General features: G+C 59.2%; 87 protein-coding genes and 4 pseudogenes (1 of these 91 cut by a window edge). 33 read left to right on the top strand and 58 right to left on the bottom strand.

What is annotated here, in order from left to right; translation table 11 throughout:
• Nucleotides 1–135 precede the first annotated feature (135 nt).
• The 8 genes from AAEZ05_RS14525 to AAEZ05_RS14490 all read right to left on the bottom strand — a co-directional run bounded on the left by AAEZ05_RS14525 (nt 136) and on the right by AAEZ05_RS14490 (nt 10,879).
• Complete coding sequence (locus AAEZ05_RS14525) at nt 136–1,032, bottom strand: peptidoglycan DD-metalloendopeptidase family protein (RefSeq protein ID WP_045057809.1); 897 nt, start codon at nt 1,030–1,032, stop codon at nt 136–138.
• A 165-nt stretch (nt 1,033–1,197) separates the two neighbouring features.
• On the bottom strand, nt 1,198–2,097 hold the full coding sequence (locus tag AAEZ05_RS14520; RefSeq protein ID WP_045057808.1) for a response regulator: 900 nt from the start codon (nt 2,095–2,097) through the stop codon (nt 1,198–1,200).
• A 166-nt stretch (nt 2,098–2,263) separates the two neighbouring features.
• Nucleotides 2,264–3,025, bottom strand: coding sequence for a phosphate signaling complex protein PhoU (phoU, locus tag AAEZ05_RS14515; RefSeq protein WP_045057807.1), 762 nt, complete (start codon nt 3,023–3,025; stop codon nt 2,264–2,266).
• A 70-nt stretch (nt 3,026–3,095) separates the two neighbouring features.
• Nucleotides 3,096–3,929, bottom strand: coding sequence for a phosphate ABC transporter ATP-binding protein PstB (gene pstB / locus AAEZ05_RS14510; protein ID WP_045057806.1), 834 nt, complete (start codon nt 3,927–3,929; stop codon nt 3,096–3,098).
• Between the two features lie 185 nt (nt 3,930–4,114).
• Complete coding sequence (gene pstA / locus AAEZ05_RS14505; protein WP_045057805.1) at nt 4,115–5,785, bottom strand: phosphate ABC transporter permease PstA; 1,671 nt, start codon at nt 5,783–5,785, stop codon at nt 4,115–4,117.
• A 15-nt stretch (nt 5,786–5,800) separates the two neighbouring features.
• Nucleotides 5,801–8,083: an ABC transporter permease subunit gene (locus tag AAEZ05_RS14500; RefSeq protein WP_205891745.1), complete on the bottom strand. Its 2,283-nt coding sequence runs from the start codon at nt 8,081–8,083 to the stop codon at nt 5,801–5,803.
• A 257-nt stretch (nt 8,084–8,340) separates the two neighbouring features.
• Nucleotides 8,341–9,339 carry a phosphate ABC transporter substrate-binding protein PstS gene (locus AAEZ05_RS14495; protein ID WP_205891746.1) on the bottom strand — a complete coding sequence of 333 codons (999 nt, stop codon included), beginning with the start codon at nt 9,337–9,339 and terminating at the stop codon, nt 8,341–8,343.
• Nucleotides 9,340–9,580: 241 nt separating this feature from the next.
• Nucleotides 9,581–10,879, bottom strand: a complete 1,299-nt coding sequence (locus tag AAEZ05_RS14490; protein WP_350647844.1) for an MFS transporter — start codon at nt 10,877–10,879, stop codon at nt 9,581–9,583.
• Between the two features lie 365 nt (nt 10,880–11,244).
• Here AAEZ05_RS14490 and AAEZ05_RS14485 point away from each other — a divergent pair, with 365 nt between their 5' ends.
• Nucleotides 11,245–11,649, top strand: coding sequence for an acyl-CoA thioesterase (locus AAEZ05_RS14485; protein ID WP_003176975.1), 405 nt, complete (start codon nt 11,245–11,247; stop codon nt 11,647–11,649).
• Nucleotides 11,650–11,719: 70 nt separating this feature from the next.
• Entirely contained in the window at nt 11,720–12,619 is a 900-nt protein-coding gene (locus AAEZ05_RS14480) for a D-hexose-6-phosphate mutarotase (RefSeq protein ID WP_350647842.1), read from the top strand.
• Nucleotides 12,620–12,641: 22 nt separating this feature from the next.
• On the opposite strand, the gene AAEZ05_RS14475 is transcribed toward AAEZ05_RS14480, so the two are convergent.
• The 5 genes from AAEZ05_RS14475 to AAEZ05_RS14455 all read right to left on the bottom strand — a co-directional run bounded on the left by AAEZ05_RS14475 (nt 12,642) and on the right by AAEZ05_RS14455 (nt 16,419).
• Nucleotides 12,642–13,178: a DUF3299 domain-containing protein gene (locus AAEZ05_RS14475; RefSeq protein ID WP_045057800.1), complete on the bottom strand. Its 537-nt coding sequence runs from the start codon at nt 13,176–13,178 to the stop codon at nt 12,642–12,644.
• 87 nt (nt 13,179–13,265) lie between these two features.
• Nucleotides 13,266–13,511: a GlsB/YeaQ/YmgE family stress response membrane protein gene (locus tag AAEZ05_RS14470; RefSeq protein WP_045057799.1), complete on the bottom strand. Its 246-nt coding sequence runs from the start codon at nt 13,509–13,511 to the stop codon at nt 13,266–13,268.
• 106 nt (nt 13,512–13,617) lie between these two features.
• Complete coding sequence (locus AAEZ05_RS14465; protein ID WP_045057798.1) at nt 13,618–14,700, bottom strand: 5-(carboxyamino)imidazole ribonucleotide synthase; 1,083 nt, start codon at nt 14,698–14,700, stop codon at nt 13,618–13,620.
• 11 nt (nt 14,701–14,711) lie between these two features.
• Nucleotides 14,712–15,203 (bottom strand): 5-(carboxyamino)imidazole ribonucleotide mutase, encoded by a 492-nt coding sequence (gene purE, locus AAEZ05_RS14460; RefSeq protein ID WP_017341565.1) that lies wholly within the window; start codon nt 15,201–15,203, stop codon nt 14,712–14,714.
• Between the two features lie 307 nt (nt 15,204–15,510).
• Nucleotides 15,511–16,419: a LysR substrate-binding domain-containing protein gene (locus AAEZ05_RS14455; RefSeq protein ID WP_045057796.1), complete on the bottom strand. Its 909-nt coding sequence runs from the start codon at nt 16,417–16,419 to the stop codon at nt 15,511–15,513.
• Nucleotides 16,420–16,599: 180 nt separating this feature from the next.
• Between AAEZ05_RS14455 and aspA the strand changes: the two genes are divergently transcribed.
• The 6 genes from aspA (at nt 16,600) to AAEZ05_RS14425 (ending at nt 24,485) form a co-directional block, all read left to right on the top strand.
• A complete protein-coding gene (aspA, locus tag AAEZ05_RS14450) occupies nt 16,600–18,024 on the top strand; it encodes an aspartate ammonia-lyase (protein ID WP_045057795.1) in 1,425 nt (474 codons plus the stop codon).
• A gap of 412 nt (nt 18,025–18,436) precedes the next feature.
• The gene (locus AAEZ05_RS14445; RefSeq protein WP_350647839.1) at nt 18,437–19,888 is read left to right on the top strand and encodes an alanine/glycine:cation symporter family protein; all 1,452 of its coding nucleotides are present in this window, start codon (nt 18,437–18,439) and stop codon (nt 19,886–19,888) included.
• A gap of 165 nt (nt 19,889–20,053) precedes the next feature.
• Nucleotides 20,054–21,058: an asparaginase gene (locus AAEZ05_RS14440; RefSeq protein ID WP_350647837.1), complete on the top strand. Its 1,005-nt coding sequence runs from the start codon at nt 20,054–20,056 to the stop codon at nt 21,056–21,058.
• A gap of 154 nt (nt 21,059–21,212) precedes the next feature.
• Entirely contained in the window at nt 21,213–22,205 is a 993-nt protein-coding gene (locus AAEZ05_RS14435; RefSeq protein WP_045057792.1) for an AraC family transcriptional regulator, read from the top strand.
• Between the two features lie 134 nt (nt 22,206–22,339).
• The gene (locus AAEZ05_RS14430) at nt 22,340–23,371 is read left to right on the top strand and encodes a histone deacetylase family protein (protein WP_045057791.1); all 1,032 of its coding nucleotides are present in this window, start codon (nt 22,340–22,342) and stop codon (nt 23,369–23,371) included.
• 13 nt (nt 23,372–23,384) lie between these two features.
• Nucleotides 23,385–24,485, top strand: coding sequence for a polyamine ABC transporter substrate-binding protein (locus AAEZ05_RS14425; protein ID WP_350647835.1), 1,101 nt, complete (start codon nt 23,385–23,387; stop codon nt 24,483–24,485).
• Between the two features lie 110 nt (nt 24,486–24,595).
• Here the strand turns inward: AAEZ05_RS14425 and pdxR are convergent, their stop codons facing one another.
• Nucleotides 24,596–26,146, bottom strand: coding sequence for a MocR-like pyridoxine biosynthesis transcription factor PdxR (gene pdxR, locus AAEZ05_RS14420; protein WP_350647833.1), 1,551 nt, complete (start codon nt 26,144–26,146; stop codon nt 24,596–24,598).
• 90 nt (nt 26,147–26,236) lie between these two features.
• On the opposite strand from pdxR, the gene AAEZ05_RS14415 reads away from it, so the two are divergent.
• The 3 genes from AAEZ05_RS14415 to AAEZ05_RS14405 are packed head-to-tail and all read left to right on the top strand — an operon-like array spanning nt 26,237 to nt 28,005.
• Nucleotides 26,237–26,860 (top strand): FMN-binding negative transcriptional regulator, encoded by a 624-nt coding sequence (locus tag AAEZ05_RS14415; protein ID WP_350647831.1) that lies wholly within the window; start codon nt 26,237–26,239, stop codon nt 26,858–26,860.
• A gap of 9 nt (nt 26,861–26,869) precedes the next feature.
• Nucleotides 26,870–27,316, top strand: a complete 447-nt coding sequence (locus AAEZ05_RS14410; RefSeq protein WP_350647829.1) for a GNAT family N-acetyltransferase — start codon at nt 26,870–26,872, stop codon at nt 27,314–27,316.
• A 17-nt stretch (nt 27,317–27,333) separates the two neighbouring features.
• Entirely contained in the window at nt 27,334–28,005 is a 672-nt protein-coding gene (locus AAEZ05_RS14405; RefSeq protein WP_350647827.1) for a GNAT family N-acetyltransferase, read from the top strand.
• A gap of 85 nt (nt 28,006–28,090) precedes the next feature.
• Here AAEZ05_RS14405 and AAEZ05_RS14400 read toward each other — a convergent pair whose 3' ends face one another.
• From AAEZ05_RS14400 to AAEZ05_RS14385, 4 genes and pseudogenes are all read right to left on the bottom strand, one after another.
• On the bottom strand, nt 28,091–28,372 hold the full coding sequence (locus AAEZ05_RS14400; RefSeq protein ID WP_045060833.1) for a helix-turn-helix domain-containing protein: 282 nt from the start codon (nt 28,370–28,372) through the stop codon (nt 28,091–28,093).
• Nucleotides 28,369–29,116, bottom strand: a pseudogene (locus AAEZ05_RS14395) (HipA domain-containing protein). The gene AAEZ05_RS14400 and the pseudogene AAEZ05_RS14395 overlap by 4 nt, the downstream one beginning before the upstream one ends.
• A 248-nt stretch (nt 29,117–29,364) precedes the next feature.
• Complete coding sequence (gene oadA / locus AAEZ05_RS14390; RefSeq protein ID WP_045060834.1) at nt 29,365–31,173, bottom strand: sodium-extruding oxaloacetate decarboxylase subunit alpha; 1,809 nt, start codon at nt 31,171–31,173, stop codon at nt 29,365–29,367.
• An 11-nt stretch (nt 31,174–31,184) separates the two neighbouring features.
• Nucleotides 31,185–32,600 carry an acetyl-CoA carboxylase biotin carboxylase subunit gene (locus AAEZ05_RS14385; protein ID WP_045060835.1) on the bottom strand — a complete coding sequence of 472 codons (1,416 nt, stop codon included), beginning with the start codon at nt 32,598–32,600 and terminating at the stop codon, nt 31,185–31,187.
• Nucleotides 32,601–32,788: 188 nt separating this feature from the next.
• Between AAEZ05_RS14385 and AAEZ05_RS14380 the strand changes: the two genes are divergently transcribed.
• A complete protein-coding gene (locus AAEZ05_RS14380; RefSeq protein ID WP_350647825.1) occupies nt 32,789–33,751 on the top strand; it encodes a LysR family transcriptional regulator in 963 nt (320 codons plus the stop codon).
• Here the strand turns inward: AAEZ05_RS14380 and AAEZ05_RS14375 are convergent.
• The 3 genes from AAEZ05_RS14375 to AAEZ05_RS14365 form a co-directional block, all read right to left on the bottom strand.
• Nucleotides 33,693–33,905, bottom strand: a complete 213-nt coding sequence (locus tag AAEZ05_RS14375) for a PA3496 family putative envelope integrity protein (RefSeq protein ID WP_045060836.1) — start codon at nt 33,903–33,905, stop codon at nt 33,693–33,695. The genes AAEZ05_RS14380 and AAEZ05_RS14375 overlap by 59 nt on opposite strands.
• A 173-nt stretch (nt 33,906–34,078) precedes the next feature.
• Nucleotides 34,079–34,945 carry a transcriptional regulator HexR gene (gene hexR, locus AAEZ05_RS14370; RefSeq protein WP_045060837.1) on the bottom strand — a complete coding sequence of 289 codons (867 nt, stop codon included), beginning with the start codon at nt 34,943–34,945 and terminating at the stop codon, nt 34,079–34,081.
• Nucleotides 34,946–35,098: 153 nt separating this feature from the next.
• Nucleotides 35,099–37,966 (bottom strand): EAL domain-containing protein, encoded by a 2,868-nt coding sequence (locus AAEZ05_RS14365; RefSeq protein WP_350599597.1) that lies wholly within the window; start codon nt 37,964–37,966, stop codon nt 35,099–35,101.
• Nucleotides 37,967–38,224: 258 nt separating this feature from the next.
• Here AAEZ05_RS14365 and uvrD point away from each other — a divergent pair, with 258 nt between their 5' ends.
• The 3 genes from uvrD to AAEZ05_RS14350 all read left to right on the top strand — a co-directional run bounded on the left by uvrD (nt 38,225) and on the right by AAEZ05_RS14350 (nt 42,124).
• Entirely contained in the window at nt 38,225–40,408 is a 2,184-nt protein-coding gene (gene uvrD, locus AAEZ05_RS14360; protein WP_122840952.1) for a DNA helicase II, read from the top strand.
• 299 nt (nt 40,409–40,707) lie between these two features.
• Nucleotides 40,708–41,580: a Tim44 domain-containing protein gene (locus AAEZ05_RS14355; protein WP_045060840.1), complete on the top strand. Its 873-nt coding sequence runs from the start codon at nt 40,708–40,710 to the stop codon at nt 41,578–41,580.
• A gap of 136 nt (nt 41,581–41,716) precedes the next feature.
• A complete protein-coding gene (locus AAEZ05_RS14350) occupies nt 41,717–42,124 on the top strand; it encodes an SMI1/KNR4 family protein (RefSeq protein ID WP_034149364.1) in 408 nt (135 codons plus the stop codon).
• 58 nt (nt 42,125–42,182) lie between these two features.
• Here the strand turns inward: AAEZ05_RS14350 and AAEZ05_RS14345 are convergent, their stop codons facing one another.
• Entirely contained in the window at nt 42,183–43,946 is a 1,764-nt protein-coding gene (locus tag AAEZ05_RS14345) for a cation:proton antiporter (protein ID WP_350647822.1), read from the bottom strand.
• Nucleotides 43,947–44,148: 202 nt separating this feature from the next.
• Between AAEZ05_RS14345 and AAEZ05_RS14340 the strand changes: the two genes are divergently transcribed.
• Nucleotides 44,149–44,631, top strand: a complete 483-nt coding sequence (locus AAEZ05_RS14340) for an acyl-CoA thioesterase (RefSeq protein WP_045060843.1) — start codon at nt 44,149–44,151, stop codon at nt 44,629–44,631.
• Nucleotides 44,632–44,764: 133 nt separating this feature from the next.
• Here AAEZ05_RS14340 and pdxY read toward each other — a convergent pair whose 3' ends face one another.
• A complete protein-coding gene (gene pdxY, locus AAEZ05_RS14335) occupies nt 44,765–45,637 on the bottom strand; it encodes a pyridoxal kinase PdxY (protein ID WP_045060844.1) in 873 nt (290 codons plus the stop codon).
• A 115-nt stretch (nt 45,638–45,752) separates the two neighbouring features.
• On the opposite strand from pdxY, the gene AAEZ05_RS14330 reads away from it, so the two are divergent.
• Nucleotides 45,753–46,166, top strand: coding sequence for a DUF3301 domain-containing protein (locus AAEZ05_RS14330; RefSeq protein ID WP_045060845.1), 414 nt, complete (start codon nt 45,753–45,755; stop codon nt 46,164–46,166).
• On the opposite strand, the gene AAEZ05_RS14325 is transcribed toward AAEZ05_RS14330, so the two are convergent.
• Nucleotides 46,163–47,125: a CobW family GTP-binding protein gene (locus tag AAEZ05_RS14325; RefSeq protein ID WP_205891759.1), complete on the bottom strand. Its 963-nt coding sequence runs from the start codon at nt 47,123–47,125 to the stop codon at nt 46,163–46,165. The genes AAEZ05_RS14330 and AAEZ05_RS14325 overlap by 4 nt on opposite strands.
• A gap of 27 nt (nt 47,126–47,152) precedes the next feature.
• On the opposite strand from AAEZ05_RS14325, the gene AAEZ05_RS14320 reads away from it, so the two are divergent.
• Nucleotides 47,153–47,509, top strand: a complete 357-nt coding sequence (locus tag AAEZ05_RS14320) for a hypothetical protein (RefSeq protein WP_045060847.1) — start codon at nt 47,153–47,155, stop codon at nt 47,507–47,509.
• Nucleotides 47,510–47,512: 3 nt separating this feature from the next.
• Here the strand turns inward: AAEZ05_RS14320 and zigA are convergent.
• A pseudogene (gene zigA, locus AAEZ05_RS14315) lies at nt 47,513–48,716 on the bottom strand (zinc metallochaperone GTPase ZigA).
• Between the two features lie 105 nt (nt 48,717–48,821).
• Between zigA and folE2 the strand changes: the two are divergent.
• The gene (folE2, locus tag AAEZ05_RS14310; protein ID WP_350647820.1) at nt 48,822–49,742 is read left to right on the top strand and encodes a GTP cyclohydrolase FolE2; all 921 of its coding nucleotides are present in this window, start codon (nt 48,822–48,824) and stop codon (nt 49,740–49,742) included.
• Here folE2 and AAEZ05_RS14305 read toward each other — a convergent pair.
• Nucleotides 49,709–50,230 (bottom strand): DUF3617 domain-containing protein, encoded by a 522-nt coding sequence (locus AAEZ05_RS14305; RefSeq protein ID WP_045060850.1) that lies wholly within the window; start codon nt 50,228–50,230, stop codon nt 49,709–49,711. The two genes, folE2 and AAEZ05_RS14305, sit on opposite strands and share 34 nt — an antisense overlap.
• 131 nt (nt 50,231–50,361) lie before the next feature.
• Between AAEZ05_RS14305 and cls the strand changes: the two genes are divergently transcribed.
• Nucleotides 50,362–51,801, top strand: coding sequence for a cardiolipin synthase (gene cls / locus AAEZ05_RS14300; protein ID WP_350647818.1), 1,440 nt, complete (start codon nt 50,362–50,364; stop codon nt 51,799–51,801).
• On the opposite strand, the gene cfaB is transcribed toward cls, so the two are convergent.
• The gene (cfaB, locus tag AAEZ05_RS14295; RefSeq protein ID WP_045060852.1) at nt 51,798–52,985 is read right to left on the bottom strand and encodes a C17 cyclopropane fatty acid synthase CfaB; all 1,188 of its coding nucleotides are present in this window, start codon (nt 52,983–52,985) and stop codon (nt 51,798–51,800) included. The two genes, cls and cfaB, sit on opposite strands and share 4 nt — an antisense overlap.
• Before the next feature lie 264 nt (nt 52,986–53,249).
• On the opposite strand from cfaB, the gene lpdA reads away from it, so the two are divergent.
• Nucleotides 53,250–54,650, top strand: a complete 1,401-nt coding sequence (gene lpdA / locus AAEZ05_RS14290) for a dihydrolipoyl dehydrogenase (RefSeq protein ID WP_045060853.1) — start codon at nt 53,250–53,252, stop codon at nt 54,648–54,650.
• Nucleotides 54,651–54,656: 6 nt separating this feature from the next.
• Here the strand turns inward: lpdA and AAEZ05_RS14285 are convergent, their stop codons facing one another.
• Nucleotides 54,657–55,130: an Lrp/AsnC family transcriptional regulator gene (locus AAEZ05_RS14285; protein WP_045060854.1), complete on the bottom strand. Its 474-nt coding sequence runs from the start codon at nt 55,128–55,130 to the stop codon at nt 54,657–54,659.
• Between the two features lie 63 nt (nt 55,131–55,193).
• On the opposite strand from AAEZ05_RS14285, the pseudogene AAEZ05_RS14280 reads away from it, so the two are divergent.
• A pseudogene (locus tag AAEZ05_RS14280) lies at nt 55,194–55,325 on the top strand (LysE family translocator); the annotation flags it as partial.
• Here AAEZ05_RS14280 and AAEZ05_RS14275 read toward each other — a convergent pair.
• From AAEZ05_RS14275 to AAEZ05_RS14245, 7 genes are read right to left on the bottom strand one after another with little or no spacing between them, the layout of a single operon-like run.
• Nucleotides 55,326–57,500 (bottom strand): hypothetical protein, encoded by a 2,175-nt coding sequence (locus tag AAEZ05_RS14275; RefSeq protein WP_350647815.1) that lies wholly within the window; start codon nt 57,498–57,500, stop codon nt 55,326–55,328. It lies immediately after the preceding pseudogene.
• Nucleotides 57,487–58,683 (bottom strand): DUF3142 domain-containing protein, encoded by a 1,197-nt coding sequence (locus AAEZ05_RS14270; protein ID WP_045060869.1) that lies wholly within the window; start codon nt 58,681–58,683, stop codon nt 57,487–57,489. The genes AAEZ05_RS14275 and AAEZ05_RS14270 overlap by 14 nt, the downstream gene beginning before the upstream one ends.
• 53 nt (nt 58,684–58,736) lie before the next feature.
• A complete protein-coding gene (locus AAEZ05_RS14265; protein ID WP_045060856.1) occupies nt 58,737–59,573 on the bottom strand; it encodes a class I SAM-dependent methyltransferase in 837 nt (278 codons plus the stop codon).
• Nucleotides 59,567–60,724 (bottom strand): acyltransferase family protein, encoded by a 1,158-nt coding sequence (locus tag AAEZ05_RS14260; RefSeq protein ID WP_350647813.1) that lies wholly within the window; start codon nt 60,722–60,724, stop codon nt 59,567–59,569. The genes AAEZ05_RS14265 and AAEZ05_RS14260 overlap by 7 nt, the downstream gene beginning before the upstream one ends.
• The gene (locus tag AAEZ05_RS14255; RefSeq protein WP_205891768.1) at nt 60,717–61,604 is read right to left on the bottom strand and encodes a class I SAM-dependent methyltransferase; all 888 of its coding nucleotides are present in this window, start codon (nt 61,602–61,604) and stop codon (nt 60,717–60,719) included. The genes AAEZ05_RS14260 and AAEZ05_RS14255 overlap by 8 nt, the downstream gene beginning before the upstream one ends.
• The gene (locus AAEZ05_RS14250; protein ID WP_350647811.1) at nt 61,601–62,905 is read right to left on the bottom strand and encodes a glycosyltransferase; all 1,305 of its coding nucleotides are present in this window, start codon (nt 62,903–62,905) and stop codon (nt 61,601–61,603) included. Before AAEZ05_RS14250 ends, AAEZ05_RS14255 begins: the two co-directional genes overlap by 4 nt.
• On the bottom strand, nt 62,899–64,494 hold the full coding sequence (locus tag AAEZ05_RS14245) for a glycosyltransferase (protein ID WP_350647847.1): 1,596 nt from the start codon (nt 64,492–64,494) through the stop codon (nt 62,899–62,901). The genes AAEZ05_RS14250 and AAEZ05_RS14245 overlap by 7 nt, the downstream gene beginning before the upstream one ends.
• A gap of 430 nt (nt 64,495–64,924) precedes the next feature.
• On the opposite strand from AAEZ05_RS14245, the gene AAEZ05_RS14240 reads away from it, so the two are divergent.
• From AAEZ05_RS14240 to AAEZ05_RS14205, 8 genes are read left to right on the top strand one after another with little or no spacing between them, the layout of a single operon-like run.
• A complete protein-coding gene (locus AAEZ05_RS14240) occupies nt 64,925–65,839 on the top strand; it encodes a GDP-mannose 4,6-dehydratase (RefSeq protein WP_045060860.1) in 915 nt (304 codons plus the stop codon).
• Nucleotides 65,836–66,807, top strand: a complete 972-nt coding sequence (gene gmd / locus AAEZ05_RS14235) for a GDP-mannose 4,6-dehydratase (RefSeq protein ID WP_045060861.1) — start codon at nt 65,836–65,838, stop codon at nt 66,805–66,807. The genes AAEZ05_RS14240 and gmd overlap by 4 nt, the downstream gene beginning before the upstream one ends.
• Nucleotides 66,808–66,811: 4 nt before the next feature.
• On the top strand, nt 66,812–68,254 hold the full coding sequence (locus AAEZ05_RS14230; protein ID WP_045060862.1) for a mannose-1-phosphate guanylyltransferase/mannose-6-phosphate isomerase: 1,443 nt from the start codon (nt 66,812–66,814) through the stop codon (nt 68,252–68,254).
• On the top strand, nt 68,255–69,052 hold the full coding sequence (locus AAEZ05_RS14225) for an ABC transporter permease (RefSeq protein WP_045060863.1): 798 nt from the start codon (nt 68,255–68,257) through the stop codon (nt 69,050–69,052). It begins immediately after the preceding gene.
• Nucleotides 69,052–70,317, top strand: coding sequence for an ABC transporter ATP-binding protein (locus AAEZ05_RS14220; RefSeq protein ID WP_045060864.1), 1,266 nt, complete (start codon nt 69,052–69,054; stop codon nt 70,315–70,317). The genes AAEZ05_RS14225 and AAEZ05_RS14220 overlap by 1 nt, the downstream gene beginning before the upstream one ends.
• Nucleotides 70,314–71,690 (top strand): glycosyltransferase family 4 protein, encoded by a 1,377-nt coding sequence (locus AAEZ05_RS14215; protein WP_045060865.1) that lies wholly within the window; start codon nt 70,314–70,316, stop codon nt 71,688–71,690. The genes AAEZ05_RS14220 and AAEZ05_RS14215 overlap by 4 nt, the downstream gene beginning before the upstream one ends.
• Nucleotides 71,674–72,804: a glycosyltransferase family 4 protein gene (locus AAEZ05_RS14210; protein ID WP_045060866.1), complete on the top strand. Its 1,131-nt coding sequence runs from the start codon at nt 71,674–71,676 to the stop codon at nt 72,802–72,804. The genes AAEZ05_RS14215 and AAEZ05_RS14210 overlap by 17 nt, the downstream gene beginning before the upstream one ends.
• Nucleotide 72,805: 1 nt before the next feature.
• A complete protein-coding gene (locus tag AAEZ05_RS14205) occupies nt 72,806–73,936 on the top strand; it encodes a glycosyltransferase family 4 protein (protein ID WP_045060867.1) in 1,131 nt (376 codons plus the stop codon).
• Nucleotides 73,937–74,125: 189 nt separating this feature from the next.
• Here the strand turns inward: AAEZ05_RS14205 and AAEZ05_RS14200 are convergent, their stop codons facing one another.
• From AAEZ05_RS14200 to mnmG, 19 genes are all read right to left on the bottom strand, one after another.
• Nucleotides 74,126–76,156, bottom strand: coding sequence for a 2Fe-2S iron-sulfur cluster-binding protein (locus AAEZ05_RS14200; RefSeq protein WP_350647808.1), 2,031 nt, complete (start codon nt 76,154–76,156; stop codon nt 74,126–74,128).
• 18 nt (nt 76,157–76,174) lie between these two features.
• A complete protein-coding gene (locus tag AAEZ05_RS14195; protein WP_045058209.1) occupies nt 76,175–76,801 on the bottom strand; it encodes a glutathione S-transferase family protein in 627 nt (208 codons plus the stop codon).
• 123 nt (nt 76,802–76,924) lie between these two features.
• Nucleotides 76,925–77,827, bottom strand: coding sequence for a LysR family transcriptional regulator (locus AAEZ05_RS14190; protein WP_045058207.1), 903 nt, complete (start codon nt 77,825–77,827; stop codon nt 76,925–76,927).
• Between the two features lie 101 nt (nt 77,828–77,928).
• Nucleotides 77,929–79,761, bottom strand: a complete 1,833-nt coding sequence (gene glmS / locus AAEZ05_RS14185; RefSeq protein ID WP_350647805.1) for a glutamine--fructose-6-phosphate transaminase (isomerizing) — start codon at nt 79,759–79,761, stop codon at nt 77,929–77,931.
• A gap of 1 nt (nt 79,762) precedes the next feature.
• The gene (locus AAEZ05_RS14180) at nt 79,763–80,539 is read right to left on the bottom strand and encodes a DeoR/GlpR family DNA-binding transcription regulator (RefSeq protein ID WP_122840923.1); all 777 of its coding nucleotides are present in this window, start codon (nt 80,537–80,539) and stop codon (nt 79,763–79,765) included.
• A 194-nt stretch (nt 80,540–80,733) separates the two neighbouring features.
• Entirely contained in the window at nt 80,734–82,101 is a 1,368-nt protein-coding gene (gene glmU / locus AAEZ05_RS14175) for a bifunctional UDP-N-acetylglucosamine diphosphorylase/glucosamine-1-phosphate N-acetyltransferase GlmU (protein WP_350647803.1), read from the bottom strand.
• A 117-nt stretch (nt 82,102–82,218) separates the two neighbouring features.
• A complete protein-coding gene (locus AAEZ05_RS14170) occupies nt 82,219–82,644 on the bottom strand; it encodes a F0F1 ATP synthase subunit epsilon (RefSeq protein WP_007969909.1) in 426 nt (141 codons plus the stop codon).
• A 45-nt stretch (nt 82,645–82,689) separates the two neighbouring features.
• The gene (gene atpD / locus AAEZ05_RS14165) at nt 82,690–84,069 is read right to left on the bottom strand and encodes a F0F1 ATP synthase subunit beta (RefSeq protein ID WP_045061246.1); all 1,380 of its coding nucleotides are present in this window, start codon (nt 84,067–84,069) and stop codon (nt 82,690–82,692) included.
• Between the two features lie 27 nt (nt 84,070–84,096).
• The gene (gene atpG / locus AAEZ05_RS14160) at nt 84,097–84,957 is read right to left on the bottom strand and encodes a F0F1 ATP synthase subunit gamma (RefSeq protein ID WP_045061245.1); all 861 of its coding nucleotides are present in this window, start codon (nt 84,955–84,957) and stop codon (nt 84,097–84,099) included.
• Between the two features lie 50 nt (nt 84,958–85,007).
• On the bottom strand, nt 85,008–86,552 hold the full coding sequence (gene atpA / locus AAEZ05_RS14155; RefSeq protein WP_028620322.1) for a F0F1 ATP synthase subunit alpha: 1,545 nt from the start codon (nt 86,550–86,552) through the stop codon (nt 85,008–85,010).
• A 21-nt stretch (nt 86,553–86,573) separates the two neighbouring features.
• Nucleotides 86,574–87,110: a F0F1 ATP synthase subunit delta gene (locus AAEZ05_RS14150; protein WP_008027533.1), complete on the bottom strand. Its 537-nt coding sequence runs from the start codon at nt 87,108–87,110 to the stop codon at nt 86,574–86,576.
• A 12-nt stretch (nt 87,111–87,122) separates the two neighbouring features.
• Nucleotides 87,123–87,593, bottom strand: a complete 471-nt coding sequence (locus AAEZ05_RS14145; RefSeq protein ID WP_008027535.1) for a F0F1 ATP synthase subunit B — start codon at nt 87,591–87,593, stop codon at nt 87,123–87,125.
• A gap of 54 nt (nt 87,594–87,647) precedes the next feature.
• Complete coding sequence (atpE, locus tag AAEZ05_RS14140; protein WP_002555987.1) at nt 87,648–87,905, bottom strand: F0F1 ATP synthase subunit C; 258 nt, start codon at nt 87,903–87,905, stop codon at nt 87,648–87,650.
• A 133-nt stretch (nt 87,906–88,038) separates the two neighbouring features.
• Nucleotides 88,039–88,908, bottom strand: coding sequence for a F0F1 ATP synthase subunit A (gene atpB / locus AAEZ05_RS14135; RefSeq protein ID WP_045061244.1), 870 nt, complete (start codon nt 88,906–88,908; stop codon nt 88,039–88,041).
• 16 nt (nt 88,909–88,924) lie between these two features.
• Entirely contained in the window at nt 88,925–89,332 is a 408-nt protein-coding gene (locus AAEZ05_RS14130; RefSeq protein ID WP_010465473.1) for a F0F1 ATP synthase subunit I, read from the bottom strand.
• Nucleotides 89,333–89,480: 148 nt separating this feature from the next.
• The gene (locus AAEZ05_RS14125; RefSeq protein WP_045061243.1) at nt 89,481–90,353 is read right to left on the bottom strand and encodes a ParB/RepB/Spo0J family partition protein; all 873 of its coding nucleotides are present in this window, start codon (nt 90,351–90,353) and stop codon (nt 89,481–89,483) included.
• 9 nt (nt 90,354–90,362) lie between these two features.
• A complete protein-coding gene (locus AAEZ05_RS14120; RefSeq protein WP_007934331.1) occupies nt 90,363–91,160 on the bottom strand; it encodes a ParA family protein in 798 nt (265 codons plus the stop codon).
• A gap of 18 nt (nt 91,161–91,178) precedes the next feature.
• Nucleotides 91,179–91,823 (bottom strand): 16S rRNA (guanine(527)-N(7))-methyltransferase RsmG, encoded by a 645-nt coding sequence (rsmG, locus tag AAEZ05_RS14115; protein ID WP_205891785.1) that lies wholly within the window; start codon nt 91,821–91,823, stop codon nt 91,179–91,181.
• The gene (gene mnmG / locus AAEZ05_RS14110) at nt 91,820–93,718 is read right to left on the bottom strand and encodes a tRNA uridine-5-carboxymethylaminomethyl(34) synthesis enzyme MnmG (RefSeq protein WP_045061241.1); all 1,899 of its coding nucleotides are present in this window, start codon (nt 93,716–93,718) and stop codon (nt 91,820–91,822) included. The genes rsmG and mnmG overlap by 4 nt, the downstream gene beginning before the upstream one ends.
• A gap of 593 nt (nt 93,719–94,311) precedes the next feature.
• On the opposite strand from mnmG, the gene AAEZ05_RS14105 reads away from it, so the two are divergent.
• The 3 genes and pseudogenes from AAEZ05_RS14105 to AAEZ05_RS14095 all read left to right on the top strand — a co-directional run bounded on the left by AAEZ05_RS14105 (nt 94,312) and on the right by AAEZ05_RS14095 (nt 98,306).
• Nucleotides 94,312–94,818 carry a sigma-70 family RNA polymerase sigma factor gene (locus AAEZ05_RS14105; protein WP_045061256.1) on the top strand — a complete coding sequence of 169 codons (507 nt, stop codon included), beginning with the start codon at nt 94,312–94,314 and terminating at the stop codon, nt 94,816–94,818.
• Nucleotides 94,818–95,765, top strand: a complete 948-nt coding sequence (locus AAEZ05_RS14100) for a FecR domain-containing protein (RefSeq protein ID WP_045061240.1) — start codon at nt 94,818–94,820, stop codon at nt 95,763–95,765. The genes AAEZ05_RS14105 and AAEZ05_RS14100 overlap by 1 nt, the downstream gene beginning before the upstream one ends.
• A gap of 109 nt (nt 95,766–95,874) precedes the next feature.
• Nucleotides 95,875–98,306, top strand: a pseudogene (locus AAEZ05_RS14095) (TonB-dependent siderophore receptor).
• Between the two features lie 48 nt (nt 98,307–98,354).
• On the opposite strand, the gene mnmE reads toward AAEZ05_RS14095, so the two are convergent.
• The 4 genes from mnmE to rnpA all read right to left on the bottom strand — a co-directional run.
• The gene (gene mnmE, locus AAEZ05_RS14090) at nt 98,355–99,725 is read right to left on the bottom strand and encodes a tRNA uridine-5-carboxymethylaminomethyl(34) synthesis GTPase MnmE (protein WP_045061238.1); all 1,371 of its coding nucleotides are present in this window, start codon (nt 99,723–99,725) and stop codon (nt 98,355–98,357) included.
• Between the two features lie 79 nt (nt 99,726–99,804).
• Nucleotides 99,805–101,490 (bottom strand): membrane protein insertase YidC, encoded by a 1,686-nt coding sequence (gene yidC / locus AAEZ05_RS14085; RefSeq protein WP_045061237.1) that lies wholly within the window; start codon nt 101,488–101,490, stop codon nt 99,805–99,807.
• Nucleotides 101,491–101,492: 2 nt separating this feature from the next.
• Nucleotides 101,493–101,738 carry a membrane protein insertion efficiency factor YidD gene (gene yidD / locus AAEZ05_RS14080; RefSeq protein ID WP_052966011.1) on the bottom strand — a complete coding sequence of 82 codons (246 nt, stop codon included), beginning with the start codon at nt 101,736–101,738 and terminating at the stop codon, nt 101,493–101,495.
• Nucleotides 101,731–102,021 carry the 3' portion of a ribonuclease P protein component gene (gene rnpA / locus AAEZ05_RS14075; RefSeq protein WP_045061255.1) on the bottom strand. The gene runs 111 nt beyond the window's last position, so 291 of the gene's 402 nt are visible here — the last part of the coding sequence; its start codon lies beyond the right edge, outside the window — the gene reads right to left on this strand; it ends in the stop codon at nt 101,731–101,733. Before rnpA ends, yidD begins: the two co-directional genes overlap by 8 nt.

Raw genomic sequence — 102,021 nt, 5'->3', positions numbered from 1 at the left:
AGGAGAAGATTTCGACACGGCCAAGCTTTTCAGCGAAAAACACCTGCTGAAAGCTTGACCGGTAACAGAGTATCTACAGGGAATCGCAATCCCATGTAGGAGCTGCCGCAGGCTGCGATCTTTTGCTTTCAGAACCTATTGCTTGCCCAACGCAAAGTTGGGTAATGCACCTACCGGCTGATTGAACTGGTACGGTATCGACACCAGTCCCATCCCGGTATTGCGCTGTACCACAAAGTGCAAATGCGGCCCGCTGCTGTTGCCGGTATTGCCCGACAGCGCCAACGCAGTGCCCACCCCAACCCGCTGACCTTCCCGGACGCTGACCGAACCTTGCATCAGGTGCAGGTACACGCCCATGGTCCCGTCGTCGTGCAGCACCCGTACGAAGTTGCCTGATGGGTCGGTCCCCTGGCCGGCCTGGTTATTCTCGGTCTTCACCACCATCCCGCCTCGCGCCGCAATGATCGGCGTGCCTTCAGGCATGGCAATGTCCATGGCGTAGCGATTTTTCGCGCCGAAGTGACTGTATTGGCCGTTGGCACCCTGGCTCAGCCGAAACGGCCCACCCCGCCAGGGCAATGGGTAGCGATAAGCCAGGGCAGCCCCTGCAGGGTCGCCCAGGGAATATTTGAACGCCGGGGTATACACCAGCGGCTTTCCCGCCCGGGTGGCCGTGAGCAGCGCCAGGCGCAGGTTGCTGCGTGCCGGCAGCACCCGACGGATCGGGCGGCTCGGCGCACCGCTGACGTTCTTCAGACCGGCAAAACTCAATTCGATTTCGACCGGCGCGTACAGGTCATTGCGCACAAATACGCTATCAGCGCCCTGCTGTTTCTTGATGTCGAGGTACACCTGGCCTTCAAGGCGCTCGACCATGCGATCGCGGAAAACGAACACCTTGGCGCCTTTCGAGGGGCGGTCGCTGTAGGAGACCACGCCGTTGGCGTCCTTGGACTTGTAGATAGTCATGGCCACAACCGAGGTGGAGGCCAGGAAAAGACCACAGAAAAACAGCAAGCGCGCGAGCATGGGCAGAGGTTCTGTCGAGGAGAGTCCTGGGAGGGAGCCTAGCAGCTGCAATGGACCTGGGTAGGCGGCAGATGTTTCAAAATCGGCAGATCAATGGATGTGTGGTGAATCGGATGACGCCATCGCGAGCAGGCTCGCGATGGCGGCTTTCAGGCAACCAAGGATTTAAGCACCCGGCACAAAATGCTTCTGTACCGTACCACGTGCTATCAATCGCGATATGTAATCGAGCTTCTGAGCATCCTGGTCCACGAACCGGAAGGTCAGCTGCAACCACTCGCTGTCAGGCCTCGGTTCATAGGCGACGATGGCATGCAGGTAGCCGTTGAGACGCGCGATCTCGGCATTGTCGCCCTGCTCCAGGTCGAGCACGGCACTGTCGAGCACCTGCGGCAACGTGTCAGTACGCTTCACCACCAACAAGGCTTCCTTGAGGCTCAAGGCCTTGATCACGCACTGCTGGTTACCACTGGACAGGCGCAACTGCCCATGGCCGCGGCCTGCAGACGCAGACGGTGCAGCAGCGGCCTTGGGTGGCGAGTTGCTGATCAGGCCACGTGACGGCGTCGGAATCGCAGGCGCAGCAACCACGGTCGCCTGGCCACCGGTCAAGGCGTTGAGGGAGTCGTTGCCGAAGGCGGAGCTCATCTTCACCGGCGCGCTGCTCATCAACGCGTCGAGCTTGCCGACCTTGTTCAGGGCCTGCTTGACCTTGGTCAGTAACTGCTCGTTGTTGAAGGGCTTGCTGACGTAGCCGGAAACGCCTGCCTGGATCGCCTGGACAACGTTCTCCTTGTCGCCACGGCTGGTCACCATCACGAACGGCATGGTCTTGAGACGGTCCTGCTCGCGGCACCAGGTCAACAGTTCCAGGCCGGACATTTCCGGCATCTCCCAGTCACACAGGACCAGGTCGAATGTTTCCCTGGCCAGCAAGACCTGGGCCTTCCTGCCGTTGACGGCGTCCTCGATCCGAATGCCCGGAAAGTAATTGCGCAGGCATTTTTTCACCAGGTCACGAATGAATGACGCATCGTCCACGACCAAAACACTGACCTTACTCATCCATCACCCCTTCCAAAACCCCGGCAAGCTTAGCGCCTTGCTGATGGCACACTGCCATAAACTCTCAGTCACGCCGGGACTTTTCGTTCGCGGGGTGCTGCTTCGAATTCGTAAGCCACAAACAAAAACGCCCGACCAAAAGGCCGGGCGTTTCTCTTGGGCAAACTTACTTATCGTCAGCTACACCCGGAACATTAGCGGTTTCGCCACTTGTGCCTTCAACTTCTTCCTTCATGCGCTTCAAGCCCAGGTGACGCACATCGGTGCCGCGCACCAGATAGATCACCAGCTCGGAAATGTTGCGCGCGTGATCGCCGATTCGCTCCAGGGAACGCAGCACCCAGATGATGCTCAAGACCCGCGAGATAGAGCGCGGGTCTTCCATCATGTAGGTCGCCAGTTCACGCAGGGCGGTCTTGTATTCGCGATCGATGATCTTGTCGTACTGGGCTACCGACAATGCCAGGTCGGCATCGAAGCGGGCAAAAGCGTCCAGTGCGTCACGGACCATATTGCGCACCTGGTCGCCGATGTGACGCACTTCGACATAACCGCGCGGCGCTTCACCTTCTTCGCACAACTGAATGGCCCGGCGGGCGATCTTGGTCGCTTCGTCACCGATGCGCTCCAGGTCGATCACCGACTTGGAAATGCTGATGATCAAACGCAGGTCGGACGCCGCAGGTTGACGACGGGCCAGGATGCGCAGGCATTCTTCGTCGATGTTGCGTTCCATCTGGTTGATCTGGTCATCGATTTCGCGAACCTGCTGGGCCAGACCGGAATCGGCTTCGATCAGCGCGGTAACCGCGTCATTGACCTGCTTCTCGACCAGTCCGCCCATGGCCAGGAGGTGGCTGCGCACCTCCTCTAGCTCGGCGTTGAACTGCGCGGAGATGTGATGGGTAAGGCCTTCTTTACTAATCATGTTGGCGTCCTTGGAGCGTCCGGTAAGGTGCGGTGGACCGCAGCGTCAGTTCAGTGAACAACCACTATTGCTAGCCATAACGACCGGTAATGTAATCTTCGGTCTGCTTCTTCGCCGGATTGGTGAACAGGGTATCGGTGTCGCCGAATTCCACCAATTTGCCCATGTACATGAACGCTGTGTAGTCGGAGACCCGCGCGGCCTGTTGCATGTTGTGGGTCACGATGACGATGGTGAACTTCGATTTCAGCTCGTAGATCAGCTCTTCAACCTTCAGCGTGGAGATCGGGTCCAGAGCCGAACAGGGTTCGTCGAGCAGCAGCACTTCCGGCTCCACGGCGATGGTACGGGCAATCACCAGACGCTGCTGCTGACCACCGGAAAGGCCCAGTGCGGATTCGTGCAGGCGATCTTTTACCTCGTCCCACAAAGCCGCGCCCTTGAGCGCCCACTCCACGGCTTCATCAAGCACACGCTTCTTGTTGATGCCCTGGATGCGCAAGCCGTAGACCACGTTTTCGTAGATGGTCTTGGGGAACGGGTTCGGCTTCTGGAACACCATGCCCACGCGTCGACGCAGCTCTGCAACGTCTTCGCCTTTACGGTAGATGTTGTTGCCGTACAGGTTGATGGCGCCTTCCACACGGCAACCGTCGACCAGGTCGTTCATGCGATTGAAAGTACGCAGCAGCGTGGATTTGCCGCAGCCAGACGGGCCGATAAAGGCTGTGACGCGCTGTTTCGGGATGTTCATGCTGACGTCGAACAACGCCTGCTTGTCACCGTAGAACAGGCTCAGGCCAGGCACTTCGATAGCCACGGTTTCCTGCTCGAGGTTCAGGCTCTGTTTGTCGCGACCCAGGGCCGACATGTTGATGCCGTGGGTATGTGTTTCGTGTTGCATGGGAGGCTCCCTGTGCTAACAAATTCGGTTCGTTGAGCCACTGGCCTTGCCAATGGGTTACTGAAAATCTGTGGCTTGTGCCGGTCCCTGGGGGAGCTGGCTTGCCAGCGATGCAGGCGGTGCGGTGTTTCAAGTTACACCGCAGTAATGCCATCGCTGGCAAGCCAGCTCCCACAGGGTTTGTCTTAGCTATCTAAAGCTTTGTATTTTTCGCGCAGGTGGTTACGGATATAGACCGCCGACAGGTTCAAGGTCGCAATCACCAGCACCAGCAGCAACGCCGTGGCGTAGACCAGTGGGCGTGCGGCTTCGACGTTAGGGCTCTGGAAGCCGACGTCGTAGATATGGAAGCCCAGGTGCATGATTTTCTGATCGAGGTGAAGGTACGGGTAGTTACCGTCCAGCGGCAGCGACGGCGCCAGTTTCACCACACCCACCAGCATCAGCGGCGCCACTTCACCCGCGGCACGGGCAACGGCGAGGATCATGCCGGTCATCATCGCCGGGCTGGCCATCGGCAGTACGATCTTCCACAGGGTTTCCGCCTTGGTCGCGCCGAGGGCCAGCGAGCCTTCGCGCACGGTGCGAGGAATCCGCGCCAGGCCTTCTTCAGTGGCCACAATCACCACCGGCACCGCCAGCAGCGCCAGGGTCAGGGATGCCCAGAGCAACCCCGGAGTACCGAAAGTCGGCGCCGGCAGGGCTTCAGGGAAAAACAACCGGTCAACCGAGCCACCCAGGACATAAACGAAGAAGCCCAGGCCGAATACGCCGTACACGATGGCCGGTACACCGGCCAGGTTGTTCACCGCGATGCGGATCAGCCGGGTCATGGTGTTCTGCTTGGCGTATTCACGCAGGTACACCGCAGCCAGTACGCCAAACGGCGTCACGATCATCGCCATGATCAACGTCATCATCACGGTGCCGAAAATCGCCGGGAAAATCCCGCCTTCGGTGTTCGCTTCACGCGGATCGTCGCTCAGGAATTCCCAGACCTTGCTGAAGTAGAAGCCGATCTTGGTCATGGTGCCCATGGCGTTCGGCTGGTAGGCGTGAACCACTTTGCCGATGCCGATTTCGATCTCCTTGCCGTTGGCATCGCGGGCCGTCAGGCTGTCGCGATTGAACTGGGCATGCAGGTCGGCCAGGCGCGCTTCGATGTCCTGATAACGGGCATTGAGCTCGGCGCGCTCGGACTCCATGTCCGCTTGCGCGGTAGCGTCCAGCTTGCCGTCCAGTTCCAGTTTGCGGCCATGCAGGCGAATGCGTTCCAGTCCGGCGTTGATCGCGCCAATGTCGGACTTCTCCAGGGTCTTGAGCTCGCTCGCCAGCCTGTTCACGCGCTCGACACGGGCCTGCAACTCAGGCCACGCCGCCTCGCCTTCGGCGATGACTTTGCCATCCTGCTTAACGTTGACCAGGTAGCCGTAGAAGTTGCCCCACTCGCGGCGTTCGATCGCCATCAGCTCCGGCGGCGTCTTCTGGTTAGTCAGCCACTCGCCGACGACCCAGGTGAAGTCATTGCCGTTCAAGTCACGGTTGCCGACCTTGATCAGCTCACGAGTCATGAACTCCGGACCCTGCTCGGGCACCGGCAGGCCAGCGCTTTTGAGGCGCTCACGGGGCACTTCTTCTTTCTGCACCACTTCGCCGATGACCAGGTGATTGGCCTGGCCAGGCACGTCGTAGCTGGCGTGGATCAAGTCCGCCGGCCAGAAGTGGCCCAGGCCGCGCACGGCGATCACGGCCAGCAAGCCGATCGTCATGATGACCGCGATGGACACCGCGCCACCGCTGATCCAGACGCCCGGGGCGCCGCTCTTGAACCATCCGTTCAGGGAGTTCTGTTTCACAGACTTCTACCTTTCTTAAAGCGACGAGTATTTCTTGCGCAGACGCTGACGAATCAGTTCCGCGAGGGTGTTCATGACGAAGGTGAACAGCAGCAGCACCAAGGCCGAGAGGAACAGCACGCGGTAGTGGCTGCCGCCAACTTCCGATTCGGGCATTTCCACCGCAACGTTGGCGGCCAGTGTGCGCAGGCCTTCGAACAGGTTCATTTCCATGACCGGGGTGTTACCGGTGGCCATCAGCACGATCATCGTTTCACCGACCGCACGCCCCATGCCGATCATCAGCGCCGAGAAAATCCCCGGGCTGGCGGTGAGGATCACCACACGAGTCATGGTTTGCCAAGGCGTGGCGCCGAGGGCCAGGGAACCGAGGGTCAGGCCGCGAGGCACGCTGAACACGGCGTCTTCGGCGATGGAATAGATGTTCGGGATGACCGCGAAACCCATGGCCAGGCCAACCACCAGGGCGTTGCGCTGGTCGTAGGTGATGCCCAGGTCGTGGGAGATCCACATGCGCATGTCGCCGCCGAAGAACCAGTTTTCCATGTACGGGCTCATGTACAAAGACAGCCAGCCCACGAACAGGATCACCGGGATCAGAATCGCGCTTTCCCAACCGTCCGGCACTTTCAGGCGCACGGATTCAGGCAGGCGACTGAAGACGAAACCCGCCACCAGAATGCCGATCGGCAGGAGCATCAACAGGCTGAAAATGCCCGGCAAGTGTCCTTCCACGTAGGGCGCCAGGAACAGGCCGGCGAAGAAGCCGAGGATCACCGTCGGCATTGCTTCCATCAGCTCGATCACCGGCTTGACCTTGCGGCGCAGGCTCGGCGCCATGAAGTAGGCGGTGTAGATCGCGGCCGCTACGGCGAGTGGCGCGGCCAGCAGCATGGCGTAGAAGGCGGCTTTGAGGGTACCGAACGTTAGCGGGGACAGGCTCAGCTTGGGTTCAAAATCGGTGTTGGCGGCGGTCGATTGCCAGACGTATTTAGGCTCGTCGTAGTTCTCGTACCAGACCTTGCTCCACAGTGCGCTCCAGGAAACTTCCGGGTGCGGGTTATCGAGCAGCAGCGGTTGAATCTTGCCGCCGGCCTCGACGATCACGCGGTTAGCCCGTGGTGACAGGCCAAAAATGCCCTGGCCGTCGACGACCTGATCCACCAGCAGGGTGCGGTGTGCGGTGCTGTGGAACACGCCGAGCTTGCCGGATGCATCCAGGGCGATGAAGCCTTTGCGACGCTCTTCGGCAGTGATCTCAACGATGGGCGTGGTGCCCATCTGGAAGGTGCGAATCTGTTTCAGGCGCTGTTCGCCATCCGGGTCGCGAGCCATGAACCACTGGGCCAGGCCACCCTTGGAATCGCCGAGGATCAGCGAGATACCGCCCACCAGCTGAGTGCTGGCGGTGATCTGCGCCTCGCCATCTTCAAGCAGCTTGTAACGACCGTTGAGGCTCTTGTCGCGCAGGCTGAACACGTCGGCCTGGGCACGCCCATTGATTACGTACAACCACTGCTGGCGCGGGTCGACGAAGATGTTTTTCACCGTCTCGGTCATCTGCGGCAGATCGATACGCTTCTGCTCGCTGGTGACTTCGCCGGTCATCATGTTTTCTTCGCGGGTCAGCGACAACACGTTGAGCTGCGCGCCCGTGGAGCCCACCAGCAACAGGGTCGAATCTGTGGCGTTGAGGCTGATATGCTCCAGCGCCCCGCCCGCTTCGTTCAACGCGATCGGGGTCTCGCCATACGGGTATTCAATGGCTGGCGAGATGGTCTTATTGCCGTCGGGATAGGTCACTTTGTAAGTGTGGCGGAACACCAAAGCCTGGCCGTTGGAAAAGCCGACCGCAACCAATGGGGAACCCGGCTGGTCTTCACCGATGGAAGTGACCTGGCTACCGGCCGGGACCGGCAGGTCGACACGACGCAGCTCTGCGCCGCTGTCGATGTCGAAAAACAACGCCTGGCCCTTGTCCGAAACCCGCATGGCCACCTTGTTCTGTTCTTCCAGGGAGATCATCAGCGGCTTGCCGGCGTCCTGCATCCAGGCGGGCGTGATCGAGTCCTTGGCCGTCAGGTCGGCGCCCTGGAACAGCGGCGCGACAACGTAGCCCAGGAAGAAGAAAATCAGCGTGATCGCCCCAAGCACGGCAAGGCCGCCAATGAGGACGTACCAACGCGTCAGGCGGTCTTTGAGCGCGCGCATACGGCGCTTGCGTTGCAACTCAGGCGTATTGAAATCAATTCGCTTGGGGGGATTTGTAGTCATTGTGGAATTGGCCAGATCATTCATTCGCACACCCTAGCGATCCTGTATGACAGAAAGATGACAGTGCAGTGACGCGACAAATCCGCCGCCTGTGGAAACTGGCAGCGGAGCGGGAATTGGAGGCGTGTGGGAAACCCTGTAGGAGCTGTCGAGTGCAACGAGGCTGCGATCTTTTGATCTTGCTGATAAAAGCCAGATCCAAAGATCGCAGCCTCGTTGCACTCGACAGCTCCTACACAGCTCCTGCACACGGAGCCCGGGGCTACCCCGGACTCAGGGTTTTACTTTTTTGCGACTTCAGCGCCTTCCTGCAGACCCAGGTCAGCCAGTGCTTTTGCAGCAACTTTGGCTGGCAGTGGGATGTAGCCGTCTTTCACTACAACTTCCTGGCCTTGCTTGGACAGAACCAGCTTCACGAACTCGGCTTCCAGCGGGGCCAGAGGCTTGTTCGGCGCCTTGTTGACGTACACGTAGAGGAAGCGCGACAGCGGGTATTTGCCGTTCAAGGCGTTTTCTTCGGTGTCTTCGATGAAGTCGGTGCTGCCTTTCTTGGCCAGTGCCACGGTCTTCACGCTGGCAGTCTTGTAGCCGATGCCCGAGTAACCGATGCCGTTCAGCGAGGAGCTGATGGACTGCACGACCGAAGCCGAACCAGGTTGTTCGTTGACATTCGGCTTGTAGTCGCCTTTACACAGGGCTTCTTCCTTGAAGTAGCCGTAGGTGCCCGATACCGAGTTACGACCGAACAACTGAACCGGCTTGTTCGCCAGGTCGCCGGTCACACCCAGGTCGCCCCAGGTTTTAACGTCGGCTTTACCACCGCACAGACGAGTCGACGAGAACACCGCGTCGACTTGTTCCATGGTCATGTGCTGGATCGGGTTGTCCTTGTGCACGAACACAGCCAAGGCGTCCACGGCAACCGGGATGGCGGTTGGCTTGTAGCCGTACTTGGTTTCAAAGGCCTGCAGCTCGTTGTCCTTCATCTTGCGGCTCATCGGGCCCAGGTTGGCGGTGCCTTCAGTCAGCGCAGGTGGCGCGGTGGAGGAACCAGCGGCCTGAATCTGGATGTTTACGTTCGGGTATTCTTTTTTGTAGTTCTCGGCCCACAAGGTCATGAGGTTGGCCAGAGTATCGGAGCCGACGCTGGACAGGTTGCCCGACACACCAGTGGTCTTGGTGTAGCTCGGGATAGCAGGGTCAACAGCGGCAACCGCGTTGGCAGTCGCAACGCCAGCAGCGACAAAAGTCATTGCCGCCATCAAACGCTTCAGTTTCATGCCTTACTCCTAGCAGATAGGGTGTGTTAAGTCGGGACCAAGTATTAGCAGGCCGTGTGAACACTCTATGGCTGAAATATGACAATTGGATGAAAGGCCACCATTCGATGCCGGAAGGGAGACCCGCGTTGCCCGCATCGCGAGCAGGCTCACTCCCACAGCGGTTCTGAAGTGATTACAGAGTCAGTGTGGGAGCGAGCCTGCTCGCGACGGGGTCGGCAAGATTGAAGAAGATTGCGCGCTAGCGCCCCTTCTTCCAGAGGTACCCACCCACCACTATCCCGACGCCACAAATGATCGCGACATAGTAGGCCGGGCCCATCGGGCTTTCCTTGAGCAGCAGGGTCACCACCATCGGCGTCAGGCCGCCGAAGATGGCGTAGGCCAGGTTGTAGGAAAACGACAGCCCGCTGAAGCGCACCACCGCCGGGAAGGCCTTGACCATCACGTAGGGCACCGCACCGATGGTGCCTACCAGCAAGCCGGTCAGGGCATACATCGGGAACAGCCAGTCGGGGTGGTTGAACAGGCTGTGATAGAAGGTCCACGAGCTGATCAGCAACGCGGCGCTGCCGAACACGAATACCCGACCTGCGCCAAAGCGGTCTGCCAGTGCGCCGGACGCAACACACCCCAGGCTCAGGAAGACGATGGCGAGGCTGTTGGCCTGCAAGGCGACGGTTGGCGCGAAATGGTAGACGGTCTGCAGCACGGTCGGGGTCATGAGAATGACGACGATGATGCCGGCAGACAGCAACCAGGTCAGCAGCATGGAAATCAGGATAGCGCCACGATGGTCACGCAACACGGCCTTGAGCGGCACTTCTTCGGCCAGCGCTTTGCGCAGTTGCAGCTCGGCAAATACCGGGGTCTCGTGCAGCCAGCGACGCAGGTAAACCGAGAACAGGCCAAACACGCCCCCCAGCAGGAACGGGATACGCCAGGCGTAATCAGCGACTTCGGTGGGGGTGTAAAGGCTGTTGATCGCGGTGGCGACCAATGAGCCCAGGAGGATGCCGGCGGTCAGGCCGCTGGTCAGGGTGCCGCAGGCGTAGCCGATGTGACGCTGGGGCACATGCTCGGAAACGAAAACCCACGCGCCGGGCACTTCGCCGCCGATAGCCGCGCCCTGGATGACCCGCATGAGCAGCAACAAAATCGGTGCCCACATGCCGATCTGCGCGTAGGTTGGCAGCAGACCCATGATCAGGGTCGGCACCGCCATCATGAAAATGCTCAAGGTGAACATTTTCTTGCGGCCCAGCAGGTCGCCGAAGTGCGCCATGACAATGCCGCCTAACGGGCGCGCCAGGTAACCGGCAGCGAAGATGCCGAAGGTCTGCATCAGCCGCAGCCACTCGGGCATGTCGGCCGGGAAGAACAGTTTGCCCACCACCGTGGCGAAGAATACGAAGATGATGAAGTCGTAGAATTCCAGCGCACCACCGAGGGCGGACAGCGACAGGGTCTTGTAGTCATTCCGAGTCAGCGGACGTGCGGGTTGTGTTGGCTGCGCGACGCTCGAGGGCGCTGTGGTCATGGCAAGGCTTCTCTTATAGTCGAATCTGCAACCTCAACAGCTCTGGCCGAGGCTTGGGCAGGTCCGGCACGATAGCAAATTGTTCGAAAAAGCACATGGATGTGCATATTTGACGGTCAAAATGAGAACCCGACGGTCGTCTCGGAGTCTACCGACCGATATACTCGCAATCCTGCAAGGATTTGACTGGGTTGCTGTGCGAAAACGCCTGCCGGGGTACATAGGCGATTTCGCAGAGTTTCCCTTTTAGGCGCCTTTCGAAAAACGTGACGAACGTAGTATGTTCGGGGCTGAATCGTTTTTTCTTAGGACGGCTATTCACCTGAAGTACCAATGAAGACTCACGGGTCAGAGGCACCCCCGGCATGATAGAGCTCGAACAAGAAGATCCAATCCCGCAAGGCGACCTGGCCCTGCAAATCACTGCATTGCCGCGCGAAACCAACGGCTTCGGCGATATTTTCGGCGGTTGGCTGGTGGCGCAGATGGATTTGGCTGGCACTGCGATGGCCAGCAAGGTCGCGGGCGGTCGCGTAGCTACCGTGGCGATCGATCGCATGGCGTTCCTGGTACCTGTAGCGGTAGGCGCCCAGCTCTCCTTCTATACCCAGGCCCTGGAAATCGGCCGTAGCTCGATCCAGATGATGGTTGAGGTGTGGAGCGACGATCCGCTGTCCAGCGAATGGCGCAAGGTCACCGAAGCGGTGTTCGTGTTCGTTGCCATCGACGGCAGTGGGCGTACCCGTTCGGTTCCGTCCAGAGCTCGATAGCCCTAAAGCGTCAAACGCCGGGAGCGTTTTGCGGTCCATTGCAGCCCTGTTCCAGATTGAGAGTCGCCCCATGAGCACGCCCAACGTAGAAGCCATGAAACTGGATGACCTGAACTGCTGGCGCATCCGCCACGGTCAGGCCGAATTGCTGGTCGCCCAGCAAGGCGCGCAAATCCTCAGCTATCAGTTGGCCGGCCAACCGCCGCTGATCTGGCTCAACGATGAGGCAGTGTTCAACACCGGCAAGAGCATTCGTGCCGGTGTGCCCGTCTGCTGGCCATGGTTCGGCAATCTGGCGCGCAACCCGCAAAGCGTTCAGGCCATGCGTTCCAGCCAGGAGCCGGCGACGGCCCACGGGTTTGTCCGGGCGATGGACTGGGAGCTGGCCGGCATCGAGACCGAGGGTGAAACCCTGAAGGTCGAGTTCGCGCTGCCCTACCCCGATGGCGGCTTTCCAGGCTGGCGGCATGAAGTGGATCTGAAGCTGAGCATTCGCCTGGATGAGCAGCTGCACATCGGCCTGACCAGTCATAACCGCGGCAACTCAAGCGTCACGATCAGCCAGGCATTGCATAGCTATTTCGCGGTCAGCGATGTGCGCACTGTGCATATCGAGGGCCTGGATGGCTTGAACTACATCGAGACGCTGGATGACTGGAAAACCGTGAAGCAGATCGGTGACCTGCAGTTCACCGGCGAGACTGATCGCATCTATCTCGATACGCCCCAAACGCTGAGCATTGTTGACCCGGCGTGGGAACGGCGGATCGAGCTGCGCAGCAGCGGTTCGTGCTCGGCGGTGATCTGGAATCCGTGGGTTGAGCGCGCGGCAGCGTTCAGCGACATGGCTGACGATGGCTGGCAGCGCATGCTGTGCATCGAGACGGCGAATGTGATGGACGATGTGGTGGTGCTGGCGCCGGGGTCGAGTCACACGCTTGGTGTGAGCATCGCCAGCAAGCCGCTTTAAAAGCATCGCTTTTACCGGACACCTACAAATCCGACTCCTGCACCACCCGCACCGTGGCCGCATCCAGGGCATACGCCGCATCAGCGAGGTCGTTAGTGACCTGCTCGACTTTCAGCGTGCCGGTTACCCACAGCGGCGTGTAGATATCATCCAGTTTCAAGCCTTTTGGGTAACGCACCAGCACCAGCTGATTGGGCGGCGGTGGTGGCACGTGGATGCAGGCGCCTGGATAGGGCACCAGGAAGAACAGCGTGCTGCGACCCTTGGCGTCGCTCTCCAGCGGCACCGGATAACCACCGATACGAATCTTTTTGTCGTTCATCGACGCTACGGTTTTGGTCGAATACATCACTGCGGGCAAGCCCTTGCTCTGCTTCATGCCACCTTTTTCGGTAAAGGTGCCATCGCCTTCGGGAGAGTCGTGATCGATTTCCGGCATGGCCTCGAGGGCCTTCTGGTCGGACTTGGGCATCAATTGCAGCCAGTCGGTTTCCGGCAGCTCACTGCCATGGACGAGGCCGGCGCCCAATAAAAGTACGGTCAACAGAATGCGGCGCATGGAGGTGCTCGGGTTTGGGGGAATGTTGGAACGCCGAGCATTCTAGCCCTCTCTGCACGCCGCGCAGAGAGGGCTTTGTCGCTTGAATCAGTTCTTTTTGATCAAGCCGTAGATCACCAGCAAAATCACGGCACCGACCAGCGCGCCCAGGAACCCTGCGCCTTCGCCGGCCTGGTAGAAGCCCAACGCCTGGCCGCCATAAGTGGCCGCCAGCGAACCGCCGATACCGAGCAAGATGGTCATGATCCAGCCCATGCTGTCATCGCCCGGTTTCAGGAAACGCGCCAGCAGGCCGACGATCAAGCCGATAAAGATGGTTCCAATAATTCCCATGACATTTCCCTCTGATTGAATGGCTATGCAGAAGACTAGTCAGACTTTCGCATACTGCCATCAGAGAACGGCGGGCCTTGAATGGTTCCGCCGCTGTCAGGTGAAACTATTCGGCGATGAGCGCTTCGACCTTGATGATCTGCTGCTCCAGCGTAGCCTTGTCGGCGCAGCGCAGGTTGGCATGACCGACCTTGCGACCAGCCTTGAACGCCTTGCCATAGTGATGCAGGTGGCAATCGGCGATGGCGATCACTCTCTCTACCGGCGGCACGACGCCGATGAAGTTGAGCATGGCGCTCTCACCGACCTTGGCCGTCGAGCCCAGCGGCAAGCCGGCAACGGCGCGCAGATGGTTCTCGAACTGGCTGCACTCGGCGCCTTCCGTCGTCCAGTGTCCGGAGTTGTGAACGCGAGGGGCGATTTCGTTGGCCTTGAGACCACCGTCAACCTCGAAGAACTCGAACGCCATCACGCCCACATAATCCAGGTGTTTGAGCACGCGGCTTGAGTAATCTTCGGCCAGGCCCTGCAGGGGGTGATCGGTACTGGCCACGGACAGCTTCAAGATGCCGCTGTCATGAGTGTTGTGCACCAGCGGGTAGAACCTGGTTTCGCCATCGCGAGCGCGCACGGCAATCAGCGAAACTTCCCCGGTAAAAGGTACAAAGCCTTCCAGCAGGCAGGCCACGCTGCCCAGTTCGGCAAACGTACCTGTTACATCTTCGGGTTTGCGCAGGACTTTCTGACCCTTGCCGTCGTAACCCAGGGTACGGGTTTTCAACACGGCAGGCAGGCCGATAGACGCCACTGCGGCGTCCAGGTCGGCTTGCGACTGGATGTCGGCGAACGCTGGCGTCGGTATCTCCAGGTCCTTGAACATGCTCTTCTCGAACCAGCGATCACGCGCGATTCGCAGGGCTTCGGCGCTCGGGTACACCGGAACGAACTGTGAGAGAAATGCGACGGTTTCCGCCGGTACGCTCTCGAATTCGAAAGTCACCAGATCGACTTCATCTGCCAGCTGGCGCAGGTGATCCTGATCGCCATAATCGGCCTGCAGATGCTCGCCCAACGCGGCTGCGCAAGCATCCGGCGCAGGGTCCAGGAAAGCGAAGTTCATACCCAGCGGGGTGCCCGCCAACGCCAACATGCGACCCAACTGGCCGCCACCGATTACACCGATCTTCATCGTCAACAACCTCAGGCGATGCGTGGGTCTGGATTTTCCAGGACGCTGTCTGTCTGCTCAGCGCGGAATGTTTTCAGCACCGCGTGGAACTGCGGGTGCTTGGCGCCCAGGATGCTTGCCGAGAGCAAGGCTGCGTTGATTGCACCGGCCTTGCCGATGGCCAGCGTGGCGACCGGAATGCCCGCAGGCATCTGTACGATGGACAGCAGCGAGTCGACGCCCGAAAGCATGGACGACTGCACCGGCACGCCCAGCACTGGCAGGTGGGTCTTGGCCGCACACATGCCTGGCAGGTGCGCCGCGCCGCCGGCACCGGCGATAATCACCTCGATGCCACGCGCCTCGGCCTCTTCGGCATACTGGAACAGCAGGTCCGGGGTACGGTGGGCAGAGACCACTTTCACCTCGTAAGGAATGCCGAGCTTTTCCAGCATATCGGCGGTGTGGCTAAGGGTGGACCAATCGGACTTGGAGCCCATGATCACGCCAACCAGTGCACTCATCGTCGTGCCTCTTCTCTCTGGGCGCCCGCAGGCGCGTCAAAAAACAACAAGCCACGCGGGAAATCCGGCGTGGCTTGTTGTACGAATTCAGGCCGGTCGAACCGGCCAAAGGCCGCGCAGTATACCGTAATGAAGCAGATAAACAGCCCCCGAAACGACCATCTGTCCTACGGCGCAAAGTGCCGGTTTTATTGACCTGAAGGTCAGCCAACAAGATCAAAAGATCGCAGCCTTCGGCAGCTCCTGCGCCGATCTCTTCAGGAGCTGCTGAAGGCTGCGATCTTGGCGTCCGTAAACACAGCGCAGTTTATGAACCCTGCGCCGCACCGCCTTCCAGCTTGCGCCACAACAACCGCACGTTCGCCTTGCGAACCAGCGCACAGCGATACAGACGAATTTCCAGCGGCACATGCCATTGCGGGCCGCCGCATACCACCAGCTCCCCGCGCGCCAGCTCGGCGCGCACACTCAGTTGCGGCACCCACGCTATCCCCAGGCCTTCGAGCGCCATGCTCTTGAGGCTGTCGGCCATCGCCGTCTCATAGATGGTGGTGAAGCGCAGTGCCCGCTGGCGCAGCAGCATATTGACCGAACGCCCCAGGAATGCACCGGCGCTGTAGGCCAGCAGCGGCACACTGCCTTCGCCTTCGAGATCGAACAGTGGCTTGCCATCGGCATCGGCGGCGCACACCGGGAGCATTTCGGTCTGGCCCAAGTGTAGAGACGGGAAAATCTCGGGGTCCATCTGCATCGCAGCGTCAGGGTCATAGAACGCGAGCATCAGATCGCAGCCGCCTTCGCGCAACGCATGCACCGCGTCACCCACGTTAGTGGCGACCAGTCGAGTGGCGATGTTCAGGCCTTCGTTGCGCAACTGCGCAATCCAGCGCGGAAAAAAGCCCAGGGCCAACGAGTGCGCCGCAGCGACTTGCATGACCTCACCCTGCCCGCCTTCCAGGTGATGCAGGTGGCGCAGCACTTCACCGAGTTGCTCGACCACCGTTCGCGCGGTGACCAGAAACAACTGTCCCGCCGCCGTCAGTTCAATCGGCGTGCGCGAGCGGTTGACCAGCTGCAGACCCAGCGCCGTTTCCAGGCTGCGGATGCGCCGGCTGAACGCAGGCTGCGTCACGAAACGGCGTTCGGCGGCCTGGGAGAAACTTCGGGTAGCGGCCAGGGCACTGAAGTCCTCTAGCCATTTACTTTCCAGATTCATCAAGTCCTCCCGGACACGCACCAAATTAGGTCACACGCTCTTTACCAACACGGCGTCACATTCCCATTATGCCGAATTTGCATAGGTCAGTGTTTAACAGCATTGGCCGAAAACTCTCTACAAGCCTAGCATTTGCAGTGTTCCGGCACAGCCCGGGTCCATATTGAGATGATTTCTATCATGTCCTCCGCTGCATCTTTCCGCACAGAAAAAGACCTGCTTGGCGTACTTGAAGTACCTGCTCAAGCGTATTACGGCATCCAGACCCTGCGAGCGGTGAATAATTTCCGTCTCTCCGGCGTTCCGATTTCGCATTACCCGAAGCTGGTTGTCGGCTTGGCAATGGTCAAACAGGCCGCCGCTGACGCCAACCGCGAGCTGGGTCACCTGAGCGAAGCCAAGCACGCTGCCATCAGCGAAGCCTGTGCACGATTGATCCGCGGTGATTTCCACGAAGAGTTCGTGGTGGACATGATTCAAGGCGGCGCTGGCACTTCGACCAACATGAATGCCAACGAAGTCATCGCCAACATCGCACTGGAGGCCATGGGTCACCAGAAAGGCGAATACCAATACCTGCACCCGAACAACGACGTGAACATGGCGCAGTCGACCAACGACGCCTACCCGACTGCGATCCGCCTGGGTCTGCTGCTGGGTCACGACGCACTGCTGGCCAGCCTCGACAGCCTGATCCAGGCGTTCGCCGCCAAGGGTGAAGAATTCAGCCACGTGTTGAAGATGGGGCGTACCCAGCTGCAAGACGCGGTGCCGATGACCCTCGGCCAGGAATTCCGCGCCTTCGCCACCACCCTGAGTGAAGACCTGGCACGCCTGAAGACACTGGCTCCCGAGTTGCTGACTGAAGTGAACCTGGGCGGCACAGCCATCGGTACCGGCATCAACGCCGACCCGCGCTACCAGCACCTGGCCGTTCAGCGCCTGGCGTTGATCAGCGGACAACCGCTGGTACCGGCTGCCGACCTGATCGAAGCCACCTCGGACATGGGCGCCTTCGTGCTGTTCTCCGGCATGCTCAAGCGTACAGCAGTCAAACTGTCGAAGATCTGCAACGACCTGCGACTGCTGTCCAGCGGCCCGCGCACCGGCATCAACGAAATCAACCTGCCGGCACGTCAGCCAGGCAGCTCGATCATGCCCGGCAAGGTCAACCCGGTAATCCCGGAAGCAGTGAACCAGGTGGCGTTCCAGATCATCGGCAACGACCTGGCCCTGACCATTGCGGCCGAAGGCGGCCAGCTGCAGCTGAACGTGATGGAGCCGCTGATCGCGTTCAAGATCTTCGACTCGATCCGCCTGCTGCAACGCGCCATGGACATGCTGCGCGAGCACTGCATCGTCGGCATCACCGCCAACGAAGAACGCTGCCGTGAACTGGTCGAGCACTCGATCGGCCTGGTCACCGCACTGAACCCGTACATCGGCTATGAAAACGCCACCCGCATCGCCCGTATTGCCCTGGAAAGCGGCCGTGGCGTGCTGGAGCTGGTGCGTGAAGAAGGCTTGCTCGACGACGAAATGCTCGCCGACATCCTGCGCCCGGAAAACATGATTGCTCCGCGTCTGGTCCCGCTTAAAGCCTGAGCCGACACGTTGTTTGCAGTACCGCTCACCAGGTCGAGGGACTAGACACCTCTCACCTTTTGAGGGCTTGGGGACTTGCTCCCCAGGCCCTTTTTTTTACCGAAAAACCCGTGGGAGCGAGCCTGCTCGCGATGGCGGTGGCAAACCTGGATTAGATGGGACTGATAAACCGCTTTCGCGAGCAGGCTCGCTCCCACACAAAAGCATGGGTATAGTGCCGCCCCTCTTCGCGTGAGCGGTCGTCGGTAACGAGGCCCAAACCCATGCGAAACCCGAACTAATAACAAACCCGCGATTTGGAACCGGGACGAAAACTTCGCCTCGCCTGTTTTGCCGTGCGCAAATCGGTGTAACGCGATGTTTCTGCCCCGCCCAGCATTTGCCTACACAAAAAAACAGCGAGGAATAATCCATGCTCGAAGTCATTAACGACTTCCTCTCAGGAAAAGTACTGATCGTGCTCATTGTCGGGCTCGGTAGCTACTTCACGATCCGCTCGCGTTTCGTACAACTGCGCCACTTCTTCCACATGTTCGCAGTGTTCCGTGACAGCCTCAAAAGCAGCGCCGGGCAATTGAGTTCGTTCCAGGCCCTGATGCTCAGCCTCGCCGGCCGCGTCGGTGCAGGCAACATCGCCGGGGTCGGCATCGCCGTGACCCTGGGTGGCCCGGGCGCTGTGTTCTGGATGTGGGTAACTGCACTGGTCGGCATGTCCAGCAGCTTCTTCGAATGTTCCCTCGGCCAGCTCTACAAGCGCTGCGATTCCGAAGGCCAGTACCGTGGCGGCCCGTCCTACTACATCCAGCACGGCCTGCAGAAACGCTGGCTGGGCATGACCATGGCATTCCTGCTGCTGATCACCTTCGGCTTCGCCTTCAACGGCTTGCAGTCCCACGCCGTGACCCACTCGCTGAACAACGCCTTCGGGCTCGACACCACTTACACCGGTATCGGTCTGGCAGTGCTGCTGGGCCTGGTGTTCATTGGTGGTATCAAGCGTATCGCCAAGGTCGCCGACCTGCTGGTTCCCGTAAAAACCCTGGTGTACATCGGCGTGACCATCTACGTGATCGTGCTGCAGTTCGATCAAGTGCCAGGCATGTTGATGACCATCGTCAAAAGCGCTTTCGGTCTCGACCAGGCGTTCGGCGGCCTGATCGGCAGCGCGATCATCATGGGCGTGAAGCGCGGCGTGTTCGCCAACGAAGCAGGCCTGGGCAGTGCGCCTAACGTGGCGGCGGTGGCTTCGGTCGAGCACCCGGTGGCACAAGGCGTGGTGCAGGCGTTCAGTGTGTTCCTGGATACTTTCGTGATCTGCACCTGTACCGCTCTGCTGATCCTGCTCTCGGGTTTCTATACCCCTGGTTTCGAAGGCGATGGCATTGCCCTGACCCAGAACTCGCTGGCAGCCGTAGTGGGCGAGTGGGGCCGGATGTTCATTTCCGTGGCGCTGGCCCTGTTTGTGTTCACTTCGATTCTCTACAACTACTACCTGGGCGAGAGCAACCTGCGCTTCCTGATCGGTGAAAATCGCAAGGCGCTGATGGGTTACCGCGCGTTGGTATTGGTGCTGATCTTCTGGGGCGCGATCGAAAACCTGGGCACGGTGTTCGCATTCGCCGACATCACCATGACCATGCTGGCCTTCGTCAACCTGATCGCGCTGTTCCTGCTGTTTAACGTCGGCATGCGCATCCTGCGTGACTACGACGACCAGCGCGCTGCCGGCATCAAGACGCCGGTGTTCGATTCGAGCAAGTTCCCGGACCTGGACCTCGACCTGAACGCCTGGCCAGCCAAGCCACCAGCCGCAGCCACCCAGGCTGAAGCTGAAGCGCAAGGCGTACCCGCAGCGCAACGCTGATCGGTGAATGACGGGCGCATCCCCTGCGCTCGTCAGTTAAAATGTAAAACCTGTGAGAGCAAGCCTGCTCGCGATAGCGCTACGACAGACACTGCAATGTCGGCTGCCAGTGCGCTATCGCGAGCAGGCTCACTCCCACACGTCATGTCTTGTGGAGATTTGCCCATGGTTCCCAGTTCCTACCCTGCCGCCCAGCACGTCATGGTGCTCTACACCGGCGGCACCATCGGCATGCAGGCCAGTGCCAACGGCCTGGCCCCGGCGTCCGGTTTCGAAGCACGAATGCGCGAATACCTGCACAGCCAGCCTGAGCTGGTGGTGCCCCAGTGGCGTTTTCGCGAGATGTCGCCGCTGATCGACAGCGCCAACATGAGCCCGACGTATTGGCAGCAACTGCGTGAAGCGGTGGTTGACGCCGTCGATGTCCAGGGCTGCGACAGCGTGTTGATCCTGCATGGCACCGACACGCTCGCCTACAGCGCGGCGGCCATGAGCTTTCAGTTGCTCGGCCTGCAGGCCCGGGTATGTTTCACCGGTTCGATGCTGCCGGCCGGCGTCGCTGACAGCGATGCCTGGGAAAATCTCGGCGGAGCATTGGTGGCGCTTGGGCATGGTGTGGCCCCAGGTGTGCATTTGTATTTCCATGGCGAACTGCTGGACCCGACTCGTTGCGCGAAAGTACGCAGTTTCGGTCGGCACCCGTTCAAGCGTCTGGAGCGTCAGGGTGGTGGTGCGAAAGCGTCTGCTGTGCCGATGCAGCTTGGCTACCAGCAACACAGGCAGCTGGCGAAAGTGGCAGTGATGCCGCTATTCCCAGGGATTGGCGCCGAGCAACTGGACGGCGTGCTCAACAGCGGCATTCAAGGCCTGGTGCTGGAGTGCTACGGCAGCGGCACCGGGCCGAGCGACAACCCCGAGTTTCTCGCCGCGCTGTCGCGGGCCCGGGATAAAGGTGTGGTGGTGGTCGCGGTAACCCAGTGCCATGAAGGTGGCGTAGAGCTGGACGTGTACGAAGCTGGCAGCCGATTGCGCGGCGCTGGCGTGCTTTCCGGCGGCGGCATGACCCGTGAAGCGGCGTTCGGCAAGTTGCATGCGTTACTGGGTGCCGGTCTGGACTCCGCTGAGGTACAGCGGCTGGTCGAGCTGGACCTGTGCGGCGAGCTCAGCTGACATACAAAACCTGTGGGAGCTTGCTCGCGATAGCGGACGTCAGTCACATCAATGTTGAATGTGCCGCCGCATCGCGGGCAAGCCCGCTCCCACAGGTTCATCATTGGGCACATAACTTGCTGCGTTCCAGCCATCCCCAGGCTGGAAGCCGCCCATGCTCCACTCCCACCTCACCACCCTCAACGCCGTTTCCCTCGTGCTTGACGCCTTCAAGGCCAAAGGCCTGTCCAGCGACGCCCTGCTCGCCGGCAGCGGTATCAGTGCGGCGGATCTGAACCGGGCGGACACGCGCATCACGACCAACCAGGAGATGCAGGTCTGCGCCAACGCGGTCGCGCTCAAGCGTGATATCGGCCTGGAACTGGGCCGGAGAATGCACGTTTCATCCTACGGCATGCTCGGTTATGCCCTGCTCACCAGTGCCACCTTCGGTGACGCTTTGCGCCTGGCGATGCGCTATCCGGCGCTGTTGGGAACACTTTTCGAGTTGAGCCTGGAAGAGGACGATGAGCGCATCTGGTTCGTCGCCGCCGATTACCGGGAGAACCCGGCACTGGCGGTGTTCAACGCCGAGTTCTGCCTGGTGTCTTTGAAAGTCATCTGCGACGACCTCCTCGGGCACCCCCTGCCGTTGCTGGCGGCGCGCCTGGAACACCCGGCGCCTGACTATCAGGCGATCTACGCCGAGCACTTCGACTGCGCCCTGCACTTCGACGCGCGGGACAACGCGTTCGCCTTCGACAAGCGCTGGCTGGACCACCCCCTGCCACTGGCCGACACCATCACCCATCAAGCCATGGCCGAGCGCTGCCGCAAGCAGAATCTCGAATTCACTGGACGGCAGGCATGGCTGGGGCGGATCCGGCAGTTGCTGCGCGCACAGCTCAATGCCGCACCGGGCCTCGAAGGCCTGGCGCAGCAGATGAATTGCTCCGCGCGCACGTTACGTCGCCATCTCAAGGAGTTGGGGTGCAGCTATCAGGAACTGCTCGACGAGTTGCGCTTCGAACAGGCCAAACACATGTTGTGCGAAGACCAGATGCCGATCTACCGGATTGCTGAAGCGCTGGGCTTCAGCGAGACCGCCAGTTTTCGACATGCATTCGTGCGCTGGAGTGGCGTAGCGCCAAGCCAGTTCCGCCCCTGAAAAATCGTTTAGGGGCGAATTTCGGTCACATTTTTTGGCCATATTGATCCCCTTTTGGCCTTTCCTGCCGTTCTCCGAATTGCCCTGCGCGAGCAAGACTGTGTTCAACCGAATCAGCCTGCGGAGAACAAGAAATGCTGACCATCTACTCTGACGACCATCACCTGCACCACGGCCGCTGCGAATTGATAGACGGGCAACTCAAGCCCTGCTTTGAAATGCCCTCGCGTGCAGACCACGTGCTGCAACGCGTGCAGAACCAGAACCTCGGCCCCGTGCATGCACCGAAAGATTTCGGCCTCGACCCCATCGCCCGTATCCACAGCCGCGACTACCTGGACTTCTTCAAGGGCGCCTGGACACGCTGGACTGAATTTAATACTGACGGCGACTTGCTGCCGTACACCTGGCCGGCGCGGACCTTGCGTGCAATCAAACCCACCAGTCTGCACGGCCAACTCGGCTACTACAGCTTCGACGGCGGCGCCCCGATTACCGCCGGCACCTGGCAGGCGGCCTACAGCGCAGCGCAAGTTGCACTCACCGCACAGGCCCAGATCCAGGCCGGCGCCCACAGTGCCTTTGCCCTTTGCCGCCCACCGGGACACCACGCGGCCAGCGACTTGATGGGTGGGTACTGCTACCTCAACAACGCCGCCATTGCCGCTCAAGCCTTCCTCGACCAAGGCCATGGGAAAGTCGCAATCCTCGACGTCGACTACCACCACGGCAACGGCACCCAATCGATTTTCTACGAGCGCAACGACGTACTGTTCACCTCGATCCACGGCCATCCGGAAGCCGAGTTTCCGTTCTTTCTCGGCTACGATGATGAGCTGGGTGAAGGCGCAGGCGAAGGCTTCAACTTCAACTACCCATTGCCCGCTGGCAGCGGCTGGGATGCCTGGAGCGCGGCGCTGGAACAAGCCTGCAAAGAAATCGAAACATACGGTGCCGACATCGTTGTGGTGTCCTTGGGTGTCGATACATTCAAGGACGACCCGATCTCTCAATTCAAGCTCGACAGCCCGGATTACCTGGCGATGGGCGAGCGCATCGCCAAGCTGGGGGTGCCGACCCTGTTCGTGATGGAAGGCGGCTATGCCGTGGAGGAAATCGGCATCAATGCGGTGAACGTTCTTGAAGGTTTCGAACGCGCTCAATGAGGAAACAATAACAATGAACAGACTCAAGCGTCTTATCGCGCCAGTGTTGTGCGCCACGGTGCTCGGCGGCGCAGCTCAGGCTGAAGAGCGAACCTTGCGCGTCTACAACTGGTTCGACTACATCACCCCCAAGGCCCTGGAAGACTTCAAGGCACAAAACACCCAGACCAAACTGGTCTACGACATCTTCGACACCAATGAAGCGCTCGAAGCCAAGTTGCTGACCGGTAACTCCGGCTACGATGTGGTGGTGCCGTCCAACGTGTTCCTCGCCAAACAGATCGAGGCAGGCGTGTTCCAGCCGCTGGACCGCAGCAAACTGCCGAATTGGAGTCACCTTGATCCCAAGTTGATGAAGCTGATCGAAGCCAACGACCCGGGCAACAAATTTGCGGTGCCCTACATGTACGGCACCATCCTGATCGGTTTCAACCCGGACAAGGTCAAGGCCGCCCTGGGCGACAAGGCGCCTGTCGACAGTTGGGACCTGATCTTCAAGGAAGAAAACATCAGCAAGCTCAAGCAGTGCGGAGTCGCCCTGCTGGATTCGCCATCGGAGATCCTGCCACTGGCCCTGCAACACCTCGGCCTGGACCCAAACAGCAAGCAGCCTGCGGACTACGCCAAGGCTGAAGCTCTGCTGATGAAAATCCGGCCCTATGTCACCTACTTCCACTCCTCCAAGTACATGGCCGACATCGCCAACGGTGACATCTGCGTTGCCGTCGGTTACTCGGGCAGCTTCTCCCAGGCCGCCAACCGCGCCAAGGAAGCCAACAATGGTGTGAGCGTCGACATGCGCCTGCCCAGGGAAGGCGCACCGATCTGGTTCGATATGCTGGCTATTCCAAAGGGTGCGAAGAACACCGAAGACGCTTACACCTTCATCAATTATCTGCTGCAACCGCAGGTGATTGCGCCGGTCAGCGACTTCGTCGGTTACCCCAACCCGAACAAGGACGCTACCGAACTGGTTGACCCGGCGATTCGCAATAACCCCAACCTGTACCCGACCGACTCGGCGATGAGCACGCTCTATACCCTGCAACCTCTGCCGCGCGATGCCGAACGGGCACGCACCCGTGCCTGGACCAAAATCAAGTCAGGCACTTGAGTAATCATTGAGCTGAGCCTGTCGATGGACTGTTACGCACACTCAATGAGCCGGCACTGCGCACGCCCTATCTGGACCTGAAACCGCTGGCAAATATCGCCTCGTAGCGGCTACCGGCGCCAAACCTTTTCCAGGCGGCCCAGTGCAGCGCGGATGGCTTGCTCTGGAACCGCCGCGAAACCCAGGACCAGTCCGGCCCGCTGGCCCAGGGGGGTTGAAGAGTCCGGCAACCAATAGCTGCTCAGCGGATTGATCTCCACATCGACGCTGGCGGCCTGCTCGACCAGCTCCTGCTCTCGGCGCGGCGAGTCGACCGCCACCGTCAGATGCAGCCCGGCGGCCACGCAGGGCAGGCTGCCGATGCCGGCAATCGCCTGCGGCCAACCAGCCAGGAGGGTATTACGTCGGCTAAGAGCGGCGCGGCGCATGCGGCGGATGTGCCGCTGGAAATGCCCGGCGGCCATGAACTCGGCCATGACCGCCTGGGTGCTGACCTCGGAATGTCGCACGTCCACCGCCCGACGCTGGGAAAACGCCTGCACCAGTGCCGGCGGCAACACCAGGTATCCCAGGCGCAGCGCCGGAAAGGCGACTTTGCCAAAAGTGCCGACGTACAGGACCCGGCCGTGGCGATCGAGTGCCGCCAGCGGTGCCAGGGGGGCGCCGCTGTAACGGTATTCTCCGTCATAGTCATCCTCGACGATCCAGCCTCCGTTGCGTTCAGCCCAGGCCAGCAACTCCAGTCGCCGCGCCAGGCTCATCACCACCCCTGTGGGGTATTGATGAGAAGGCGTTACGTAGGCGAGGCGGCAATCGTCAAGGCTGGCCAGCTGGTTGCAATCAATACCCTCATTGTCCACCGCCACCCCATGCAACCGCGCACCGGCCACCGCGAACGCATGCCCCGCCGCCCGGTACCCCGGATTTTCCAGCGCCACCCCGTCCCCCGGCTCCACCAGCAGCTGTGCACAAAGGCTAATTCCCTGTTGCGCACCACTGGTGATCACTATTTGCTCAGCGGTGCACTGCATTCCCCGGGAACTACGCAAATACGCGGCAATCAACCCTCGCAATCGCGCATCGCCGGCCGGATCGCCGTAGCACAACTGCTGCAAGTCCGGTTTACGCCAGAAAGCCGCGTTCAGCTTGGCCCATATCTCAAAAGGGAACAGGTCGAACGCCGGCACACCCACCCGAAATGCCCGAGGCGGCCCGCTGGGTGGTGTCGCTAAATGGTTCTTTTCGACCCGTTCCAGAGCACCATTGTGGATAACTTTACTGGATGAAATTACAGGTAATTCCAGCCAATTTGTGGATAAGGCTGTGGACAAGCCTGTTGAAAACCCTGTGGATACTTTTGTGGATAGTTTTTTGTCGAGCGAGTCCGCCTGGGGCAATTGCGCGACATAAGTCCCGTCTCCCACTCGCCCCTCGATAAACCCTTCGGCATACAGTTGATCGTACGCCCGCACCACGCTATTGCGGGAAATTGCCAGCGCTGACGCCAGATCGCGTGTTGCAGGCAATCGGGTGCCACTGGCCAGCCGTCCATCCAGCACGCGCAGTCGTAAAGCCTGGTAAAGCTGTCGACTCAGACCCTGGCGTCGATCGAGTTCGATACCAGCCGGATTGAACGACAGGGAAAGCAGCGACTGGCTCATGGTAATGGACCTATGAAATTGGTCGTTAATGGCTCTTACAACAGACCAATAGCCTGCCTAGGATGCAGGCATTCGCCAAGGAATTTTTCCATGTACAACCCAAGCAGCTTTGCCATCCACGATTTGGACGAACTGCAGCAGCAGATACTCGCCACCCGTCTCGCCCTGGTCGTCACCCATGGCGAACAAGGCTTGCAAGCCAGGCACCTGCCCCTGTTGCTGCGCGGCGACGAAGGTCCCAATGGCACGCTCTACGGTCATTTCGCCAGGGCCAATCCACAGTGGAAGGAACTGCACAATGGTGCTGAAGCGATGGTGATATTTGCCGGTGCCGATGCCTATGTCAGCCCCGGGTTTTACCCCAGCAAAGCCGAGCACGGCAAAGTCGTGCCCACCTGGAACTACATCGCCGTGCACGCGTACGGCACTGCCGAGGTGTTCAGCGATGCCGGGCGTCTGCTGGAGCTGGTCAGCGGCTTGACCGATCGTCATGAAGCGACCCGCGCGCAGCCGTGGAAAGTGAGCGACGCTCCGGCCGACTACATTGACGGGATGCTCAAGGCCATCGTCGGCTTTGCCCTGCCAATCCAGCGCCTGGAAGGTAAACGCAAACTCGGCCAGAACCGCAGCCCCGCCGATTATGCCGGCGTGCGCGAAGGACTCGGCGCCAGCCCCGATGCGCATGACCAGGCCCTCGCTCACCTGATGCGTTAAGGAACCAACATGAGTCAGCTCGACATCCGCCAGGTCACCGCCGGCGATCACGCCGCCTGGCTACCTTTGTGGCAAGCTTATCTGGACTTTTACAACACCCAGCTGCCTGAAGCGGTCACCCGAAGCACCTGGGAGCGCATACTCGATCCAGGCGAGCCGACCCATGCCGCGCTGGCCTGGGCGGGTGGTCGAGCGGTGGGCATGGTGCATTTCATCTACCATCGATCAAACTGGAGCATCGAGAATTCCTGCTACCTGCAGGACCTGTTGGTGGCACCACACAGCCGCGGCACGGGCGTCGGCCGCCAGTTAATCGAATTCGTCTACGCCACCGCCAAAAACGATGGCTGCTGCAAGGTCCACTGGTTGACTCACGACACCAACGCCACGGCGATCCAGCTCTACGAGCGTATCGCCGAGCGGCCCGGTTTCATCCAGTTCCGTAAAGCCCTTTAAGGTTCAAGGAGAACAGCATGTCGACTTCACTCGCGGACTGGAAAGGCGTCCCGGCCCCCTCGGTTAAAACCATCGAAGGTCGGTTTATCCGCCTTGAGAAACTCGATCCGGCCCGTCACGCCGATGGCTTGTTCAAAGCCCTGCAAGGTCCAGGTGCCGATCCCAAGCTGTGGGATTACCTGCCTTATGGTCCGTTTCCAGAGCGCGGGGTGTTCGACGATTGGTTGAACAATCATTCGGCCCACAGCGACCCCTATTTTTTCAGCGTGATCGACCGCGCCAGCGGTGAGGTGCAGGGCATCCTCAGCCTGATGTCGATCGTTGCGGCCCAGGGCCGCATCGAGATCGGCCACGTAACCTTCGGCGCACCCATGCAACGCTCACCGAAAAGCACCGAGGCCGTGTATCTGCTGGCCAGGGAATCGTTTGCCTTGGGTTACCGCCGCCTGGAGTGGAAGTGCAACAACGGCAACGCTCGCTCCAAGTACGCGGCCGAGCGGCTGGGATTCAGCTTTGAAGGGGTGTTCCGCCAGCACATGGTGGTCAAGGGCCAGAACCGCGACACCGCCTGGTATTCGATCCTGGACTCGGAGTGGCCGGCCATCGGCGCGGGCTTCGAACAGTGGTTGTCGGATGAAAACCAGACGACGTCGGGTCAGTTGAAGACGCTGGCGGAGTGCCGGGCTTAGGGAATGATCGGCTTACCGGCGGTGGCGCGTGAGCCATCGCAATCGCCGGCAAGCCGGCTCCTACGGATTGGCGGCGCGGCGTAGTTCAACGCTCACTATCGCGCCGCAGCCGCACCACCCCCATTTTCATTCCAAAAGGTCTGAACACTGCATTCAGGGATTTCAACGTCTGATTCCCCTCCCCATGCTCGATATGTACCAGCGTGCGCACCGAAATCTTGCACATTTTCGCAAACTGCGTCTGGTGCAGGCCCGTGACCTCCACACGTAAACGGCGAACCGCCTCGCCGATTTCAAGAGTGCCTTGGGCAAGTGCCTCCCGGATGCTCTCAATGAGCTTTGTGCGCTCTGCAACCGTCATGCTCATTTCAAGTCCCACTCTATCAAACGGTGCTCCAGGCTTTTCAAGGCAATTCGCGGGTGATTCATCGTCGCGTCAGGCAAACCACTGGCACTTAGAATGTCGGGAAGTGCAGCCAGGCGTCGGGCATCCGCACGCAGGCGCTCGTAGATTTGCGATGCATCGCCGAGTGTGGCCAATGGGTCATTCGGATCGGCCAGTTCAGCCACGGCGCTACACACGCCACGCCAATCCACGTCACCTGCCCGTTCCAGTTCTTTTGGCCACTTGGTAGTACGTGTAACACCTTCATCGTCCATCACCATCGGTGCCAGATCGTAAATCGGTGCCAGTCGAAACGAATCAGTGCCACGGATAATCGCGGTGTTGCGACCATGGTTGTCTGAGTTACCGAGAATCTTATTGATCAAGTCGCGTCTCAGATAATCAGCGAGCAAATCAGGGATTTCAATTTGCAGGCTTGTCTCGGCCGATGCGAGCCATTAGAAATCTTTTCGCCGCTCCTGCAGGTGCAATGTCATACACGAACGCCGGGGCATTGGAGCGCCATCCATCCCAATCCAGTGGAAGCCTGGCACTCACAGCTTTCGCGAAAGGTGTTCCGATGGATTCATAGTTGTCGGCCAGATAACTCTGTTCGTAACCGAAACTGCAGCGGCTCTCAAAGCCTTTTTCAGGGCTGTCAAAGCTCAAGACCATGGCGTCGCGCCAGGTAGCGTCGATGTAGACCTGTAAGGTGAGGTTATACATGCCATCTTCACCTGCATTTAAATGCACATTTTGACGTCAATTGCGAAGTCAATACGCAATATAGTGCATTCAGACCTGGGAAGCACCCTTGCGAACTGCAGTAGAATGCAGATCAAGTTAAAACTTTTAATAAAAAACGCAAAATAATGCAGATGCCAGACGCTTGTCGGCAACCGCCCAAACGACAGCCAAAAAAAAGGGGAGCACATGCCCCCCCGAGGTTTAAAGCGGTGTACCGAGGCTGTTAATCAGCCTTCGATCTCGATCAGGATTTCGCCCGGGTTCACCCGGTCGCCCTTGGCCACGTGAATGGCGGTAACTTTGCCGGCGATGGCGGCCTGGACTTCGGTTTCCATTTTCATCGCTTCGGTGATCAGCACGGCCTGCCCGGCTTTCACCACGTCGCCTTCCTTGACCAGCACGTCGACAATGTTGCCCGGCATGGTGGTGCTGACATGGCCAGGCGCCGTGGCTTGCTTGCGCTTGCTGCTGCCGCCGCTGACGAATTCATTGAGCGGTTCGAACACCACTTCTTCCGGCATGCCGTCGATGGACAGGTAGAAGTGACGCTTGCCTTCAGCCTTGACGCCGACACCGGTGATGTCGACTCGGTAGGTTTCACCGTGAACGTCGATCACGAACTCGGTCGGCACGCCTTCGCCACCGGCCGAGGTCACGCCACCGGCTTCTGGAATCGGCAGCAACACTTCAGGCGTCAGGGTGCCTGCGGCACGCTCTTCGAGGAATTTGCGCCCGATGTCCGGGAACATGGCGTAGGTCAGCACGTCTTCTTCGGACTTGGCCACCGAGCCGATTTCAGCACGCAGCTTGGTCATTTCCGGCTTGAGCAGATCAGCCGGGCGCACGTCGATCACTTCCTCGCTACCGATCGCCTGGCGACGCAGTTTTTCATTAACGGTGCCCGGCGCCTTGCCATAGCCACCTTGCAGGTAGAGCTTCACTTCATTGGTGATGGTCTTGTAGCGCTCGCCGGCCAGCACGTTGAAGAACGCCTGGGTGCCGACGATCTGCGAAGTCGGGGTCACCAGCGGCGGGAAACCGAGGTCCTCGCGAACACGCGGGATCTCGGCCAGCACTTCGGCCATGCGGTTGAGGGCGCCCTGCTCTTTCAACTGGTTGGCCAGGTTGGAAATCATCCCGCCCGGCACCTGGTTGACTTGCACGCGGGTGTCGACGGCGGTGAACTCGCTTTCGAACTGGTGGTACTTCTTGCGCACGGCGTAGAAGTACAGACCGATTTCCTGCAGCAGTTCCAGATTCAGGCCGGTGTCGTACTCGCTGCCTTTAAGGGCGGCGACCATCGACTCGGTGCCCGGGTGGCTGGTGCCGGAGGCGAAGCTGGAGATCGCGGTGTCGATGTGGTCGGCACCGTTCTCGATCGCCTTGAGCTGGCACATGGTGGCCAGGCCCGCGGTGTCGTGGGAGTGGATGAACACCGGCAGGGACTGCTCTGCTTTCAACGCACGGACCAGTTCGCCAGTGGCATAAGGGGTCAGCAGACCGGCCATGTCCTTGATCGCCACCGAGTCGCAACCCATGGCCTCCATCTGCTTGGCCTGGGCCACAAACGCATCGATGGTGTGCACAGGGCTAGTGGTGTAGGCGATGGTGCCCTGGGCATGCTTGCCGGCAGCCTTCACGGCTTCGATGGCCGTGCGCAGGTTACGTACGTCGTTCATCGCGTCGAAGATGCGGAAGACGTCGATGCCATTGACCGCAGCCTTGGCGACGAAGGCTTTGACCACATCGTCGCTGTAGTGGCGGTAGCCCAACAGGTTCTGGCCACGCAGGAGCATTTGCAGGCGAGTGTTAGGCAGCGCGGCGCGCAGTTGGCGCAGGCGCTCCCACGGGTCTTCTTTCAGGAAGCGTACGCAGGCGTCGAATGTCGCACCGCCCCAGCATTCCAGCGACCAGTAGCCGACCTTGTCGAGCTTGTCGCAGATCGGCAGCATGTCTTCGGTGCGCATGCGGGTCGCGAGCAGCGATTGGTGGGCGTCGCGCAGGATCGTGTCGGTGACGTGGATTTTCTTGCTCATTGTTATATTCCTCACAGGCCTGCGTGGGCGGCGATGGCGGCGGCGATGGCCAGGGCCAGCTCTTCGGGTTTGCGCTTGATCGAGTAGTTGGTCAGTTCAGGGTGGCTTTCAACGAAGCTGGTATTGAACTGGCCACTACGGAATTCCGGGTTACGCAGGATTTCCTGGTAGTACGCGGCGGTGGTCTTGACCCCTTGCAGACGCATGTCGTCGAGGGCACGCAAGCCACGGTCCATCGCTTCTTCCCAGGTCAACGCCCAGACCACCAGTTTGAGGCACATGGAGTCGTAGAACGGTGGAATGGTGTAGCCGGTATAGATTGCCGTGTCGGTACGCACGCCGGGACCGCCGGGTGCGTAGTAACGGGTGATCTTGCCAAAGCTCGGCAGAAAATTGTTTTTCGGGTCTTCGGCGTTGATCCGGAACTGCAGGGCAAAACCGCGGTGCTGGATGTCTTCCTGTTTCACCGAAAGCGGCAAGCCGGACGCAATGCGGATCTGCTCACGCACGATGTCGATGCCGGTGATTTCTTCGGTGATGGTGTGCTCCACCTGCACCCGGGTGTTCATTTCCATGAAGTACACCTCGCCCTCGGCGAGCAGGAACTCCACGGTACCGGCGTTTTCGTAACCCACGGCTTTGGCCGCACGTACGGACAGGTCACCGATGTAGGCGCGCTGTTCCGGGGTCAGTTGCGGGCTCGGGGCAATCTCGATGAGCTTCTGGTTGCGTCGCTGGATCGAGCAGTCGCGCTCGAACAGGTGCACGACATTGCCGAAACTGTCGCCGAGGATCTGCGCTTCGATGTGCTTCGGGTTGACGATGCATTTTTCCAGGAACACTTCTGCCGAACCAAAGGCCTTGGTGGCCTCGGAAATCACTCGCGGGAATGCCTGTTCAAGTTCGTCCCGACTGTCGCAGCGTCGGATACCACGGCCACCGCCACCGGAGGTCGCCTTGAGCATCACCGGATAACCGATGCGGTCGCCTTCGATAAGCGCTTCCGCGATATCCGCGACGTTGCCTTCCGTGCCGGGTGTGACCGGTACTCCGGCCTTGATCATGCTGCGGCGCGCTTCGGTCTTGTCGCCCATGCGCCGAATCACTTCAGCCGAGGGACCGATGAACTTGATCCCGCGCTCGGCGCAGATGTCTGCCAGTTCGGCGTTTTCCGAAAGGAAACCGTAGCCGGGGTGCAGTGCATCGCAGCCGGTTTCTACCGCCAGGTTCACCAGCTTGCGCGCATTCAGGTAGCCGGCCAGAGGTTCGGCACCAATGCTGTGGGCTTCGTCTGCACGCTTCACGTGCAACGCGTGCCGATCGGCGTCGGAGTAGATTGCGACCGAGCGAATGCCCATCTCGGCGCAGGCACGTACGATTCGTACGGCAATCTCACCACGGTTGGCGATCAGGATCTTTTTTATCACTTGGAATTTCCCTTGAGCCGGTGGTACCCACAACCTGCTAGACCAGGTCGACGTGACCAAATGTTTCCATCTGGTCGCGAACCCACACTAGCGCTCACGAGGGATTAACAAAAATGAATAATTATTGGGTCAGGCATAAGTAAAGACTTATAGTTGCGTTACCGGCCATGGTTCAGAGCGAAGAAAAAATGCGTAAGTCCTTGATGCGAATGACATTACGCCAACTTCAGATCTTCAATGAGGTGTGTGATCTACGGTCCTACAGCCGTGCAGCCGAGGAAATGTCGCTGACACAGCCAGCTGTCAGCCTGCAGATTCGGCAGATCGAAGAACTGATCGGGCAGCCATTGTTTGATTATGTTGGCAAAAAACTCTACATGACCGAGGCCGCCGAAGCACTCCAGCGAGCCAGCCGGGACATCTTCGGCCGCCTGGAAAACCTCGACATGCAGCTGTCGGACATGCAGGGATCGCTGCAGGGACAGCTCAAGCTGGCAGTGGAATCCAGCGCCAAGTATTTCGTGCCGCACTTGTTTGCCGCCTTCAAGCGCCAACACCCCGAGGTCAATCTGCAGCTGACGGTGGTCAATTGCGGGCAGGTGATTCGGCGCCTGTCGGATAACCGCGATGACCTGGTGATCATGTCCATGGTGCCACAGGACATGGGGCTCGAATTCCTGCCTTTCCTGAACAACCCGATAGTCGCGGTGGCGCCGCCGGACCATCCGCTGTGCCATTTGGGACCGCTGCGCTTGCAGGATCTGGAACCTTATACCTTGCTGCTGCGCGAACCCGGCTCCGGCACTCGCCTGGCCTGCGAGGAGTACTTCAAGGAAAAGCGCGTGCACTTCAACCAGACCCAGGAAGTCTCGTCGGCCGAAGCCCAGCGCGAGTGTGTACTGGCAGGTTTGGGCGTGGCGCTGTTGACGCGTCACGCCCTGAACCTGGAACTGGCGACCGGCGGATTGATCGAGCTGCCGGTGGAAGAGTTACCGCTGTACCGCAGCTGGTGCCTGGTGCAGGCCAAGGCGAAGCGCCTGTCACCGGTGGCTCACGCATTCCTTGCGTTTATCCGCAGCGAGCGGGTGCAGATCAGCGCCCTGGTTGAGCGTTTCGACGGGAAGCTGCGGGCGCTGCCTGCCAGTAGTTGAGTTCGAGCTCGTCAGGAAAGCCGCCGATTTCAGCCAGCAGCTGGCGGCGCTCGCAGCGGTCTTCGATGGCGCGGCGAAACTCCATGCGGCGCTGGTCTTCCTGCTGACGACGGGTTCTGACGGCGCTGTTGCGTTCTTCGTAGGGCTGGGCCATTTCGAGTCTCCCAAGGCGATTACGGGAGTTTCAAGATAGGCGCGGGGGATGACGGTTTGGCGGCATGTGCGTTACAGGGGTGTGAACATTTACAGATCAAAAGATCGCAGCCTTCGGCAGCTCAGGGTACGTGAATTCCCGTAGCCGCTGCCGAAGGCTGCGATCCTTTGATCTTAATCGTCCAGCGCCTTCACCGACTTGGGCGACAACCGCAAGCTGCGCAAGCTGCGCTTCACGCTCTTGAGGTGGTTCACCAGGCTCGGGCCGCGCGCCATGGCCACGCCCATCGCCAACACATCGATCACCACCAGGTGGGCAATACGTGAAGTCAGCGGCGTGTAGATCTCGGTGTCTTCATGCACATCGATCGCCAGGTTGACGGTCGACAACTCGGCCAGCGGGGTCTGGCTCGGGCACAGGGTGATCAGCGAAGCACCGCTTTCACGCACCAGGTTGGCCGTGATCAGCAAATCCTTCGAGCGCCCGGATTGCGAAATGCAGATGGCTACATCGGTGGGTTTTAGGGTCACCGCCGACATGGCCTGCATGTGCGGGTCGGAATATGCCGCCGCCGTCAGCAACAAACGAAAGAATTTGTGCTGGGCATCTGCTGCCACTGCGCCCGACGCACCAAAGCCGTAGAACTCTACCCGCTGGGCCTGGGACATCAGTGTCACTGCGCGCTGCAACTCGATCGGGTCGAGCCGCTCGCGCACTTCCATCAGGGTATGCAGGGTGGTATCGAAGATTTTCAGACTGTAGTCGGCGACCGAATCGTCTTCGTGAATCGCGAACTGTCCAAAACTCGCGCCCGCCGCCAGGCTCTGCGCCAGCTTGAGTTTCAGGTCCTGGAATCCGGAACAGCCGATGGCCCGGCAAAACCGCACGATGGTCGGTTCGCTGATGCCCACGCTGTGGGCCAGGTCTGCCATGGAACTGTGCATCACCGCCGCCGGGTCAAGCAGCACGTGGTCGGCGACCTTGAGCTCCGACTTGCGTAAGAGGTGGCGTGACTGGGCGATGTGTTGCAACAGATTCAAAGGTCTGGACTCTTTGTTATTGGCAGGCGCCGTGATGTAGCGAGCTTGTAGTTATACTACATGAATTGGCTTTTTGCCTGCTCAATCCGTAACCGAATCCCTCGTTTTCAGCAGAGCATGGCTCCATGTAGCGCCAATCACGCCTTCACGGATTTACTTCGAGCCCTGCAACTGCAGAAGGCTCGCTAGCTGTTGCGCCTCAACGGGCTTGCTGATCAGGTAGCCCTGCACCTCATCACAATGTTCGCCTCGCAGGAACTCAAGTTGCTCGGGCCGCTCCACTCCCTCAGCCACCACTTTCAACGACAAGCCATGGGCCATGGCGATGATCGCGCGGGTGATCGCGGCATCCATCTGCCCCTCGCCCAGGCCGCGAATAAACGTCTGATCGATTTTCACGTAGTCCACCGGAATGCGCTTGAGGTAACTCAAAGACGAATAGCCGGTGCCAAAGTCGTCGATCGCCAGTTTTACCCCCAGGTCCCGTAGCTGCTGGAACGTCGAAATGATGTGCTCGACGCTGTCCAGCAACTGACTTTCGGTCAGTTCAAGCTCAAGGTATTGCGGCGCCAGCCCGGTTTCTTCCAGCACCTGTCGAACCAGGCTGACCAACTTGCCCTGACGCAGCTGATGCACAGACAGATTGACCGACACACGAATCGGCTCGAGCCCCTGGCGCTGCCACTCGCACGCTTGCCAGCAGGCCTGACGCAGCACGAACTCGCCGATCGGACCGATCAACCCGGTTTCCTCGGCCAGGCCAATGAACTCTGCAGGCGACACCCTGCCCCTGTCGGGATGATCCCAGCGCACCAAGGCTTCGGCGGCATTCAGGCGTCCCGTGGCGAGGCAGAGCTTGGGTTGGTAGAACACTTTAAGCTGCTTCTCATCGATCGCTTTGCGCAGCTGGTTTTCCAGCTGCAATCGCTCCAGGGTGCTGGCTTGCAGGCTCTCGGTGTAGAACTGGAAATTATTGCCACCCAAGTGTTTGGCATGCTGCATGGCCATGTTCGACTGGCTGACCAGCGCTGAGATTTCCCGGGCGTTGTCCGGGAGCATACTGATGCCCATCGACGCACTGACTACCAGCTCATGTCCGTCGATGTTCAATGGCAAACGCAACTTGGCGGACACCCGTGTCGCCACCCGGGCCAGACTGGAGAGGTTGGCGTAGCTGTCAAACAGCACGGCAAATTCGTCGCCGGACAAGCGTGCAATAGTTTCGGCCTCGGGCAGCGCACTTACCAACCTGCGGGCGATTTTCTGCAATAGCTCGTCGGCAATGTCATGGCCCAGGCTCTCGTTGAGCAACTTGAACCGGTCCAGATTGATATGCAGCAACGCCAGGCTGCGCCCGCCCTGACGCATCCGTTGATGAGCCTCGCGCAGGCGCTCGCGGAACAGCGAGCGGTTGGCCAGGCCCGTCAACTCGTCGTAATGGGTGAGAAACCGCATCCGTTCTTCGGATTCGCGCCTGGCCGAAAGATCAGCGAAGAAGCCGACAAGATGACTTACATTTCCCCGATTATCACGCACCGCACTTAGCTGCAACCACTGCGGATACAACTCACCATTTTTCCGCGTCTCCACCAGTTCGCCCTGCCAGCTGCCATGCTGCTCCAGTGCCTGGCGAATGGCGCTGTAGTGCCGGCGAGCGTCACGACTGCACGGCAGATCGACCACACTCAGTCCGAGCAGGTCTTCGATCTCATAGCCGGTCACTCGGCAGAAGGCCTGATTAGCGGCGATCAGGGCGTAATTGGGATCGAAAATCACAATGCCTTCACTGGCCGCTTCAAAGACCGTCGCAGCCAGTTGCTGTTGCGTTTCGTGGTGCTTGCTGACGCTGATGTTGCGTCGAGTCCCGACCATGCGCACCACCCGGCCATTTTCGCCGCGCTCCACCGCCCGTCCACGGTCCTCGATCCATACCCAGTGACCGTCACCGTGACGCACGCGGTATTCGATCTGATAGTCCTCGCTGCGACCCTTCAGGTGCTCAACCAATGCGCGCTTGAGCGCCGGCAGGTCCTCGGGGTGCAGGCGTGGCTTGAGATGGCGCAGCATGGCCGTCACTAACTCTGGCTCCAGGCCGAACAATTCCTGAAGCTGCGTGTGGTGGACTTCGTCCGTCTGCAGGTTCCAGTCCCACAACCCGAGCTCACTGGCTTTCAGCGCCAATGCCAGACGCGCCTCGCTTTTACTGAGGGCCTGGTTGGCCAGGTCGAGTTCGAGGCTGCGCTGGGCAACACGGCCTTCCAGCCCGGCCTGAATGGCCCGTAGTTCAGCTTCCGCGCAATTACGCTGCTCAACCTCCCTGGCCAGCTTCTTATTCAGTTGATCGCTGCTGGTTTGAGCCTGCTGCAGGTGCTCGATCAGTGCCTGATTCTGGAAGCGACGCAACAAGCCGCGATCGATCAGCCGGTTGACCTGCCAGGCGACCACGCTCAACGCCCCCAGCAAAATCAGGCCGAACCAGCCCCAGCCCTGGCCTTGCTCATCGCCGCCCCAAAACAGATAGGCGATCGCCGGCAACAGACAGGGCAACGTAAACGAAAGAAACGCCGGGAGGCTGACGGCGTACGCCACGCTCGCTGACAGCGCAGCGGCCCCGATCAGGCCAAATACCCAGGCTTGCTGGATGAAGGTGTCCGCCGGGACCAGTGCGATACCGGCACCCGCCAAGGTCAAGCCGGTCAGACCCGAGCCGAGCATGAACATGCGGCGCCAGACCGGATGCGCCTGACGGTTGGGGATCGCTGAGTCGAAAGCCGCAACCTGGATAACCCGCAACGCCACCAGTGAGAGCAACCACACCAGCCAGATGCTGACCAGAAAGTAGCGTTGCGGGCTCCAGAGCAGGCCGGCGCAGACCAGGCCATTGATCAGCATGAACAAAGTAGGCAGCAGCGATCCCTGGTAAAGCAGACGCGTGCGCTCCACCGCCATTTCCATGGCGTATTGTCTGCGGATAACCCGGGGCTCCACGGAGGGGCCCGACAGGTCGATGCTGAGGGTCATAGGCAATATTCTTGTTCTTATAATGGTGAGCTTGTGCCCGAATCGTCGACGGAGCATACACAAGCACGTGGCTGGACCAAACCGCCGCCCACTATAAAAAACATGAAATCTGCGGTTGCACTTGCCCCCTGAAAAGCCGCAGAGCAAGCCCCGCCAGCGCTTGCAGGCAGTGACTGACCGGTCGTCATCCGTGCGTCTTTCATCGGCTAATGCAAAGCTCGGTTTGCCCGGTGTGACGGCGCACCCTAGAATGCCCCGATGCGCGATGATCTCTCCCTTCTGCTGAACTCCCTCAACGATGCCCAACGCCAGGCCGTAGCTGCCTCCGTGGGTCGTCAGTTGGTCCTGGCCGGTGCTGGTTCCGGTAAAACCCGAGTGCTGGTGCACCGTATCGCCTGGTTGATCCAGGTCGAGAACGCCTCACCCCACTCGATCCTGTCGGTGACCTTTACCAACAAGGCCGCTGCCGAGATGCGTCATCGCATCGAGCAGCTGATGGGTATCAACCCGGCCGGCATGTGGGTAGGCACCTTCCACGGCCTGGCGCACCGCTTGTTGCGGGCGCATTGGCAGGAAGCCGGCCTGAGCCAGACCTTCCAGATTCTCGACAGCGACGACCAGCAGCGGCTGGTCAAGCGGGTGATCCGCGAGCTGGGGCTGGACGAACAACGCTGGCCAGCGCGCCAGGCGCAATGGTTCATCAACGGGCAGAAAGACGAAGGCCTGCGGCCACAACACATCCAGGCCAGTGGCGACCTGTTCCTGGCGACCATGCGCAGCATCTACGAAGCCTATGAGGCCGCTTGCCTGCGCGCAGGTGTCATCGATTTCTCCGAACTGCTGCTGCGCGCACTCGACCTGTGGCGTGATCACCCAGGCCTGCTGGCGCATTATCAAAAACGCTTCCGGCACATTCTGGTGGACGAATTCCAGGATACCAACGCCGTGCAGTACGCCTGGCTGCGCCTGCTGGGCAAGGGCGGCGACAGCCTGATGGTTGTAGGCGATGACGACCAGTCGATTTACGGCTGGCGCGGCGCGAAAATCGAAAACATTCATCAGTACTCCTCCGACTTCCCGGATTCGCAAACCATCCGCCTGGAGCAGAACTACCGCTCCACGGCCGGCATCCTCAAAGCGGCCAATGCCCTGATCGCCAACAACACCGGGCGCCTGGGCAAAGAACTGTGGACGGACGGCGGCGATGGCGAGGCGATCAACCTGTACGCGGCTTTCAACGAGCACGATGAGGCGCGTTACGTTGTCGAAACCATCGAAAGCGCGCTGAAAACTGGCCTTGCACGCAGCGATATCGCAATTCTGTATCGCTCCAACGCCCAATCTCGCGTTCTGGAAGAAGCCTTGCTGCGCGAACGCATTCCGTATCGCATCTATGGCGGCCAGCGCTTCTTCGAGCGTGCAGAAATCAAGAACGCCATGGCGTACCTGCGGTTACTGGAAGGTCGAGGCAACGACGCCGCCCTGGAACGGGTGATCAACGTGCCCGCCCGTGGCATCGGTGAGAAAACCGTCGAAGCGATCCGCGAGCATGCGCGCCATAGCGACGTCTCGATGTGGGAAGCCATGCGCCTGCTGGTGGCCAACAAGGGCCTTACCGGACGTGCTGCCGGCGCCTTGGGAGGCTTTATCGAGCTGATAGAGAACCTCGCCGCCAAATGCATGGAAATGCCGCTGCACCTGATGACCCAGACTGTTATCGAGCAGTCCGGGCTGATTGCCTACCACGAAGCGGAAAAAGGTGAAAAAGGCCAGGCACGGGTGGAAAACCTTGAGGAACTGGTCAGCGCTGCCCGCAACTTCGAAAACACCGAGGAAGACGAGGACCTCACGCCGCTGGCCGCATTCCTCGGCCACGCCTCGCTGGAGGCCGGGGATACCCAGGCCGACGAACACGAAGACAGCATTCAGCTGATGACGTTGCACAGCGCCAAGGGCCTGGAATTCCCTTATGTGTTCCTGGTGGGCATGGAAGAAGGCCTGTTCCCGCACAAGATGAGCCTGGAAGAACCCGGACGCCTTGAAGAAGAACGCCGCCTGGCCTACGTCGGCATCACACGGGCCATGCAGAACCTGGTAATGACCTACGCCGAAACCCGCCGCCTGTATGGCAGCGAGACCTACAACAAGGTGTCGCGCTTCGTACGTGAGATCCCGAAGGGTCTTATCCAGGAAGTACGCTTGTCGAACAGCGTCAGCCGGCCCTTCGGCGGCAACCAGTCGATGAGTGGCAGCAACCTGTTCAGTGGCAGTGAAATTCCGGAAACCGGCTTCAGCCTGGGTCAGACGGTGCGTCACTCAATCTTTGGCGACGGCGTGATCCTCAACTTCGAAGGCGCCGGCGCCCAGGCCCGGGTGCAGGTGAACTTCAGCGAAGGCAGCAAATGGCTGATGCTCGGCTACGCCAAGCTGGAAGCCGTCTAGGGACCTGCAAGCAGGTCTTGCAGGTAGGAGCGGCGGTGCGGCTCGCTCGTGAATACCGTGTATCAGCTGGCATCCATGCCAGGTACTAAACGGCTTTCGCGGGCAATCCCGCTCCTACAGGGTTTCATTTCTCTGTGAACCTATCCCTTTTTCCTACAGACAAAAGTACATACCCTTATTGCCTCGACGAAGCTGAACCATACCTGTCAGGCAAAAGCTCGAAACACTCTGCCGCTAGCCAGTAACACTTCAGCTGTGCAACATGGCGCGCGTGCCTTCCACAAATGGGAATTCCCTTTATGAAACGTTTTCTTAGCATCGCCATGGCGTTGTGCATCGGCCTGACGATGAGCCTCGACGCCAACGCCAAGCGCTTTGGTGGCGGCAAGAGCTCCGGCGCTGCGCCGACTCACCAGACCAGCCAAATGGCTCCTTCTTCTGCTGCCGGTGGCGCTGCTGCCACTGCCGGCGCGGCCGGTGCCGCTGGCGCCGCTGCCAAAGCCGGCGGTGCATCGCGCTGGCTCGGCCCTCTGGCCGGTATCGCTGCCGGTGGCCTGCTGGCCTCCATGTTCATGGGCGGCGGCTTCCAGGGGATGCAGATCTTCGACATCCTGATCATGGCGGTCATCGCCTTCCTGGTCTTCCGCTTCATCGCCGCTCGTCGCCGCAAGCAGCAGGAGCACCTGGCCCCGGCCGGCGCGCCAATGCAGCGTGAAGTGTTTGAGCAGAAGCCTGCTGGCATGGGTTCGATCTTCGGCGGTGCAGCAGCGCCGGTTGCCGCACGTCCGGTGATCAATGCGCCAGCCTGGTTCAATGAAAACAACTTCATTGAAGCAGCTCGCAACCACTTCCAGTCCCTGCAGCAGCACTGGGACGCTAACGAAATGGACAAGATTGCCGAGTTCGTGACCCCGCAACTGCTGGAGTTCCTGAAGCGCGAGCGCGCTGATCTGGGCGACAGCTTCCAGTCCACCTACATTGATAACCTCAATGTGCAACTGGACGGTGTGGATGACCGTGCGGACAAAACCATCGCCACCCTGACCTTCAGCGGTCTGTCGAAGACCTCGCGCTTCGACCAGGGCGAAGTGTTCAGCGAAAGCTGGAACATGGAACGTCCACAGGGCGAGAACCAGCCTTGGCTGGTAGCCGGTATCCGCCAGAACGGCTGATCACCCGCTGCTTTAAAAATGCTGTAATAAAAACCCCAGCCCCGGCTGGGGTTTTCTATTTCGCGGTTGCATCTATAGCGAGCTACTGTATAAACCGCCCCAACCAAACCGCGCCAACAGCAAGAGGATCCCGGACGTGGAAGAAATCATCGAACAACTGCGTGAAGCCAACGAACCGGTACCAGTCCCCTTGGAACTGCCTGACGAAGACATGCTGGTAGAGATCGAAGAGCAACTGTTCATCGACATTCCATTCGTCTTCAGAGAATTTTTGCTGACCGTCAGCGACGTGGTCTACGGCAGCCTGGAGCCGGTGACGGTGACCGACCCGCAGTCCCACACCTACCTGCCGGACGTGGCGGCCAATGCCTGGGATGCGGGCGTCGATCGCAGCCTGATCCCGATCTGCCAGGACGGCGACGACTACTACTGCGTCGAAGAAGACGGCACCGTGGTGCTTTGGCAAGCCGAAGAAGAGCTGATTGCCGAAGAAACCTGGGAATCGGTATGGCACTGGGCCCGAGACGTCTGGCTGGAAAGCTGAGCCACGCAGTATTCTGCAGCCATCAGCCCGCGCAGCGGCCCGAGGGCTGCAGGTTCAATCAATGGCCTGACGATTCCTTGTGATTGTCCAGGGTCTCCAGCAGGGCCACCTGCATCCGTGTGTGAACGCGAATGAACCAGCGCCACAACACGGCAGCCACAGCGGCCGCCACTACGACGATCAATACCAGCAGCTTGTTGGTGGGCAAAATACTCGCCGACAAGGCCGCCAGCAGCAGGAAAATCACCAGCAGCGACAGGATCGGAATCACTTCAGCGATCACCCGTCGTACCCGCTGCGTGTGACGCCCCGCCATCTCCGGCTTGACGCCCATTTCCGCCAGCAGCATCGACAACGCCTTGAGCTTGCGGTAGGCGGCGATCAGAAATGGCAGCGACAGGATCAACGCCCCACCCCAAATCAACGCCTTCTGCCAGCTCGGATCACTGATCCAGTCCTGCAGGTAGGCAGACATGCGCTCGGCGAAAAATGCCCCCGAGAAGAAAATCGCAATCACCAGCGCCAGGTTGACGCCGACCTGCAACAGAATCCGCCGGATCATCGACGCCAACAGCGCACCCTCGCCTTGGGGCTGGATGCTGCGCAACCATTCGCCATACATGCCCAATACCCGGCCCAGTCGCTGAGGCATCACCGCTGCCAGCTTGATCGACAGGGGGTCCGCCGCGCGGATCAGATACGGCGTCAGCAGCGTGGTGATGACCGACACGGCAACGGCCACCGGATACAGGAAATTACTGGTCACCTGCAGCGTCATGCCCAGCGCCGCAATGATGAAGGAGAACTCGCCAATCTGCGAAAGCCCCATGCCAACCCGCAGTGAAGTACGTCCGTCATTGCCTGCGATAAACGCGCCCAAGCCGCAGGACAGCATCTTGCCCAGCACCACCGCAACAGTGATCACCGCGATGGGCCAGGCATATTGCAGCAGGATCATCGGATCGAGCATCAGCCCGATGGCGACAAAAAATATTGCGCTGAACAGATCACGCACCGGTTCAATCAGACGCTCAATCTTCAGCAGTTGCCGCGATTCCGCCATGATCGCGCCAATCAGGAACGCTCCCAGTACCATGCTGTACTCGAGCTTGACCACCAGCAGGCAGAAGCCGAAGCAAAGCCCCAGCACGGTGATCAAGAGCATTTCGTTGCTTTCGAATCTGGCCACGTAAGCCAGCAGGCGCGGCACCAGCAGAATGCCGATCACCAACGCGACAATCATGAACAGCGACAGCTTGCCGACCGTAGAAAAGACTTCGCCGGAGCTCACGGTACCGCTCACCGCGATGCTCGACAGCAAGGCGATAATCCCGATGCCGAGGATGTCCTCGACGATCAACACGCCAAAGATCAACTGTGCAAAGCGCTCGTTCTTCATCTTCAAGTCGTTCAGCGCCTTGACGATGATAGTGGTCGAGGAAATCGCCAGGATCGCGCCAAGGAACAGCGAATCCATGGTGTTCCAGTCGAACCAGCGGCCGATTTCATAGCCGATACAGATCATCAGTACGATTTCCAGGAACGCTGCGATAAACGCTGTGGCGCCGACCTTGAACAGCTTGCGCAGGCTGAACTCCAGGCCCAGGCAGAACATCAGGAAGATCACCCCGAGTTCGGCCAGGGTCTTGATGGTTTCTTCATCGTGGATAAGGCCGAACGGCGGGGTGTGCGGGCCAATGATGAAGCCGGCAACGATGTAGCCCAGGACCACAGGTTGTTTAAGCCTGTGGAACAACACCGTGACCACCCCGGCGACCAACATGATCACTGCCAGATCCTGGATAAAACTGATCGCATGCATGGTGTGGGGCTCCTTTGGGTCGACTTTTGGAGCGTAACACCGCGACTTCCGCCAGAAAGGCGGTGCAATATATGGAAACAGATCGGCCAGGGCGTGACGGCAGCCACCCGCCCGGCGTCCCGATAACTGTTGGTTTGAAAAAAGCTGACAAGGCACCCGCAGAGGTGCGCCCCAATAACCTGCCTTGAACCGTGAGCACTTTATGGAACCCGGAAACGCCCAACTGTCGATGACGGTATTGATGACCCCCGACATGGCCAACTTCTCTGGCAATGTTCACGGCGGCACTCTGCTCAAGTACCTCGACGAAGTCGCGTATGCCTGCGCCAGCCGTTATGCCGGCCGCTATGTGGTGACCTTGTCGGTGGACCAGGTGATCTTTCGCGAACCCATTCACGTCGGCGAGCTGGTGACCTTCCTGGCCTCGGTGAACTACACCGGCAACACGTCGATGGAAGTCGGGATCAAGGTCGTCACCGAGAACATTCGTGAACGCTCGGTGCGGCATACCAACAGCTGTTTTTTCACCATGGTGGCGGTAGATGACGACCGCAAGCCGGCCTCCGTTCCACCGCTGCAACCACAGAACAGCGAAGACAAACGCCGATATGTGCAGGCCCAGCAACGCCGGCAGATTCGTCAGGAGCTGGAAAAGCGTTATCAGGAGATCAAGGGCGACGCCTGAGGTCTGGTTCCGACCTTAGATAGCTTTCGCGGGCAAGCCCGCTCCCACAGGAAATCTGCCGGGTGCACAAATATTGTGTCCACTGACAATCTCTGTGGGAGCGGGCTTGCCCGCGAACGGGTTCAACGCAAAATCAGAGGCTGATCGCAGTCGCCTCAAACCGCACCCGCGGATGCGCAATGCGGTCCTGAGCCCGCACCAGTTCCAACTCGTAGCTGGCACACGCCTGGGTCTCCAGCAGCACTTCATGCACCGCCGACGCCGCGAATTCGAACGCCGCCACCAGGCTGTCCCCCAACAGCACTCGCGCCAGGAACAACCCTGAAGTCAGGTCGCCCACGCCCACCGGCTGCCGCGGGAACGCCAACAGCGGACGGCGCAAATGCCAGCTGTTCTCGGCTGTGACCAGCAGCATTTCGAACACATCCGCCGCTTTCCCGGGATAGTCCAGGTGCTTGACCAACACTGCCTTGGGGCCACGGGCCAGCAGTGCTCGCGCCATGGCCAGGCAGTCGAACAGCGATTGCGGGCGGCGCCCTGAAAAGCTGTCCAGCTCCAACTGGTTCGGGCACATGAAGTCGGCCACGGCCGCCGCTTCTTCCAGAAGGAAATCGCTGACCTCCTGCGGCACACTGCAGCCCTTCTCCGGGTGACCCATCACCGGGTCGCACAGGTATAACGCCTTGGGATTCATCGACTTGATCCGCGCCACACCGGTCAGGATCGCCCGTCCCTGGGCCGCACTGCCCAGGTACCCGGAGAGCACCGCATCACAATTGCCCAGCTCACCGATCGCCGCGATGCCTTCCACCAACGCCGGAATCTGTTGCGGCGACAAGACTTCCCCGGCCCATTGGCCGTACTGGGTATGGTTGGAGAACTGCACAGTGTTAAGCGGCCATACGTTTACCCCGACCCGTTGCATCGGGAAAACCGCGGCGCTATTGCCAGCATGGCCGAATACCACGTGGGACTGGATGGCGAGCAGATGGGGTGTACGTTTCATGCGCTGAGTTTCCGTCAAACGAAATTCGAGCCGCGCAGTATGCGACTAAACGCAGCCTGTACGACAGACCGGGGACACAGTTAAGCTGACACTATCTTGTTGGAGCACCCTGTTGATGCTGACCCTCGGAAATATCTTCGTGCTGATGCTGCTGGCCACCGCTGGCGCGTGGCTGTGGCATAACCATGGTTTGCGCGAACGTGCACTGGAGCGGGTCAAGCAGCACTGCGCCAAGCTGGGTATCGAGCTGCTGGACGGTAATGTCGCGCTGAAAAAAATTGGCTTCATGAAGGATGCCAACGACCGCCGGCGCCTGGCCCGTGTGTATAACTTTGAATTCACCGTAACCGGCGAAAGCCGTCATAACGGCACGATCACCCAGTTCGGCGCCCACAGCGCGCAGATCGAACTGGCGCCCTACCCGATGCCGTTCGATGAATCACCGGCGGTGGTCGACATCGTCAAACCCCGCGCTGAAGTGATCGAGCTGAGCCAATGGCGCCAGGATCACAACAAGTGGAGGCCTTAGAGCAGGCAATCAGCCAACGTCTCTTGTAGCGTCACCACATCCCCTGGGGCATCGAAGATCAACTCGATGCGCGAATCCAGGCGCCACTCACTGGGCCGCCATTGCAACGGCGAGTTATCCAGCGCATTGGCGGACACCCAACCTGCATCGCTGTGAATAACCAGCTTTGCCCGCCGCCACACCATGCCCTCAAGCCATCGACTGACGTGGGCCAATTGGAACGTCTGGCTCGGGTGCCAGCGCCAGCCAACGCTCCAGCTGCCCTGCTGTTCCTGACAGAGACAAATCGGCGTTGCAGGGTCAGTCCATAGTGCCGGCAGCTGTCCCAGCCCCTTGGGCGCGATGAAGTTATCCACAGCGGCCACAGCGCAAGCATCGAGCCCCGGTAGTGCGCTTAGCGGCAGTGCTGCGTGCCGGGTCCAGTGCAGTGGGCGCGCTGGCAGGCTGGCGGCGATGCGCTGGCGATCTGCTTCATTGAGCTGTTCCGACTTGTTCAGCAACAACAAGCCGGCGCTGCCCAGCGCCTCCTGTTGCGCCTGTGGCAAGGTTTTGCCAAGGGCTAGCGCCTGGGCATCCAGCACCAGTACACACGGCTGTACAGCCAGTACACCCAGCCACGGCCCCTCGTTCAGTTGCCTGAGCAATTGCGCCGGATGACCCAACCCGGACGGCTCGATAAACAGCCGATCGGGCCGTGCCTTGCGCAGCAGACGTCCCAGCCCTATCTGAAAAGGCGCACCGTTTACGCAGCACAAACATCCCCCGGCCACTTCACCCAGTGCGATACCATCGGCGTCGCTGGTTAATAGCGCTGCGTCCAGGCCGATCTGGCCGAACTCATTGATCAGCACTGCCCAACGTTCGTTCTGGGGCCGCTGCTCAAGCAACTGCCTGATCAGGCTGGTCTTGCCAGCACCCAAGGGGCCGGCAATGACGTGGGTCGGGATGTTCTGCAACATGATTGATGGATTCTAAGGGGGTAGAAGATGCGGTTGACGGGATTGTTGTTGCTCCTGGCGCTGACCTCAGACGAGGTACTGGCGCAGGCCTGCATGGTTCACAGTACCGCCGAGCGACTGGATGTGAAAGTGTGCCAGCAGAACCGCAACATACCGGAAAAACTCTTCGCCGATGGTTTTTGCCAGCCCAACCTGCCCGGGCAGAAAGTCGACGTGCAGTATGTGAACGAATGCCCTGCCGGGGCGTTTGGCGTCTGCAGCAACGCCCAGGTCGCCAATATGCCGTACCGGCAGGATATTCACTATTACGGTGTGGTGACCGATCAGGCGTACCTCAAGCCCTATTGCGAGGCACAAAGCCAGGGCAGCTGGCTCAAGCCTTGAGCCTCAGGCGACTTCCTCGTACCACGGTCCGAACGGGTCCGTCAGCTGTTGCCAGCCCGACACGCCCAATGCCATTTCTGCTTCAGTGAGCAAGCAGTCGTCCAGCTCGCCGGTGAGTTTTGCGAAGTCGATATTCTGGCCGATGAACACCAGCTCCTGGCGGCAATCGCCGGTGTCGACAGCCCAGTTTTTTCGGATTGCAGCGATGCTTTCGTCGTCCTGTGGCCACTGCTCCTGTGGCACAAAACGCCACCAGCGCCCAGCATATCCATGGCGCATCAAGCCGCCCGCCTGAGACCAGCTACCCGCGTCCATGTGCTTGCTGGCGAGCCAGAAAAACCCCTTGGAACGCAGCAATTTGCCATTTTCCCAGGAGCCGTTGATGAAATCGAAAAAACGCCGGGGATGAAAAGGTTTAAGCGCCCGATAAGCGGTGGAAGCGATGCCATACTCCTCGGTCTCCGGCAGGTGCTCACCGCGCAGCTCTCGCAGCCAGCCAGGGGCTTGGGCGGCCTTGTCGAAATCGAAACGACCCGTATCAAGGATTCTGCCCAAGGCAACTTCGCCCATGACCATTGGAATGATCTCTGCCTGGGCGTTAAGCCGCGCAAGAATCGCCATTAACTCCAAGCGTTCGCTGCTGCTGATCAGATCGACCTTGCTGATCAGAATGACGTCGGCAAACTCAATCTGCTCGATCAACAAGTCGGTAATGGATCGCTCGTCACCCTCACCCAGGGTTTCACCCCTTGATGCGAGGCTGTCTGCGGCCTGGTAGTCGAGGAGAAAGTTCACCCCATCAACTACCGTGACCATGGTATCGAGGCGCGCCAGATCGGCCAGGCTCTGTCCTTGTTCGTCGCGGAAGGTGAATGTTTCAGCAACCGGCAATGGTTCGGATATTCCCGTCGACTCGATCAGCAGGTAATCGAAGCGACCGTCCCTGGGGAGCTTGCTCACCTCCTCCAGAAGATCTTCGCGCAGCGTGCAGCAAATGCAGCCGTTGCTCATTTCCACGAGCTTCTTCAGCGCGGTTCAGGCTGACGTCACGCTGAACCTCACTGCCATCAATGTTGATTTCGCTCATGTCATTGACGATCACGGCCACCCGCAGGTTTTCGCGATTTCGCAGCACATGGTTGAGCAGCGTGCTTTTGCCCGCGCCTAAAAAGCCAGACAGCACGGTGACGGGTAGACGGTGGGGCATGCGAAATTCCTCGTAGGCATTGCACGCTCTTGTGAGAAAAGGCGTGGCAGATTCAATATGTAATAACATAACATAGAACATCTACCTCTACGATGGAACTGCCTCATGAACGCGCTGACGTTGCCGGATATCGCCACCCAGGCCTCCCACCAAACACTGCCGCTGGATTGGGTCGGCATGCGCGGGATTGCCATTCCCGTGGTGCTCAACGGCCAGCAATGCTCGGCAAAAGCCGATGCGGGGGTCAGCCTGGACGATGGCGACGCACGCGGCATCCACATGTCACGCCTATACCTGGCATTAGAATCGCTCGAGCAACAGGAGCTGACGCCTGCGCGCTTGAGCCAGGTACTGCAGTGCTTTCTGCGGAGTCATGAGGGACTTTCAAACAGTGCCTACCTCAATATTCACTTTGAGCTGCTGTTAAAAAGACCGGCACTGATCACCCAATTATCCGGCTGGCGGTCATACCCAGTGAGTGTTCAAGCGCGCCTGGAAAATGGAATGTTCCACGTGGAACTAAATGTCGAAGTCATCTACTCGTCGACCTGCCCCTGCTCAGCCGCCCTTTCGCGGCAACTGATCCAGCAGCAATTCATGAATGATTTCGCCAACAGGACTTTGCGGCATACCGAGGTGCTTATGTGGTTGGGTGGCGCAAATGGAATTGTTGCGACACCTCACAGCCAGCGCAGTAGCGCACAACTGCAAGCCCGGATAATTCCGAATGGGTGGGAGTTACCACTGGTAAAAATAATAGATGTGGCAAAAGCAGCGTTAGGCACCGCAGTACAAACAGCGGTTAAACGCGCCGACGAACAAGCTTTCGCGTTGGCAAATGGACAGAACCTGATGTTCTGCGAAGACGCCGCGCGACGTCTGCACTTTGCCCTCAAACACTGCGATGAAATCGACGGGTTTCAGGTACGCGTGGTGCATGCAGAGAGCCTGCATGCCCACGACGCTGTGGCACAGAGCGAATGGAATCGGGATCAGGCTCGAGGCTTGACCGTACCGCAATCCTGACCCAGCCACACGGCTCGAGTATCGAGGCTACCCTTCTGCTGAATACCGGTGGCATTGAATGTACCGTTGACCTTGGTAGTGAACTCACGATCGCTGAGGAAAGTGGCCACGCCGGTACCCTGTGCCTTCGGACAGCTGAACCGGAATTTCCACTGGTTGCCGGTACGCTCGGTGATTTCCTGCTTGCAGCCCGACTGAGGATCCGTCAGGGGGATATTGTCGGTCTTCACCTGTTCCGGAGTCAGGCAGGCGCGAATACCCTTGCCACCCATGGTGATGCCTTGCTTCTCCAGTTGAGCGCGTTGCTCAGGCGTCATCTGGCTCTGGATCTGCCCGAGAATCAGTTGCAGATCCGGGAGATCCTGGTTGTCGACCTTCATGTTGCTCGAGGTCAATTCCCACAAACCTGGCTGAAGCATCTGCGCCTGAGCGGCCACAGGAAGTGCCAAACCAAATGCCATGGCCAAACCCAGCAGACGAACGTTCATCGTGTAACTCCTGATCAGTAGTGGCCGTTAGACGTCAGCCACGGGCATCGGTTCATGGACCAATTAATTAGCGACATTCTGCACGGAACATGGTCTGTTAAGCATTGAATATTCAGGAGCAAGGTTGCCCCATGGATTACTTTGGACCGCACATTTTCGGCTACATGATTGCACTGCTCCATACGCTCGGCTCGATCGCGGCCATTCATGCAGTGCTCACCGTAAGGACGGCCCAAGGCTCGATCGCCTGGGCCCTGTCGTTGGTGTTTATCCCCTACTTCACGCTCATCCCCTACCTGGTGTTCGGCCGCAGTACGTTTGATGGATATATCAAGGCCCGCCGGCAGGCCAACGAGGAAATGCGCAAAGCGATCTCCGAGCTTAATTGGCGGCCCTGGGTAGAAGAGGCGCTGGCCGCGCGCGCATCCAGCGCCTACGCGTCCCTGCGAGCGATGCCTAAACTGGGACGAATGCCGTGCCTGGCGAACAATGAAGTGCGCCTGCTGATCAATGGGAAGGCCACCTTCGAAGCTATTTTCGCGGCTATAAGCTCCGCCAAAGAAGCGGTGCTGATCCAGTTTTTTATCATTCACGATGACCGCCTCGGCCAACGTCTGCAAAGCCTGCTGCTGCAAAAAGCCGCCGAAGGGGTGGCGGTTTATCTGTTGTATGACCGCATTGGCAGCCACTCCCTGCCCCACAGTTTTGTCCAGCCGTTGCGCGATGCTGGTGTTGAGGTCAAGGCGTTCGCCACTCGCAGCGGTTGGCTAAATCGCTTTCAGGTGAACTTCCGCAACCATCGAAAAATTGTGGTGGTCGATGGTGTGCTGGGCTTTGTCGGTGGCCACAATGTCGGCGACGAGTACATGGGCGAGAAACCACCGCTGGCACCCTGGCGTGATACCCACGTTGAAGTACGCGGCCCAGTCGTTGCCTGCATGCAGGAATCGTTTGCCGAAGATTGGTTCTGGGCGGCGCGCTCGCTGCCCACGCTGATACTGCCTGACGTCTATCCGGATGACGGAGTGCTGTGCCAGTTGCTCGCCAGCGGCCCGGCAGATGCCTATGAAACCTGCTCACTGTTCTTCGTAGAGGCGATCCACGCAGCCACGCAGCGGGTCTGGATCACCAGCCCTTATTTCATTCCTGACGAAGCTGTTTTCGCCGCCCTGCGTCTGGCTGTGTTGCGCGGAGTGGACGTGCGCCTGCTGTTGCCATCGCGCCCGGACCACCGCATCGTCTATGCCGCGTCCAGCCTCTACGCTTTCGAAGCGGTCCGGGCCGGTGTTCGGGTGTTCCGCTACGAGCCTGGTTTTCTGCACCAGAAGGTGGTGCTGATAGATAGCGAGATCAGCGCGATCGGCAGCGCGAACCTCGACAACCGTTCGTTCCGGTTGAATTTCGAAGTGATGCTGCTGACAGTCGACAGTGCTTTCGCCGGCGAGGTGGAGCAGATGCTGAACGCCGATTTCGCCCTGGCCCATGAAATAGCCAAGGAGGAAAGCCGGGAGACCCATCGCCTGCAACAGATCGGCATGCGGATAGCCCGGCTGATTTCGCCAATTCTTTAAGGCGTATAGATGTCATCGCGGGTCCATGGCAGTTCATGGCTGCCATCAGGATGGGCTTTGACGGCAAGTATCTGGTGCAGGTTGATCCAGCCCCTGGCAAATGCGTAGGCACAGCCGGCCAGATACAGCCGCCAGATCCGCAAAGCCTGCTCCGGCACCTGCTTCGCGGCGGCCTCCAGATTGTCTTCCAGGCGCTCGCTCCAGTGGTCCAGCGTGCGCGCATAGTGCAGGCGCAAGCTCTCGACGTCGACGATCTCAAGGCCCACTTCACTGATCTCGGCCGAGATCATGGACAGGTGCGGCAACTCGCCATTGGGAAACACGTACTTGCCGATGAAGTCACCCGCCCCGCGTCCAACCGGACGCCCATCGGTATGTTTAGCGGTAATGCCATGGTTCATCACCAGGCCGCCCTCTTTTACCGCGCCAAAAAGCGTCTTGCAGTACTCCGGGAGATTAGCGTGCCCGACGTGTTCGAACATGCCGACACTGACCACTTTATCGAAGCGACCATCCTGAGGCAGGTCGCGGTAGTCGAGCAGTTGCAGTTCTACCAGGTCGTCCAGCCCCTCGGCGGTGACTCGCTCCCTGGCCAGCGCCAGTTGTTCCTTGCTGAGCGTGATTCCGAAAACTTTCGCGCCGAATTCCCGCGCGGCATACCGCGCAAGCCCACCCCAGCCGCAACCCACGTCGAGTAAATAGTCACCGGGTTGCAGTCGCAGCTTGCGGCAAAGGTGACGAAATTTTGCTTGTTGTGCCTGCTCCAGGGATTCGCTGCCGGTCTCGAAATAGGCGCAGGAGTACGCCATGTCACTGTCGAGCCAGAGCTGGTAGAAGGCGTTGGAAAGATCGTAGTGATAGGAAATGGCCTTGGCGTCGGTTTCCTTGTCATGCACGGTGCGCACAAATTGACCGGCGTCGTCCTCATCCATCAAGGCCTGGCTCCATTGATCGCAGACGCGAATGACGTCGGTGATTGAACCTTCCAGCTCAAGTTTGCCTTCGACGTACGCTGCTCCCAACGCATCCAGACTCGGATGGGTGAACTGGGAAACCATCTGTGGGTCCTTGACCACAATAGTGACACTAGGCGCCGGCCCCAGATTGAATTCATGGCCATCCCAAAGTCTCAAGCGAAGCGGCAACTGCAGATTCTGTAAGGCCGGTGGAATACGCGCGAGCATGGAGAATCCCCCTTGTTTCAGACGTCTGATGAGAGGTTAGACCATCCTGGAAAAATAGCTGGCTATCGATTTAACGGGCTTTCCAGGGATCTTCCGGTCAAAAAAACACCAGAACCTGCACCCTCCTCCCAGATGACTCCCGGAAACTGCTGGAGTTCTGAAAATTATGATTGCCCTGCCGAGGGCGCATGAGACATATTATGTCCATAATATTAACCCCGGACTACTTTTAACTTCCGATGATCTTCCATCCAGGAGAACAGCATGAGCACCTACGACATCGTGATACTGGGCGGCGGCCCTGGCGGCTACAACGCAGCAATCCGGGCCGGCCAATTGGGCCTGAAGGCCGCCTGCGTCGAAGGTCGCACCACGCTGGGAGGCACCTGCCTGAACGTTGGCTGCATGCCGTCCAAAGCGTTGTTGCATGCCTCGGAGCTCTACGAAGCGGCCATCGGGGCGGAATTTGCCAACCTGGGCATCGAGGTCAAACCGGTGCTGAACCTGGCGCAGATGATGAAGCAGAAAGACGAAAGCGTTAGCGGCCTGACCAAAGGCATCGAGTTCCTGTTTCGCAAGAACAAGGTCGACTGGATCAAGGGTTGGGGCCACATCGATGGCCCGGGCAAAGTCACGGTAACCGACAGTGAAGGCGGCAAGACCGAGCTCGGCGCCAAGGACATCATCATCGCCACCGGCAGCGAACCCACGCCCCTTCCCGGAGTCAGCATCGACAATCAACGAATCCTCGACTCCACTGGCGCGCTGTCACTGGCTGAAGTGCCCAAGCATCTGGTGGTGATCGGCGCTGGGGTAATAGGTCTGGAGTTGGGTTCGGTATGGCGGCGCTTGGGAGCGCAGGTCACCGTAGTGGAATTTCTCGACCGCATCTGTCCAGGCGTTGATGCAGAGGCAGGTAAAACACTGCAGCGTTCGTTGAGCAAACAGGGGATCAGCTTCAAGTTGAGCTCTAAAGTCACCAGCGCCACCTCGTCCGCAACCGGAGTGCAGCTAAGCGTTGAGCCCGCTGCGGGAGGTACCGCCGAGCTGCTGGAGGCCGACTACGTCTTGGTGTCCATCGGCCGCCGGCCTTACACCGAGGGCCTGGGGCTGCAGAACGTGGGCCTGACGACGGACAAGCGCGGGATGCTCGCCAACAAAAGGCATCGCACCGAAGCCGCTGGAGTCTGGGTGATTGGCGACGTGACTTCCGGGCCGATGCTGGCGCATAAAGCCGAAGACGAAGCCATGGCCTGCGTGGAACAAATCGCCGGTAAAGCGGGCGAGGTCAATTACGACCTGATCCCCAACGTGATCTACACCCGACCGGAACTGGCCAGCGTCGGCAAGACCGAAGAGCAGCTCAAGGCTGAAGGTCGGGGGTATAAGGTCGGGAAGTTTCCCTTTACCGCCAACAGTCGCGCGAAGATCAACCATGAAACCGAAGGTTTCGCGAAAGTGCTGGCGGATGAGCGCACCGACGAAATTCTGGGCGTGCACCTTGTGGGCCCCAGTGTCAGCGAGATGATCGGCGAATATTGCGTGGCCATGGAGTTCAGCGCTTCAGCCGAAGACATTGCACTGACCTGCCATCCCCACCCTACCCGCTCCGAGGCTCTGCGTCAGGCGGCGATGAATGTGGAGGGGATGGCAACGCAGATGTAGCCCATGCTAGAGCGGCAGGTGCTCCAGGGGCAACGCGCCTGGAGCCTTTACGGTGTTGATGGCAAAGTTGCTGCGAATGTCACTCACGCCGGGCAGTTTCAACAGCTGGCCCGTGAGGAAACGGTCGTAGCCGCGCAAGTCCGGCACTACCACCTGCAGCAGAAAATCCGATTCGCCCGATACCAGGAATGCCGAAATCACCTCCGGCAATGCGGTTACAGCCAGGCGAAACGCCTCGGCCTGTTCGTCGTTATGGCGTTCCACCTTGACCCCGACAAACACCGTCAGCCCCAAGCCTACCTCGTCACGGTCCAGATTGGCCTGATAACCCCTGATCACTCCGGCCTCTTCCAGCATCCGTACCCGACGCAAGCACGGCGAGGCGGATAATCCGATCTCGTCGGCCAGTTGCACGTTGCTCAGGCGACCATCCCGTTGCAGGGCGGCAAGGATCTTGCGGTCGTAGGCGTCGAGCTTCATAGGTTGGCAGATTCCAATGGTGGAAAGGCAATAAACCAGTAGATTGTGCCACACACATGTTTCTACGCAGTGACCGGCGCCGCACTGGGCCGTTGGCTGCAACACAGCCCTTCGGCCCAGCGCTTGCAGCAATGGCTGTTCGGCAGCCTGCTGATCGGTTTGGCGATACGTCTAACGTTCGTCCAGCAGGCTTGATCAGGCTTGCTTGCGCCGCTTGTGCCGGTTGATCAGCAGCAGCGCAAAGGCGGTAAATGCCACCACCGCGCCCAGTTGCAGCCACGCTTTATACGGCCGCAAGACGTTACGGACCGGGCTGATGGCCTGCGTCACGTAACGTCGGTCGGCCTTCCCAAAATCCGGGGACGGGCAGCGCTCACCGAAGTGAACAGCCCAATCGACATACGGCCCTTCGTTGACGTACCGCCGATAAAATACCTGTTTCTGCTCTGGATCCGCGTTCCAGCCAGTTGCCGCACACAAAACAGCGGCAAATGCCTGGCTGGTATGCGGCAAGTTATCGGCGGCCCGAGTGGCAAGGTCGTTGGCGAGATAGCGGTAGTGATAACGCAGGTCTGGCTGTGCAGCGCTGGCTTGCTGACGGCTGAACTCTTCCTGCGCCAACAGTGGCCCCACTTTCAATTCGGTGCTTTGAAGGCTGTAGTTGCCTTCGAAAGTCGCGTAGTCGGGGGACATCTCATAGCCCAGTAACTCCATGCCGAAGTGACGGCTCAAGTCGGCCGCATGGAAGTACGCAAATGCCCTTTTGGTCGGCCACCATTTTGATTCTGCATCGTGGCGCAGCTCGCCGTACCACTTCGCCAGGCTGAACAACCGGGGGTTATCGAAGTAAACCGGCGCTTCGTTGTAGCGTCCTTCGCGCAGCAACCGGCGGCCGAGCAGGTTGCGTAGTTTGGCCGCGACCGTTAGCGGGGCTGCAACCTGGTCGCCACCTTCTGCTTCTTTTTTGGCCGCATAGGCCTCAACATCCTGCTGGCTAAAGGGCGTTGGCACCTGCACGTTGGTATCGACGTAATGCTTGAGCTCATCGACAGTCAGCACGCGCTCGGCCACGGTCGCCGCGTCCAACCAGTAGATGTCCTGGCTGCGGTAGAGTTGATCAAACGCTTGCAGGTAATCCCCACGCTGCAGCGCCAGAATTGCACTTTCACCCTCGACCCGACATTTGGGCTGCAGCGACTCGTAGTCAAAATCCGGGGTCCTGCGCTCACCCCATGATTCGTTCTGCGGGAAGGCCTGAGCAGCTTTGGCATAGGCTGCGGTTGCCGCGACTTTGTCGCCATCGCGCAGCGCCAGCTTCGCCCGTAGCCACCAAGCCAGGCCGCCGTCCCCGGCGTGCTCAAGAAAGGCTTTCGCGCTGGCGTAATCACCTTGTTGATAATTGACCGCCGCCAGCCGATCGGCGTTTTCCAGGGTCCCGCGCGTGCTGTTTTGAAGCAGCTTGATCAGCTTTAGTTCGTTCGGCGGTTGTTCCCCGAATGACCAGCCCAGTCGGCTGATCAAGGAAGCCGTCACCAGTTGCTGCACTGGCTTTCCCTGGAGCAATTGCGCCAAAGACGCTTCGGGCATCGCGGCCAATTCAGCCACCAGTTGCTTCAAGGAGCTGTAGCCCACTGGCGATCCGTGCCGGTTCTGCGTGGCATACAGCTCAATGGCGCGGTTCCAGTCACCTGCGGTGCGAACCACACGGGCTTCTTCGCCGAGGCTGGCGACTCCCAACTCCAAGGGGTCACTGAAGCCGTCAATGCTCAGTTGACGGGTCTGCTCGAAAGCAAGCCGGGACTGGGCCAACAGGCTTGGCACTGCATCCACTTGCGAGTTCATCGCGAACAATGCCCGTCCCAGGGAATAGGCGGCCCAGGTGCTGCGTAGCGGGCGCTGATCTGCCGGCAGTGCCAATACTTTGTGAAAGTACTCGACAGCCAGCGCGTAGTCAGCTGCATTGAAGGCCGCCGCGCCCGCCAGGTAGAACATGAGTTCGGGCGGCAGTGCTTTGCCGTCGACTTCAACTTGGCGCGCGTCGGCCACACTGCGCAGTTGCTTAACCAGAGCCTGTTGTTCCACAGACAAACCGACCTGCTCTGCCAGATCCCGCGAGCTGGGTTGGCCTGCTTCTTCGCCGTAACTGTAATCTTGACTGCCAGTAGCGGGCGCGATGTTCTTCAGCCCGGCAATCGAGCCTCCAAGGCGACTGACCTCGAAGTTGAAGTTGCCCTCCGGCAGCTCCGACAGGGTCTGCCCCCGGTTGTCCAACAGCCGCATGGGGAAGTCCGGGCCACAGGCCAGCACTGACCCCAGTGGCAGGCTGAGGGTCAGGCATAGCAGATGATGTGGCCACTTACGGATCAACATGTGACGCTCCTTGATCAATTTTTGCGCAGCGTGCCCAACCAATGGCGCGCTGCCCCTGTGCCGCTACTCGGCCCTCTCGTAGACGGCTGAAGGTCAGGCTGTTTGAAGTCTGCTGCATTGAATAACCGGCCAGCGCATCCGCACCTTCACAAGCGCTAGCCGCCAGCGTCACCCGTTCGGGCCATGGGCTGTCGAGATTGCCTGAGTTGATGATGCTGATTTCGAACAAGCCTTGATGCTCTGAAAGTTGCAACGTCACCTGGCTTCGGAGCGCCTCACCGCGTGCTACAGCGCGCAGCATGGTCAGGCTCCAGGCCCGGCGATCAATCGCCAGCGGTAATCTGAACCAGATTAGACCTGCGAGGTGCTCCGGGGGATTATCCCGCAGTTCCAGGCCAAGCTTGCGAAGTTGCTGGGGATCGGCCATTAACTCCTGGCGGTCACCGTCGCGCTCAAGGGGTACTTCGCTTTCTACGATCGGCCCGCCACTGCTCGCCGGCAACAACGCCACGCCATATGCAGGCAGTGCCAGGTAAAACGGTTTCGAGGTTTTGCGTGACCAAGCCGCGGTCCATTTTTTTGTTTGTTCCACGTGGAACAAACCTGTTCTTGGATCGCTGACTGCGTGCACTTGCAACACGCTGCTATCGACGGAGGATAAAAGTGCCGGCAACTCCGGGCTGTTCAGCCAAGCGGGTAATGCAGTGATACTCAGCGCCATGGAGGCCGGTAGAACCTGGCGCAATTCGCTCAGCAGATTTCGATAGGCCGGCAGTCGAGCAACACCGGCATCGTGGTCGATTTCCACCCCGGCCAATGTCAACCCCTGCCCTTGCCAATCAGTGATCAAGTGTTGGACCTGCGCAATGACTTCATGCGAATCCAGAGACTTCAACTGACCATCAAGCCGGATTACCGCGATCAGCGGGCGACCATCTTGTCGTAACAGATGGGCGTCAACTTGCGCCCGACTCCAGCCGGCTTGAGGAAATGACTGTAGAGCGAGTACACGCAGCGTAGAGAAATCAGCCCGGCTGTCACGCAAGGCGTGTTGATGAGCAGGCAGCCACTGGCGTTGCCAGATGTAGAGTTGCTGATCGAGCGCAGGCGCCTCGGGTTGCCCACAGCCGGCGAGCATCAGCAGCGGGAAAAGCAGTGCCCACCGTCGGATTGAAAACCCCATGAACATCTATCCCATCCAACACAGGGTTGCAGGGTACACAGAATCCGGTGGGATCAGGGCTTACGCGCAATGATCACCTGACTCTTGGCCACTACCGCATCCAGGGCCTGTTTGATCTGTGCGCCCCGAGGCGAAGCGAGAATTGCCTGCCAGGTATCGGCCCAGTGATTGAGTAAAGGATGGTCCGCATTGCTGAAGTCCACTTTGGCTTCCCAGAACAGAAGCATCCACATCGACCAGTAAAAACCGTATTGGCTATGGCTGATCACTTCCAGCCCCGCGTCGCTGACCATTGCCTTGAATTGTTCTTCGCTGATGATGCGAATGTGATTGGGCTTCTGAAAGTACTCGGGCGCGGCAATGTCTTTTTGCAGGTCTTCGGAACTTGGATGCGGCACGCTGAGTAGATATAGCGCTCCCGGTTTGCCGACCCGTACCAGTTCGGCAAGAAACTGCGCAGGGTCATCGACGTGCTCGATTACTTCAGTGGAGACCACTCGAGTCGCGGTTTCGTCAGCAATGGGCAACGGGTCGCAATCGGTGACGTGGCACTCAATGCTCCGAGCCGGTGTATCTGCCAGGCGTTGCCGGGTCGCCTCGACCTTGGCCGCGTCGATATCGGCGATGATGATATTCGCCCCGCGCATTGCGCAGAAATGCACGTTACCGCCGTCACCGCAGCCAACGTCCAGCAAGGTGTCTTGCGCGGTGACCGGGAAGCCGGTGAACAGCTCGCCGGTTTGCTGGTTGAACCAGCCACTGAGCATCGCGTCATGCAGGCCGAGCATGTACGGATCGACCTTGTCGGGTGCTGCGGCCAGCGGTGTCGGCTCCGGCATCGGTTGCGCGGGAGGCGTGCCCGCCGCGAGTTTCTTCAACAGTCTCAGCATGAGGTTGCTCCAGAGGATGGGACGGCGTTTGGGGGCAAGCTCAGGCGCTGCACCAGCGATACGCCACGACGGCGCATGGGCATTTCGACAAAGCGATAGTTGAGTTCACTTAAAACCGCGATCAGCCCGAAGGCGATCAACAATGTAGGGATCGGGTGCCCGCCAGGGTTCGGCAAGTTGGCTGCCTGCAAACGAAAGATGCCTTCGCGCACCAGCAGATAAGCCGGGATGTGGATCAGGTAAATCCCGTAGGAACGGCTGCCCACCCAGGTCATCAGGCTTTTGAACAGACAGCCGGGCATCAGGTAGTCACGATTGTAGGAAGCGATCCAGACCAGCAACGCACACAGCAGTGCAATCACGCCAATACGGTAATGAGTGAACGTGAAGCGATCAGTGGCGATGAAACCCAGCACCAGCGACACCGCGAGCAATGCAGCCAGACCAGCCCAGGGACGGCGCAGGAATGTCGGTTCCCAGCGTCGGTAGGAAGGCTGCGCGCTCCAGATGGCCAGCAGCACGCCGAGGGCCAGCGCATCGGTTCTGATCACCATCAATATCGGCGTGCGCAAAGTGAACAGTTGCACCGCCACCAACAGGACTAGCGCCCAGACCAGGTATTTGCGACAGAGCAAAATCAGCAAGGGGAACAGCAGGTAGAACTGCTCCTCCAACGACAGACTCCAGTACACGAAACTGGTGCCATATTCGTAATTGTAAAAGCTGTCGGCGAAGCGAAAGTTGGCGTACTGGGCAATGCCGGCCAGGGTCGCCTGCAGATTCGCCTGCAGGGTGCCGAACGCGCCGGAGCGGTTGAGGAACAGGCACGCCAGCAACATCAGCGCCAGCCATAACCAGGCTGACGGCAACAAACGAAAGGCCCGCCGCAGCCAGAAGTTGCGGGTTTCCTGCCAGTATTCCTGCCGCGTGCTGCAACCTTGCAGCGCCGGGATCAGGCTGCGCGCGATGACGAAGCCGGAGATGGCGAAGAACAAATCAACGCCCCACCACGGCTGCGTGTACAGGGTGATGCGTTGCAGCAGCGGAACACTCGCCGCGAACAGGCTGTCCTGCAAGTGGTGAAACAAAACGCCCAGGACCGCAATGCCGCGAAGCAACTCGATATCCATGATGCGCTTGCTGCTACTCATGGTGTCCTCCTGGACGTGCCCCGGTATCCATCGGTTTGCGGGCAATGATGACCTGGCTCTTGGGCATGAACCGGTCAAGCATCTGCTTGATCGCCAGGCCGTCGGGGTGCGACAGCAAGTCCTGCCAGGTTTTCGCCCAGCTCTCCATCAACGGCGGATACGGCGCCTGGATACGGTCGCGAACCGCGCCACCCACGTCACGTCCGGCAGCCCTCTCGCTCGCCCAGAAAAAGATCATGCCCATCACCCAGAAAAACCCGCTGGCCTGACGATGCTCGATGACCAGGCCCGCCTCCTCCACCATGGTGGCGAACCGTTCGGGGGTGAAAATCTGCACATGATTGGGTGTCTGGAAATAACTGGCGGGAGCGATGCCCTTTTGCAAATGCTCGCCCACCGGTGCTGGAACGCTCAGCAGATACAGCGCCCCGGGACGCCCCATGCGCACCAGTTCAGCCATGAAGGGTTCAGGTTGGTCGATGTGTTCGAGCACTTCCATGCATACGATTTTGCTCGCGCAACCGTCGGCCAGCGGCAGCGGCAAGCTGTTGCTCACCAGTCCCAGACTGGCCTGGTTCGATTGCGCGGCCACTTGGCGGGCCAGGTCACGCACCTTGTCGTGCTCGCTGTCGGTGAAGATCACCGAGGCGCCCTGTCGAACCGCGAACAAGGTCGCCACGCCTTCGCCGCATCCGACATCCAGCAGCGTGTCGTCGGCGTTAATGGCAAAACCCTTGAGCAACTCGCCGGTTTCGCCGAGGAACCAGCCATCGAGTACTGCATCGTGCAAGCCGACGTCTCTGGGCGATACCGGGCTTAGGGGCACGGTCAAAGGCGCCGACGGTGCCGGCCACAGCTTTGCCAACAGACGGCGAATCATGCGCTGGACGCTTGCAAGGTCAGTGCTTTGCGCCGCTCCAGCAGCTGTTCGAAAAACGCCTGCAGGCGCTGTTCGGTGCTGGCCTGACTACAGAAACCCTGAAGTCGGCTGACAGCATGGGCCGACATCCTTTCATACCGCCCGACATCGTTTTTGGCGACGTCGTAGCTGGCCCGGTAGGCGGCGCACAGCGAGTCCCAATCCGTGTTGTAACGCAGGGTACGAAATGCCGCCCGGGGATCGTGCGGCCAGGCGGTCAGTTCTTCTGTCGAGTCGACGATGAACGCGTTGTCACTGTCCACGTAGTCGGCCATCGCTGTGTTCAGCGGCGCAATCGCCGGCTTGCCGCACGACATGAATTCCATCAACGGCAGGCACTGGCCTTCGCCGTAGGAGCAATTGACGACGTAACTGGTGGCCTCTACCAGGCGCTCGTAGTCAAGGTCTGCGAGGTAGCCATGGATCAGCACGATGCGGCACTGATAGGTCTGATTCTTGTAGACGTGGTGCAGCATGTCGTTGAGTGCATCGGCGATGTCATGGTGAGTGAGCTTGAGCACCAGGGTCGCATCGGCCGACTCGCGGAAGGTGCTGCAGAACGCACTGATCATGTCCTTCCAGTTCTTGCGCCCGTCGTAGGGGTTGAAGACCGAGGTGTAGACCACGCCATCAAGCAGCAACTCGCAATCGCGCACCGGGCCATCGAACTCGATCGGAGTGCCTTCGCGCAAGCGCTCCGGTCCGTAGGGGCGCAAATCTGCGGTACGACTGTCGATCATCAGGCCGCGCAGATTCAGGCGAATCGCTTCAGCGACCGGGCGCTTGAGCAAGTGCTCGCCGCGCGCGGCAAAGCGATCCCAGACTGGCGCCGGGATCGCGCTGATCGGATACTCGGGCCCCATTACATCGCGAACGGTTTTTACGGTGAAACTGGAATGAGTGATCGCCATGCCGCTGGCCGCCAGTACCACCCGCCAGTCATGCCGCGGTTCCCCATGCCAGCTTTCAGTGGGGATGGTGCTGAACTCCCAGGCGAACACTGCAATGGTCGGGCAGGCATAGCTGATGGGTGTGCGGTGCGGCGGTGAGAAGGACAGGAACACACAGTCCTCTCCCCTGCTCTGGCAATCGAAATACAGGCGGTCGACCAACTCGTCAGGGTCGCTGACCTCGATCACCTGGCCCAGGCGTTCCAGAACCGGACGAAACTCCTTGAGCACGAAGTAGTAGCTGTACTCGGGCCGGCCCAGATTCTGCTGGATGTTGCTCTTGTTGGTTTCCGAATGAATGATGATCAGCATGCTGCAGTCCCTGTCCTGGCGGCCGCTGACGCAGCGGCGATGACCGGGGCCTGCCCAAAGAACTGCGCCAGGCGCTGCTGGACTGGCATAAAACTGCAGTAGTCGCGCATCCGCTCGCTGGCGGCGTCGGCCATGGCATGCCAGGCCTGGGGGTGGTCTTTGGCCATGGCGTAACTCTGTGCATAAGCGGTTTTCAACGAGCCCCAATCCGGACGATGGCGCAGGGTCCGGTAGAGGATGCGCGCGTCTTCCGGCCAGATCGTCGGCTCGCGACTGGACTTCACTACAAAGGCCACGCGTTCGTCGATGTAATCGCGCATTGCGGTGTGGTCCGGGGCGATAACGGGCCGTGCACACGACATGAATTCCATCAGCGGCAAGCACAGGCCTTCGCAGCGTGATGCGTTGACGTAAAAACTCGCGGCGCCGTACAACTGCGCAAATTCTTCATCCTGCAGATAACCGTGCATGACCACCACCCGACAGGCGAACGGTGACAGTTGCGAGAGCAAGGTCATGAGTTCGACGTAATAGGTGGAGAGGTCGTTCTGAGTCATCTTCAGCACGAGCGTGGCGTCTGGTGCATCGCGCAATGCCCAGCAAAACGCGGTGATCAGATGGTGCCAGTTCTTGCGCCCGTCGTCGGGATTGAACACGCTGACATACACCACGCCACTGACATCGATGGAGACTGTCGTGGTGGTATCGGGCAAAGCGGATGGCGCCGGTTCGACTAGCTCGACCGGCTCGGCAACCTCGGGAGCAACTGGCAGTGGTTGCATTGGCAGTGCCGGCTTGCGAAGCCTGGTTGACAAGGGGCGAACGGCGTCCGGCACCAGATCGCGAGCGGCTTCGCGATACCACAGCAGCAGGTTGTGCTTGAGTGCCCGGTAGACTTCGCGCACGTAATGCCGGGTAATGAATGCACGGCGGCGGATGGTCAATGATGGCGGTGGCGGTGGCGGCTCCGGTACTACTTCCGGCTCAGGCTCGATCTGCGCCACTGACTCTTCAATCGGCGGTCCAAGCAGGCCATCGGCGGACAAGCCCATCACATGGCTGTCGAGGATGCAGCCTTTGATCTGCAGCGTGGCGCCCGGATTTACCGGGGTGCCCGGATAGTGCTGGCGCACCTCGGCAAAGCGTTCCCACAAAGGCGTCGGCAGTACGAGCACAGGGAAATCGGCACCCAGGGTTCGGCGGATGGCTTCGGCTGTATGGGTGGACAAGGTGATCACCCGGCCCAGGCGCGCCAGTGTCTGGCTCCAGTCCTGGCGTGGATCGTTGTCCCAATGCTCGGCAGGAATGGTGTCGAATTCCCAGGCAACCACACACACCATTGGGCATTGAATATCGGTCGGGGTCTTGTGCGGCGGTGCAAACGAAATGAACAGGCTATCCTGCCCCGCTTGCTGCAACTGCCGATAGAGCGGATCCACTTCGGCGCTAGAGGCTACGACATGAACCTGCCCAAGGCTTTCGAACAAGGGTCGATAAGCCTTGAGCACAAAATAGTAACTGTACTCGGGACGGCCGAGACTCTGGCTGATGGAGCTGTCGTTGACGTCGGAGTAGAGAATGAAATTCATGGCATCCCATGGTGAAATCGCCATCCCGGCAACCTCACTCTGTGACGGAGAAGCCACGGATCGGGGCAGCATTTACTAGCCCTCGTCCATCGTCTTCGTGCCCGTCTTCGTTCTTGTTTTAATGGTCAGTTTCTCGCAGTTTCACAACGACGCTGCCGAACCTTGGGTAATCGTGACGAGGGCCATTCTAAACACATCCGTTGAGGATCCGTGAACCGCCCGACGAGAATAAATCGGGCTGCGGGGACCAGAACTGATCAGTCACGGTTGGACCTGTTGAAATTACCGCGCAATTGGCACAGATTGGCAGCCAAACAATTACAACAAATCGTTTCGCCAGTCTTTCGACCCAGTAATCCACCGGGTCTGCCAGACATCTCCGACCAAACTGTGGGGAATGGACGAAAATGTATGACCAAGGGGCTGCTGTTTGAAAAAGCGTCTGTTCGTTACGGGTCTCAGCGGTTTCGTAGGACAACACATCCAATCCCGCCTGCTGGCTGATGCCGCGCAGTGGGAGCTACTGACCGTCCCTGGCCGCTATGATCTCGCAGACCCGCAGAGCCTTGAAGGCCTGTGGCCGGAACTGCCGGATGCGGTCATCCACCTGGCCGGCCAGACCTTCGTACCCGAAGCGTTCCGTGATCCGGCACGCACACTGAACATCAACCTGCTCGGTACGCTGAACCTGCTGCAAGCCCTCAAGGCTCGCGGCTTCACCGGCACGTTCCTGTACGTCAGCTCCGGCGACGTCTACGGCCAGGTCAGCGAAGACCATTTGCCCATCACCGAACTGCAACCGCCCTGCCCTCGCAATCCGTATGCCGTGAGCAAACTCTCCGCGGAGTTCCTGAGTGTGCAATGGGGTTTGAGCGAAGGCTGGCCGGTACTGGTCGCCCGCCCGTTCAACCACATCGGCACTGGCCAGAAAGAAAGTTTTGTCATCGCCAGCGCCGCCCGCCAGATCAATCGCATCAAACAAGGCCTGCAAGCACCGCAACTGGAAGTCGGTGATATCGACGTCACACGCGACTTCCTCGACGTGAGCGACGTGATCTCGGCTTACCTGGCGTTGCTGGAAAAAGGCACACCCGGCCAGGTCTACAACGTGTGCTCGGGGCGCGAGCAAAGCATTCGCAGCCTGATCGAACAGCTGGGTGACCTCGCGCAAGTCGACCTGCAACTGGTTCAAGACCCTGCCCGACTGCGCCGCGCGGATCAGCGCCGGGTATGCGGCAGTCATGCCAGGCTCGCCCAGACCACCGGTTGGGCGCCGCAAATCACTACACAACAAACCCTGCGGGCGATCCTGTCCGACTGGGAGATACGGGTAAGACAAGAATGACAAAAAGTGCACTGATCACAGGGATCACCGGACAGGACGGCGCTTATCTGGCCAAACTGTTGCTCGACAAGGGCTATAGAGTCCACGGCCTGGTTGCGCGGCGCAGCAGCGACGCACGCTGGCGACTGCGCGAAATGGGGGTCGAGGCCGACATCGTTTACCTGGACGGCGACATGGCCGATGCCTGTTCCATCCAGCGCGCAGTGATCAAATCGGCGCCGGACGAGGTCTACAACCTGGCCGCACAGAGTTTTGTTGCAGCCTCCTGGTCGCAACCGGTAACCACCGGCATTGTCGACGGGTTGGGCGTCACGCACCTGCTTGAAGCGATCCACCAGTTCAGCCCGCATACCCGTTTCTACCAAGCATCCACCAGCGAAATGTTTGGCCTGATCCAGGCGGAGCAGCAGGACGAAAATACGCCGTTTTACCCGCGCAGCCCTTACGGCGTGGCCAAGCTCTATGGCCACTGGATCACCGTGAACTATCGCGAGAGCTACAACCTGCACGCCAGCAGCGGCATCCTGTTCAACCACGAATCACCGCTGCGCGGCATCGAATTCGTGACGCGCAAGGTCACCGACGCAGCCGCTCGCATCAAGCTGGGCAAACAGCAGGAACTGCGCCTGGGCAACATCGATGCCAAGCGCGACTGGGGTTTTGCCGGCGACTACGTCGAAGCCATGTGGCTGATGTTGCAACAGGACAAACCCGATGACTTCGTGGTCGCCACGGGGGTAACCACCACGGTGCGCGAAATGTGCCGGATCGCCTTCGAGCACGTCGACCTGAACTACCGTGACTTCGTGAAGATCGACCCGGCGTTTTTCCGCCCGGCCGAAGTTGAAGTGCTGCTCGGCAACCCGGCCAAGGCTCAGCGAGTGCTGGGCTGGAAACCAAAAACCGACCTGGATACCTTGATCCGCATGATGATGGATGCGGACATGAAACGCGTCGCCAAGGAGTAGGCCCATGCTGATTCCCGTGATTCTTTCCGGTGGTGCTGGTACGCGGTTGTGGCCGGTATCGCGAGAAGGCCAGCCGAAACCCTTCATGATGTTGCCGGACGGCCAGTCGTTACTGGGCAAGACCTATCGGCGTGCTGCCGGTTTGCTGGAAGGCTGGGGCGACATCGTGACGGTGACCAATCGCGACTACTACTTCCAGAGTAAGGATCACTATCAGGACGCACAACTGGGCAGGCATCGCGGGCACTTTCTGCTGGAGCCGACGGGGCGCAATACCGCTCCGGCAATCGCGGCGGCCGCCCTCTCGCTGCAGGCACTGCATGGTGACGAAGCGATCATGCTGGTCATGCCCGCCGATCACCTGATCGTCAACGAAGAGGCCCTGAAGCAGGCTGTCGAACATGCGGTGACCCTGGCCCGGTCCGGCCAGCTGGTGACCTTCGGGGTGGTGCCGACCGCACCGGAAACCGGGTTTGGCTACATCGAGACCGGCGCAGCGCTGGACGAAAATGGCGCCGCCCGTGTGCAGCGTTTCGTTGAAAAACCCGACCTGCAGACCGCAACTCATTACCTTGAAAGTGGCAACTTCCTGTGGAATTCCGGGATGTTCTGCTTCTCGGTAGCCACTGTCCTGGCGGAACTGGAAACCCACGCCCCGACACTGCTGGAGCAGGCCAGGACCTGCATGGCAGCCAGTGCGGCAGTGGAAACCGCCGGCGGCCTGCAGCAGGAGCTATCGCCTGCGCTGTTTGGCGAGATCATGGACATTTCCATCGACTACGCGTTGATGGAGCGCTCCGACAAGGTGGTGGTGGTGCCCGCCCGTTTCGACTGGAGCGACATCGGCTCCTGGGGTGCAATCGCCGCCCTGGTGCCCGCGGATGCGCAGCACAACCGTGCGGCAGGCGAAGCCATCTTCATCGACAGTCACCATAACTTCGTGCAGAGCGAAGATCGCCTGGTGGCCACCGTTGGCGTGGAAAACCTGATCATCATCGACACCGCCGACGCGGTCCTGGTGGCTCATGCCGACCGTGCCCAGGATGTGCGCCAGGTGGCCAGGCAACTCAAGGACAAGAAGCACGAAGCCTATCGCCTGCACCGCACGGTCAGCCGGCCATGGGGCACGTACACGGTGCTCGAGGAAGGTCCACGCTTCAAGATCAAACGCATCGTGGTCAAGCCTGGTGCCAAGTTGTCCCTGCAGATGCACCACCACCGCAATGAACACTGGGTGGTGGTCGAAGGCATGGCCAAGGTCACCAATAATGGCACCGGCACTCACCTGGTAGCCAAGAACGAATCGACTTTCATTGCCGCCGGCCACAAGCATCGCCTGGAAAATCCCGGGGTGATCGACCTGGTGATTATTGAAGTGCAGAGCGGCGAATACCTGGGAGAGGACGATATCGTCCGCTTCGAAGATCAATACGGCCGGACGGTTTGAATGCTGCGTAATCTTTACCAATCGTTGTGGAGTTACCGGGGTTTTATCCTCGGCAGCGTCAAAAGAGAGTTTCAGGCGCGTTATCGCAATTCGCTGTTTGGTGCCTTGTGGACCGTGCTCAACCCGCTGTCGATGATCGTGGTCTACACGGTCATCTTCTCCACCATCATGCGCGCCCGCCTGCCGGGTGTGGATGATGGCCTGGCCTACAGCGTTTACCTGTGCGCCGGCCTGCTGACCTGGGGCCTGTTCGCCGAGATCACCACCCGCAGCCAGAGCATGTTTCTGGAAAACGCCAACCTGCTGAAGAAAATCAGCTTCCCGCGCATCTGCCTGCCGGTGATCGTGCTGCTCAATGCCGGGATCAATTTCGCGATCATCCTGGGGTTGTTCCTCGGCTTCCTGCTGATCAGCGGACGGCTTCCGGGCATGGCGTTGCTGGCCCTGATACCGCTGCTGATGCTGCAGGTGATGTTCGCCGCCGGACTGGGGATGATCCTCGGGGTGCTCAATGTGTTCTTCCGCGACGTCGGGCAATTTTTCGGCATCTGCCTGCAATTCTGGTTCTGGCTGACACCGATCGTGTACCCGCTGTCGATCCTGCCGCCGGGCATCCAGCGCGTTATCGAGCTGAACCCGATGACGGCGTTAATGAACAGTTACCAGAACCTGTTCCTCTATAACCAATGGCCGAACTGGAGCTCGCTGCTCCCGCTGCTGGTGATCGGGCTGTTGTTCTGCGTGATGGGGCTGCGGCTTTTCCGCCAGCGTGTTGGTGAAATGGTGGATGAGCTCTGATGGGACATATACGCGTCAGTGGCCTGGGCAAGGCCTACAAGCAATACCCGAATCGCTGGAGCCGGCTGTTCGAATGGCTGGTGCCGTTCTCCCCTACCCGCCATCACTTGCACTGGGTGCTGCAGGGTGTCGACTTCGAGATCCAGCCCGGCGAAGCCGTTGGCATTGTCGGGGTCAACGGCGCTGGCAAAAGTACCCTGTTGAAGATGATCACCGGCACCACCCAGGCCACCTGTGGCGAGATCAAGTTGCAAGGTCGAGTCGCCGCGCTGCTGGAGCTGGGCATGGGTTTCCACCCGGACTTCACCGGGCGCCAGAACACCTTCATGGCGGGCCAGCTGCTCGGCATGCAGGTCGAGGAAATTGAGGCGCTGATGCCGGAAATCGAAAGTTTTGCCGAAATTGGCGAGGCCATCGACCAGCCGGTCCGCACCTATTCAAGCGGCATGCAGATGCGCCTGGCGTTCAGCGTTGCTACGGCGCGCCGTCCGGATATCCTGATCGTCGACGAAGCATTGTCCGTGGGTGACGCCTACTTCCAGCACAAAAGCTTCGACCGCATCCGTAACTTCCGCAAGGCCGGCACCACGCTGCTGATCGTGTCCCACGACCGATCGGCGATCCAGTCGATCTGCGATACCGCCATCCTCCTGGAAAACGGGCGCATGGCCATGCGCGGCAAGCCTGAAGAGGTGATGGACTACTACAACGCGATGCTCGCCCAGCGCGAAGGCCAGACGGTCCGCCAGGAGATGCTTGCCAACGGCCAGGTGCAGACTATTTCCGGTACAGGCGAGGCCGGCATTCTCAGCGTGCGCCTGCTCGATCCAAAGGGCCGCTCGGTGGAAGTGGCCGAGGTCGGGCAGGCGATGGTGCTGGAAGTGCAAGTCGAAGTTCGCCAGGACATCGAGCGGCTGATCCTTGGGTTCATGATCAAGGATCGCCTCGGCCAACCCATGTACGGCATCAATACCCACCGCATCGACAAGGCCCTCACCGACCTGAGCGCCGGCGAGCGGGTCACTTACCGATTCGCTTTCGACATGCGCCTGGGCAAGGGTAATTACTCGGTGGCCCTGAGCCTCTCGCGCCTGGACTCGCACCTGGACCGCAACTTCGAGTGGCGCGACTACGGGCTGGTCTTTCACGTGATCAACAACCGTCGGGAAGACTTCGTCGGCTGTTCGTGGCTCGAGGCCCAAACCAGCATTACCCGCTCCAGCGAGAGCACTATCGAAGCGGCCGCCCCAGAGGAATTGCGATGACCCGACTGCTGGTGGAGTGCACCTACGTTTTTGAACATCCTCACGCCAACTCAGGCATTCAGCGGGTGGTGCGCAACGTCATCCAGCAGCTACCGGCGGCAAATTCCACCCGTGAATGCATTCCCGTGGTGATGGTCAACGGCGCGTTGTTCGAGGTGAAGAGCCTGTCGCCGCTGGAGACGCCGAAACTCGACCTGATGAGCCTGCGGGTGAAGCTCGAACAGATGGCCAACCTGTTCTGGCTGCGCCACCGCACCCTGGAACGACGTCGCCCTTTCAGCGAGTCGAAGTTCGCCCGCCGCGTACTTTACGTGGGGTGCCGCCTCGCCGCGTTCGCCTGCCTGAGCCTGCCAATGCGCGTGCTCGACCGGGTACTCAAAGGTCAGAAGGTGCCTGAGCGTTGTGTGCCGTTGCAGCATCGGGCCGGAGACCAACTGGTGTTGCTGGACTCGTCCTGGCACGCCAATTTCTTTCCCCTGGCCGAGCAGCTAAAGCGTGACGGTGTCGGCATTGTGTCGGTGATCTATGACCTGATTCCCCTGACTCATCCGCAGTTCTGCGACGCGGGCCTGGTGAAAGTGTTCAATGAGTGGTTCGACTGGATCGCCCGCACCGCCGATGGCTACGTGGCGATTTCTACGACTATTCGCGATCAGGTCCGCCAGGAGATGGTGCGCCGGGTTGGCACTGAACAGGTGGCACAACGCTGGTTCGACTATTTCCACCTGGGCTCGGAACTGGACTTGAGCGACGCCCGCTCATCCGTCGATCAAGGCCTGCTGGACATGTTCAAAAAGCCGCAGCCGGTGTTTCTGATGGTCAGCACCATCGAACCGCGCAAGAACCACGCCTACCTGCTGGATGCGTTCGAGCGCGCCTGGGCGGCTGGGTCGCTGGCCCGGTTGTGCATCGTCGGCAAGATTGGCTGGAAGTGCGACGCCCTGGTCGAGCGTATCCGCCGCCATCCCGAATTGAACAAACGGTTGTTCATGTTCAACGACCTGTCGGACAGAAGCCTGGAGCATGCTTACTCCCACGCCACTTCGCTGGTCTTCCCGTCTTACGTCGAAGGGTTTGGCTTGCCGCTGGTGGAAGCCATGCAGCGCGGGCTGCCGGCTATGGCCAGCGACATACCGGTGTTTCGCGAAATTGGCGGTGATTACATGGCCTATTTCGACCTTGCCAAGCCGCAGAGCCTGGCCGACCTGGTGATCGGCATGGAAACCACTGGCGTGTTCCCGGCAGCGCTGAACCTTGACGGCTGGCGCTGGCTGTCCTGGCGTGAAGCGAGCGCGCAACTGGTGGAGCGCATCGAGCGCAACCTGCACAACGTGGCAAAAGTGCCTGAGAGCCAACATGCGAATTGCCCTTAACGCACGCATTCTCCAGGCGCCGAGAACCGGTATCGGGCATTACGTCGCCGAACTGGTAAACGCCCTCGCCCAAGAGCCGGACGTCGATTTGGCATTGTTCCACGGCTGGGGCTGGAGTTCGGCACTTCCCGAAGCCGCGATGCCCGGTTACTCGCGACTGACGCCATTGTTGCGACAAATCCCCGGGGCCTATCAGGCAAGGCGCTGGCTGGAGCAGAAACGGTTCGACCAGCGGCATTCCAAGAGTATCGATCTGTATCACGAGCCGAGCTTGTGGCCGTTGTCGTTCGATGGCCCGACGGTTATCACCCTGCACGACCTGACACATATGCACTATCCCGAAACCCAGCCGGCTGCACGCTTGCGGGAGATCGAGCGGCGCCTGGCCGATGGCGTACAGCAGGCACGCCTGATTCTGACGGACTCACAATGCATTGCCGACGAGGCACAGGACTATTTCGCACTGCCAGCCGAGCGTTTTGTCGTTGCGCCACTCGGTGTGGCCGCGCGATTCCATCCCAGGTCGGACGAGTCCATCGATAAAGTGCTCAAAACTCACGGGGTCGACGCCCGGGAGTATTTCCTGTGCGTCGGCACCCTCGAACCGCGCAAGAACCTGACCCTGGCACTGCGCGCCCATGCGCGACTGCCCGAAGCCATGCGCCAGCGTTTTCCGCTGCTGATCGCCGGCATGGCAGGCTGGCAGCGCGAACAGTTCAACGACGAGTTGCGCTCAGCCCTTGCCGCCGGTCATGTGTGTCTGCTGGGGTATCTGCCTGATGAGGACCTGGCCCAACTGCTGGCCGGCGCCCGGGCGCTGGTCTTCCCGTCCCTGTACGAAGGGTTTGGCCTGCCGGTACTGGAAGCCATGGCCAGTGGTACCCCGGTGATACTCACCCGTGCATCGGCCATGCCCGAAGTTGCCGCCGACGCCGGCAATTACATTCAGCCGGACGATCCCGACTCCTTGCGTGATGCGATGACCCGGCTGATCGAAGACCCGACGCATTGGCAGGCCTGCCGTGCGGCGGGGTTGCATCGAGCCAAGCTTTTTTCCTGGGAGCGTTGCGCGAAGGTCACAGCCCGCGCCTACCGCCAGGCTATGGGAGATTGATATGCGAGTTCTGCACTTTTATAAAACCTATTTGCCCGACTCCATGGGTGGCATCGAACAAGTCATCTTCCAGATGAGCGAAAGCGGCGCCCGTCACGGTGTCGAGAGCACGGTGCTGACGCTGAGCAACAATCCGGCGCCAGGCGTGTTGCAGATCCGCGAACATCAGGTTAATCAGGCCAGGATGGATTTTCAGCTGGCCTCTACGGGCTTTTCCTACAGCGTCTTCAAGCAGTTTCGCGAGCTGGCAGCCGAAGCGGACGTGGTCAATTATCACTTCCCCTGGCCCTTCATGGATCTGGTGCATTTCTGCACGGCCACCAAGAAACCCTGCGTGGTCAGCTATCACTCGGACATCATTCGCCAGCGCCATCTGCTCAGGCTGTATCGGCCCTTGATGCGTCGATTCCTGGACAGTGCCGACCGCATCGTTGCGGCTTCGCCTAACTATTTTCACACCAGCGATGTGCTGAAGGACTACCGCGAGAAGACCAGGGTCATTACCTACGGGCTCGACAAGTCAGGTTATCCACAACATGACGCAGCGCGTACCGAACGCTGGCGCCAGCAGCTGGGCGACAAGTTTTTCCTGTTTGTTGGAGTAATGCGTTATTACAAGGGCCTGCATATCCTGCTGGACGCCATGCAGGGGCTCAATTATCCGGTGGTGATCGTGGGCGCCGGCCCTCTGGAAAAAGAGCTGCATGCCCAGGCGCAGGCCTTGGGTCTGCGCAACCTGCACTTCCTCGGCTTCCTCGGCGACGAGGACAAGGTCACCCTTCTGGAGCTCAGTTACGCGGTGGTCTTCCCGTCTCACCTGCGCTCTGAAGCGTTCGGTATTTCGCTGCTTGAAGGCGCGATGTACGGCAAGCCGATGATCTCCAGCGAGATCGGCACAGGCACCAGCTACATCAATATTCACAATGAGACCGGGCTGGTCGTGCCGCCCAGTAATCCACAGGCGTTTCGTGAGGCGATGCGCACCCTTTGGGAAAACCCGGCGCTGGCGGCGCAAATGGGGGCAAACGCGCAGGCGCGGTATCGGCAGTTGTTTACCGCTGACGAGATGGGGCGCAAGTGGGCGGCTCTGTATGAAGAGCTGTTGGCCGAGAAATCGTTGGCTTACGCATGACCTGGCTGATTGTCGCGTTGTTCATGGCCCTGTGGCCGCTGTGACCCTTGTGATCCTGTGATCCTGCGATCCCTGTGATCCCTGTGATCCCTGTGATCCCTGTAGGAGCTGTCGAGTGCAACGAGGCTGCGATCTTTTGACGTTGGTTGCAGGATCAAAAGATCGCAGCCTCGTTCCACGACACAGCTCCTACAGGTCAAGCACCAAAGGCTGTGATCCCTGCGCCGGCACCGCGCAACAGATCAACACTTGCCCCTCACCGGGAATCTCCGCCGGGGGCTGTGGATAATTAACCTGGCCGCTCACCAGGCGCGTCTTGCAGGTGCCGCATGCCCCCCCCCGGCAACTGAATTCAGGACGCAAGCCGCGACTTTCCGCCAACTCCAGCAAACTGCCACCGTCGGGTTGCCAGCGGGCCTCCTTGGCCGATCGCTGGAACACCACCGGCACCGAGGTAGTCGCCGCCGGCGGTTGGTCGATCACCACGGCATCAGGGTCTAGCTGGCGCCGCAGAGTCGAGGGGCCAAAGGTTTCCGCGTGAATCTGCGCATCGCGAATGTCCAGTTCCCGCAGGCTGTCATACAAACCCTGAGTGAAACCTCCGGGGCCGCACAGGACAAAATCCGGCTGGTCGTAGTCTTCCACTTCAAGGATGTTGTTGAGCAACGCCGTGCTGATCCGTCCGCTCAGATCAAAGTCCTCTCCCTCCAGTAATCCTTCTTCCGGCTGGCTGAGCAAGCGCAGCACCCTTACCGCGTCTCCCGCCGTTTCCAGGAGTTGATCCAGCTCGGCGCGAAATGGCTGGTCGTCGAGAGTGCGCGAACTCTGGAACAACCACGTAGGACGAATGCGCCGGGTGCGCAGGCCTTGATACACCACCTCGCGCAACATCGAGAGCAATGGCGTAATGCCAACGCCCGCCGCGAGCAACACCAACGGCCGTCGCTCGTGGGGCGCCACGGTGAAATGCCCCTGGGGTGCACGAGCTTCCAGGACATCACCGACCTTGAGCTGATCGTGCAGGAACGAAGACACCAGCCCCTCGCGCTTTACGCTGATACGGAAAAAATCGTCGGAGGGTGCGCTCGACAGGCTGTAGGTGCGGATGTGATTTTCACCGCCGATATCAAATCGCAACGGTAAATGCTGACCCGCCTGGAACACCGGTAACCCTGCATCATCCGCTGGTTCGAGATAAATCGAGCGAATGTTGCGGCTTTGCGCTTCGATGCGCACCACTCGCAATGGCCGCCAGCGATCGCCCAACGCCTGGGCCTGCAACCGCGCAGCCGCCTGCTCCCAGGTGCCGGTCATCAGGCTGTTGGGCGAAACTCCGTCGAAGCGCCAGCGCAGAGCCAGAGCTGCCGGGCGACGCACCACGCGCTCTACGTCGAAGGTCCACAACCGTTCGGCACCTTGAAAGGATTCCACCTGTGGGCCATCGAGGATGATTTCAGTGCGACCCGCCAGTTGCAGCAGGTCGCCGGAAGTGAAATCGATGAACAACAGGCCCGCCCGAGGATTGACCAGTAGGTTGCCCAAGGTGTTGAAGTGCAGATTACCGGCAAAATCCGGAATGGTCAGTCGATTGCCATGTACCTGGACGAATCCGGCCTGACCACCGCGATGCGATACGTCGACCGCGCGTTGGCCGTCGATGTCTACATAACTGGCGACGAAGAAGGTGTCGGCACGGGTAATCATGTCCTGGGCCGCGAAATCCAGCGCGCCCAGGCGTTCAGCAATGCGCGACGAAGGTTCTGCCAGCGGCACTGTATGAAACTGACGCAACTGAATGTACTGCGGGCAATTGCCGAAGGACTGGTCAACCGTAACGTCAAATCCTATGGCTGTTTGGTTGCCGATATGGCCATTGAGACGATTCCTGCGCCGGGTGTGCAGCTCGATGCCCAGGAGTCCGATCGCGGCGCCTTGGGTCAATTGCGCCGGGTCATCGGCACCCGGCAGGCTGTCGAATTGCAACACACCGGGCTGCGGGGAGTGGGCAAATCCAGGCGCGCCTTCAAGCACGCTGGCCCACGGATCACCATTTGCATCCACCGCACCGTACAGCATGAATGGCAGTTGCTGATAAAACTGGCGGTGCTGATCCGGCATCTCGCGGCGAATCACCCTGCGTCCGAATGCCTCCATGCGCTCGGCTACTCCGACATGCTCTTGCAACTGTCTTTCGCCGACGTGCCACGGTGAACGTTCCATAACGGCATCTCCCCTGCATCAGGCAGTGGTTTGCAAACCGGCGACGGTACGCGGCATCGGCACAAACCCTGGCAAGGCTTCTACACGCGCCAGCCAGGCGCGCACATTGGCGTAAGCCTCGAGTGATACATTGCCTTCAGGCGCATGGGCGATGTAACTGTAGGCAGCGACATCGGCGATCGTAGGTTCGGTTCCGGCCAGCCATGGGTTATCCGCCAGTTCATGGTCCATAACCTTGAGCAGGTCGTGGGCGCGAGTGATGGCTTCTTCGGCATCGTAGGGCGCACCGAACACTGTGATCAGCCGAGCACGAGCCGGACCAAAAGCAATCTGCCCCGCAGCAACCGACAGCCAGCGTTGCACCCTGGCGGCTGCCACAGGATCCGTCGGCAACCAGCGACCGTTGCCATACTTGTGCGCCAGATAAACCAGAATCGCATTGGAATCGGCGAGGATGACTCCCTGATCATCCAGTACTGGCACTTGCCCGAAAGGATTGAGGGCCAGGTACTCGGGCTGCTTGTGCGCGCCCTTGGCCAGGTCGACGAAGATCAGCTCAGTGGGTAGCTGCAGCAGGGACAGCATCAGCTCGGCGCGATGTGCATGGCCGGAGCGCGGGAAGTTATAGAGTTTGATCGGTTGCATGGTGAACTCCGCAGTTGGGGCGCAGATGAGGAGCTCAGCGCCGAGGAAAGCCATCCTCTACCAATCCACAGATCTATAGAATCACCAGCATCCGCAATCATTTATTTCACTAAGAGCAATAATTCAGCGACGCAGGGACGGATGTTCGCGCAGTTCATTGACTGCAAAATCCACGAAGCCGCGAATGCGCGCCGGTGCCTTACGGCCGCCCTGGTAGACGACATGAATGGGCAGCGGTGGCAGTTCGAACTCCGCGAGCACAACTTCCAGCTCACCTGCCTCGACGTGATTCGCCACTTGGTAGGAAAGCACCCGAGTGAGACCCAGCCCCATGCAAGCCGCACTGATTGCCGCCTGATTAGCCGTCACCGTCAGCCGCGGTTCCAGGCGCACCATCAGCGAATTGCCGGCGTCGAGGAATGGCCAGTTGCGTTGCAGCCCTGTCGCGGAAGTTGCAATGACCGGCACTTGGGCAAGATCCTGCGGGTGTACTGGTCGGCCATTAGCCTGGAGAAAGGACGGCGACGCACAGATGACCCGGCGAACCTCACCCACCCGAATAGCATGCTGATTACTGTCGGCCAGCTCGCCAATGCGCACGGCGACATCAACGCCTTCCTCGACCATGCTGACGACTCGATCAACCAATAAAGCGTTGATGCTGACTTCAGGAAACCGGGTCAGGTAACTCACCATGATCGGTGTGACAAAAAGATCGCCAAACAGGACGGGGGCGGTCACCGTTAACTGCCCACGGGGCTGGGCATGACTGCCCGCCGCCGAATCCTCGGCTTCCTGCACCTCGCCAAGAATTCTCCGACAATCCTCCAGATAACGCTGCCCCGCTTCACTGAGGTGGACGCTTCGGGTGGTGCGCGTGAGCAGCTGCGTGCCGATGCGCTTCTCCAACGCGGCGACTGCGCGAGTGACGCTGGCTGCAGACATACCCAAATGCCGCGCTGCCGCCGAAAAGCCCTGGGCTTGGGCGACGGCGGCGAATACCTGCATTTCCTGGAAGCGGTCCATGGGCGGTCGCTCTTTGTTAAAAGCAAAAGATCGCAGCCTTCGGCAGCTCCTACAAGAGCTCGATGGATGCGATCTTAAGTTCTCACCAGGTTGTGGATAACTTATTCCACAGTGACCGATTTCGCCAGATTTCGCGGCTGATCGACGTCGGTGCCTTTCAGTACGGCAACGTAGTAAGACAGCAGCTGCAGCGGAATGGTGTAGAGGATTGGCGAAAGGATGTCGTGGATGTGCGGCATGTGTACGACGTGGGTGCCTTCACCGTTGGTCATGCCGGCCTTCTCGTCGGCGAAGACGATCAGCTCACCACCGCGGGCGCGCACTTCCTGGAGATTGGATTTGAGCTTTTCCAGCAGCTCGTTGTTCGGCGCCACGGTAACCACTGGCATGTCGTTATCCACAAGCGCCAGAGGACCATGCTTGAGCTCACCGGCCGGATAGGCTTCGGCGTGGATGTAGGAGATTTCCTTGAGCTTGAGCGCACCTTCCATGGCGACAGGGAATTGTGCACCGCGGCCCAGGAACAAGGTGTGATTCTTCTCGGCGAGCAGCTCGGCGACTTTCTCGACGGTGCTGTCCATCGCCAGGGCTTCGCCCAGGCGGGCTGGCAGACGACGCAACTCTTCGACCAGAGTGGCTTCGACGCCATCGGCCAACGTGCCGCGAACCTGGCCCAGGGACAGGGTCAGCAACAACAGGCCGACCAGTTGAGTGGTGAACGCTTTGGTGGAAGCCACGCCAATCTCACGGCCGGCCTGGGTCAGCAGGGTCAGGTCGGACTCACGCACCAGCGAGCTGATGCCCACGTTGCAGATCGCCAGGCTGGCCAGGAAGCCCAGCTCCTTGGCATTACGCAGCGCCGCCAGGGTGTCGGCGGTCTCGCCGGACTGGGAGATGGTCACAAACAGGGTGTCGGGCTGTACCACCACCTTGCGATAGCGGAACTCACTGGCCACTTCGACCTGGCAAGGGATGCCGGCCAGTTCTTCCAGCCAGTAACGGGCAACCATCCCCGCGTGGTAGCTGGTGCCGCAGGCGACGATCTGCACGTTGCGCACTTTGGCGAACAACTCGGCAGCCTGTGGACCGAAAGCCTGTACCAGCACCTGATTCTGGCTCAGTCGACCTTCGAGGGTGCGTTGCACGACCGCTGGCTGCTCGTGGATTTCCTTAAGCATGAAGTGGCGGAACTCGCCTTTGTCGGCGGCTTCGGCACCATCGCGGTATTGCACGGATTCGCGCTCGACGCTCTGGCCGTTGACGTCCCAGATCTGCACGCTGTCGCGACGAATCTCGGCGATATCGCCTTCTTCAAGGTACATGAAGCGGTCCGTGACCTGACGCAGGGCCAACTGGTCCGAAGCCAGGAAGTTCTCACCCATGCCGAGGCCGATCACCAGCGGGCTGCCACTGCGCGCGGCAACCAGGCGATCCGGTTGATCAGCGCTGATGACGGCCAGGCCGTAGGCACCGTGCAATTCTTTAACGGTAGCCTTGAGCGCCACGGTCAGGTCAGCCAGGTCCTTGAGCTTGTGGTTCAGCAAGTGGGCAATGACTTCGGTATCGGTGTCCGAAGTGAACACGTAACCCAGGGCCTTGAGTTGATGACGAAGGGCTTCGTGGTTTTCGATGATGCCGTTGTGCACCACCGCCAGGTCGCCGGAGAAATGCGGGTGAGCATTGCGTTCGCACGGCGCGCCATGGGTCGCCCAGCGGGTGTGGGCGATGCCCAGACGCCCCAACAGTGGTTCTTCGGTCAGGGCCAGTTCCAGCTCGCTGACTTTGCCTGGACGGCGCATGCGCTCAAGCTTTTCGTCGTTGGTGTACACCGCTACACCGGCGCTGTCGTAGCCGCGGTATTCAAGACGCTTGAGGCCTTCGAGCAGGATCGGGGTGATGTTACGTTCTGCGACTGCGCCGACAATTCCACACATGCTATTTCTCCTGACTGACAGCTGCGCAGATCAGGGTGATCCCGCGCGCCTGAATCTGATCGCGTGCCTCAAGCGGCAGGCGATCATCGGTAATTAGGGTATGGACGCTGCTCCAGGGCAGCTCCAGGTTGGGTATCTTGCGACCTATCTTGTCGGACTCGACCATCACCACCACTTCCCGGGCGACTTCAGCCATGACGCGGCTCAGGCCCAGCAGTTCGTTGAAGGTGGTCGTACCACGAACCAGGTCGATGCCATCGGCACCAATGAACAGTTGGTCAAAGTCGTAAGAGCGCAGTACCTGCTCGGCGACCTGGCCCTGGAAGGATTCGGAATGCGGATCCCAGGTTCCACCGGTCATCAACAGCACCGGTTCGTGTTCCAGTTCGTTTAAAGCACTGGCGACATGCAACGAGTTGGTCATCACGACCAGACCCGGTTGTTGTCCGAGTTCCGGGATCATTGCCGCAGTGGTGCTGCCACTGTCGATGATGATTCGCGCATGCTCGCGAATCCGCGAGACGGCGGCGCGGGCGACGGCCTGCTTGTATTTGGAAACCGGCAGGCCAATGTCGGCCACCAGTTCCTGAGGCATGGTGATTGCTCCACCGTAACGGCGCAGCAGGAGACCATTGCTTTCAAGCGCGGCAAGATCCTTGCGAATCGTAACTTCCGAGGTTTCGAAACGCTTGGCCAATTCGTCCACACTCACTTCACCCTGCACGTTGAGCAAGGCGAGTATGTTGTGACGGCGTTGGGGGGTATTGCGCTTCGACATGACTTGGTAAGTTTCGATTCGAAAGATAACGAAAGCAATCAAAACCTATTACTGAAACTTCGTCAAGCGGTGGCGAGAAAAAGTTCTGTGGATAACCGCGTTGGAGCTGCCGCAGGCTGCGATCTTTTGCCGTTGACTTTTCAAGATCAAAAGATCGCAGCTTTCGGCAGCTCCTACGAGGTATTGTGGATAACTTACGGTTTCTTTATTTTTTCCGGGCGCTTCCACCCGTCGATGTTCTTCTGGCGTGCACGACCTACGGCCAACTGCGCGTTATCCACATTCTGCGTAATGGTCGAACCGGCAGCCGTCGTTGCGCCGTTAGAGATATCCACAGGCGCCACCAACGAATTGTTGGAACCAATGAACACGTCCTCGCCCAATACGGTTTTCCACTTGTTGGCGCCGTCATAGTTACAAGTGATGGTGCCAGCGCCAATGTTGGTACGCGCACCGACCTCGGCATCGCCCAGGTAGGTCAGATGACCGGCCTTCGCGCCTTCACCCAGGTGGGCGTTCTTGAGTTCGACAAAGTTACCCACATGCGCCCGCGCTTCGAGCACGCTACCTGGACGCAGGCGAGCGAACGGGCCGGCATCGCTGCCCTCACCCATGATCGCGCCGTCGATATGACTATTGGCTTTGATCACCACCCCCTTACGCAGGGTGCTGTCCTTGATCACGCAATTCGGACCAATCACCACGTCGTCTTCGATAACGACTTTGCCTTCCAGAATCACGTTGATGTCGATCAGTACGTCGCGGCCAACCGTGACGTCGCCGCGTACATCAAAACGCGCCGGGTCGCGCAGTGTTACGCCTTGAGCCATCAGGCGCAGCCCCGCGCGCAACTGATAGTGGCGCTCCAGCTCGGAGAGCTGCTTGCGATCGTTGGCGCCCTGCACTTCCATGGCGTCGTGCGCCTGCTCGGTTGCCACCACCAGGCCATCGCCGACTGCCATGGCGATCACGTCGGTGAGGTAGTACTCGCCTTGTGCGTTGTTGTTGGAGAGCCGGCTCATCCAGCCACTCAGCTGGGCAAACGGCATGGCCAGGATGCCGGTGTTGCCTTCGGTGATGGCGCGCTGGGTTTCGTCGGCGTCTTTCTGCTCGACGATGGCGGTCACCTGCCCTTGGGCATCACGCACGATACGGCCATAACCGGTCGGGTCGTCCAGCTCCACGGTCAGCAGCCCCAACTGCTGCGGGGCTACTTTCTTGAGCAGGCGCTGCAGGGTTTCAACTTCGATCAACGGCACGTCGCCGTACAGGATCAGCACGGTGTCGGATTCGATGAACGGCACCGCCTGGGCAACGGCATGTCCAGTACCCAGCTGTTTGTCCTGCAGGACAAAATTCAGGTCATCCGCCGCCAGCCGCTCACGTACAGCGTCTGCGCCGTGACCAATGACCACGTGGATGCGCTGTGGATCAAGTTGGCGCGCGGTGTGGATAACATGGCCAAGCATCGAGTTGCCGGCGATCGGGTGCAGCACCTTGGGCAACGACGAACGCATGCGCGTGCCTTGGCCTGCAGCGAGGATAACGATTTCTAGAGACATGACTGGCTACCAATCCTGGGTGGTCAGCGGCTGCGACCAGGTGATGAATATCGGAAAAGAAAAAAGGGTAGCCGAGGCTACCCTTTTTAATCAATCGCACAACAAGTGGCAGGCCTGTTAGTGGCCAAACTTCTTGCGGATCTGCTGGACGGTGCGCAGCTGAGCTGCAGCCTCGGCCAGACGTGCAGCGGCAGAACCGTAATCGAATTCAGCGCCACGTTCATGCAGGGCCTTCTCGGCAGCCTTGACGGCTTCCTGAGCGGAGGCTTCGTCCAGGTCGGCAGCACGTTGCACAGTGTCGGCAAGAACCTTGACCATGTTCGGCTGAACCTCGAGGAAACCACCAGAGATGTAATACACCTCCTCTTCCCCGCCTTGCTTGACCAGGCGGATCGGGCCCGGCTTGAGATTAGTGATCAGCGGCGCGTGACCCAGGGCGATACCAAGATCACCGAGTGCACCGTGCGCAATTACCATCTCGACCAGGCCGGAAAAGATTTCCCCTTCCGCGCTGACGATATCGCAATGGACTGTCATAGCCATCTGATTGCCTCAACCTAAATTAGCGCCCGTTGCCGGGCGCCGGGATTACAGTTTCTTGGCTTTCTCGATCGCTTCTTCGATGCCGCCGACCATGTAGAACGCTTGTTCTGGCAGGTGGTCGTAGTCACCGTTGAGGATGCCTTTGAAGCCAGCAATGGTGTCTTTCAGGGAAACGTATTTACCCGAAGCACCGGTGAAGACTTCAGCCACGAAGAACGGCTGCGACAAGAAACGCTGGATCTTACGAGCGCGGTTTACCAACTGCTTGTCGGTTTCCGACAGCTCGTCCATACCCAGGATCGCAATGATGTCCTTCAGTTCTTTGTAACGCTGCAGAACGTACTGAACGCCGCGAGCGGTGTCGTAGTGGTCCTGGCCGATCACGTTCGGATCCAGCTGGCGCGAAGTCGAGTCGAGTGGATCGACCGCTGGGTAGATACCCAGGGAAGCGATGTCACGGGACAGAACGACGGTGGCGTCCAAGTGGGCGAAAGTGGTCGCTGGCGACGGGTCAGTCAAGTCATCCGCAGGTACGTATACCGCTTGGATGGAGGTGATCGAACCGTTTTTGGTCGAAGTGATACGCTCTTGCAGAGTACCCATCTCTTCGGCCAGGGTCGGCTGGTAACCTACTGCGGAAGGCATACGGCCCAGCAGTGCGGATACTTCAGTACCGGCCAGGGTGTAACGATAGATGTTGTCGACGAACAACAGAACGTCGTTACCTTCGTCACGGAACTTCTCGGCCATGGTCAGGCCGGTCAGTGCTACGCGCAGACGGTTACCCGGCGGCTCGTTCATCTGACCGTAAACCAGTGCCACTTTGTCCAGAACGTTGGAATCCTTCATCTCGTGGTAGAAGTCGTTACCCTCACGAGTACGCTCACCCACACCGGCGAACACGGAATAACCGCTGTGCTCGATGGCGATGTTACGGATCAGTTCCATCATGTTTACGGTTTTGCCTACACCGGCACCACCGAACAGACCAACTTTACCACCCTTGGCGAACGGGCAAACCAGGTCGATAACCTTGATGCCGGTTTCCAGCAGGTCGTTGCCGCCAGCTTGTTCAGCGAAGGTTGGCGCAGGACGGTGAATGCCCCAGCGCTCTTCGGTGTCGATCGGGCCAGCTTCGTCGATCGGGTTGCCCAGAACGTCCATGATCCGGCCCAGGGTCGCTTTACCAACCGGTACGGAGATGGCAGCGCCAGAGTCGGTGACTTCCAGACCGCGCTTCAAGCCCTCGGTGGAACCCATCGCAATGGTACGTACCACGCCGTCGCCCAGCTGCTGCTGAACTTCCAGGGTGGTGCCGGCTTCGCTTTTTACACTCAAAGCGTTGTAGATGCTCGGTACGCTGTCGCGTGGAAATTCCACGTCGATAACGGCGCCGATGATTTGAACGATACGTCCGCTACTCATAGCTGGATCCTCTGAATATTTGAACCGTTAAACCGCGGCAGCGCCGCCGACGATTTCCGAGATCTCTTGGGTGATCGCAGCCTGACGCGCCTTGTTGTAGACCAGCTGCAAATCGCTGATCAAATCACCGGCGTTGTCGGTAGCGTTCTTCATCGCGATCATCCGCGCAGCTTGTTCAGCCGCGTTGTTCTCGACCACCGCCTGGTAGACCTGCGACTCCACGTAACGGACCATCAAGCCATCAAGCAGCTCTTTGGCGTCCGGTTCGTACAGATAATCCCAGTGGTGCTTGAGTTCCTGTTCCGGCGTTGCCACCAGAGGAATCAATTGCTCCACGGTAGGCTGTTGCGTCATGGTGTTGATGAACTTGTTGGACACCACGGACAGGCGGTCAATACGGCCGTCCAGGTAGGCATCCAGCATCACCTTGACGCTGCCGATCAGGTCATTGATCGACGGCTCTTCACCCAGGTGGCTGATAGCTGCTACGACGTTACCGCCGAAGTTGCGGAAGAAAGCCGCACCCTTGCTACCAACAACACACAGATCGATCTCGACGCCGTTTTCGCGGTTTACCGCCATGTCCTTGACCAGAGCCTTGAACAGGTTGGTGTTCAAGCCACCACACAGACCACGGTCGCTGCTCACCACAACATAACCAACGCGCTTTACTTCACGGTCGATCATGAACGGGTGGCGATATTCCGGGTTGGCGTTGGCCAGATGGCCAATAACCTGGCGGATGCGCTCCGCGTAAGGACGGCTAGCAGCCATGCGCATTTGTGCCTTGCGCATTTTACTGACCGCCACTTTTTCCATGGCGCTGGTAATCTTTTGCGTGCTTTTGATGCTCGCAATCTTACTGCGAATCTCTTTTGCGCCTGCCATGTAACACCTATCAGGTTAGCAAGCGGGAGCCTCGCGGCTCCCGCTGCGGCTTACCAGGTTTGGGTGGCCTTGAACTTCTCGATACCGGCTTTCATGCCAGCGTCGATTTCGTCATTGAAGTCACCCTTCACGTTGATCTTCGCCATCAAATCGGCGTGATCGCGGTTGAAGAAAGCAATCAGCGCTTGTTCGAAGCTGCCGATCTTGGCGATTTCAACGTCAGTCAGGAACCCACGCTCAGCGGCATACAGCGACAGCGCCATGTCAGCGATCGACATTGGTGCGTATTGCTTCTGCTTCATCAGCTCGGTAACGCGCTGACCATGCTCAAGTTGCTTACGGGTCGCTTCGTCCAGGTCAGAAGCGAACTGGGCGAATGCCGCCAGTTCACGGTACTGAGCCAGAGCGGTACGGATACCACCGGAGAGCTTCTTGATGATCTTGGTCTGAGCGGCACCACCCACACGGGATACCGAAACACCGGCGTTCACAGCAGGACGGATCCCGGAGTTGAACATGGCCGATTCCAGGAAGATCTGACCGTCGGTGATGGAAATCACGTTGGTCGGAACGAACGCGGAAACGTCGCCAGCCTGGGTTTCGATGATCGGCAGTGCGGTCAGGGAACCGGTTTTGCCGGTCACTGCGCCGTTGGTGAACTTCTCTACGTATTCTTCCGAAACGCGGGATGCGCGCTCCAGCAGACGGGAGTGGAGATAGAACACGTCGCCTGGGTAAGCTTCACGGCCTGGTGGACGGCGCAGCAGCAGGGAAATCTGGCGGTAAGCCACTGCTTGCTTGGACAGATCGTCATAAACGATCAGCGCGTCTTCACCGCGGTCGCGGAAGAATTCACCCATGGTGCAACCGGAATACGGAGCCAGGAACTGCAGTGCTGCAGATTCCGAAGCGCTCGCGGCAACGACGATGGTGTTAGCCAGTGCGCCGTTTTCTTCCAGCTTGCGAACCACGTTGGCGATGGTCGACTGCTTCTGACCGATCGCTACGTAGACGCAGAAAATACCGCTGTTTTTCTGGTTGATGATCGCGTCGATCGCCAGAGCGGTTTTACCGATCTGACGGTCACCGATGATCAGCTCACGCTGGCCACGGCCGACAGGGATCATGGCATCGACAGCCTTGTAGCCAGTCTGTACAGGCTGGTCTACCGACTTACGCCAGATCACGCCTGGAGCAACTTTCTCGACCGCGTCGGTCTCGGTGTTGCCCAGTGGACCTTTGCCGTCAACAGGGTTACCCAGTGCGTCGACTACGCGACCCAGCAGTTCCTTACCAACCGGAACTTCGAGGATGCGGCCAGTGCACTTGGCGCTCATGCCTTCAGCCAGAGACTGGTAGGAGCCCAAAACTACGGCACCTACGGAGTCCTGCTCCAGGTTGAGAGCCATACCGAAGACGCCGCCCGGAAACTCGATCATCTCGCCGTACATTACGTCGGCCAGACCGTGAATCCGCACGATACCGTCAGATACGCTGACGACAGTGCCTTCGTTACGGGCTTGGGAGGTCACATCGAGCTTGTCGATGCGGCCCTTGATAATTTCACTTATTTCGGAAGGATTGAGTTGCTGCATTGCTCTGCTGCCCCTTCAAACTCAAGATTTCAATGCTTCGGCTAGGCTCGCGAGTTTGCCGCGAACCGAGCCATCGATAACCAGGTCGCCGGCGCGGATGACAATGCCCCCAATAAGGGATTTGTCTTCCTCGACTTGCAGGCGCACTTCCCGGTTGAGTCGTGCACTGAGAACCTTGGCGAGTTTGTCTTGCTGTTCTTGGTTCAATGCAAAAGCACTGGTCACTTCAACGTCTACCGACTTCTCTTGTTCAGCCTTGTACAGGTCGAACAGAGCGGATATCTCCGGCAAAAGCGGGAGACGGTCGTTTTCGGCAACGACGTTGATGAAGTTCTGTGCCTTGGCATCAAACTTGTCGCCGCACACGTCAATAAACGTGGCGGCCTTGTCTGCGCTCGTCAGTCGCGGGGCCTTGAGCACGCGCTGCATGGTGTCGTCTTGCGACACTGCTGCAGCCAGGCCGAGCATGGCTGACCAAGAGGCCAGTTGCTGGTGGGCCTGGGCGTGCTCGAAGGCTGCCTTAGCGTAAGGTCGGGCCAACGTGGTCAATTCTGCCATGATCGCCCTCGCTTAAATTTCAGCAGCCAGTTTGTTTACCAGCTCCGCGTGCGCGTTTTGATCGATTGTGGCACCCAGGATCTTCTCGGCGCCGCCGACAGCCAGAGCACCCAGTTGGGCACGCAGAGCGTCTTTGACACTGTTCAGTTCCTGTTCGATCTCGGCCTGAGCCTGAACCTTCACACGGTCAGCGTCGATACGGGCTTTTTCAACAGCCTCTTCAACAATCTGGTTACCGCGTTTCTTGGCTTGCTCAATGATTTCGGCTGCCTGAGCTTTCGCTTCGCGCAGTTGCTGACCCGCTTTATCTTGGGCCAGCTCCAGGTCGCGAGCTGCTCGGGCGGCAGCGTCCAGTCCATCCGCGATCTTCTTCTGACGTTCGTGCAAAGCCGCGATGACCGGAGGCCACACGAACTTCATGCAAAACAGTACAAAAATGAAGAACGCAACGGACTGGCCAATCAGGGTTGCATTAATGTTCACGCCAACACCTCGCTCGTTCGTTGCACATCACACCAATTACTCGAAGGCGAGTAATTAGCCAGCGAGTTGACCAACGAATGGGTTCGCGAAAGTGAAGAACAGAGCGATACCAACACCGATCATGGTTACGGCGTCGAGCAGACCGGCAACGATGAACATTTTAACTTGCAGCATTGGAACCATCTCTGGCTGACGCGCTGCGCCTTCCAGGAACTTGCCACCCAACAGGCCGAAACCAATTGCGGTACCCAGTGCGCCCAGGCCGATCAACAGTGCAACAGCGATAGCGGTTAGACCAACTACAGTTTCCATCTTTCCTCCCGACTTTTACGTCGTATGGTTTAGGTTTTTTAGATTTTAAAGCGGTAAAACAAATCGTTTCATAGCCCTGTTAGGGCACCCACCCGTTTGACCGGGTGGGACATCAGACCAGTCGAGACTGATCTTAATGGTTCTCTTCGTGCGCCATCGACAGGTAGACGATGGTCAGCATCATGAAGATAAACGCCTGCAGGGTGATGATCAGGATGTGGAACACAGCCCACGCCCACTGCAGAACTATGCCCAGGCCGCTAAGCCAGAGCAGACCGCTGCCGAACATCACAGCAATCAGAATGAAGACCAGCTCGCCGGCGTACATGTTGCCGAACAGACGCAGTGCCAGGGAGATAGGCTTGGCGATCAGCGTCACGAACTCCAGCAGGAAGTTCACCGGAATCAGCAGGGCTTGAAGAAAAATGTTCTTGCTGCCGAAAGGGTGCAGGGTCAGTTCGCCGATGAAGCCGCCGATACCCTTGACCTTGATGCTGTAGAAAATGATCAACGCGAACACCGACAGGGCCATGCCCAGGGTAGCGTTCGGGTCAGTGGTGGACACGGCACGGAACGGAATGTGCGCATCGCCAGTGATCAGGATGGCCAGCTGAGGAATCCAGTCAACCGGGATCAGGTCGACGGCGTTCATCAGGAAGACCCAGACGAAGATAGTCAGTGCCAGCGGTGCAATCACCGGGCTACGGCCATGGAAGCTGTCTTTCACGCTGCCATCGACGAATTCGACCAATACTTCAACGAAGTTCTGCAAAGCACCAGGCTGACCGGATGTCGCTTTCTTTGCCGCCATGCGGAAAAGAAGAACGAAAATCAGACCCAAAGCGACCGACCAGCCGAGAGTATCGACGTGGAAAGCCCAGAAGCCCATTTCTTTGGCCTCTGCTGCGGTGTGGGCAAAACCCCACCCGCCTGTTGGGTGCTGACCGAAGGTCAGGTTCTGCAAGTGGTGCTGGATATAGCCCGAAGCGGTTGTCTCTGCCATGGTTGCCTCAAACGCCCTAAGGTCTCGAAAGTCTTGTTCTCATCAGCAGGGGCGCGAACCAGCTGACCAGTTGGGTCAACACGAAGACGCCGAATACAGCTAGCGGCGCCAATGGCTTCACACCTGCAAACGTCAATGCAAAGAGCACTGCCGTCAAAATCAGTTTGCCCGCCTCACCGGCATAAAAAGACCGGACGATGGCTTGGGCTGCTCGGGCGCCGGAAAACCGAAATGCCCTGTGAGCGAAATAAACATTGGGCAGCAAGGCTATCAGGCCTCCGCAAAGTCCCGAGTACCCGGCAACGACTCCGTGCCATTGCCAAAGCGCCAAAGCGGCGATCAGCAAAACGACAAATTGAGCCATTAACACCGGAAAAACTGCCAGGCGATGGAACGGCAAGCGGTTTGGCGTGCGGCTTTCCATCACTTTTGCTCTCCAATGGTCGGCTGCCAGAATTCAATAACTTGGCATAATTTGTGCCGACAAAATGCGCGCAGAGTATAGGGGCGGTTCAGCCCCTATTCAACTGTCAGGTAGTGATTTCCGACTGCTCGCTACATGAGGAAATGTTTCAGCGAATGTGTGCAAGGACACCCTGGAGCTCATCCAGAGAGTTGTAGCCAATCACCAATTGGCCCTTGCCCTTCTTTCCGTGCCTGATCTGCACCGCAGAGCCCAGGCGCTCGGCCAGGCGCTGCTCCAGCCTGGCGATATCCGGGTCTGGTTTAGCCGGTTCAACAGGCTCCGGTTTGCCATTCAACCACTGCCGAACCAGTGCCTCGGTTTGGCGCACAGTCAGCCCTCGTGCGACAACATGTCGCGCCCCTTCAACCTGCTGATTTTCCGGTAAACCGAGCAACGCACGAGCGTGGCCCATTTCCAGGTCCCCATGGGACAGCATGGTCTTGATTACTTCGGGCAACGCGATCAAGCGTAGCAGGTTGGCTACGGTCACGCGGGATTTACCCACCGCTTCTGCCACCTGCTGCTGGGTCAGCTGGAATTCCTGCTGCAAACGCTGCAGGGCCACCGCCTCCTCGACAGGATTCAGGTCTTCGCGCTGGATGTTCTCGATCAGCGCCATGGCAATCGCAGTCTCGTCCGGCACGTCACGCACCATTGCGGGGATCGTTTCCTGGCCCGCCTGCTGGCTCGCACGCCAACGGCGCTCGCCGGCAATGATTTCAAAACGCCCGCCACCGATTGGACGAACCACAATCGGTTGCATCACGCCCTGGGCCTTGATGGACTGCGCCAGCTCCTCCAGCGCCTGGGGATCCATGTCCCGGCGCGGCTGATACTTGCCCCGCTGGATCAGGTCCAGCGGCAGGTGCTGCAGCTCGCGCTGATCAGCCTGGACCGCCTGCTCTTCCAGCGAACTGACGGTAGGACCGCTCAGCAGTGCATCCAGTCCACGTCCGAGACCTCGTTTCTTGACGGCCATGGGGATTCCTTAAGTTGCCTGAGCAGCGGCTGTACGTGAATTTTTGCGTTGGCGACGAACCATCTCGCCCGCCAAAGCCAGGTAGGCAATGGCGCCCCGCGATGATTTGTCGTACGCCAGCGCCGGCATGCCGTAACTCGGCGCTTCCGCCAAGCGGATGTTGCGCGGAATAACGGTGTCGTAGAGCTGATCGCCAAAATGTTCCTTGAGCTGCGCCGACACATCGTTCATCAGGCTCAGTCGCGGGTCGTACATGGTCCGCAGCAGGCCTTCGACCTTCAGGTTCGGATTGAGCAGCTCGGCGATGCGCTTGATGTTATCCACAAGGTCGCTCAGGCCTTCCAGTGCGAAATATTCGCACTGCATGGGGATAATTACCCCGTCAGCGGCAACCAAGGCGTTGAGCGTGAGCATCGACAGCGAAGGTGGGCAGTCGATCAAAATGTAATCGTAGTTCTCGCGGATTGGCGCCAGCGCGCTGCGCAGACGACTCTCCTTCATCTGCATTTCCAGCAGAACCACTTCGGCAGCAGTCAGGTCACGGTTGGCCGGCAGCAGTTGGTAACCACCGTGCTCGGAGTAGTGCATGGCCTGAGCCAGGTCACATTCACCGATCAACAGGTCGTAGACCGAGTTTTCCAGGCCGTGCTTGTCCACACCGCTACCCATGGTGGCGTTGCCCTGTGGATCGAGATCGATCAACAGCACCCGACGCTTGGTGGCGACCAGGGATGCTGCGAGGTTGATGCAGGTGGTGGTTTTACCCACACCACCTTTCTGGTTCGCAATCGCGAATACCTTAGCCATTCTTGCTTTTGTTCCCAATCATGCCGTGCGGCGCAGTATCAGCAGATGGCGTTGGCCTTGGCAACCAGGTACGGCCAGGGCGTGTTCGCTATCGAGGTGGAAGTCTGCCGGCAATGCTACCAGCTCATCGGCCGGATGAACGCCCTTCATTGCCAGCCAACGTGTGTTGCTGTCGCCAAGGTGGCGAGTCCAGTTGCTGAAGTTTTCCATGCTGCTGAAAGCCCGGGAGATGATCCCGTTGAATGGCTCGGCAGGCTGGAAAGCTTCGACGCGACTGTGGATAACTTGCAGGTTGTCCAGTTTCAGCTCGAGTTTGACCTGGGTCAGGAACCGGGTTTTCTTGCCGTTGCTGTCGAGGCAGGTCACTTGCGACTGCGGAAACAGGATGGCCAACGGGATGCCGGGCATCCCGCCGCCGCTGCCGACGTCGAGCCAGCGACCGTCTTGGACGAATGACATCACGCTCAAACTGTCGAGCAGGTGGCGGGAAACCATTTCATCCGGATCACGGACGGCGGTCAGGTTGTAGGCCTTGTTCCATTTGATCAACAGGGCCAGGTAACCCAGCAGCTGTGCGTGCTGGGTTTCGGTCAGTGTGACACCGAGCTGGCGCGCACCTGTGGATAACTCTTCGGCGTGTTGCGAGGTGACCAACGAACTCAAGCGCTTTGCTCCAACTGACGGCCCGCGCCGCGTTTTTTCAAATGAATCATCAACAGCGAAATGGCTGCCGGGGTAACGCCGGGAATACGTGACGCCTGACCCAGTGTCTCAGGACGGGTCGCACCGAGTTTGCCCTGGATCTCCTTGGAGAGACCGGAGATATTCGTGTAATCGATATCCACAGGCAATTTGGTGTCTTCGCTGGCCCGCAGACGAGCAATTTCGTCCTGTTGCCGGTCGATGTAGCCGGCGTACTTGGTCTTGATCTCGACCTGCTCGGCAACCTGTGGATCTTCTGCACCCCCACCGGTCACGGCGATCAGGCCAGCGTAGTCGATTTCCGGACGGCTCAGCAGGTTGAGCAAGTTGTATTCGTGAGTCAGCGGGGTGCCGAATTTCTCGGAAATGGCATCGCCCTGCTCGGTACCCGGGCGCACCCAGGTACTTTTCAAACGTTGTTCTTCCAGCGCAATGCTTTCGCGTTTGGTGCAGAACGCCGCCCAGCGGGCGTCATCCACCAGGCCAAGCTCGCGACCTTTTTCGGTCAGGCGCAGGTCGGCGTTGTCTTCGCGCAGGATCAGGCGGTACTCCGCACGGGAGGTAAACATCCGGTACGGTTCCTGAGTACCCAGGGTAATCAGGTCGTCGACCAATACTCCGATGTACGCCTCGTCGCGGCGCGGGCACCAGGCATCTTTGCCTTGTGCACGCAGTGCAGCATTGGCTCCGGCCAGCAAACCCTGGGCGCCGGCTTCTTCGTAACCGGTGGTGCCGTTGATTTGCCCGGCAAAAAACAGGCCGGCGATTACTTTGGTTTCCAGGCTGTACTTCAGGTCGCGGGGATCGAAATAGTCGTATTCGATCGCATAACCCGGGCGAACAATGTGCGCATTTTCCATGCCTCGGATCGACTGCACGATCTGTAATTGCACGTCGAACGGCAACGAAGTGGAAATCCCGTTGGGATACAGCTCGTTGGTGGTCAAACCTTCAGGTTCGATGAATACCTGATGGCTTTCCTTGTCGGCAAAGCGATGGATCTTGTCTTCGATCGATGGGCAATAACGCGGCCCGATGCCCTCGATCATCCCGGCAGCCGAGTACATCGGCGATCGATCAAGGTTGGCGGCAATGATTTCGTGGGTGCGGGCGTTGGTATGGGTAATCCAGCAGCTCACCTGCCGCGGGTGCTGCTCTTTGGAGCCCATGAACGACATCACCGGAATCGGGGTATCGCCGGCTTGCTCGGTCATCATCGAAAAATCGACTGAGCGGCTGTCGATGCGCGGCGGCGTTCCGGTTTTCAGGCGTCCCACCCGCAGCGGCAGCTCGCGCAGACGTTGAGCCAGGGCGATTGAGGGCGGATCACCGGCACGACCACCGGAAAAATTCTGCATCCCGATGTGGATAAGTCCACCCAGGAAGGTGCCGGTTGTCAGTACCACCGAATCTGCCAGAAAGCGCAGGCCCATTTGGGTAACGACACCACGCACCTGATCCTGCTCGACGATAACGTCATCGGCCGCTTGTTGAAATATCCACAGGTTCGGCTGGTTTTCCAGGATTTCGCGGACAGCTGCCTTGTACAGAACCCGATCGGCTTGAGCGCGAGTTGCACGCACGGCCGGGCCTTTGCGGCTGTTCAACACGCGAAACTGAATTCCGCCTTTGTCAGTAGCCATGGCCATCGCGCCGCCCAGGGCGTCGATTTCCTTGACCAGGTGACTTTTGCCAATGCCGCCAATAGCGGGATTGCAGCTCATGGCACCGAGGGTTTCCACGTTATGCGTCAGCAACAGGGTTTTTGCCCCCATACGTGCTGAGGCCAGTGCTGCCTCGGTACCGGCATGACCGCCGCCGATGACGATCACTTCAAAACGGGAAGGGAAATCCACCACGCACCTCGTGCCTGCTTTCAGTTGGGTAATCAGGAATGGTTTGAGCTCAGGTTTCTGGACCTGGTCGACAAGTATAGGGACTTCGCCGTTCCTAAAGAACCCTTTGCACAAAATTTAACCAGCTGTGGAGAAGTCAGGGTTATAGAAATTAAAAAGAGAGAAATTTATTAAATCTTTGTTTTTATGTTTATTTTTACTGAGGCACCTTTCTGTGGATAGATCCCTACAGGCCTTTATATTCAATATGTACAGAGATTCAAAACCCTGTGTTCATGTGCCAATGAGTCCTTGGGATAACCGCTTTAAGCCTGTGGATTAAAGTGGTGGTTATCCACAGGTGCGGTTATGTTCAGTTTTCGAGCCCTGTTATCAACTGCCCTTAGTGGCAGTTATTCACAGGGCTTAATCCGAAGTTTTTTGAAGTTTCCTGGAAATGACGGCAAAAAAACTCCCCCCAGACACCTTCCCGTCGGGCGCGAGCGATTGAAAAAAGTAAATTTGAAGGAGGAGCTTTGCGTGGTGAGCGCTATTGTGGGACGGCGCAGTGGAAGTTAATAATAGGCATTATCATTAACCAGCCTGATGCCCTTATGTCCCTACCCACCCATACGGCAGCCGTTCAGCACATCTACGAGCAGCACCATTCCTGGTTGTATGGATGGCTCAAGGGCAAGCTGCATGATGCGTGCGATGCTGCGGATGTCGCACATGACACCTTTGTGCGCATCCTGGGCTCACGTAATGCCATGCACATTCGCGAACCCCGTGACTATCTGGCAACGGTAGCCAGAGGGTTGGTGATTGACCGTTATCGTCGACGCGCTATCGAGGTGGCCTACCTGGAAACATTGGCAGCCAGGTCCGAAATTACGGTCATCAGTGAGGAGGACAAGGCGCTCATTATCGAAACCCTGATAGCTGTGGATAAAGCCCTGGCCAGCCTGGGTACGCGCACGCAGCGAATCTTTATGCTGTCGCAGATCGAGGGGCTGACTTATCAACAGATTGCAGCAGAGCTCAAGGTGTCGCTGACAACAGTGAAGAAACACATGGTCCGTGCTCTTACCGAATGTTCCTTGATCATGGCAGGGTTGTGATGGCGATGGCGCCGGATCGTCAAGTGTTCGAAGCGGCTGCTGGCTGGTACGTGCAGTTCCAGGCCGAACCGCCTACGCCAGCACAGCAACAAGCCTGGCAGCACTGGGTAGACAGCAATCCAGCGCACCTCGCCGCGTGGAACCAGATGGAGCAAATGCAAAGGCACTTGGGGGCAATGCCCAGGGATCTGGCTAGACGCGCCCTGACTCATGGCCAAAATCGTCGGCAGATGCTCAAACTCTTGCTGATAGTCGCCGGCACCGGCTATGTCGGTTGGAACGCCCAGAAATACACGACGCTGGGTAACGTCTGGGCGGATTATTCAACCACCGTGGGTCAACGCCGGAAAATCGAGCTGGCCGATGGTACTCAGTTGCACCTGAACACCCAGACCGCGGTGGATGTGCTGTTCGATGATCAGCAACGGTTGATTCGATTGCGCTCCGGGGAAATTCTTTTAAGCACTGGCAAGCTTGGCGACCAACGGCCCTTCATCGTCGAAACCCGCGATGGTCGGATACAGGCGTTGGGTACACGTTTTTCGCTGCAGCAATTTTCAGGCTCGACACGTGTTGGTGTACTGGAGGACCGGGTGAACGTGCAACCAACCAGTGCTTCCACTGGTTCGCGAATACTCCAAGCAGGAGAAGGCATTGATTTGCGCAGTGACCGCTTAGGCGCCATTCACCCTTATCGGTCATCGCAAGCAGCCTGGATCAACGGCCAGCTCATCGTATTGGATACCCCGCTGGGTGAGGTGCTGGGGGAACTGGCTCGATATCGGTCGGGAGTTATCCACTGTGATGAGGGGGCTGCGAAGTTGCGGGTATCCGGGACTTTTCGACTGGACGCTACCGACGCTGTGCTGGCCAATCTGCAAGCCTCCTTGCCTATTAGTGTGCGCTATTTCACTCGTTACTGGGTGTCGGTCGGTCACGCTGGCTGAGCCTGGAGAAAAATAGGTAGCGACAGGGTTATCTTTTTTTATCCTGACACGGCCCTACAGGTAATCGCGACTCACGCGGCTCTTCGCCACCTTCAGGGCTCATCCACTCATGCGTCTTCCTAAGTTCCGCAAGCGTTTTTCCCACCACTGCCTCGCCTACGGTTTATTGATAGCCACTGCTGCAGGTTGCCTGCTGACACACAACGCAATGGCAGCCAGTTCTTCGCAACGCTTTACCATTGACGCGGGACCACTGGATGGAGCGCTGAGTCAGTTGGCGGCGGCGGCCAATGTGATCCTGTCGTTCTCGCCGCAGCAGACCGCTCGGTTGCGAACCGGGGGGGTGGCAGGTAACTACTCGATCGATGAGGGTTTTCAGTTATTACTCGAAGGCTCTGGGTTGCAGGCGGTGCCGAGTGCTCCCGGCAGCTACATACTCCAGCCAGTACCAGAGAATGGACCCCTGGTCCTGGGCGCCACCAATATCAATGCCTCGCAACCTGGTCAAATGAGCCTCGACTACTCGGCAGACGTTGGCTACAACGCAAAAAATAGTCGAGTCGGGACCAAGACCAGCACACCGCTGTCTGAAACCCCGCGCTCGGTGTCGGTGGTCACCAGTCAGCGGATCAGGGATCAAAAATCCCAGACCCTTACCGATGTGCTGGGTTACGTACCCGGCATTTTTGCGCCGCCCTTTGCCGCGGGCGATAGCCTCGCCGGCGACCTGTTTTTCATCCGTGGTTTTAACGCTACCGACTATGGATATGGTCTGTTGCGAGATAGCTTGCGGGTGCAAGGCAATCGGTACGACACCAGCACCGAACCGTACGGGCTGGAGCGAGTAGAGATTTTTGCGGTCCTTCCTCATTGCTCTATGGCGAAAACGCCCCTGGTGGCCTGGTCAACATCGTGAGCAAACGCCCAACTGCCTCCCCCCAGGGCGAGGTGCAACTGAGCTACGGTTCCAACCATCGTCGCCAATTGGGTGTCGACGTGGCCGGTGCGCTCAATGACAGCGGCAACATTCTCGGCCGGATGGTGATGCTGGGACGCAATGCCGACACCCAAACTGATCACGTGCCGGATGATCGGATCTACATCGCCCCCTCCTTGACCCTCAACTTCGATGACTACAACACCTTGACCCTGCTGGCCAACTACCAGAAGGATCACACCAACATGGAGCTCGGTCTGCCTGCTGCAGGTACCTTACTCAACAATCCCAATGGCAAGTTATCCAAGCACACCATGCTCGGCGACCCGGACTGGAACACCTTCGAAAGGGAAACGTGGAGCACCGGATATGAATTTACCCACAGCGTCAATGACGACTGGCAGTTCCGGCAGAACTCGCGCTACATGCAGTCCAGGATCACCCGTCACGAAACCTGGCCCGGCAATCTGAATAATGCAGGCTTTGGTACCCGCCTGAACGTGACTGCCTATGACCGCTTCAACAAGTCGATGGTGTATTCGCTGGATAATCAGCTGGAAGGCAAGTTCGAGGTGGGCGGCCTGGAAAACACCGTGCTGTTTGGCGGCAGCTTTGATCGCACTTCCTTCAATCAGGAATGGAATGCAGGCTTCGTCGGGCCAATCGACATATATAACCCGGTTTACCTGCGCGATCCGTTGACCCCCATCGCGGTGCAGAACACCTTGCTGGAACAGCAAATGCAAGGTGCCTATGCGCAGATCCAGAGCAAGTACGATCACTGGCTTTTCTTGTTGGGAGGTCGTCAGGACTGGGTGGACAGCGATTTCCGCGACAAAGTAGCTTCGGCCAGCAATATCGGTTCTGAGGACAGGAAGTTCACCTACCAGGGCGGCGTGATGTACCAGTTCGACAACGGCCTGACGCCGTACGTCAGCTATTCCACTGCGTTTGTGCCCGTGCAGCAGATTTCCAACTCGGGTGCGCCGTTGGACCCGATCACCAGCAGCCAGTATGAAGTGGGTCTGAAATACGAACCCATCGGCTGGGACACGGCATTCACCGCCTCGGTGTATGACTTGCGCAAGAAAGACGATACGTACTTTGACGCAACTACTTCCACCTATCGCCAAGTGGGTGAAAGCCGTGCCAAAGGCGTGGAGCTGGAACTCAACAGCAGCCTGACGCCAAATCTGAACGTGACGGCCGCCTACACCTACACCGATGCACGCATCACCAAGGACTCCGCCACCTCGCTGGTCAAGGATCACCAGATGACGGGGGTTCCGCGGAATCAGGCGTCGGTTTGGGCCAAGTATCGCTTCCTCGAAGGCAGCCTCAAGGGACTGTATGCAGGTGGCGGTGTGCGGTACTTCGACAGCGCGTTCGCCTACACGGCGCCGTCCCTGTACGGAAAGCTGGATGCGGGTGATGTCACCCTGGTGGATGCGGCCGTGGGCTATCAGATCGACCGCAACTGGACGGTCGACGTGAATGCAAAGAACGTCTTCGACAAGGAGTATGTGGCTGGGTGTAATGATGCGGGGCGGTGCTATTGGGGCGAAAGCCGAACCTTACTGGGCTCGGTTTCCTATAACTGGTAAGTAACAGTCAGAAAAAGGGCTGTGGATAACGTATCCCCAGCCCTTTTTTTACTTGCCGATACAAAAACTCGAAAATATCCGCCCCAGTAAATCATCGGAGCTGAACGCACCGGTGATTTCTCCCAGGGAATGCTGCGCCTGTCGCAGATCCTCGGCCAGCAACTCCCCGGCACCTGCCAGTGTCAGTTGCGCTCGGCCGTGCTCGAGGGATGCGCTGGCATGGCGCAACGCCTCAAGGTGGCGTCGACGGGCACTGAAGCTACTTTCAGAGGTTTGCTCGTAGCCCATGCACGCCTTGAGGTGATCTCGCAGCAGTTCCAGGCCGGCGCCGGCGGACTTTGCACTCAGGTTGATAGTGACATGGCCATCCTCGCTGACTTCCAGTGCAATGGCTTCGCCTGTCAGGTCAGCCTTGTTGCGGATCAATGTGACCTTGGCCGGGTCCGGGCGCACTTCGAGGAATTCGGGCCATAAGGCAAACGGATCAAGCGCTTCCGGTGCGGTGGCATCGACTACCAGCAGCACCCGATCCGCTTCGCTAATGGCCTTCAAGGCCCTTTCCACCCCAATCTTTTCCACATGATCATCGGTATCCCGCAGACCGGCCGTATCGACTACATGCAGCGGCATGCCATCGATGTGGATATGTTCGCGAAGAATGTCCCGGGTAGTACCGGCAATCTCGGTGACGATCGCAGCCTCGCGACCCGCCAGGGCATTTAGCAGGCTGGATTTACCAGCATTCGGTCGACCGGCGATGACTACGGTCATACCGTCGCGCAGCAAGGCACCCTGCCCGGCTTCACGCAGTACTGTGGATAACTCGTCTCGCACTTTGTCGAGCATGCTCAGGACATGGCCATCGGCGAGGAAGTCGATTTCCTCCTCCGGGAAGTCGATGGCCGCTTCAACGTAGATCCGCAGGCCAATCAACTGCTCGGTAAGGTTATGCACCCGCTGGGAAAAAGCTCCCTGCAGAGAACGCAGCGCATTTCGCGCGGCCTGTGCGGAACTGGCTTCGATCAGGTCAGCGATAGCTTCGGCCTGGGCCAGATCGAGTTTGTCGTTGAGAAATGCCCGTTCGCTGAACTCGCCCGGGCGAGCCAGACGACACCCCAGTTCCAGGCAGCGCTTGAGCAACATGTCCAGGACGACCGGGCCGCCGTGGCCCTGAAGTTCCAGTACATCCTCGCCGGTGAACGAATTCGGGCCCGGGAAATACAGGGCCAGCCCCTGGTCCAGCACCTCTTCGTTGCCGTCGAGGAAAGGTCCGTAGTGGGCATATCGGGGTTTCAGTTCGCGGCCGCTGAAGGCTTTGGCAGCAACACTGGCCAGTGGCCCCGAAATGCGCACGATGCCCACGCCACCGCGACCTTGTGCAGTTGCGACAGCGGCGATGGTTTCACGAGGAACGCTCATAAACCGATATCCAGACAAAAATGACAGATAGCAAAACGCCCCACTAGGGGGCGTTCTGAGTGGTTATCCACAGTGTAAATCAGGCAGCTGCTTTAGTAGCCGCTTCGACTTTACGCGTGATGTACCACTGTTGGGCGATGGACAGGCAGTTGTTGACTACCCAATACAGCACCAGACCAGCCGGGAACCACAGGAAGAAGAAGGTGAAGATGATTGGCATCAGCTTCATCACCTTGGCCTGCATCGGATCCGGTGGAGTCGGGTTCAACTGCTGCTGGATGAACATGGTTGCGCCCATGATGATCGGCAGAATGAAGAACGGATCCTTGATGGACAGGTCAGTAATCCACAGCATGAACGGCGCCTGGCGCATTTCCACGCTTTCCAGCAGAACCCAGTACAGGGAAAGGAAAACCGGCATCTGCACGAGGATTGGCAAGCAACCACCCAGCGGATTGATCTTCTCTTTCTTGTACAGCTCCATCATGGCTTGCGACATTTTCTGCCGGTCGTCGCCATGTTGCTCTTTCAGCGCGGCCAGTTTCGGTGCCACTGCACGCATACGTGCCATGGATTTGTAGCTGGCAGCCGACAGTGGGAAGAAGATCCCCTTGATCAGCATGGTCAGGAAGATAATCGACCAACCCCAGTTACCGACCAACGCGTGGATGTGTTGCAACAGCCAGAAAATCGGCTGGGCAATGAACCACAGAATGCCGTAGTCGACGGTCAGTTCCAGGCCTGGGGACAACTCTTTCAGCACAGCCTGGCTTTTCGGACCCGCGTAGAGAACCGCACTGGTTTCAGCTTTGGCACCTGGCGCAACAGTAATTGCCGGACCGGTGAAGCCGATGATGTAGTTGCCTTTGCTGTCTTTACGGGTCTGGACGACGTTGTTTTCGCCCTTCGCCGGAATCCATGCTGTTACGAAGTAATGCTGCAACCAGGCAACCCAACCACCGCTGACGGTTTCCTTCAGCTGGGCCTTGTCCATGTCTTTCATGGACACTTTCTTGTACGGCTCGTTACTTGTCCACAGGGCAGCGCCCAGATAAGTGGCAGTACCGGTGGCCGTAGTCGAGGATGGGTCGCCGCTGGCGTCACGCTTGAGTTGGGCGAACATCGCGCCAGACCAAGGTTGAGCGCTCTCGTTGTCGATCAGGTACGAAACGGTTACGTCATACAGGCCACGTTTCACGGTGAAACGCTTGATGTAATTGACGCCGTCCTTGCTGAACTTCAGGTCCACGACCATTTGGTCCTGGCCATCAGCCAGCTGGTAAACCTTCTTCTCCGAGGAGTAAATCGGGCGACCGGCCGGGCTCGCGTCCGGACCATTGGTGCCGATCAAACCGCTTTGAGCCAGATAAGTGCGCTCATTGCCGTTGTCGAACAACTGGAACGGAATTTCCGGATGGTCCTGGCGACGTGGATACAGCGGCAGTGTCAGTTGGGCAACGTCACCACCCTGTGGATCGACTGCCAGGTCGAGCACATCCGTTTTGATGCGGATGAGGTCTTTGCTTGCCGCTACCGGAGTTTCAGCAGGAGCAGTTGCACTGGTATCGCTTGGGGCGCGCGGAATGTCGTCACTGACAGAAGCATTATTGCCAGTCGCCGTATCCGGTAGGCCCGGTGCGGTAGTACTGGAAGCAACATTCTGAGTCGGCAGGGCAGTTTGACCGTAGTCCTGGTTCCATTTAAGGACCATAACGTAGGCCACGATTGCCAGGGCGACGATCAGGATCGTGCGTTTGATATCCATGATTACTCGGCCATCGAAGAAGAACGGGAGGTAGGGATAGATGGAACCGGGTCATAACCACCGGGATTCCACGGATGACAGCGACCTAAACGACGAAAGGTCAGCCAGCCACCGCGCAGAAGGCCATGATTTTCTATGGCTTCATACGCGTAGCAGGAACAACTGGGGTAGAAGCGACAGTGACTGGCCATCAGAGGACTAATGGCATAGCGATAAAACTGGATCGGAACGAGTGCCAGTTTACGCATCGGGACTGTCTACCCCTACAGTTTCGGTTTTGACTGCTGGTACCGGCGTGCTGCGTGCCAGACGCTTCCAGAGTTTGCCGAAATGCTGAATCAATTCGGGGTTTTCTACGTCACCCAAACCTTTGCGCGCGACGATAACAATGTCCCAACCGACCAGTGATTCCTGGTGCAGACGGAACGATTCGCGCATCAGACGTTTGAGGCGATTGCGCTCGACGGAGAGCTTTACGCTCTTTTTCCCGATAACCAGCCCGAGACGGGGGTGATCGAGATCGTTATTGCG

Origin of the sequence: Pseudomonas sp. HY13-MNA-CIBAN-0226 (assembly GCF_040310305.1) — a bacterium.
Taxonomy (GTDB): domain Bacteria; phylum Pseudomonadota; class Gammaproteobacteria; order Pseudomonadales; family Pseudomonadaceae; genus Aquipseudomonas; species Aquipseudomonas gregormendelii.
Note: the sequence above shows the minus strand (reverse complement) of the source record. Positions and strands in the feature narration are given on the sequence as shown.

Excerpts from the sequence above, each read along its gene's own strand:
- AAEZ05_RS14495 (WP_205891746.1), bottom strand. The coding sequence starts at position 9,339 with ATGAAACTGAAGCGTTTGATGGCGGCAATGACTTTTGTCGCTGCTGGC.
- AAEZ05_RS14220 (WP_045060864.1), top strand. The coding sequence starts at position 69,052 with ATGGGACATATACGCGTCAGTGGCCTGGGCAAGGCCTACAAGCAATAC.
- pstB (WP_045057806.1), bottom strand. The coding sequence starts at position 3,929 with ATGCAACACGAAACACATACCCACGGCATCAACATGTCGGCCCTGGGT.
- AAEZ05_RS14325 (WP_205891759.1), bottom strand. The coding sequence starts at position 47,125 with ATGTTGCAGAACATCCCGACCCACGTCATTGCCGGCCCCTTGGGTGCT.
- AAEZ05_RS14330 (WP_045060845.1), top strand. The coding sequence starts at position 45,753 with ATGCTGACCCTCGGAAATATCTTCGTGCTGATGCTGCTGGCCACCGCT.
- AAEZ05_RS14375 (WP_045060836.1), bottom strand. The coding sequence starts at position 33,905 with ATGGCCCAGCCCTACGAAGAACGCAACAGCGCCGTCAGAACCCGTCGT.
- AAEZ05_RS14125 (WP_045061243.1), bottom strand. The coding sequence starts at position 90,353 with ATGGCCGTCAAGAAACGAGGTCTCGGACGTGGACTGGATGCACTGCTG.
- AAEZ05_RS14320 (WP_045060847.1), top strand. The coding sequence starts at position 47,153 with ATGCGGTTGACGGGATTGTTGTTGCTCCTGGCGCTGACCTCAGACGAG.
- AAEZ05_RS14270 (WP_045060869.1), bottom strand. The coding sequence starts at position 58,683 with ATGGGGTTTTCAATCCGACGGTGGGCACTGCTTTTCCCGCTGCTGATG.
- AAEZ05_RS14525 (WP_045057809.1), bottom strand. The coding sequence starts at position 1,032 with ATGCTCGCGCGCTTGCTGTTTTTCTGTGGTCTTTTCCTGGCCTCCACC.
- AAEZ05_RS14345 (WP_350647822.1), bottom strand. The coding sequence starts at position 43,946 with ATGCATGCGATCAGTTTTATCCAGGATCTGGCAGTGATCATGTTGGTC.
- AAEZ05_RS14245 (WP_350647847.1), bottom strand. The coding sequence starts at position 64,494 with ATGAATTTCATTCTCTACTCCGACGTCAACGACAGCTCCATCAGCCAG.
- yidC (WP_045061237.1), bottom strand. The coding sequence starts at position 101,490 with ATGGATATCAAACGCACGATCCTGATCGTCGCCCTGGCAATCGTGGCC.
- aspA (WP_045057795.1), top strand. The coding sequence starts at position 16,600 with ATGTCCTCCGCTGCATCTTTCCGCACAGAAAAAGACCTGCTTGGCGTA.
- AAEZ05_RS14485 (WP_003176975.1), top strand. The coding sequence starts at position 11,245 with ATGATAGAGCTCGAACAAGAAGATCCAATCCCGCAAGGCGACCTGGCC.
- atpE (WP_002555987.1), bottom strand. The coding sequence starts at position 87,905 with ATGGAAACTGTAGTTGGTCTAACCGCTATCGCTGTTGCACTGTTGATC.
- AAEZ05_RS14305 (WP_045060850.1), bottom strand. The coding sequence starts at position 50,230 with ATGAACGTTCGTCTGCTGGGTTTGGCCATGGCATTTGGTTTGGCACTT.
- AAEZ05_RS14210 (WP_045060866.1), top strand. The coding sequence starts at position 71,674 with ATGCGAATTGCCCTTAACGCACGCATTCTCCAGGCGCCGAGAACCGGT.
- AAEZ05_RS14190 (WP_045058207.1), bottom strand. The coding sequence starts at position 77,827 with ATGGACCGCTTCCAGGAAATGCAGGTATTCGCCGCCGTCGCCCAAGCC.
- AAEZ05_RS14340 (WP_045060843.1), top strand. The coding sequence starts at position 44,149 with ATGGAACCCGGAAACGCCCAACTGTCGATGACGGTATTGATGACCCCC.
- AAEZ05_RS14440 (WP_350647837.1), top strand. The coding sequence starts at position 20,054 with ATGGTTCCCAGTTCCTACCCTGCCGCCCAGCACGTCATGGTGCTCTAC.
- oadA (WP_045060834.1), bottom strand. The coding sequence starts at position 31,173 with ATGAGCAAGAAAATCCACGTCACCGACACGATCCTGCGCGACGCCCAC.
- AAEZ05_RS14355 (WP_045060840.1), top strand. The coding sequence starts at position 40,708 with ATGAAACGTTTTCTTAGCATCGCCATGGCGTTGTGCATCGGCCTGACG.
- AAEZ05_RS14435 (WP_045057792.1), top strand. The coding sequence starts at position 21,213 with ATGCTCCACTCCCACCTCACCACCCTCAACGCCGTTTCCCTCGTGCTT.
- atpA (WP_028620322.1), bottom strand. The coding sequence starts at position 86,552 with ATGCAGCAACTCAATCCTTCCGAAATAAGTGAAATTATCAAGGGCCGC.
- atpD (WP_045061246.1), bottom strand. The coding sequence starts at position 84,069 with ATGAGTAGCGGACGTATCGTTCAAATCATCGGCGCCGTTATCGACGTG.
- pdxY (WP_045060844.1), bottom strand. The coding sequence starts at position 45,637 with ATGAAACGTACACCCCATCTGCTCGCCATCCAGTCCCACGTGGTATTC.
- AAEZ05_RS14100 (WP_045061240.1), top strand. The coding sequence starts at position 94,818 with ATGGCGATGGCGCCGGATCGTCAAGTGTTCGAAGCGGCTGCTGGCTGG.
- atpG (WP_045061245.1), bottom strand. The coding sequence starts at position 84,957 with ATGGCAGGCGCAAAAGAGATTCGCAGTAAGATTGCGAGCATCAAAAGC.
- AAEZ05_RS14265 (WP_045060856.1), bottom strand. The coding sequence starts at position 59,573 with ATGCTGAGACTGTTGAAGAAACTCGCGGCGGGCACGCCTCCCGCGCAA.
- AAEZ05_RS14105 (WP_045061256.1), top strand. The coding sequence starts at position 94,312 with ATGTCCCTACCCACCCATACGGCAGCCGTTCAGCACATCTACGAGCAG.
- AAEZ05_RS14405 (WP_350647827.1), top strand. The coding sequence starts at position 27,334 with ATGTCGACTTCACTCGCGGACTGGAAAGGCGTCCCGGCCCCCTCGGTT.
- AAEZ05_RS14380 (WP_350647825.1), top strand. The coding sequence starts at position 32,789 with ATGCGTAAGTCCTTGATGCGAATGACATTACGCCAACTTCAGATCTTC.
- AAEZ05_RS14400 (WP_045060833.1), bottom strand. The coding sequence starts at position 28,372 with ATGAGCATGACGGTTGCAGAGCGCACAAAGCTCATTGAGAGCATCCGG.
- AAEZ05_RS14490 (WP_350647844.1), bottom strand. The coding sequence starts at position 10,879 with ATGACCACAGCGCCCTCGAGCGTCGCGCAGCCAACACAACCCGCACGT.
- AAEZ05_RS14365 (WP_350599597.1), bottom strand. The coding sequence starts at position 37,966 with ATGACCCTCAGCATCGACCTGTCGGGCCCCTCCGTGGAGCCCCGGGTT.
- folE2 (WP_350647820.1), top strand. The coding sequence starts at position 48,822 with ATGAACGCGCTGACGTTGCCGGATATCGCCACCCAGGCCTCCCACCAA.
- AAEZ05_RS14120 (WP_007934331.1), bottom strand. The coding sequence starts at position 91,160 with ATGGCTAAGGTATTCGCGATTGCGAACCAGAAAGGTGGTGTGGGTAAA.
- cfaB (WP_045060852.1), bottom strand. The coding sequence starts at position 52,985 with ATGCTCGCGCGTATTCCACCGGCCTTACAGAATCTGCAGTTGCCGCTT.
- mnmE (WP_045061238.1), bottom strand. The coding sequence starts at position 99,725 with ATGAGCGTTCCTCGTGAAACCATCGCCGCTGTCGCAACTGCACAAGGT.
- AAEZ05_RS14200 (WP_350647808.1), bottom strand. The coding sequence starts at position 76,156 with ATGGAACGTTCACCGTGGCACGTCGGCGAAAGACAGTTGCAAGAGCAT.
- AAEZ05_RS14255 (WP_205891768.1), bottom strand. The coding sequence starts at position 61,604 with ATGATTCGCCGTCTGTTGGCAAAGCTGTGGCCGGCACCGTCGGCGCCT.
- AAEZ05_RS14150 (WP_008027533.1), bottom strand. The coding sequence starts at position 87,110 with ATGGCAGAATTGACCACGTTGGCCCGACCTTACGCTAAGGCAGCCTTC.
- AAEZ05_RS14230 (WP_045060862.1), top strand. The coding sequence starts at position 66,812 with ATGCTGATTCCCGTGATTCTTTCCGGTGGTGCTGGTACGCGGTTGTGG.
- cls (WP_350647818.1), top strand. The coding sequence starts at position 50,362 with ATGGATTACTTTGGACCGCACATTTTCGGCTACATGATTGCACTGCTC.
- atpB (WP_045061244.1), bottom strand. The coding sequence starts at position 88,908 with ATGGCAGAGACAACCGCTTCGGGCTATATCCAGCACCACTTGCAGAAC.
- glmU (WP_350647803.1), bottom strand. The coding sequence starts at position 82,101 with ATGTCTCTAGAAATCGTTATCCTCGCTGCAGGCCAAGGCACGCGCATG.
- AAEZ05_RS14470 (WP_045057799.1), bottom strand. The coding sequence starts at position 13,511 with ATGGGAATTATTGGAACCATCTTTATCGGCTTGATCGTCGGCCTGCTG.
- AAEZ05_RS14260 (WP_350647813.1), bottom strand. The coding sequence starts at position 60,724 with ATGAGTAGCAGCAAGCGCATCATGGATATCGAGTTGCTTCGCGGCATT.
- purE (WP_017341565.1), bottom strand. The coding sequence starts at position 15,203 with ATGAGTGCACTGGTTGGCGTGATCATGGGCTCCAAGTCCGATTGGTCC.
- AAEZ05_RS14500 (WP_205891745.1), bottom strand. The coding sequence starts at position 8,083 with ATGAATGATCTGGCCAATTCCACAATGACTACAAATCCCCCCAAGCGA.
- AAEZ05_RS14205 (WP_045060867.1), top strand. The coding sequence starts at position 72,806 with ATGCGAGTTCTGCACTTTTATAAAACCTATTTGCCCGACTCCATGGGT.
- AAEZ05_RS14480 (WP_350647842.1), top strand. The coding sequence starts at position 11,720 with ATGAGCACGCCCAACGTAGAAGCCATGAAACTGGATGACCTGAACTGC.
- AAEZ05_RS14445 (WP_350647839.1), top strand. The coding sequence starts at position 18,437 with ATGCTCGAAGTCATTAACGACTTCCTCTCAGGAAAAGTACTGATCGTG.
- AAEZ05_RS14410 (WP_350647829.1), top strand. The coding sequence starts at position 26,870 with ATGAGTCAGCTCGACATCCGCCAGGTCACCGCCGGCGATCACGCCGCC.
- AAEZ05_RS14430 (WP_045057791.1), top strand. The coding sequence starts at position 22,340 with ATGCTGACCATCTACTCTGACGACCATCACCTGCACCACGGCCGCTGC.
- AAEZ05_RS14275 (WP_350647815.1), bottom strand. The coding sequence starts at position 57,500 with ATGTTGATCCGTAAGTGGCCACATCATCTGCTATGCCTGACCCTCAGC.
- pdxR (WP_350647833.1), bottom strand. The coding sequence starts at position 26,146 with ATGAGCCAGTCGCTGCTTTCCCTGTCGTTCAATCCGGCTGGTATCGAA.
- AAEZ05_RS14225 (WP_045060863.1), top strand. The coding sequence starts at position 68,255 with ATGCTGCGTAATCTTTACCAATCGTTGTGGAGTTACCGGGGTTTTATC.
- glmS (WP_350647805.1), bottom strand. The coding sequence starts at position 79,761 with ATGTGTGGAATTGTCGGCGCAGTCGCAGAACGTAACATCACCCCGATC.
- AAEZ05_RS14415 (WP_350647831.1), top strand. The coding sequence starts at position 26,237 with ATGTACAACCCAAGCAGCTTTGCCATCCACGATTTGGACGAACTGCAG.
- AAEZ05_RS14475 (WP_045057800.1), bottom strand. The coding sequence starts at position 13,178 with ATGCGCCGCATTCTGTTGACCGTACTTTTATTGGGCGCCGGCCTCGTC.
- AAEZ05_RS14425 (WP_350647835.1), top strand. The coding sequence starts at position 23,385 with ATGAACAGACTCAAGCGTCTTATCGCGCCAGTGTTGTGCGCCACGGTG.
- AAEZ05_RS14285 (WP_045060854.1), bottom strand. The coding sequence starts at position 55,130 with ATGAAGCTCGACGCCTACGACCGCAAGATCCTTGCCGCCCTGCAACGG.
- gmd (WP_045060861.1), top strand. The coding sequence starts at position 65,836 with ATGACAAAAAGTGCACTGATCACAGGGATCACCGGACAGGACGGCGCT.
- AAEZ05_RS14455 (WP_045057796.1), bottom strand. The coding sequence starts at position 16,419 with ATGAATCTGGAAAGTAAATGGCTAGAGGACTTCAGTGCCCTGGCCGCT.
- AAEZ05_RS14520 (WP_045057808.1), bottom strand. The coding sequence starts at position 2,097 with ATGAGTAAGGTCAGTGTTTTGGTCGTGGACGATGCGTCATTCATTCGT.
- AAEZ05_RS14215 (WP_045060865.1), top strand. The coding sequence starts at position 70,314 with ATGACCCGACTGCTGGTGGAGTGCACCTACGTTTTTGAACATCCTCAC.
- phoU (WP_045057807.1), bottom strand. The coding sequence starts at position 3,025 with ATGATTAGTAAAGAAGGCCTTACCCATCACATCTCCGCGCAGTTCAAC.
- AAEZ05_RS14130 (WP_010465473.1), bottom strand. The coding sequence starts at position 89,332 with ATGGAAAGCCGCACGCCAAACCGCTTGCCGTTCCATCGCCTGGCAGTT.
- AAEZ05_RS14170 (WP_007969909.1), bottom strand. The coding sequence starts at position 82,644 with ATGGCTATGACAGTCCATTGCGATATCGTCAGCGCGGAAGGGGAAATC.
- AAEZ05_RS14465 (WP_045057798.1), bottom strand. The coding sequence starts at position 14,700 with ATGAAGATCGGTGTAATCGGTGGCGGCCAGTTGGGTCGCATGTTGGCG.
- AAEZ05_RS14180 (WP_122840923.1), bottom strand. The coding sequence starts at position 80,539 with ATGTCGAAGCGCAATACCCCCCAACGCCGTCACAACATACTCGCCTTG.
- yidD (WP_052966011.1), bottom strand. The coding sequence starts at position 101,738 with ATGCGTAAACTGGCACTCGTTCCGATCCAGTTTTATCGCTATGCCATT.
- lpdA (WP_045060853.1), top strand. The coding sequence starts at position 53,250 with ATGAGCACCTACGACATCGTGATACTGGGCGGCGGCCCTGGCGGCTAC.
- AAEZ05_RS14195 (WP_045058209.1), bottom strand. The coding sequence starts at position 76,801 with ATGCAACCGATCAAACTCTATAACTTCCCGCGCTCCGGCCATGCACAT.
- uvrD (WP_122840952.1), top strand. The coding sequence starts at position 38,225 with ATGCGCGATGATCTCTCCCTTCTGCTGAACTCCCTCAACGATGCCCAA.
- AAEZ05_RS14250 (WP_350647811.1), bottom strand. The coding sequence starts at position 62,905 with ATGCTGATCATCATTCATTCGGAAACCAACAAGAGCAACATCCAGCAG.